At 71.9% G+C, this 112,611-nt stretch carries 102 protein-coding genes, 3 tRNA genes and 4 pseudogenes (2 of these 109 only partly in view); 45 read left to right on the top strand and 64 right to left on the bottom strand.

Features of this window, described 5'->3' with window-relative positions; genetic code table 11:
- A protein-coding gene (locus ACIQ8B_RS09510; RefSeq protein WP_290001098.1) for a fatty acid desaturase crosses the window boundary here: on the top strand, positions 1-441 show its 3' portion. It extends 573 nt beyond the left edge of the window; the window shows 441 of its 1,014 coding nt (coding positions 574-1,014); the start codon falls outside the window, past its left edge; the stop codon is at positions 439-441.
- Complete coding sequence (locus ACIQ8B_RS09505) at positions 438-1,115, top strand: TetR family transcriptional regulator (protein WP_403546337.1); 678 nt, start codon at positions 438-440, stop codon at positions 1,113-1,115. Before ACIQ8B_RS09510 ends, ACIQ8B_RS09505 begins: the two co-directional genes overlap by 4 nt.
- Here ACIQ8B_RS09505 and ACIQ8B_RS09500 read toward each other — a convergent pair.
- Entirely contained in the window at positions 1,112-1,477 is a 366-nt protein-coding gene (locus ACIQ8B_RS09500; RefSeq protein WP_403546336.1) for a VOC family protein, read from the bottom strand. The genes ACIQ8B_RS09505 and ACIQ8B_RS09500 overlap by 4 nt on opposite strands.
- Before the next feature lie 6 nt (positions 1,478-1,483).
- Positions 1,484-2,308, bottom strand: a complete 825-nt coding sequence (locus ACIQ8B_RS09495) for a trans-aconitate 2-methyltransferase (protein ID WP_403546335.1) — start codon at positions 2,306-2,308, stop codon at positions 1,484-1,486.
- 115 nt (positions 2,309-2,423) lie between these two features.
- Between ACIQ8B_RS09495 and ACIQ8B_RS09490 the strand changes: the two genes are divergently transcribed.
- A complete protein-coding gene (locus ACIQ8B_RS09490) occupies positions 2,424-2,921 on the top strand; it encodes a MarR family winged helix-turn-helix transcriptional regulator (protein ID WP_290001110.1) in 498 nt (165 codons plus the stop codon).
- Here the strand turns inward: ACIQ8B_RS09490 and ACIQ8B_RS09485 are convergent.
- Positions 2,880-3,647, bottom strand: a complete 768-nt coding sequence (locus ACIQ8B_RS09485) for a LuxR C-terminal-related transcriptional regulator (RefSeq protein WP_403546334.1) — start codon at positions 3,645-3,647, stop codon at positions 2,880-2,882. The two genes, ACIQ8B_RS09490 and ACIQ8B_RS09485, sit on opposite strands and share 42 nt — an antisense overlap.
- A 292-nt stretch (positions 3,648-3,939) precedes the next feature.
- On the opposite strand from ACIQ8B_RS09485, the gene ACIQ8B_RS09480 reads away from it, so the two are divergent.
- A complete protein-coding gene (locus tag ACIQ8B_RS09480; protein WP_403546333.1) occupies positions 3,940-4,395 on the top strand; it encodes a GNAT family N-acetyltransferase in 456 nt (151 codons plus the stop codon).
- Positions 4,396-4,805: 410 nt separating this feature from the next.
- Here ACIQ8B_RS09480 and galK read toward each other — a convergent pair whose 3' ends face one another.
- From galK to galT, 3 genes are read right to left on the bottom strand one after another with little or no spacing between them, the layout of a single operon-like run.
- Positions 4,806-5,978, bottom strand: a complete 1,173-nt coding sequence (gene galK / locus ACIQ8B_RS09475) for a galactokinase (protein ID WP_403546332.1) — start codon at positions 5,976-5,978, stop codon at positions 4,806-4,808.
- On the bottom strand, positions 5,975-6,970 hold the full coding sequence (galE, locus tag ACIQ8B_RS09470; protein WP_290001120.1) for a UDP-glucose 4-epimerase GalE: 996 nt from the start codon (positions 6,968-6,970) through the stop codon (positions 5,975-5,977). Before galE ends, galK begins: the two co-directional genes overlap by 4 nt.
- On the bottom strand, positions 6,967-8,028 hold the full coding sequence (galT, locus tag ACIQ8B_RS09465) for a galactose-1-phosphate uridylyltransferase (RefSeq protein WP_290001123.1): 1,062 nt from the start codon (positions 8,026-8,028) through the stop codon (positions 6,967-6,969). The genes galE and galT overlap by 4 nt, the downstream gene beginning before the upstream one ends.
- 175 nt (positions 8,029-8,203) lie before the next feature.
- On the opposite strand from galT, the gene ACIQ8B_RS09460 reads away from it, so the two are divergent.
- Both ACIQ8B_RS09460 and ACIQ8B_RS09455 read left to right on the top strand, forming a co-directional pair.
- The gene (locus tag ACIQ8B_RS09460; protein ID WP_403546331.1) at positions 8,204-9,883 is read left to right on the top strand and encodes a sodium:solute symporter family protein; all 1,680 of its coding nucleotides are present in this window, start codon (positions 8,204-8,206) and stop codon (positions 9,881-9,883) included.
- Positions 9,884-9,904: 21 nt separating this feature from the next.
- Positions 9,905-10,225, top strand: coding sequence for a hypothetical protein (locus ACIQ8B_RS09455; RefSeq protein ID WP_403546330.1), 321 nt, complete (start codon positions 9,905-9,907; stop codon positions 10,223-10,225).
- A gap of 340 nt (positions 10,226-10,565) precedes the next feature.
- Here the strand turns inward: ACIQ8B_RS09455 and ACIQ8B_RS09450 are convergent, their stop codons facing one another.
- From ACIQ8B_RS09450 to ACIQ8B_RS09435, 4 genes are all read right to left on the bottom strand, one after another.
- Positions 10,566-11,237, bottom strand: a complete 672-nt coding sequence (locus tag ACIQ8B_RS09450; RefSeq protein WP_290001132.1) for a LuxR C-terminal-related transcriptional regulator — start codon at positions 11,235-11,237, stop codon at positions 10,566-10,568.
- A 255-nt stretch (positions 11,238-11,492) separates the two neighbouring features.
- Positions 11,493-13,451, bottom strand: a complete 1,959-nt coding sequence (locus ACIQ8B_RS09445; protein WP_403546329.1) for a PQQ-binding-like beta-propeller repeat protein — start codon at positions 13,449-13,451, stop codon at positions 11,493-11,495.
- A 66-nt stretch (positions 13,452-13,517) separates the two neighbouring features.
- Complete coding sequence (locus ACIQ8B_RS09440; RefSeq protein WP_403546328.1) at positions 13,518-15,278, bottom strand: PQQ-binding-like beta-propeller repeat protein; 1,761 nt, start codon at positions 15,276-15,278, stop codon at positions 13,518-13,520.
- 244 nt (positions 15,279-15,522) lie between these two features.
- A complete protein-coding gene (locus ACIQ8B_RS09435) occupies positions 15,523-17,331 on the bottom strand; it encodes an ABC-F family ATP-binding cassette domain-containing protein (RefSeq protein ID WP_106413826.1) in 1,809 nt (602 codons plus the stop codon).
- A 156-nt stretch (positions 17,332-17,487) separates the two neighbouring features.
- On the opposite strand from ACIQ8B_RS09435, the gene ACIQ8B_RS09430 reads away from it, so the two are divergent.
- Positions 17,488-18,081: a Uma2 family endonuclease gene (locus ACIQ8B_RS09430; RefSeq protein ID WP_290001842.1), complete on the top strand. Its 594-nt coding sequence runs from the start codon at positions 17,488-17,490 to the stop codon at positions 18,079-18,081.
- Between the two features lie 4 nt (positions 18,082-18,085).
- On the opposite strand, the gene ACIQ8B_RS09425 is transcribed toward ACIQ8B_RS09430, so the two are convergent.
- The 4 genes from ACIQ8B_RS09425 to rsmI form a co-directional block, all read right to left on the bottom strand.
- Positions 18,086-18,982 carry a 4-(cytidine 5'-diphospho)-2-C-methyl-D-erythritol kinase gene (locus tag ACIQ8B_RS09425; RefSeq protein WP_403546327.1) on the bottom strand — a complete coding sequence of 299 codons (897 nt, stop codon included), beginning with the start codon at positions 18,980-18,982 and terminating at the stop codon, positions 18,086-18,088.
- On the bottom strand, positions 18,979-19,896 hold the full coding sequence (gene rsmA / locus ACIQ8B_RS09420; protein WP_366252719.1) for a 16S rRNA (adenine(1518)-N(6)/adenine(1519)-N(6))-dimethyltransferase RsmA: 918 nt from the start codon (positions 19,894-19,896) through the stop codon (positions 18,979-18,981). Before rsmA ends, ACIQ8B_RS09425 begins: the two co-directional genes overlap by 4 nt.
- Positions 19,897-20,237: 341 nt before the next feature.
- Positions 20,238-21,122: a TatD family hydrolase gene (locus tag ACIQ8B_RS09415; protein ID WP_403546326.1), complete on the bottom strand. Its 885-nt coding sequence runs from the start codon at positions 21,120-21,122 to the stop codon at positions 20,238-20,240.
- A gap of 194 nt (positions 21,123-21,316) precedes the next feature.
- On the bottom strand, positions 21,317-22,171 hold the full coding sequence (gene rsmI / locus ACIQ8B_RS09410) for a 16S rRNA (cytidine(1402)-2'-O)-methyltransferase (RefSeq protein ID WP_106413821.1): 855 nt from the start codon (positions 22,169-22,171) through the stop codon (positions 21,317-21,319).
- Between the two features lie 85 nt (positions 22,172-22,256).
- Here rsmI and ACIQ8B_RS09405 point away from each other — a divergent pair, with 85 nt between their 5' ends.
- From ACIQ8B_RS09405 to ACIQ8B_RS09395, 3 genes are all read left to right on the top strand, one after another.
- Positions 22,257-24,002, top strand: coding sequence for a dolichyl-phosphate-mannose--protein mannosyltransferase (locus ACIQ8B_RS09405; protein WP_403546325.1), 1,746 nt, complete (start codon positions 22,257-22,259; stop codon positions 24,000-24,002).
- Between the two features lie 414 nt (positions 24,003-24,416).
- On the top strand, positions 24,417-26,045 hold the full coding sequence (locus ACIQ8B_RS09400) for a penicillin-binding transpeptidase domain-containing protein (protein WP_403546324.1): 1,629 nt from the start codon (positions 24,417-24,419) through the stop codon (positions 26,043-26,045).
- A 133-nt stretch (positions 26,046-26,178) separates the two neighbouring features.
- Entirely contained in the window at positions 26,179-27,840 is a 1,662-nt protein-coding gene (locus ACIQ8B_RS09395; RefSeq protein WP_403546323.1) for a penicillin-binding transpeptidase domain-containing protein, read from the top strand.
- Between the two features lie 37 nt (positions 27,841-27,877).
- On the opposite strand, the gene ACIQ8B_RS09390 is transcribed toward ACIQ8B_RS09395, so the two are convergent.
- The gene (locus ACIQ8B_RS09390; protein WP_403546322.1) at positions 27,878-28,240 is read right to left on the bottom strand and encodes an SsgA family sporulation/cell division regulator; all 363 of its coding nucleotides are present in this window, start codon (positions 28,238-28,240) and stop codon (positions 27,878-27,880) included.
- Between the two features lie 222 nt (positions 28,241-28,462).
- Here ACIQ8B_RS09390 and ACIQ8B_RS09385 point away from each other — a divergent pair, with 222 nt between their 5' ends.
- Positions 28,463-29,632 (top strand): serine hydrolase domain-containing protein, encoded by a 1,170-nt coding sequence (locus ACIQ8B_RS09385; RefSeq protein ID WP_290001158.1) that lies wholly within the window; start codon positions 28,463-28,465, stop codon positions 29,630-29,632.
- Here ACIQ8B_RS09385 and ACIQ8B_RS09380 read toward each other — a convergent pair.
- The 3 genes from ACIQ8B_RS09380 to ACIQ8B_RS09370 all read right to left on the bottom strand — a co-directional run bounded on the left by ACIQ8B_RS09380 (position 29,629) and on the right by ACIQ8B_RS09370 (position 33,164).
- Positions 29,629-29,904, bottom strand: coding sequence for a DUF1876 domain-containing protein (locus ACIQ8B_RS09380; RefSeq protein WP_106413814.1), 276 nt, complete (start codon positions 29,902-29,904; stop codon positions 29,629-29,631). The genes ACIQ8B_RS09385 and ACIQ8B_RS09380 overlap by 4 nt on opposite strands.
- Positions 29,905-30,214: 310 nt before the next feature.
- Positions 30,215-32,431 (bottom strand): MMPL family transporter, encoded by a 2,217-nt coding sequence (locus ACIQ8B_RS09375; RefSeq protein WP_403546321.1) that lies wholly within the window; start codon positions 32,429-32,431, stop codon positions 30,215-30,217.
- 130 nt (positions 32,432-32,561) lie between these two features.
- Entirely contained in the window at positions 32,562-33,164 is a 603-nt protein-coding gene (locus tag ACIQ8B_RS09370; RefSeq protein ID WP_290001165.1) for a TetR/AcrR family transcriptional regulator, read from the bottom strand.
- A gap of 173 nt (positions 33,165-33,337) precedes the next feature.
- Here ACIQ8B_RS09370 and ACIQ8B_RS09365 point away from each other — a divergent pair, with 173 nt between their 5' ends.
- Entirely contained in the window at positions 33,338-36,640 is a 3,303-nt protein-coding gene (locus tag ACIQ8B_RS09365) for a S41 family peptidase (RefSeq protein ID WP_403546320.1), read from the top strand.
- A 75-nt stretch (positions 36,641-36,715) separates the two neighbouring features.
- On the opposite strand, the gene ACIQ8B_RS09360 is transcribed toward ACIQ8B_RS09365, so the two are convergent.
- From ACIQ8B_RS09360 to ACIQ8B_RS09345, 4 genes are all read right to left on the bottom strand, one after another.
- Positions 36,716-36,892 (bottom strand): hypothetical protein, encoded by a 177-nt coding sequence (locus ACIQ8B_RS09360; RefSeq protein WP_167743360.1) that lies wholly within the window; start codon positions 36,890-36,892, stop codon positions 36,716-36,718.
- Positions 36,893-36,968: 76 nt separating this feature from the next.
- Positions 36,969-37,853 carry an SDR family oxidoreductase gene (locus ACIQ8B_RS09355; protein WP_106413810.1) on the bottom strand — a complete coding sequence of 295 codons (885 nt, stop codon included), beginning with the start codon at positions 37,851-37,853 and terminating at the stop codon, positions 36,969-36,971.
- On the bottom strand, positions 37,850-38,788 hold the full coding sequence (locus ACIQ8B_RS09350; protein WP_403546319.1) for an alpha/beta fold hydrolase: 939 nt from the start codon (positions 38,786-38,788) through the stop codon (positions 37,850-37,852). The genes ACIQ8B_RS09355 and ACIQ8B_RS09350 overlap by 4 nt, the downstream gene beginning before the upstream one ends.
- Positions 38,785-40,302 (bottom strand): flavin-containing monooxygenase, encoded by a 1,518-nt coding sequence (locus ACIQ8B_RS09345; RefSeq protein WP_403546318.1) that lies wholly within the window; start codon positions 40,300-40,302, stop codon positions 38,785-38,787. Before ACIQ8B_RS09345 ends, ACIQ8B_RS09350 begins: the two co-directional genes overlap by 4 nt.
- 177 nt (positions 40,303-40,479) lie before the next feature.
- Here ACIQ8B_RS09345 and ACIQ8B_RS09340 point away from each other — a divergent pair, with 177 nt between their 5' ends.
- Positions 40,480-41,100, top strand: coding sequence for a MerR family transcriptional regulator (locus ACIQ8B_RS09340; RefSeq protein WP_106416372.1), 621 nt, complete (start codon positions 40,480-40,482; stop codon positions 41,098-41,100).
- Between the two features lie 204 nt (positions 41,101-41,304).
- On the opposite strand, the pseudogene ACIQ8B_RS09335 reads toward ACIQ8B_RS09340, so the two are convergent.
- Positions 41,305-41,628, bottom strand: a pseudogene (locus ACIQ8B_RS09335) (cupin domain-containing protein); the annotation flags it as partial.
- Entirely contained in the window at positions 41,589-42,389 is an 801-nt protein-coding gene (locus ACIQ8B_RS09330; RefSeq protein ID WP_403546317.1) for an exodeoxyribonuclease III, read from the bottom strand. The pseudogene ACIQ8B_RS09335 and the gene ACIQ8B_RS09330, both read right to left, overlap by 40 nt.
- 51 nt (positions 42,390-42,440) lie before the next feature.
- On the opposite strand from ACIQ8B_RS09330, the gene ACIQ8B_RS09325 reads away from it, so the two are divergent.
- The gene (locus ACIQ8B_RS09325) at positions 42,441-42,917 is read left to right on the top strand and encodes a GNAT family N-acetyltransferase (RefSeq protein ID WP_290001193.1); all 477 of its coding nucleotides are present in this window, start codon (positions 42,441-42,443) and stop codon (positions 42,915-42,917) included.
- A gap of 246 nt (positions 42,918-43,163) precedes the next feature.
- Here ACIQ8B_RS09325 and ACIQ8B_RS09320 read toward each other — a convergent pair.
- The 7 genes from ACIQ8B_RS09320 to galU all read right to left on the bottom strand — a co-directional run bounded on the left by ACIQ8B_RS09320 (position 43,164) and on the right by galU (position 48,743).
- Positions 43,164-43,237 (bottom strand) — tRNA-Ala (locus ACIQ8B_RS09320).
- Between the two features lie 60 nt (positions 43,238-43,297).
- Positions 43,298-44,539 (bottom strand): gephyrin-like molybdotransferase receptor GlpR, encoded by a 1,242-nt coding sequence (gene glpR / locus ACIQ8B_RS09315; protein WP_403546316.1) that lies wholly within the window; start codon positions 44,537-44,539, stop codon positions 43,298-43,300.
- 173 nt (positions 44,540-44,712) lie between these two features.
- Positions 44,713-45,375, bottom strand: a complete 663-nt coding sequence (locus tag ACIQ8B_RS09310; RefSeq protein ID WP_403546315.1) for a GNAT family N-acetyltransferase — start codon at positions 45,373-45,375, stop codon at positions 44,713-44,715.
- Positions 45,376-45,392: 17 nt separating this feature from the next.
- On the bottom strand, positions 45,393-45,914 hold the full coding sequence (locus tag ACIQ8B_RS09305) for a molybdenum cofactor biosynthesis protein B (protein ID WP_403546314.1): 522 nt from the start codon (positions 45,912-45,914) through the stop codon (positions 45,393-45,395).
- Positions 45,911-46,426: a cyclic pyranopterin monophosphate synthase MoaC gene (gene moaC / locus ACIQ8B_RS09300; protein ID WP_290001203.1), complete on the bottom strand. Its 516-nt coding sequence runs from the start codon at positions 46,424-46,426 to the stop codon at positions 45,911-45,913. The genes ACIQ8B_RS09305 and moaC overlap by 4 nt, the downstream gene beginning before the upstream one ends.
- An 86-nt stretch (positions 46,427-46,512) precedes the next feature.
- On the bottom strand, positions 46,513-47,835 hold the full coding sequence (gene glp, locus ACIQ8B_RS09295) for a gephyrin-like molybdotransferase Glp (protein WP_403546313.1): 1,323 nt from the start codon (positions 47,833-47,835) through the stop codon (positions 46,513-46,515).
- Positions 47,832-48,743, bottom strand: coding sequence for a UTP--glucose-1-phosphate uridylyltransferase GalU (gene galU, locus ACIQ8B_RS09290; protein WP_403546312.1), 912 nt, complete (start codon positions 48,741-48,743; stop codon positions 47,832-47,834). Before galU ends, glp begins: the two co-directional genes overlap by 4 nt.
- A gap of 167 nt (positions 48,744-48,910) precedes the next feature.
- Between galU and ACIQ8B_RS09285 the strand changes: the two genes are divergently transcribed.
- Positions 48,911-49,483: a 5-formyltetrahydrofolate cyclo-ligase gene (locus ACIQ8B_RS09285; RefSeq protein ID WP_403546311.1), complete on the top strand. Its 573-nt coding sequence runs from the start codon at positions 48,911-48,913 to the stop codon at positions 49,481-49,483.
- Between the two features lie 66 nt (positions 49,484-49,549).
- Here the strand turns inward: ACIQ8B_RS09285 and ACIQ8B_RS09280 are convergent, their stop codons facing one another.
- Positions 49,550-52,432, bottom strand: a complete 2,883-nt coding sequence (locus tag ACIQ8B_RS09280; protein WP_403546310.1) for a penicillin acylase family protein — start codon at positions 52,430-52,432, stop codon at positions 49,550-49,552.
- Between the two features lie 275 nt (positions 52,433-52,707).
- On the opposite strand from ACIQ8B_RS09280, the gene ACIQ8B_RS09275 reads away from it, so the two are divergent.
- From ACIQ8B_RS09275 to mscL, 6 genes are all read left to right on the top strand, one after another.
- Positions 52,708-54,249, top strand: coding sequence for a potassium/proton antiporter (locus tag ACIQ8B_RS09275; protein WP_290001212.1), 1,542 nt, complete (start codon positions 52,708-52,710; stop codon positions 54,247-54,249).
- Between the two features lie 223 nt (positions 54,250-54,472).
- Positions 54,473-55,765 (top strand): MFS transporter, encoded by a 1,293-nt coding sequence (locus ACIQ8B_RS09270; RefSeq protein WP_403546309.1) that lies wholly within the window; start codon positions 54,473-54,475, stop codon positions 55,763-55,765.
- 67 nt (positions 55,766-55,832) lie between these two features.
- Positions 55,833-56,144: an FmdB family zinc ribbon protein gene (locus ACIQ8B_RS09265; RefSeq protein ID WP_106413793.1), complete on the top strand. Its 312-nt coding sequence runs from the start codon at positions 55,833-55,835 to the stop codon at positions 56,142-56,144.
- A 214-nt stretch (positions 56,145-56,358) separates the two neighbouring features.
- The gene (locus tag ACIQ8B_RS09260; protein ID WP_403546397.1) at positions 56,359-57,192 is read left to right on the top strand and encodes an S-methyl-5'-thioadenosine phosphorylase; all 834 of its coding nucleotides are present in this window, start codon (positions 56,359-56,361) and stop codon (positions 57,190-57,192) included.
- Between the two features lie 305 nt (positions 57,193-57,497).
- Positions 57,498-58,097, top strand: coding sequence for a hypothetical protein (locus ACIQ8B_RS09255; protein WP_403546308.1), 600 nt, complete (start codon positions 57,498-57,500; stop codon positions 58,095-58,097).
- A gap of 138 nt (positions 58,098-58,235) precedes the next feature.
- Entirely contained in the window at positions 58,236-58,748 is a 513-nt protein-coding gene (gene mscL / locus ACIQ8B_RS09250) for a large conductance mechanosensitive channel protein MscL (RefSeq protein WP_290001224.1), read from the top strand.
- Between the two features lie 75 nt (positions 58,749-58,823).
- On the opposite strand, the gene ACIQ8B_RS09245 is transcribed toward mscL, so the two are convergent.
- Positions 58,824-59,000: a hypothetical protein gene (locus tag ACIQ8B_RS09245; protein ID WP_290001229.1), complete on the bottom strand. Its 177-nt coding sequence runs from the start codon at positions 58,998-59,000 to the stop codon at positions 58,824-58,826.
- 42 nt (positions 59,001-59,042) lie between these two features.
- Here ACIQ8B_RS09245 and ACIQ8B_RS09240 point away from each other — a divergent pair, with 42 nt between their 5' ends.
- Both ACIQ8B_RS09240 and ACIQ8B_RS09235 read left to right on the top strand, forming a co-directional pair.
- Positions 59,043-60,071, top strand: coding sequence for a P1 family peptidase (locus tag ACIQ8B_RS09240; RefSeq protein ID WP_403546307.1), 1,029 nt, complete (start codon positions 59,043-59,045; stop codon positions 60,069-60,071).
- A gap of 266 nt (positions 60,072-60,337) precedes the next feature.
- A complete protein-coding gene (locus ACIQ8B_RS09235) occupies positions 60,338-61,084 on the top strand; it encodes a DUF6227 family protein (RefSeq protein ID WP_403546306.1) in 747 nt (248 codons plus the stop codon).
- A gap of 26 nt (positions 61,085-61,110) precedes the next feature.
- On the opposite strand, the pseudogene ACIQ8B_RS09230 reads toward ACIQ8B_RS09235, so the two are convergent.
- Both ACIQ8B_RS09230 and ACIQ8B_RS09225 read right to left on the bottom strand, forming a co-directional pair.
- A pseudogene (locus ACIQ8B_RS09230) lies at positions 61,111-61,810 on the bottom strand (helix-turn-helix domain-containing protein).
- Positions 61,810-63,309 carry an MFS transporter gene (locus ACIQ8B_RS09225; protein ID WP_403546305.1) on the bottom strand — a complete coding sequence of 500 codons (1,500 nt, stop codon included), beginning with the start codon at positions 63,307-63,309 and terminating at the stop codon, positions 61,810-61,812. Before ACIQ8B_RS09225 ends, ACIQ8B_RS09230 begins: the two are co-directional and overlap by 1 nt.
- A 103-nt stretch (positions 63,310-63,412) precedes the next feature.
- Between ACIQ8B_RS09225 and ACIQ8B_RS09220 the strand changes: the two genes are divergently transcribed.
- Positions 63,413-64,285: a helix-turn-helix transcriptional regulator gene (locus ACIQ8B_RS09220; protein ID WP_403546304.1), complete on the top strand. Its 873-nt coding sequence runs from the start codon at positions 63,413-63,415 to the stop codon at positions 64,283-64,285.
- Positions 64,286-64,352: 67 nt separating this feature from the next.
- Here the strand turns inward: ACIQ8B_RS09220 and ACIQ8B_RS09215 are convergent, their stop codons facing one another.
- Together ACIQ8B_RS09215 and ACIQ8B_RS09210 are read right to left on the bottom strand one after the other, a co-directional pair.
- The gene (locus ACIQ8B_RS09215) at positions 64,353-64,640 is read right to left on the bottom strand and encodes a hypothetical protein (RefSeq protein WP_290001244.1); all 288 of its coding nucleotides are present in this window, start codon (positions 64,638-64,640) and stop codon (positions 64,353-64,355) included.
- Positions 64,641-64,965: 325 nt separating this feature from the next.
- On the bottom strand, positions 64,966-66,495 hold the full coding sequence (locus ACIQ8B_RS09210; RefSeq protein ID WP_403546303.1) for an MFS transporter: 1,530 nt from the start codon (positions 66,493-66,495) through the stop codon (positions 64,966-64,968).
- A 62-nt stretch (positions 66,496-66,557) separates the two neighbouring features.
- Between ACIQ8B_RS09210 and ACIQ8B_RS09205 the strand changes: the two genes are divergently transcribed.
- The gene (locus ACIQ8B_RS09205; RefSeq protein WP_106413785.1) at positions 66,558-67,529 is read left to right on the top strand and encodes a YafY family protein; all 972 of its coding nucleotides are present in this window, start codon (positions 66,558-66,560) and stop codon (positions 67,527-67,529) included.
- Here the strand turns inward: ACIQ8B_RS09205 and ACIQ8B_RS09200 are convergent.
- Together ACIQ8B_RS09200 and ACIQ8B_RS09195 are read right to left on the bottom strand one after the other, a co-directional pair.
- The gene (locus tag ACIQ8B_RS09200) at positions 67,526-68,260 is read right to left on the bottom strand and encodes a TetR/AcrR family transcriptional regulator (protein ID WP_403546302.1); all 735 of its coding nucleotides are present in this window, start codon (positions 68,258-68,260) and stop codon (positions 67,526-67,528) included. The genes ACIQ8B_RS09205 and ACIQ8B_RS09200 overlap by 4 nt on opposite strands.
- 593 nt (positions 68,261-68,853) lie before the next feature.
- Positions 68,854-69,852 (bottom strand): RNA polymerase sigma factor RpoD/SigA, encoded by a 999-nt coding sequence (locus ACIQ8B_RS09195; RefSeq protein WP_403546301.1) that lies wholly within the window; start codon positions 69,850-69,852, stop codon positions 68,854-68,856.
- Between the two features lie 194 nt (positions 69,853-70,046).
- Between ACIQ8B_RS09195 and ACIQ8B_RS09190 the strand changes: the two genes are divergently transcribed.
- Positions 70,047-70,565 carry a GNAT family N-acetyltransferase gene (locus ACIQ8B_RS09190; RefSeq protein WP_403546300.1) on the top strand — a complete coding sequence of 173 codons (519 nt, stop codon included), beginning with the start codon at positions 70,047-70,049 and terminating at the stop codon, positions 70,563-70,565.
- A 48-nt stretch (positions 70,566-70,613) separates the two neighbouring features.
- On the opposite strand, the gene ACIQ8B_RS09185 is transcribed toward ACIQ8B_RS09190, so the two are convergent.
- Positions 70,614-71,375, bottom strand: a complete 762-nt coding sequence (locus ACIQ8B_RS09185; protein ID WP_403546396.1) for a dioxygenase — start codon at positions 71,373-71,375, stop codon at positions 70,614-70,616.
- A gap of 265 nt (positions 71,376-71,640) precedes the next feature.
- On the opposite strand from ACIQ8B_RS09185, the gene ACIQ8B_RS09180 reads away from it, so the two are divergent.
- The 4 genes from ACIQ8B_RS09180 (at position 71,641) to ACIQ8B_RS09165 (ending at position 74,783) form a co-directional block, all read left to right on the top strand.
- Complete coding sequence (locus ACIQ8B_RS09180; protein ID WP_290001256.1) at positions 71,641-72,159, top strand: MarR family winged helix-turn-helix transcriptional regulator; 519 nt, start codon at positions 71,641-71,643, stop codon at positions 72,157-72,159.
- Between the two features lie 181 nt (positions 72,160-72,340).
- Positions 72,341-73,633, top strand: coding sequence for a M6 family metalloprotease domain-containing protein (locus ACIQ8B_RS09175; RefSeq protein ID WP_403546299.1), 1,293 nt, complete (start codon positions 72,341-72,343; stop codon positions 73,631-73,633).
- A gap of 81 nt (positions 73,634-73,714) precedes the next feature.
- Positions 73,715-74,533 carry an SAM-dependent methyltransferase gene (locus ACIQ8B_RS09170; protein ID WP_403546298.1) on the top strand — a complete coding sequence of 273 codons (819 nt, stop codon included), beginning with the start codon at positions 73,715-73,717 and terminating at the stop codon, positions 74,531-74,533.
- Positions 74,534-74,707: 174 nt separating this feature from the next.
- A tRNA-Arg gene (locus tag ACIQ8B_RS09165) sits at positions 74,708-74,783 on the top strand.
- Positions 74,784-74,851: 68 nt separating this feature from the next.
- Here ACIQ8B_RS09165 and ACIQ8B_RS09160 read toward each other — a convergent pair.
- The 10 genes from ACIQ8B_RS09160 to ACIQ8B_RS09115 form a co-directional block, all read right to left on the bottom strand.
- Positions 74,852-76,006: a tyrosine-type recombinase/integrase gene (locus tag ACIQ8B_RS09160; protein WP_403546297.1), complete on the bottom strand. Its 1,155-nt coding sequence runs from the start codon at positions 76,004-76,006 to the stop codon at positions 74,852-74,854.
- Complete coding sequence (locus tag ACIQ8B_RS09155) at positions 76,006-76,188, bottom strand: helix-turn-helix domain-containing protein (protein WP_019524151.1); 183 nt, start codon at positions 76,186-76,188, stop codon at positions 76,006-76,008. The genes ACIQ8B_RS09160 and ACIQ8B_RS09155 overlap by 1 nt, the downstream gene beginning before the upstream one ends.
- A complete protein-coding gene (locus ACIQ8B_RS09150) occupies positions 76,181-77,476 on the bottom strand; it encodes a replication initiator (RefSeq protein ID WP_403546296.1) in 1,296 nt (431 codons plus the stop codon). Before ACIQ8B_RS09150 ends, ACIQ8B_RS09155 begins: the two co-directional genes overlap by 8 nt.
- Before the next feature lie 153 nt (positions 77,477-77,629).
- Positions 77,630-77,875: a SpdD protein gene (locus ACIQ8B_RS09145; protein ID WP_403546395.1), complete on the bottom strand. Its 246-nt coding sequence runs from the start codon at positions 77,873-77,875 to the stop codon at positions 77,630-77,632.
- A 25-nt stretch (positions 77,876-77,900) separates the two neighbouring features.
- A complete protein-coding gene (locus tag ACIQ8B_RS09140; RefSeq protein WP_004986817.1) occupies positions 77,901-78,095 on the bottom strand; it encodes a hypothetical protein in 195 nt (64 codons plus the stop codon).
- A 15-nt stretch (positions 78,096-78,110) separates the two neighbouring features.
- Positions 78,111-78,302, bottom strand: a complete 192-nt coding sequence (locus tag ACIQ8B_RS09135; RefSeq protein WP_004986816.1) for a mobile element transfer protein — start codon at positions 78,300-78,302, stop codon at positions 78,111-78,113.
- A 12-nt stretch (positions 78,303-78,314) separates the two neighbouring features.
- Entirely contained in the window at positions 78,315-78,968 is a 654-nt protein-coding gene (locus ACIQ8B_RS09130; RefSeq protein WP_403546295.1) for a DUF2637 domain-containing protein, read from the bottom strand.
- 88 nt (positions 78,969-79,056) lie between these two features.
- Entirely contained in the window at positions 79,057-80,436 is a 1,380-nt protein-coding gene (locus tag ACIQ8B_RS09125; protein ID WP_403546294.1) for an FtsK/SpoIIIE domain-containing protein, read from the bottom strand.
- Positions 80,436-80,792, bottom strand: coding sequence for a hypothetical protein (locus ACIQ8B_RS09120; RefSeq protein WP_403546293.1), 357 nt, complete (start codon positions 80,790-80,792; stop codon positions 80,436-80,438). Before ACIQ8B_RS09120 ends, ACIQ8B_RS09125 begins: the two co-directional genes overlap by 1 nt.
- A gap of 155 nt (positions 80,793-80,947) precedes the next feature.
- The gene (locus ACIQ8B_RS09115) at positions 80,948-81,733 is read right to left on the bottom strand and encodes a GntR family transcriptional regulator (RefSeq protein ID WP_403546292.1); all 786 of its coding nucleotides are present in this window, start codon (positions 81,731-81,733) and stop codon (positions 80,948-80,950) included.
- A 107-nt stretch (positions 81,734-81,840) separates the two neighbouring features.
- On the opposite strand from ACIQ8B_RS09115, the gene ACIQ8B_RS09110 reads away from it, so the two are divergent.
- The 4 genes from ACIQ8B_RS09110 (at position 81,841) to ACIQ8B_RS09095 (ending at position 83,441) form a co-directional block, all read left to right on the top strand.
- Complete coding sequence (locus tag ACIQ8B_RS09110) at positions 81,841-82,248, top strand: NUDIX hydrolase (protein WP_109539112.1); 408 nt, start codon at positions 81,841-81,843, stop codon at positions 82,246-82,248.
- 46 nt (positions 82,249-82,294) lie between these two features.
- On the top strand, positions 82,295-82,726 hold the full coding sequence (locus ACIQ8B_RS09105; RefSeq protein WP_403546291.1) for an ATP-binding protein: 432 nt from the start codon (positions 82,295-82,297) through the stop codon (positions 82,724-82,726).
- A gap of 98 nt (positions 82,727-82,824) precedes the next feature.
- Positions 82,825-83,067, top strand: coding sequence for a hypothetical protein (locus ACIQ8B_RS09100; protein WP_308035165.1), 243 nt, complete (start codon positions 82,825-82,827; stop codon positions 83,065-83,067).
- Positions 83,064-83,441, top strand: coding sequence for a hypothetical protein (locus ACIQ8B_RS09095; RefSeq protein ID WP_403546290.1), 378 nt, complete (start codon positions 83,064-83,066; stop codon positions 83,439-83,441). Before ACIQ8B_RS09100 ends, ACIQ8B_RS09095 begins: the two co-directional genes overlap by 4 nt.
- Positions 83,442-83,895: 454 nt before the next feature.
- Here the strand turns inward: ACIQ8B_RS09095 and ACIQ8B_RS09090 are convergent, their stop codons facing one another.
- Positions 83,896-87,456 carry an NACHT domain-containing protein gene (locus ACIQ8B_RS09090; RefSeq protein ID WP_403546289.1) on the bottom strand — a complete coding sequence of 1,187 codons (3,561 nt, stop codon included), beginning with the start codon at positions 87,454-87,456 and terminating at the stop codon, positions 83,896-83,898.
- Positions 87,457-88,116: 660 nt separating this feature from the next.
- On the opposite strand from ACIQ8B_RS09090, the gene ACIQ8B_RS09085 reads away from it, so the two are divergent.
- Both ACIQ8B_RS09085 and ACIQ8B_RS09080 read left to right on the top strand, forming a co-directional pair.
- A tRNA-OTHER gene (locus tag ACIQ8B_RS09085) sits at positions 88,117-88,205 on the top strand.
- A gap of 372 nt (positions 88,206-88,577) precedes the next feature.
- Positions 88,578-89,798 carry a lipase family protein gene (locus tag ACIQ8B_RS09080; protein WP_403546288.1) on the top strand — a complete coding sequence of 407 codons (1,221 nt, stop codon included), beginning with the start codon at positions 88,578-88,580 and terminating at the stop codon, positions 89,796-89,798.
- Here the strand turns inward: ACIQ8B_RS09080 and ACIQ8B_RS09075 are convergent.
- Positions 89,764-90,048 carry an SDR family NAD(P)-dependent oxidoreductase gene (locus ACIQ8B_RS09075; RefSeq protein WP_403546287.1) on the bottom strand — a complete coding sequence of 95 codons (285 nt, stop codon included), beginning with the start codon at positions 90,046-90,048 and terminating at the stop codon, positions 89,764-89,766. The two genes, ACIQ8B_RS09080 and ACIQ8B_RS09075, sit on opposite strands and share 35 nt — an antisense overlap.
- 282 nt (positions 90,049-90,330) lie before the next feature.
- On the opposite strand from ACIQ8B_RS09075, the gene ACIQ8B_RS09070 reads away from it, so the two are divergent.
- The 3 genes from ACIQ8B_RS09070 to ACIQ8B_RS09060 all read left to right on the top strand — a co-directional run bounded on the left by ACIQ8B_RS09070 (position 90,331) and on the right by ACIQ8B_RS09060 (position 93,321).
- Entirely contained in the window at positions 90,331-90,930 is a 600-nt protein-coding gene (locus ACIQ8B_RS09070; RefSeq protein ID WP_403546286.1) for a TetR/AcrR family transcriptional regulator, read from the top strand.
- A gap of 808 nt (positions 90,931-91,738) precedes the next feature.
- Positions 91,739-92,926 carry a PP2C family protein-serine/threonine phosphatase gene (locus ACIQ8B_RS09065; protein ID WP_403546394.1) on the top strand — a complete coding sequence of 396 codons (1,188 nt, stop codon included), beginning with the start codon at positions 91,739-91,741 and terminating at the stop codon, positions 92,924-92,926.
- Complete coding sequence (locus ACIQ8B_RS09060) at positions 92,923-93,321, top strand: STAS domain-containing protein (protein ID WP_403546285.1); 399 nt, start codon at positions 92,923-92,925, stop codon at positions 93,319-93,321. Before ACIQ8B_RS09065 ends, ACIQ8B_RS09060 begins: the two co-directional genes overlap by 4 nt.
- A 43-nt stretch (positions 93,322-93,364) precedes the next feature.
- Here the strand turns inward: ACIQ8B_RS09060 and ACIQ8B_RS09055 are convergent, their stop codons facing one another.
- The 3 genes from ACIQ8B_RS09055 to ACIQ8B_RS09045 all read right to left on the bottom strand — a co-directional run bounded on the left by ACIQ8B_RS09055 (position 93,365) and on the right by ACIQ8B_RS09045 (position 95,556).
- Complete coding sequence (locus ACIQ8B_RS09055; protein ID WP_403546284.1) at positions 93,365-94,036, bottom strand: enoyl-CoA hydratase-related protein; 672 nt, start codon at positions 94,034-94,036, stop codon at positions 93,365-93,367.
- A gap of 90 nt (positions 94,037-94,126) precedes the next feature.
- The gene (locus tag ACIQ8B_RS09050; protein ID WP_290001273.1) at positions 94,127-94,480 is read right to left on the bottom strand and encodes a hypothetical protein; all 354 of its coding nucleotides are present in this window, start codon (positions 94,478-94,480) and stop codon (positions 94,127-94,129) included.
- Positions 94,481-94,914: 434 nt separating this feature from the next.
- On the bottom strand, positions 94,915-95,556 hold the full coding sequence (locus tag ACIQ8B_RS09045; protein ID WP_403546283.1) for a DUF4352 domain-containing protein: 642 nt from the start codon (positions 95,554-95,556) through the stop codon (positions 94,915-94,917).
- Positions 95,557-95,793: 237 nt separating this feature from the next.
- On the opposite strand from ACIQ8B_RS09045, the gene ACIQ8B_RS09040 reads away from it, so the two are divergent.
- Both ACIQ8B_RS09040 and ACIQ8B_RS09035 read left to right on the top strand, forming a co-directional pair.
- Positions 95,794-96,303, top strand: coding sequence for a glutathione peroxidase (locus tag ACIQ8B_RS09040; protein ID WP_106413764.1), 510 nt, complete (start codon positions 95,794-95,796; stop codon positions 96,301-96,303).
- A gap of 80 nt (positions 96,304-96,383) precedes the next feature.
- A complete protein-coding gene (locus ACIQ8B_RS09035; RefSeq protein ID WP_403546282.1) occupies positions 96,384-97,256 on the top strand; it encodes a MerR family transcriptional regulator in 873 nt (290 codons plus the stop codon).
- A gap of 181 nt (positions 97,257-97,437) precedes the next feature.
- Here the strand turns inward: ACIQ8B_RS09035 and ACIQ8B_RS09030 are convergent, their stop codons facing one another.
- The 3 genes from ACIQ8B_RS09030 to ACIQ8B_RS09020 form a co-directional block, all read right to left on the bottom strand.
- Positions 97,438-97,629, bottom strand: a complete 192-nt coding sequence (locus tag ACIQ8B_RS09030; protein WP_106413762.1) for a DUF397 domain-containing protein — start codon at positions 97,627-97,629, stop codon at positions 97,438-97,440.
- Between the two features lie 226 nt (positions 97,630-97,855).
- Positions 97,856-98,713 carry a helix-turn-helix transcriptional regulator gene (locus ACIQ8B_RS09025; protein WP_106413761.1) on the bottom strand — a complete coding sequence of 286 codons (858 nt, stop codon included), beginning with the start codon at positions 98,711-98,713 and terminating at the stop codon, positions 97,856-97,858.
- Between the two features lie 317 nt (positions 98,714-99,030).
- The gene (locus ACIQ8B_RS09020; RefSeq protein WP_106413760.1) at positions 99,031-99,783 is read right to left on the bottom strand and encodes a GPP34 family phosphoprotein; all 753 of its coding nucleotides are present in this window, start codon (positions 99,781-99,783) and stop codon (positions 99,031-99,033) included.
- Positions 99,784-100,006: 223 nt separating this feature from the next.
- On the opposite strand from ACIQ8B_RS09020, the gene ACIQ8B_RS09015 reads away from it, so the two are divergent.
- Together ACIQ8B_RS09015 and ACIQ8B_RS09010 are read left to right on the top strand one after the other, a co-directional pair.
- The gene (locus tag ACIQ8B_RS09015; protein WP_403546281.1) at positions 100,007-102,640 is read left to right on the top strand and encodes a D-alanyl-D-alanine carboxypeptidase; all 2,634 of its coding nucleotides are present in this window, start codon (positions 100,007-100,009) and stop codon (positions 102,638-102,640) included.
- Positions 102,641-102,773: 133 nt separating this feature from the next.
- Positions 102,774-104,732, top strand: coding sequence for an MFS transporter (locus ACIQ8B_RS09010; RefSeq protein WP_403546280.1), 1,959 nt, complete (start codon positions 102,774-102,776; stop codon positions 104,730-104,732).
- 88 nt (positions 104,733-104,820) lie between these two features.
- Here ACIQ8B_RS09010 and ACIQ8B_RS09005 read toward each other — a convergent pair whose 3' ends face one another.
- Together ACIQ8B_RS09005 and ACIQ8B_RS09000 are read right to left on the bottom strand one after the other, a co-directional pair.
- Positions 104,821-105,939: an ADP-ribosylglycohydrolase family protein gene (locus ACIQ8B_RS09005; protein ID WP_403546279.1), complete on the bottom strand. Its 1,119-nt coding sequence runs from the start codon at positions 105,937-105,939 to the stop codon at positions 104,821-104,823.
- Between the two features lie 60 nt (positions 105,940-105,999).
- Positions 106,000-106,247: pseudogene (locus ACIQ8B_RS09000) on the bottom strand (zinc ribbon domain-containing protein); the annotation flags it as partial.
- Between ACIQ8B_RS09000 and ACIQ8B_RS08995 the strand changes: the two are divergent.
- Positions 106,246-106,338: pseudogene (locus ACIQ8B_RS08995) on the top strand (transposase); the annotation flags it as partial. The pseudogenes ACIQ8B_RS09000 and ACIQ8B_RS08995 overlap by 2 nt on opposite strands.
- Before the next feature lie 151 nt (positions 106,339-106,489).
- On the opposite strand, the gene ACIQ8B_RS08990 reads toward ACIQ8B_RS08995, so the two are convergent.
- From ACIQ8B_RS08990 to ACIQ8B_RS08975, 4 genes are all read right to left on the bottom strand, one after another.
- A complete protein-coding gene (locus tag ACIQ8B_RS08990) occupies positions 106,490-106,681 on the bottom strand; it encodes a hypothetical protein (RefSeq protein WP_403546278.1) in 192 nt (63 codons plus the stop codon).
- Positions 106,682-107,101: 420 nt separating this feature from the next.
- Complete coding sequence (locus ACIQ8B_RS08985) at positions 107,102-107,671, bottom strand: L,D-transpeptidase (RefSeq protein WP_403546277.1); 570 nt, start codon at positions 107,669-107,671, stop codon at positions 107,102-107,104.
- Between the two features lie 69 nt (positions 107,672-107,740).
- Positions 107,741-110,329 (bottom strand): bifunctional FO biosynthesis protein CofGH, encoded by a 2,589-nt coding sequence (locus ACIQ8B_RS08980; RefSeq protein WP_403546276.1) that lies wholly within the window; start codon positions 110,327-110,329, stop codon positions 107,741-107,743.
- 24 nt (positions 110,330-110,353) lie between these two features.
- A complete protein-coding gene (locus ACIQ8B_RS08975; RefSeq protein ID WP_403546275.1) occupies positions 110,354-111,214 on the bottom strand; it encodes an LLM class F420-dependent oxidoreductase in 861 nt (286 codons plus the stop codon).
- A 222-nt stretch (positions 111,215-111,436) separates the two neighbouring features.
- Between ACIQ8B_RS08975 and ACIQ8B_RS08970 the strand changes: the two genes are divergently transcribed.
- On the top strand, positions 111,437-112,611 hold the 5' portion of the coding sequence (locus ACIQ8B_RS08970; RefSeq protein ID WP_106413753.1) for a CehA/McbA family metallohydrolase. The gene runs 337 nt beyond the window's last position; only the first 1,175 of its 1,512 coding nucleotides appear in the window; the start codon lies at positions 111,437-111,439; its stop codon lies off the right edge, out of view.

Here is a 112,611-nt window from a genome sequence, read left to right as displayed (position 1 = left end):
TGGACGGCGGTGTCGCTGGCGCTGCCCGCGCTGATCGGCGGTCTGGTGACCATGTCGTGGTGGGGCGCGTTCACCGCCTTCTTCTGGGGTTCACTCGTCCGGGTGGCCCTGCTGCACCACGTGACGTGGTCGATCAACTCGATCTGCCACGCGGTGGGCAAGCGCCCGTTCAAGTCGCGGGACCGTTCGGGCAACGTGTGGTGGCTGGCGGTGCTGTCGTGCGGTGAGTCCTGGCACAACCTGCACCACGCCGACCCGACGTCGGCGCGCCACGGTGTGGAGCGCTGGCAGGTGGACTCCTCGGCCCGGCTGATCCGCTGGTTCGAGCAGCTCGGCTGGGCGTACGACGTGCGGTGGCCGTCACGCTCGCGTATCGATTCGCGCCGTATCGCCTCCGACGGCGCCGCCCGGCGGGGGAAGGAACCTGCCGAGGCGGCATGATGGTCGCCGTGGCGACCGACTCCAGCAGCACCCCCAGCAATGACAAGCCGCGGCGTGCGCGCCGCACCCGGATGACCGGTGCCGAGCGCCGCCAGCAGCTGCTGGAGATCGGCCGCACCCTCTTCGCGGCGAAGGGGTTCGAGGGCACGTCGGTGGAGGAGATCGCGGCGAAGGCCGGGGTCTCCAAACCCGTGGTGTACGAACACTTCGGCGGCAAGGAGGGCCTGTACGCGGTCGTGGTGGACCGTGAGATGCGGCGGCTGCTGGACATGGTGACCGGCTCGCTGACCGCCGGCCATCCCCGGGAGCTGTGCGAGCAGGCCGCGTTCGCGCTGCTGGACTACATCGAGGAGTACACGGACGGGTTCCGCATCCTGGTCCGTGACTCCCCCATCCCCCAGTCGACGGGGTCGTTCGCCTCGCTGATCTCGGACATCGCCACCCAGGTGGAGGACATCCTGGGCCGCGAGTTCAAGAGCCGCGGCTTCGACCCGAAGCTGGCCCCGCTGTACGCGCAGGCGCTGGTCGGCATGGTGGCGCTGACCGGCCAGTGGTGGCTGGACGTGCGCAAGCCGAAGAAGGCGGAGGTCGCGGCCCACCTGGTGAACCTCGCCTGGCACGGTCTGGACGGCCTGGAGCCGAAGCCGCGGCTGATAGGCCACCGCAAGGCTTAGGCCGGGTCCGGCTCCAGGAACTCCAGGCGGTTGCCGACGGGGTCCTCGCTGAAGAAGCGGCGGTGCCCGGGGAGATCGTCGTCCCAGGCGGCCGGGGCGCCGTGGGCGGCCAGCCGGGCGGCGAACGCGTCGATGCCGGTGACCCGCAGGCCGGGGTGGGCCTTGCGGGCGGGCCGGAAGTCCCGCTCGATCCCGAGGTGGAGGCGTACGTCCCCGGTCTCGAACCAGCAGCCGCCGCGCGCGGCCAGGGCGGGCGGCTTGGGCGTCTCGGTCATGCCGAGGGCGCCGGCGTAGTAGGCGCGCAGCAGGTCCTCCGATCCGGGCGGGGCGGCGAGCTGCACATGGTCGACGGCGGTCAGCATCGGTTTTCAGCCCTTCTTGACGGCGACGGCGAAGACGCGGCGGAAGCGGAACGGGGTGCCGTGCGCGGTGGCCGGGTAGGCCGCGCGCAGGGCGGCGCGGTACTCGGCGAGGAACGCCTCCCGCGCCTCGGGGTCGCCGTCGAGGGCGGTGAGGACGGGCCGCAGCCCGGTCCCCCTCACCCAGTCGAGCACGGGGTCCTCCCCCGTCAGCAGATGGACGTAGGTGGTCTCCCAGGCGTCCGCCGCGCAGCCGAGGGCAGCCAGGCGGTCCAGGTACTCCTCGGGCGGCAGGACGGCGTCCTGGTGGCGCAGCACGCCGGCCAGGCGGTCGCGCCGGCGCGGGGAGGCGGCGAGGTCGCGCATCAGGGCGTGGCTGGGCGCGTCGAAGTTGCCGGGCACCTGGAGGGCGAGGACGCCGCCGGGCACGAGCCCGTCGATCCAGTCGCCGAACCGCTCCACGTGCCCGGGCACCCACTGCAGGGTGGCGTTGCTGACGATCAGGTCGTACGGCTCCTGCGGCGTCCAGACGCCGGCGTCGGCGTGGGCGAAGTCGAGGCGGCCGCCCCCTCCGGTGGGGCCCTCGTGGTCGGCGCGGGCCTTCTCGAGCATCTCGGGTGCGTTGTCGTAGCCGGTGACGCGGGCGGCGGGCCAGCGGCCGGCGAGGAGGGCGGTGACGTTGCCGGCGCCGCAGCCGAGGTCGGCGATGCGGGGCGGGTCGCCGGGCAGGGCGGGGACGCGGGCGAGCAGGTCGGTGAAGGGCCGGGTGCGGTGCCCGGCGTGACGCAGGTACTGGGCGGGGTCCCAGACGGGACGGGCGGCGGCTGCGGACACGGGACCTCCCGGATCACGGATCGGCGTGACCCCAGCGTCACCCACCCATCTCCTCGACGTCAAGATACTTGACGTCAAGAGACTTCACATCGACACAACCACTACACTGATCCTTATGGAGGACGAGGTCGATCGGCTGGTCGCAGCGTGGCGCCGGGAGCGCCCGGACCTCGACGTGGAACCGCTCGAGGTGCTCAGCCGGGTCAGCAGGCTGGCCCGGCACCTGGACCGGGCGCGCCGCCTCGCCTTCACCGAGCACGGCCTGGAGTCCTGGGAGTTCGACGTGCTGACCGCGCTGCGCCGCGCGGGCACCCCGTACCAGCTCTCCCCCGGGCAGCTCCTCACCCAGACGCTCGTCACCTCGGGCACGATGACCAACCGCATCGACCGGCTCACCAAGAAGGGCCTGGTGGAACGGCTGCCGGACCCCAGTGACCGGCGCGGTGTGCTGGTGCGGCTGACCGAGGAGGGCAAGGACCGCGCGGACCAGGCGCTGGCCGGGCTGCTCGCCCAGGAGCGGGCCATCCTCGGGGAGCTCACCCGCGCCCAGCGGATGGAACTGGCCGGACTGCTACGCCAGTTGACCGCCCCGTTCGACAACGTCCCCGGATAGGTCGACCGGTCCGACGCCCGCCCGCCGGGCGAGGGCCACCGCGGCCAGCGTGGAGTGCACGCCCAGCTTGCCGAGGACGTTCTGCATGTGGGTGCGCACGGTGTGCGGGGACAGGTACAGGCGCTCGGCGACCGCCTTGCGCCCCAGGCCCGCGACCATGCAGCGCAGCACCTCCCGCTCGCGCGGGGTCAGCGACTCCACGAGCCGCTCGCTCTCCGTGCGGTGCCGCCGGGCGGCGGTCAACTCCCTCAGGACGCCGGTCAGCAGGGCGGGAGGAAGGTGGGTCTCGTCGCGCAGCACACCGCGGATGACGGTGAGCAGCCGGCTCAGCGAGCAGTCCTTGGCGACCCAGCCGGAGGCGCCCGCCTGCAGGGCGAGGGCGGCGCGGGCCGGGTCGTCCTTCTCGGCGAGCACGACGACCCGCGCCTGCGGCTGGGCCGAACGCACCCCGCCCACCAGGGAGATGCCGTCCACGGAGCCGTCCTCGCCGACCGCCTGCACGGGCACGGCCGGGCGTCCGTCCGGCACCGGGACGCCCAGGTCGGCGTCGACGAGCAGCACGTCGAACCGGCGCCCCTCGGCTGCCGCCCGCTCCAGACAGCGCAGCGCCGCAGGGCCGCTGCCCGCCGCGGACACCTCGACGTCGGGCTCCGCGGCCAGCGCCGCGGCCAGCGACTCGGCGAAGATGCGATGGTCGTCGACGACCAGGACTCGAATGCGAACCACGTAACCCCCTCCCCCATGCTCTTCCCAGAGCAGGGGACTACCCCGTCGCCGGTGGACGACACCGGCGCGGGCACGGCACCGAGGCCCCCGTGGCTTTTCCTCACCGGAGCGGGACGGGCCGGCACTGTCCGCACGGTCGCCGCCGCGCGCCAGCCGCCGCCCCCGCCCCGGACGCCGTGCCCGGCCGTCTCGCCCCTGAACACGCGCCGACCCCCACCGGCGCTGTTCATCAGAGTACGGGCGGGGACCCGGAGCGGAAGCAGATTTGCAGAACTTGCGGCCTTGCACGTTTATGGTGTGCCGCATGTTTCGTCTTGAGACAGAAGTCGACAAAGCCCGACGCGATCTGCTCCACAAGCGGCTCCGGGACACCAACACGGCGGCCTCCCCCGTCCTGCGCGCCCTGCGCGGCACCCCTGCCGAGCGGCAATCCCCTTTGCATGTGTGGGCGTTGGACGCGAACGGCGAACTCGCGGGCGGCCTGGTCGGCCACACCTGGACGGCCTGGCTGCACGTGACCTACCTGTGGGTCGACGCCCCCCACCGCGGCGCGGGCCTCGGCTCCGCCCTCCTCACCGAGGCGGAACGCCTGGCCGCCGCCGAACGCGCCTGCGCGCACTCCCGCGTGGAGACCTGGGACTTCCAGGCCCCGGGCTTCTACAAGAAGCAGGGCTACGAGGTGGTGTGCGTGATCCCGGACTACCCGCCGGGGATCACGGAGTACACGCTGACGAAGCGGTTGGGGTGAGCGTCAAGGGTGGCTTCACGCGGGGCGGTTCGCCCTGACCCACCCCTGGACGTCACACCTCGTCCGTGCTCCTGTTCCGCGCCCGGCGCCTCGGGCACCACGGCCGCGCCTCCCCCGCCCTCGTCGGTCACGCTGACCGTCACGGACGTGGTGGCCGGCTCCAGGTCGTCCCCAGCCTCCGCCGGCCGTCCCCAGGACCGGGCGGTGTCCCGTACGTGACGGCGGGCAGCGCGCCCAGTGGTGAGGTCATCACCGGGAAGGGTGAGCTTGGTGAGCAGGCCGCCGGGCTCGCGCAGCACAGTGCGCCGGGGCTGCGCTCGGAGTCCTGAACGACCGTCCAGAGCGGCCGGGCGGGGGAACGCCCCGCCCGGCGACGGCCGTGGGCGGGGCATCCGACGCGAGCGCGGCGCCTACCGCACCCGCCGTGCCCCCGCCGAAGGCACCGCCTCGAAGACGCGGGGCGTCTTGTAGTCCGCCGCGGCGAAGGCTTCCTCCACCGCCTTCGTGAGGGCCGGGACGTCCGCCTCCTCCGCCAGGACGATCGCCGAGCCGCCGAAGCCGCCGCCCGTCATGCGGGCGCCCAGGGCGCCGGCGGCGACCGCCGTGTCGACGGCCAGGTCGAGTTCGGGGCAGGAGACGCGGAAGTCGTCGCGCAGGGAGGCGTGCCCCTCGATCAGGAGGGGGCCGATGGCGCGGGTGTCGCCGGACTCCAGGAGGGAGACGACCTGCTCGACGCGGTGGTCCTCGGTCACCACGTGGCGGACCAGGCGGCGGACCTCCTCCTCGTCGCCGAGCCGTTCCAGCGCCGCGTCCAGGTCGTCGAAGGGCACGTCCCGCAGGGCGTCGACGCCGAGGAGGGCGGCGCCCTTCTCGCAGCCCTCGCGGCGCTTGCCGTACTCGCCCTCGCTGTGACTGTGCTTGACCTGCGTGTCGACGACCAGCAGGCGCATGCCCTCGGCGGCCAGGTCGAAGGGGATCTGCCGCTGGGACAGGTCGCGGGTGTCGAGGAACAGCGCGTGGCCCGCCTCGCAGCAGGCGGACGCCGTCTGGTCCATGATGCCGACGGGCGCGCCGACGTAGACGTTCTCCGCGCGCTGCGAGAGGCGGGCGAGCTGCCAGCCGCGCAGGCCGAGGCCGAAGAGGTCGTTCAGCGCCAGGGCGACGACGACCTCCAGGGCGGCCGAGGAGGACAGGCCGGCGCCCGCCGGGACGGTGGAGGCCAGGTGGACGTCCGCGCCGGTGACGGCGTGCCCCGCCTCGCGCAGCGCCCACACCACGCCCGCCGGGTAGGCGGTCCAGCGCTTGTCGGACTCGGGGGTGAGGCCGTCGACGGCGAGCTCCACGACGGAGCCGCCGATGTCGGCGGAGTGCAGGCGCAGCACGCCGTCGTCGCGCCGGGAGACCGCCGCGACCGCGGTGTGCGGCAGGGCGAACGGCATGACGAAGCCGTCGTTGTAGTCGGTGTGCTCGCCGATGAGGTTGACGCGGCCGGGGGCCTCCCACACCCCGTCGGGCGCGCTCCCGTACAGCTTCTCGAACCGTTCGGCGACGGCTTCCGCGGCGGCCGCGCTGGATTCGCTCATGCCCTGGACCCCTGACCCTTCGTTGCCTTCTGGTCGCCGCGCCGCTGCGCGAACTGCCACGCGTCCGCGACGATCCCCTCGAGGTCCGCGCGTGACGGGTTCCAGCCGAGCTTCTCGCGGGCCGTGGCGGCGGACGCCACCAGGACCGCGGGGTCGCCGCCCCGGCGGGGTGCGACGACCTCGGGGATCGGGTGCCCGGTGACCTTGCGGACGGTCTCGATGACCTCGCGGACGGAGAAGCCGTTGCCGTTGCCGAGGTTGCACACCAGGTGCTCGCCGGGCGTGGCCGCCTCCAGCGCGAGCAGGTGGGCCTCGGCCAGGTCGGCAACGTGGATGTAGTCGCGGACGCAGGTGCCGTCGGGCGTCGGGTAGTCGTCGCCGTAGACGGAGATCGCCTCGCGCCGGCCCTGGGCGACCTGGAGCACCAGGGGGATGAGGTGCGACTCGGGGTCGTGGCGCTCGCCGTAGGCGCCGTAGGCGCCGGCGACGTTGAAGTAGCGCAGGGAGACCGCGCCGAGTCCGTGGGCCTGCGCCTCGCCGGTGATCATGTGGTCGACGGCGAGCTTGGAGGCGCCGTAGGGGCTGGTGGGACGGGTGGGGGCGGTCTCCAGGATCGGGACCTGCTCGGGCTCGCCGTACGTGGCGGCCGTGGAGGAGAACACCAGGCGGCGCACGCCGGCCTCGCGCATCGCGCCGAGCAGCGCCATGGTGCCGCCGACGTTGTTGTCCCAGTACTTCTCGGGCTTCTGCACGGACTCGCCGACCTGGGAGAAGGCGGCGAAGTGCAGCACGCCGTCGTAGGAGGGGTCCAGCCACTTGGCGGCGTCGCGGATGTCGCCCTCGATGAAGGCGGCGTCCGCGGGGACGCCCTCGCGGAAGCCGGTGGAGAGGTTGTCGAGCACGACGACCTCGTGACCGGCCTCGACCAGATGCTGGGCGACGACGCTGCCGACGTAACCGGCGCCCCCGGTGACCAGGTACTTCCCGCTCATGAACTCGCTACCTCCCGCAGTCGCTCGGCCGCGCGCTCCGGCGGCACGTCATTGATGAACACGTTCATGCCGGACTCGGAGCCCGCGAGGAACTTCAGCTTGCCGGGCGTACGGCGGATGGTGAAAAGCTCCAGGTGCAGGGCGAAGTCGTCGCGCGTGACGCCGGCGGACTCCGCCGGCGGGCCGAACGGCGCCTGGTGCCAGGCGGCGATGTACGGCGTGGGCGGCTCGTTCTCCCCGAAGATCCGGTCGAAGCGCCTCAGCAGTTCCAGGTACATCCGGGGGAACTCCGCGCGCGCCGCCTCACCCAGTCCCAGCAGGTCGGGCACCCTGCGCCTGGGGTACAGGTGGACCTCGTACGGCCAGTGCGCCGCGTACGGCACGAACGCCACCCAGTGTTCACCCTCAAGGACGACACGCTCGCCGGCGCGTTCCCGCTCGACCACGGCGTCGAACAGGTTCTCTCCGCCGGTCGCCTCCTTGTGTGCCGCCACTTGGCGCAGCATCAGGGCGGTGCGGGGGGTGGTGAAGGGGTAGGCGTAGATCTGCCCGTGCGGGTGCTGGAGGGTGACCCCGATCTCGGCCCCCCGGTTCTCGAAGCAGAACACCTGTTCAACGGAGGGCAGATGCGACAGCTCGGCCGTGCGGTCCGTCCAGGCGTCCAGCACCAGTCGCGCCTGCCGTTCGCTCAGACCGGCGAAGGAGGCGTGGTGGTCGGAGGTGAAGCACACGACCTCGCAGCGGCCGGAGTCGCCGGCGAGCGAGGGGAAGCGGTTCTCGAAGACCACCACGTCGTACGACGAGTCGGGGATCTCGCTCAGCCGGTCGCCCTCCGACGGGCACAGCGGGCACTCGTCGGCCGGCGGGTGATACGTACGGCCCTGCCGGTGCGAGGCGATGGCGACGCAGTCGCCCAGCAGCTCGTCACGGCGGATCTCGGACGTGGTCGCGGTGGCGTCCAGCGGACGGCGGTCGACCGCGTCGCGCACGGTGTCGTCGGCGAGGTCGTAGTAGATGAGCTCACGCCCGTCGGCCAGCCGGGTCGAGGTCTTCTTCACTGTGGCACTCCTCCGCACCCGCCAATCACCCAACACAATCAAACATAACACATCACAACCCACCAGCAAGCGGTCTCATCACGATCAAACAAAGAACGTGCAGGAACGTGTTCAGTCATTGAACACGGAGGCGTATCTTCCGCGTCGGATCAGTTCGCGAACGAAGCGAGTGCGTATGCATACCCCCACATACCTGGCCGCGGAGCTTCGGCTCCCCACCAACTGGCTGGACTACACGATCCTCGGGATCTACTTCGTCGTCGTGCTGGGCATCGGCTTCGCCGCCCGCCGCTCGGTCAGGACCAGCCTGGACTTCTTCCTCTCCGGCCGGTCCCTGCCCGCCTGGATCACCGGGCTCGCGTTCATCGCCGCCAACCTGGGCGCCACCGAGATCCTCGGCATGGCCGCGAACAGCGCGCAGTACGGCGTCTACACCACGCACTGGTACTGGATCGGCGCCATCCCCGCCATGGTCTTCCTGGGCCTGGTGATGATGCCCTTCTACTACGGCAGCAAGGTCCGCTCGGTCCCCGAGTTCCTGCTGCTGCGCTTCGACAAGGCGGCCCACCTGCTCAGCGCGGTCCTCTTCGCGGCCGCCGCCATCCTGATCGCCGGGGTGAACCTCTACGCGCTCGCCATCGTCGTCGAGGCCCTGCTGGGCTGGCCCCAGTGGGTGTCCATCGTCGTCGCCGGCTTCTTCGTCCTCGCCTACATCACCCTCGGCGGCCTCTCCTCGGCCATCTACAACGAGGTCCTGCAGTTCTTCGTCATCCTCGCCGCGCTCATCCCGATCACCGTGCTCGGCCTGAGGAGCGTCGGCGGCTGGGACGGCCTGTCCGACTCCCTCACGCAGTCACGCGGCGCGGACTTCATGACCTCCTGGGGCGGCACCGGCATCGGCAGCGACAACCCGCTCGGCGCCAACTGGCTGACCATCGTCCTCGGCCTCGGTTTCGTCCTCTCCTTCGGCTACTGGACGACCAACTTCGCCGAGGTGCAGCGCGCGCTGTCCGCGAAGAACCTCTCGGCGGCCCAGCGCACCCCGCTGATCGCCGCGTTCCCGAAGATCTTCATCGTCTTCCTGGTGATGATCCCCGGTCTGGTCGCCGCCGTGCTGGTCCCCCGGATCGGCACCGCCGGCTCGGACCTGCAGTACAACGACGCGATCCCCTACCTGATGCAGCAGCTCCTGCCCAACGGCGTGCTCGGCATCGCCGTGACCGGTCTGCTGGCCGCGTTCATGGCGGGCATGGCGGCGAACGTCTCCTCCTTCAACACCGTCTTCACCGCCGACATCTGGGCGAAGTACGTGGTGAAGGGCCGCGAGGACGCGTACTACGTCCGCTTCGGCCGCCTGATCACCGCGATCGGCGTCCTGGCCTCGATCGGCACGGCGTTCCTGGCCAGCTCCTTCTCCAACATCATGGCCTACCTCCAGACGCTGTTCTCCTTCTTCAACGTGCCGATGTTCGTCGTCTTCATCATCGGCATGTTCTGGAAGCGCGCGTCCATGAAGTCCGGCTTCTGGGGCCTGCTCGCCGGCACCACCGCCGCGATGGTCAACTACTTCGTCATCTACGAGCAGGGCATCATCGACATCCCCACCGACCAGGGCGCCAACTTCGTCTCCGCGATCGCGGGCTTCGTGGCGGGCGCGGTGGTCATGGTCGCGGTGTCGCTGTTCACGGCGCCCAAGCCGCAGGCCGAGCTGCAGGGCCTGGTGTACGGCACCCGCTCGCCCGGCATGGCGGAGCCGCCCGCGGAGGGCGACGACGCGTGGTACCGCAAGCCGGCGCTGCTGGGCTGGGGCGCGGTGATCCTGGCTGCCGCCTGCTACATCCCGTTCTCGTTCTGACCGCGGGAGGATTGAGAGAGCATGTCCGACCACTACTCCGAGGCCGATCTCCAGAAGGAGATCACCGAGCTGGAGACCAAGTCCGCGACGGCCGCCCGGTTGTTCGACATCCGGCGGATCATCGGTGGGTTGTTCGTGGTGTACGGGGTGATCGTGATGATCGCCGGGTTCACCGCGTCGGACGCCGACATCGACAAGGCGGAGGGGGTCAACATCAACCTCTGGACGGGACTGGGGATGCTGATCCTCGGCCTCCTGTTCCTCCTGTGGCTCTGGCTCCGTCCCACGGCGCCGCCGCCCCCGGACACGGTCCCGGACGACCAGGACACGTCCGCCCCCTGACCCACCCTCCCGTTTCCACACGGGGTGTGCGCCCTCGACCTACGGGGGCGCACGCCCCGTGGGCCTCTGCACCACCCGGTGTGGGCGGGGTGCAGCCGCGCACGGCGGGGAGGGAACGGGGTGGGGGCGGGCGCCCGCAGCGGCCGGCACGTCCGCGCCCCGCGCCTGACCAGCACGCACTCTCGCGCCAGGCCGAGGACGACCGCCCCGTCACGGCCCCGCTCCACCCGCCGGCCGTGGACGCTGTGCCCGCCCCCGCCGGACCGCGCCCCTGCGCCGCGGGCGCCGGACCTCGGCCCCCCACCGGGCGGGACGCTGCCCCGCAACCGTCAGCGCCCCCTCACGGCCGTGACGACGCACGCTCGAGGAGCCCCGTGCGAGCGGCCAGCGCCGCCGCTTCCAGCCTCGAGCCCACGCCCAGTTTCATCAGCACCCGCTGCACATGCGTCCGCGCCGTGGACGGCGCGATCCCCATCCCCGCCGCGATCAGCCGCGTGTCCTCCCCCTCCGCGACCCGCACCAGCACCTCCACCTCCCTCGGCGTCAGCATCTGCAACAACCGGGCCCCCTCGTCATCCGGCTGAGCCGCCGGGTTCAGCAGCTCCCCGAACGCCCCCTGCAACAGCGCCGGCGCCACCGCCGCCTCCCCCGCCCGCGCCTTCAGCATCGCCCGCTCGACGCCCTCGATCCGCTCGTCGTGCCGGACGTACCCCGACGCCCCCGCCGCGAACGCCGCCGCGATCCCCCGCGGCGACGGCACCGGCCCCAGCACCACGACCGCCACCTGCGGCCGCTCCCGCTTGATCTTCACCACCGGATCGAACGTCCCGGCCTCGGCCGGCGCCGCCGTCCCCAGCAGACAGACCTCCGGCGCCCTGCTGATCACCAGGTCCGCGGCCCCCGCCGCGGGCGCCGCCGCGGCCAGCACCCTGTGCCCTCGCAGCTTCAGCGCCGACGCCAGCGCCTCGGCGAGCAGTCGGTGGTCGTCGACCACCATCAGCCGCACTCCCATCGGACAACCATCCCCCCAGACAACACACCCCCGGATGCCCCCGGAAGCTACACGCTTGTTCGACGTCGCGCTCCCCCTACCGGCGAGAATCGCCCGGTACCACCGAAATTCCCGTGTTCGATGGCGAAGAGCGTGCGGGGAGCGGTACGCGTGACGAGCGGTACGCGAACGGCCCCGCCCCTGAACAGGGGCGGGGCCGTGGTCGTGGCCGTGTCCGGGGCCGTGTCGGCCCGGAAGGGGATCAGCCGGAACCGATCAGCCCGTACCGAAGGCGATCACCGAGTACTCCTTGTCGCGGCTCGTGAAGTCGCTCGCGTACACGGAGGACATGTACAGCCCTCCCTGCCCGTAGAGGATCTCCGCGTAGTCCGGGGACATGCGGGACTCCACGTCGCGCACCGCCTCCGTCGACGGGTTCTCCATGAGGAGCGTCTCCTTGAAGGAGCCGCCGTCGATGCTGACGATCTGCCCGCCCTTGTCGTACGGCGGCCGCTTGTACGCGATCACGTTGGGGCCGTCCATGCGCAGCGGGTAGATCTCGTAGTCGTCGCCGGCGTCGGCGCGCTGACCGGTCTGCTTGCCGGTGGACAGGTCGAAGGCCACGATCTCGTTGGTCTGGCTGTACGACTCGCCGCCGCTGTCGTGCTCCTCGGTCGCGATGTACAGCCGGTCGTTGCCGACCGTGACGCCCGAGCAGTTCTCCAGCTTGTAGATGCCGTCGCAGCGGGCGGCGAACTCGTCGCCCGGCGCGGAGATGCGGGCGCGCAGCTTGCCGGTCCTGTTGTCGACGGAGAAGAAGTCGGAGATGCCGCTGCCGTCACCGGCGCTGTCGCCGACGTCGGCGGCCACGACCAGCGGGTCGGTGGAGACGACGGCCGCGTACTCGATGCCCTTGTCCATCGTGTACTCGGTGGTGACGTCGCCCGACGCGGGGTCGACGACCTGGATGTGCAGCTGGCGCTCGTCGTACGTGCCGCACCGGCGGACCGCGACCAGCTTGGCGCCGCCGCCGTACCCGGAGTCGTAGCAGGCGTCGGACGTCTTCGGCGCCCACCGCTCCTGGCCGGTGGCGGTGTCCCAGGCGGCGCCGCCGCTGGTGCTGCCGGCCGCGACGGTGCCGCCGCTGAGCGTCACGTTGTTGAAGCTGACCGGCATGGTGCCGGACTTGGCGGTCTTCGTCCACACCGTCTTGCCGGCCTCGAGGTCGATCAGCGCGACCTGCGTGCAGGACTTGGGGTCCTGCTTGGTCGGCATGGCCGGCTTGTGGACGATCGCCGTCCTGTCGTCCTCGGTGAGGTGCGGGGTCGCCGCGCACACCGGGCCGGGCAGGTCCAGCGTCCACTTCTTGGTGCCGGTCTTGCGGTCGTAGCCGGTGATCTCCGACAGCCCGCTCTTGGCGTAGACGGTGTCGGTCAGCCAGGAACCGGAGGTGGGGACGCTCGAGACGCCCTTGGGCACCTGGGGCGCGGGCACCTGGAACAGCACCTTGGAGCCCGTGTCGGCCGGCGCCTTCTCCTCGGCCTCGCCGGAGGTGGTGCCCCCGTCGCCGGAACCGCCGTCGCCCTTGCCGTCGCCCTTCTCGCCCTTGCCGTCGCCGCCCTCGGCGGTGGTCCGCCTGTCGTCGTCCTTGCCGGACGAGGACGAGTACCAGACGCCGGCGCCGACGATCAGGGCGATCGCCACGACGGCCGACACGATGATGGCCACCTGAGCGTTGATCTTGCGCCCGCCGCCCTGCTGTCCGGCCTGCGCCTGCATCGGCACGGTCGGCTGCGCGTGGACGTACGGGGACTGCTGCCCGTACGGTCCCGGCTGCTGCGGCTGGCCGTAGGGCCCGGGCGGGCCGTACGGGCCGGGCTGACCGTACGGGCCGGGCTGCTGGGCGGGGTAGCCGTAACCGGCGGGCGGCGGCTGCTGCGGGTAGCCGTAGCCGGGCCCCTGCGGAGGCGTCGGCGGGGCGGCGGGCGGCGGCGTCCCCGGCGCCTGCGGGTAGCCGTAGCCCGGCTGGGGCGCCTTGGTCAGATCAGGCCCGGCAGGCGGCTGCGCGGGCGGCTGCTGCGGCGGCTGCCCGGAAGGCGCCTGCGGAGCGGGCGGCGTGGCGGGCGCCGGGGGCGTCGGCTGCTGCGGCGGCTGCTGCGGCTCCGACGGTCCCTGCGGCGGCCCGAACCCCGGCTGCTGCGGGGGCTGGTTGGGCGGCGGGGGCGGCTGGGTCATGACGTGGGTACCTCGGGGAAGGGGACGGCGGACGGCGGGGAAGTGACGTGGGCGGCGCTCACGGCCTCACTTGCCGTAGGCGAGCATCAACTTCTCCTTCGCGTCGTCATTGCCGGTCAGCCGGGTGGTCGACAGGTAGAAGCGGCCGTCGACCCAGTCGATCGCCTTGCTGAAGAAGCCGTTCTCGATGTCGGCGACCGCCTGCGGGTTCTGCATCAGCACGGCCGGCTCGTGGCTCGCGCCGCTGACCGGCAGGGCGACGATGCGGCCGCCGGCGTCGTAGGACGGCTCGACGTACGCGATCAGCTTGCCGTTCTCCACCTTCACCGGGACCATCGGCTCCTCCACGGGGGAGGACTCGCGCCACAGTTCCTTGCCGTCGGCGAGGCTGATGGCGACCAGTTCGTTGGCCCCGGTGGTCGCGGCGGTCGGCAGGTAGAGGGTGTCGCCCGCGACGACGACGCCGTCGCAGCCCTGGAGGTCACGCGCGAGGATGGCCCAGCCGCAGCCGGGGTCGAACTTCTCGTCGACGGAGACCTGCGAGCGCAGCTTGCCGGCGGCGGTGAAGGCGGCGATGTTCCACGACTTCTTGTCGCTGCCCTCCTCCTGCCTGGTGGCGTAGACGACCAGCGGGTCGACGGAGAAGGCGCGCTCGACCCTCCAGCCCTTGGCGTACCGGTAGGTCCACTTGGCCTTGCCGGTGGCGGGGTCGAGCTCGCGGACCTCGTCGTGGGCGTTGGCGCCGCCGGCGCCGCAGGACGCGACCTGGATCAGTCGCTCGCCGCCCGCGAACGCGGCCGGGAAGCAGGGGGCGTCGCCGTACCGCTTGGAGTCGAACAGCTTCTTGCCGGAGCGCACGTCGTACGCCGTGCCGGACTGGGAGCGGCCCACCATCAGCGTGTTGCCGGTGAGGGACATCTCGATGGACACCACGGTGTCGAACAGGTCGCCGTCGGCGACCTCCTGGGTCCAGCCCTTCTCGCCGGTGGCGAGGTCGACGAGCTGGAGCTGGTTGCACTTGGCGCGGTCGCCGCCGCTGCTCATGTGCGCGACGACGATCTTGTCGTCGGCCGTCTTCTGCGGGGTGACCGCGCAGATCTTGTGCGGGAAGGTGAGGGTGTCCCAGGCGGGCGTGCCGTCGGTGACGTCGTACCCGTAGAGGTCCTTGTAGGCCGCCTTGACCGCGGTCCTGCCGGTGACCCACAGGCCGGGGGCCTCGGCGCCGGAACCGGGGGCGTCGGGCGCCTCCTTGTACCAGAGCACCTTGGACTCGCCCGCCTGACGGCCCTCGTTGAGGTCCTGGGGGTCCTCGCCGCCGTCGCCGCTGCCGTCGCCCGGGTTGACCGGGGCGCCGCTGGGCTCGCCCGGCTCGGGGTCGTCGGTCTTCTGGGCGACCGGCTCCTTCCTCTTCCCGTCGTCGCCGGAGACGGCCCACACCGTGCCGCCGACGATCAGCGCGACCGCCACCGCGGCGGCGGCGACGAGCAGCGGCTTGCCCTTGAACGGGTTGCGGGAGCCGCCGCCGGGCGGGGTGCCGGGCGCGCCGGGGAACTGGGGCTGCTGCGGGTAGCCGTACCCGGGCTGCCGGCCGTACGGGCCCGGCTGCTGCGGCTGTCCGTACCGGCCGGGCGGGCCGTACGGCCCGGAGGCGTAGGGGCCGGGCTGCTGCGGAGGCTGCTGCGGGTGGCCGTACCCGGGCTGCGGGGCGCCGGACGGCCGGTCCTGCGGGGGCGGCGGGGTCTGCGGCGGTCCGAAGCCACCGCCCGGCGGCGGATCCTGCGGCGGTCCGAAGCCGCCCTGAGGCGGCTGGCTGGGCGGCTGAGTCATCAGCGCGTTCCCCCTTGCTCACTGATTTTTAGCCACGCCCTGAGGTACGTGATGACCCAGAGTCGTCGTCGGTCACTTACCAGACGGCTCTTTCTATCACCCGGCACCGACACGCCACCGGGCCGCGTCCTCCCCTGTTCCCAAGGGAGGACCGGCCTGTGATGCGTCCGTTACGTGCCTCCACGCCCTCTTCACGCGGCGCGCGCTCCCCGCGCGCGGGCGCGTGACGCGGCTTTCACACCGGTCAGGCGTCCTCGGCGAGTTCCAGCCAGCGCAGCTCCAGTTCGTCGCGCTGGCCGGCCAGGTCCCGCAGCTCGGCGTCCAGTTCGGCCACCTTCGCGAAGTCCGTGGCGTTCTCGGCGATGGCGGCGTGGAGGGTGGCCTCCCTGGCCGAGATCTTGTCCAGCTGGCGCTCGATCCGCTGGAGTTCCTTCTTCGCGGCGCGCTGGTCGGCGGCGCTCTTCTCGGGCGCCGCGCTCCGGGCCGGAGCGGCGGACGGGGCGGAGGCGGCGGCCTCCTCCATGCGCTTGCGGCGCTCCAGGTACTCGTCGACGCCGCGCGGCAGCATCCGCAGGGTGCCGTCGCCGAGCAGGGCGAAGACGCGGTCGGTGGTGCGCTCGACGAAGAACCGGTCGTGGGAGATGACGATCATGGAGCCGGGCCAGCCGTCGAGGAGGTCCTCGAGCTGGGTCAGGGTCTCGATGTCGAGGTCGTTGGTGGGCTCGTCGAGGAAGAGCACGTTGGGCTCGTCCATCAGCAGCCGCAGCAGCTGGAGGCGGCGGCGCTCACCGCCGGACAGGTCCCCGACGGGCGTCCACTGCTTCTCCTTGTTGAAGCCGAAGGTCTCGCAGAGCTGGCCGGCGGTCATCTCGCGGCCCTTGCCGAGGTCGACGCGCTCCCGCACCTGCTGCACGGCCTGCAGCACCCGCCACTCGGGGTCGAGTTCGGCGACCTCCTGCGACAGGTAGGCCAGCTTGACCGTCCTGCCGACGCGGATCCGCCCCTCGGCGGGCTGTGTCTCGCCCTCGCTGCGGGCGGCCTCGGCGAGCGCCCGCAGCAGGGACGTCTTGCCGGCGCCGTTGACGCCGACCAGGCCGATGCGGTCGCCGGGGCCGAGCTGCCAGGTCACGTGCTTCAGCAGCACCTTCGGTCCGGCCTGGACGGTCACGTCCTCCAGGTCGAACACCGTCTTGCCCAGCCGGGAGGAGGCGAACTTCATCAGCTCGCTGCTGTCACGCGGCGGCGGCACGTCCTTGATCAGCTCGTTGGCGGCCTCGACGCGGAAGCGCGGCTTGGAGGTGCGGGCGGGGGCGCCGCGCCGCAGCCAGGCCAGCTCCTTGCGGACCAGGTTCTGCCGCTTGGCCTCCTCGGTGGCGGCGATGCGCTCGCGCTCGGCACGGGCGAAGACGTAGTCGGAGTAGCCGCCCTCGTACTCGTGGACGGTGCCGCGCTGCACGTCCCACATGCGGGTGCAGACCTGGTCGAGGAACCACCGGTCGTGGGTGACGCAGACGAGCGCGGAACGGCGGTCGCGCAGGTGCTCGGCGAGCCAGGCGATGCCCTCGACGTCGAGGTGGTTGGTCGGCTCGTCGAGGACGATCAGGTCCTGCTCCTCGATGAGCAGCTTGGCGAGCGCGATCCGGCGCCGCTCGCCACCGGACAGCGGCCCGATGACGGTGTCGAGCCCCTTGGGGAAGCCGGGCAGGTCGAGCCCGCCGAACAGTCCGGTGAGCACGTCGCGGACCTTGGCGTTCCCGGCCCACTCGTGGTCGGCCATGTCGCCGATGACCTCGTGCCGGACGGTGGCCCCGGGGTCGAGCGAGTCGTGCTGCGTGAGCACGCCGAGCCGCAGCCCGCCGGAGTGCGTGACGCGCCCGCTGTCCGCCTCCTCGAGCCGGGCCAGCATGCGGATCAGCGTGGTCTTGCCGTCCCCGTTGCGCCCCACGACCCCGATCCGGTCGCCCTCGGAGACGCCGAGGGAGATCCCGTCCAGCAGCGCACGCGTGCCGTACACCTTGCTGACGTTCTCGACATTGACCAGATTGACGGCCATTTCTCTCCTGCCCGGTGGATCGATCAGCTTTCCAGCGTAGGCCCTGCCGGAGGGCGGCCGTGACGCGAGGAGATGGTCACCCTTTGTGATGACGTGATCGGAATCGGGCGACTACCGTGGTGGGCAGGCAGCAGGATCCCGTCCATGGGAGGACTCATGACCGCCGAGCCCGCAGAGCACCGCCGCTGGCCGGTGCCGCCCCCGGACGGCTACACCGTGGACGACCTGTTCACCCTGCCTGATCTCCCGCCGCACACCGAGCTGATCGACGGGAGTCTGGTTTTCGTGAGTCCGCAGCGCAGATTCCATTTCCTGGTGATCGATCTCCTGGTCCAGGGACTGCGCACCTGTCTGGGCCCGGAGTTCAGTGTGGAGCGGGAGATGACGGTCGTCCTCGACCGGCGCAACGGTCCCGAACCGGATGTCAGCGTGGTACGGGCCGACGCGGTCACCGGACTGGACCAGACGTGCTTCCACGCCAAGGACGTGCTGCTCGCCGTGGAGGTCGTCTCCCCCGACTCGGAAGCCCGCGACCGCATGTACAAGCCGCACAAGTACGCCGTCGCCGGGATTCCGAATTTCTGGCGCGTCGAGCAGGACGGGATCACCGGCCGGCCCGTCGTCCACGTCTACGAGCTCGACCTCGCGACGATGTCGTACGTGCACATGGGCCGGCAGAGCGACCGGATCAAGGTCGACAAGCCCTCCCCCGTCGACATCGAACTGACCGCGGTCGACCAGCGCTCCTGACGCCTCAGAGAACCGTCGCCCCCGGCACCGGCCCGGTCGCCGTGCGCACCGTACGGCAAGCGGCCGAGGACTCCAGCGCCTCGGCGATCACCCCCGCCTCCTCCTCGTCGCGGGCGAGGAAGGCCGTCGTCGGACCCGAGCCGGAGACCAGGGCGGCGAGGGCGCCTGCCTCGCGGCCTGCCGCGAGGGTGTCCGACAGTTCCGGGAACAGGGACAGGGCGGCCGGCTGGAGGTCGTTGGTGACGGTGGCGGCGAGGGCGTCCGGATCGCCCTCGGCGAGGGCGTCGAGCAGCGGCCGGGACGCGACCGGCTCCGGGATGTCGCGCCCCTCGCCGAGCCGGTCGAACGCGCGGAAGACCGCCGGCGTGGACAGTCCCCGGGTGGCCATGGCGAACACCCAGTGGAAGACGCCCCCGACCTCCAGTCCGGTCAGCTTCTCGCCCCGCCCGGTGCCGAGCGCCGCCCCGCCGACCAGGCTGAACGGCACGTCGCTGCCCAGCTCGGCGCAGATGTCGAGCAGTTCCCCGCGGCTCGCGCCGGTGCCCCACAGCGCGTCGCAGGCGAGCAGGGCGCCCGCGCCGTCCGCGCTGCCGCCGGCCATGCCGCCCGCGACGGGGATGTCCTTGGCGATGTGCAGATGGACGTCCGGCGTCCGGCCGTACCGCTCGGCGAGGGCCAGGGCGGCGCGGGCGGCGAGGTTGGTGCGGTCGAGGGGGACCTGGGCGGCGTCGGGTCCGTCGCAGGTGATCCGCAGCCCGTCCGGCGACGGGGTGGCGGTCACCTCGTCGTACAGGCCGACCGCGAGGAAGACGTTGGCCAGCTCGTGGAAGCCGTCGGGGCGGGCCGCGCCGACCGCGAGCTGGACGTTGACCTTGGCGGGGACGCGGACGGTGACGCTCACTGCTGACCGGGCTCCTTGTCGGACGCGTGCCGCGGCGCGTGATCCGGCGCGTGCCGCGGCCCGTGCTCGGCGATACGGGCGAACTCCTCGACGGTCAGCGACTCCCCCCGCGCCTGCGGCGAGACGCCCGCCGCGACCAGCGCGGCCTCGGCGGCGGCCGCCGAGCCCGCCCATCCGGCGAGGGCGGCGCGCAGCGTCTTGCGGCGCTGGGCGAAGGCCGCGTCGACGACGGCGAACACCTCGCGCCGGGTCGCGGTGGTCTTCAGCGGCTCCGCGCGCCGCACCAGCGACACCAGGCCGCTGTCGACGTTCGGCGCGGGCCAGAAGACGGTGCGGCCGATGGCCCCGGCCCGCTTCACCTCGGCGTACCAGTTGGCCTTGACCGAGGGGACGCCGTACACCTTCGAGCCGGGGGCGGCGGCGAGCCGGTCGGCGACCTCGGCCTGGACCATCACCAGGGTGCGCTCGATGCTCGGGAAGGTCTCGAGCATGTGCAGCAGCACCGGGACGGCGACGTTGTAGGGGAGGTTCGCGACCAGCGCGGTCGGGGCCGGACCGGGCAGCTCGGTGACGTGCATGGCGTCGGAGTGGACCAGCGCGAACCGGCCGGCGCGCTCCGGCATGCGGGCGGCGACGGTGGCGGGCAACGCACCGGCCAGCACGTCGTCGATCTCCACCGCGGTGACCCGGTCGGCGGCCTCCAGCAGCGCCAGCGTGAGCGAGCCGAGCCCGGGGCCGACCTCGACGACCACGTCGTCGGGGCGGACCTCGGCGGTACGCACGATACGGCGGACCGTGTTGGCGTCGATGACGAAGTTCTGGCCGCGCTGCTTGGTGGGCCGTACGCCGAGGGCGGCCGCCAGTTCACGGACGTCGGCGGGGCCCAGGAGGGCGTCGGGGGTGGGGCTGGTCACGGGACAAGGGTACGGGGCGGCCGGGTCCGCCCCGGTCACCGCGGGTGCCGTCGTCCGCGCAGCCGCTCCCCGCGGCGCGGCCACCGCCGGGACGGCGGTCGGGCGGGCGCGCGGCGGAACGGGGCGGGACGGGGCGGGCACGGTCTCCGCTCGTGGATCCCGCCGCGCACGGCGTGCGCCGGGCACGTCCTCCGGCACGTCCCGAACCGCGGGGTGGTGCTCACGCCGGCACGCTCCGGGGCCGGCCGCCGGGAACCCCCGAGGGGGCTCCCGGAACCCGGCCGAGCGCCGGTCGCCCTCCCGAGCGGCACGGCTACGGAGCGTGGCGCACGGCCGGGCCCTCAGCAGCCGAAGGCGCGGGCGGTGTTGGCGCCGAGCGCGGTGGCCAGGGTGTCCTCGTCGATGCCGCGCACGGCGGCCATGGCACGCACGGTGACCGGCACCAGGTAGGGGGCGTTGGGCCGCCCGCGGTAGGGCGCCGGGGTGAGGAACGGCGCGTCGGTCTCCACCAGCACCAGCTCCAGCGGGGCGACGGCCAGCGCGTCCCGCAGGTTCTGCGCGTTCTTGAAGGTGACGTTGCCGGCGAACGACATGTAGTAGCCGGCGCGGGCGCAGATCTCCGCCATCTCCGCGTCCCCGGAGTAGCAGTGGAAGACGGTGCGCTCGGGGGCGCCCTCCTCCTTCAGCACGCGCAGCACGTCCGCGTGGGCGTCGCGGTCGTGGATGACCAGCGTCTTGCCGTGCCGCTTGGCGATCTCGATGTGGGCGCGGAAGGACCGCTCCTGCGCCTGCCTGCCCTCCTCGCCGGTGCGGAAGTGGTCGAGGCCGGTCTCGCCGACGCCCTTGACCTGCGGCAGCGCGGCCAGCCGGTCGATCTCGGCGAGCGCGTCGTCCAGCGCCGCGTCCCCGCCCGGCTCGCGGGCGCCCTGCCGCGACCGCCCTCCCTCGGGGTCGCCGAGCACGATGCGGGGCGCCTCGTTGGGGTGCAGCGCGACCGTCGCGTGCACGGCGTCGTACGCCGCCGCCGTCTCGGCCGCCCACCGGGACCCCTTGAGGTCGCAGCCGACCTGCACCACGGTCGTCACCCCCACCGACGCGGCCTTGGCGAGGGCCTCCTCGACCGTGCCGGACTGCATGTCGAGGTGCGTGTGGGAGTCCGCGACCGGCACCCGCAGGGGTTCCGGGAGCGGCGGCGCGGCGTTCTTGCCGGGGTCGTTGGCAGGCATGCTCCCGATCCTACGGAAGCGGCGCGCGCACCCCTCCCGCGGAAGCCCCGGCTCCTACGGCAGCCCTCTGCCCTACGGTCCCTACGGCAGCTCCCCCGCGTTCCTGGCCGCCCCCTGCCCTACGGCACTCCCCCGCGTTCCTGACCGCCCCCTGCCCTACGGCAGCTCCCCCGCGTTCCTGACCGCCCCCTGCCCTACGGCAGCTCCCCCGCGTTCTTGGCCGCCACCACCGCGTCGAACACCTGCCGCTTCGGCAGCCCGGCCTCCGCCGCGACCGCCGCGATGGCCTCCTTGCGCCGCTCGCCCGCCTCCTCGCGCACCCGCACCCGGCGCACCAGCTCGGCGTCGTCGGTCTCCTCGGGGCCCTTCTCGGGTGCGCCCTCGACGACCACGGTGATCTCCCCGCGCACGCCCTCGGCCGCCCACGCGGCCAGCTCGGCCAGCGGGCCGCGCCGGACCTCCTCGTACGTCTTCGTCAGCTCGCGGCAGACGGCGGCGCGGCGCTCGGCGCCGAACACCTCGGCCATCGCGGCGAGGGTGTCGTCGAGGCGGTGCGGGGCCTCGAAGTAGACGAGGGTGCGGCGTTCGTCCGCGACCTCCCGCAGCCGGCCCAGCCGCTCCCCCGCCTTGCGGGGCAGGAACCCCTCGAAGCAGAACCGGTCGACGGGCAGCCCGGACAGGGCGAGCGCGGTGAGCACGGCGGACGGTCCCGGCACCGCGGTGACCCGGACGTCCCGTTCGACGGCCGCGGCGACCAGCCGGTAGCCGGGGTCGGACACGGACGGCATGCCGGCGTCGGTGACGAGCAGCACCCGCGCGCCGCCCGCCAGTTCCTCGACCAGTTCGGGCGTGCGGGCGGTCTCGTTGCCCTCGAAGTACGACACCACCCGCCCCTTGGGGGTGACGCCGAGCGCCTGGGTCAGCCGGCGCAGCCGCCGCGTGTCCTCGGCGGCGACGACGTCGGCTCCGGCGAGTTCCTCGGCGAGCCGGGGCGGCGCGTCGGAGATGTCGCCGATGGGGGTGCCTGCGAGTACGAGGGTTCCGGTCACGGGGTCATCCTCCCAGGAGCGGACGGAGGCGGGGCATACCGCCCATGCGCGGGACTCGCACAGCGCCTTTCCCTACGATGGCGCGGTGACCAGTACCGCGTCCTCCACGGACACCCGCCAGGAGCAGCCGCCGCTCGACCAGCGGCAGACGTGGCAGCACCGGCTGCGGCGTTTCGGCCACCGGACGTCCGCCGCCGGAGGGGACGTCCGCGACCGCCTGGTCCCGCCGTACACCGGGCCGTCGGGCCGGCTGTGGAAGACGCTCGGCGTGCCCCCGGTGCCGGCCGGCCGTCTCGTCCGCTGGTCGGAGTGGGGAGGCCCGCTGCTGGTGACGCTGGTGGCGGGGGTGCTGCGGTTCTGGAACCTGGGCAGCCCCAAGGCGGTGATATTCGACGAGACGTACTACGCGAAGGACGCGTGGGCGCTCGTCCACCGCGGGTTCGAGGTCAACTGGGACAAGGAGGTCAACCGGCTCGTCCTGGACTCGGGCGGCGACGTCCCGATCCCCACGGACGCGGCGTACGTGGTCCATCCGCCGGTCGGCAAGTACGTCATCGGACTGGGCGAGCTGCTGTTCGGCTTCGACCCGTTCGGCTGGCGGTTCATGACGGCGCTGCTCGGCACGCTGTCGGTGCTGATGCTGTGCCGGATCGGGCGGCGGCTGTTCCGCTCCACGTTCCTCGGCTGCCTCGCGGGCGCGCTGATGGCGGTGGACGGGCTGCACTTCGTGATGAGCCGCACCGCGCTGCTCGACGGCGTGCTGATGTTCTTCGTGCTGGCCGCCTTCGGCTGCCTGCTGATCGACCGGGACAGGGCCCGCGCGAAGCTGGCCGCCGCGCTGCCGGTGGACGCGGACGGGCGCGCCCGCCCGGACGTGGAGGCCGCCGAGAGCACCCGGATCGGTTTCCGCCCCTGGCGGCTGGCGGCGGGCCTGATGCTGGGCCTGGCGATCGGCACCAAGTGGAACGGCCTGTACATCATGGCCGCGTTCTGCGTGATGTCCGTGCTGTGGGACGTCGGCGCGCGCCGGGTCGCGGGCGCGGTCCGGCCCCGGCGGGCGGTGCTGAGGCGGGACCTGGGCCGGGCGTTCCTGTCGACGGTGCCGGTGGCGGTGGTCACGTACTTCGCGTCCTGGACCGGCTGGATCCTCTCCGCCACCGACGGCAGCGGCGGCTACTACCGCGACTGGGCCACCCGCGACGGCCGGCGGAGCGACTGGTCGTGGCTGTTCCCCGACTGGTGGCGCAGCCTGTGGCACTACGAGACCCAGGTGTACGACTTCCACGTCGGCCTCTCCTCGCCGCACACGTACGAGTCCAACCCGTGGAGCTGGATCGTCGCCGGCCGGCCGGTGTCGTACTTCTACGAGTCGCCCGCGCCGGGCGTGGACGGCTGCCCGGCGGACGCGGGCGAGAAGTGCGCGCAGGAGGTCCTGGCCCTCGGCACGCCGATGCTGTGGTGGGTGGGCTGCCTCGCCCTGGTGTACGTGCTGTGGCGCTGGTTCTTCCGCCGCGACTGGCGCGCGGGCGCGATCGCCTGCGGCATCGCCGCCGGCTACGCCCCCTGGTTCCTGTACCAGGAACGCACGATCTTCTACTTCTACGCGGTCGTCTTCCTGCCGTTCCTGTGCCTGGCGGTGGCGATGCTCCTGGGCGCGGTCGTCGGCCCGCCCCGCTCCACCGACACCCGCCGCGTGGCGGGCGCGACGGCGGCGGGCGTGGTGACCCTCCTGATCCTCTGGAACTTCATCTACTTCTGGCCGATCTACACGGGCACGCCCATCCCGATCGACGACTGGCGGTCGCGGATGTGGCTGGACACGTGGGTGTAGCGGGCCGGACGCCCTGAGGGAGCGGTCGCCAGACGCCGAGCACCCGCAGGACGGCGTTCCAGGAGCGGTTCCAGCGGCGGTGCCGCTTGCCCCAGTACCGCCCGGCCTGCGCCACCGGCCTCGCGGCTGCGGCACCGGCGTACCGCACCACGTGCACGGCCGCGTACGGGTCGTCGCTCCCCCGTCCATGCGCCATACGGTGGCCGCCGTTCCGCCCGCCCCGCTCGCCCCGGGGACAACAGTGGCCCACTCGTCGCGGGGTGCGGCGGAGGCCGCCCGGCACGGGTCTCTTTGGGACAACGATCCAGAACTCAGGCCCCGTCGGGTGCGGGCAGCGCATAGAGTTCGGCACGTGCCGGGGCTTTTGAACGCGTTCAGGAGATGCGGGGCCCGGCCGGGGGGAGGGATCGGCCGATGGGCAGGGGGGTCAAGGTCGCCGTCATAGGCGGCGTGTTCGCCGTGATGGTCGGCGGGGCCGGGTACGGGGCGTACAACATCGTCTCGGCCGTCGGCGGCGGGGGCGGCGGTTCCGCCGTGTCGGACACGCCGAAGTCGGGGCCTCCGGACCGGGACGAGGTGCGTGAGACGACCGAGGCGTTCTTCGGCGCCTGGGAGACGGGGCGGGCCGCCGAGGCCGCGTCGTACACGAACGACGCGCAGGACGCCGGCGCGCTGCTGACCGCGTACGGCGAGGAGGCGCGGATCGGCCGGGTCGACATCACGCCGGGCGCCCCGCGCGGCACCACCGTGCCGTTCACGGTGAAGGCGACCGTCTCCTTCGACGGCGTCTCCGAGCCCCTGCGCTACACCAGCGCGCTGACCGTCGTGCGCGGCGAGACCACCGGCCGCGCGCTGGTCGACTGGGCGCCGTCCGTCGTCCACCCGGACCTGAGGGACGGCGACACCCTCGTCACCGGCGAGTCCGCGCAGCCGCCCATCGAGGCGGTGGACCGCGACGGCACCGTGCTGACGAAGGAGAAGTACCCCTCCCTCGGACCGGTCCTGGACACCCTGCGGCAGAAGTACGGCGACGAGGCGGGCGGCAGCCCGGCCGTCGAGCTGTCGATCCGGCACGCGACCGACGAGGCGGACACCCCGCTGCTCACCCTCGCCGCGGGCGAGCCGGGCACGCTGCGCACCACGCTCAGCGCCGGGGTGCAGGCGGCCGCCGAGAAGGCGGTGCGGGCGTACCCCGAGTCGTCGGTGGTGGCGCTGAAGCCCAGCACCGGCGAGGTGCTGGCCGTGGCCAACCACCGCGACGACGGCTTCAACGCGGCCTTCCAGGGCCAGGTCGCCCCCGGCTCCACCATGAAGATCATCACCGCCGCGATGCTCATCGACAACGGCGTGACCTCCATGAACGGCCCCGCGCCCTGCACGGACACCGCGGTCTGGAAGAGCCAGACCTTCAAGAACCTCACCGGCATGGCGCCGAACGAGGGCGCCACCCTCGCCGACAGCTTCCTGCGCTCCTGCAACACCGCCTTCATCAAGCTGATCGACGAGGAGCCGCTCACCGACGCCTCGCTCACCCAGGAGGCGCAGGAGCGGTTCGGGCTCGGCCGGGACGACTGGAAGACCGGCATCGCCTCCTTCGACGGCAGCGTGCCGGCCGTCGGCGGCCCGGACCGGGCGGCGAACGCCATCGGCCAGGGCCAGGTGCAGATGAACCCGCTGACCATGGCCTCCGTGACGGCCACCGCCGTCACCGGCGCCTTCCGCCAGCCGTACCTGGTCTCCCCCGAGCTGGACGGCCGGCAGCTCGCGCAGGCGAAGGGCCTGCCGGCGGGTACGGCCGCGCAGCTCAAGGAGATGATGCGGCTCACCGCCGCCCAGGGCACCGCGCAGCGGGCGATGTCCGGCCTGGGCGGTGACGTCGGCGCGAAGACCGGTTCCGCGGAGGTCGACGGCAACGCCACGTCGGACAGCTGGTTCACCGGCTTCCGCGACGACGTCGCGGCGGCGGCCATGGCGCAGCAGGGCGGCCACGGCGGCGACGCGGCGGGGCCGATTGTCGCAGCCGTGCTACGAGCGGGCGGCTGAGCGCACGGCCCGTCCGGCGGGACTTTAGGGTGGGGGCCGTCGTCGGCGCAGCAGCGCCGACGGGGCCTTGACTCGATCGAGAGCCACGCGGGCCGCGGGGGGCCGGGGCGGGGCGACGGAGGAACGGACAGCAGTGGGGAACAGAGGGCGCGCCGGGGACCGGCGGAGTGTCAGGCCGGTCGTGATCGGCGCGGCGATGGCCGTGGTCATGGGCGGCGCCGGCTACGGCGCGTACGCACTCGTCGGCGGCGCCGGACAGGACGGCGGGGACACCACCACGCAGGCGGAGACCGTGAAGTCGGGGCCGCTGTCGGCCGACGAGGTCACCGCCGCCGCCGAGCGGTTCCTGGCCGCCTGGCAGTCCGGCCAGGTCGCCGAGGCCGCCGCCGCGACCGACGACCCGGCGGCCGCCAAGGCGGCGCTCACCTCGTACGTCAAGGACGCCCGCGTCCGGAACCTCGCCCTCACCCCGGGCGCCCCCGCCCAGGACACGGTCACCTTCTCCGTCAAGGGCACGGTGTCGTACGAGCAGTCGTCGAAGCCGCTGGCGTACGACAGCACGCTGCACGTGGTGCGCCGGGCCGGGGACGGGGAGCCGCGCGTCGACTGGCGGCCGTCCGTGCTGCACCCGGAGCTCAGGGAGGGCGACAGGCTGGTCACCGGTGAGGCGGGCACCCCGCCGGTGAAGGCGCTGGACCGCGACGGCGGCGAGCTGACCACGGCGACGTACCCGTCCCTCGGGTCCGTGCTGGACGGGCTGCGCGCGAAGTACGGCGAGAAGGCGGGCGGTCGGGCCGGCGTGGAGCTGCGCGTGGTGCGCGGCGAGGAGTCGAAGAAGGCGGAGCTGTCCGACACGACCCTGCTGGAGCTGAGCGAGGGCACGCCGGGCACGGTGAGGACCACGCTGAACCCGTCCCTGCAGGCGGTCGCCGAGGCCGAGGTGGCGAAGAGGAAGCGGGCGTCGGTGGTGGTGCTGCGGCCGTCGACCGGCGAGATACTCGCGGTGGCGAACTCCTCGCGCGGCTTCAACGTCGCCTTCCAGGGGTCGCTGGCGCCGGGCTCCACCATGAAGGTGGTCACCTCCTCGATGCTGATCGAGAAGGGCCTCGCGTCCATGGACAAGAAGCACCCGTGCCCCAAGTACTTCGGCTACGGCGGCTGGAAGTTCCAGAACCTCGACAAGTTCCAGATCAAGGACGGCACGTTCCGCGCGAGCTTCGCCCGCTCCTGCAACACCGCCTTCATCAGCCAGGCCCCGAAGCTGGAGGACGACGACCTCACCGAGCACGCCCGGGACTACTACGGTCTTGGCCGGAACGACTGGCAGGTCGGCGTGTCCACCTTCGACGGCTCGGTGCCCGTGCAGTCGAAGGCCCCGATGGCCGCGTCGCTGATAGGCCAGGGCGGAGTGCGGATGAACCCGCTGAACATGGCGTCGGTGTCGGCGACGGTCAAGGCGGGGGTGTTCCGCCAGCCGTACCTGGTGTCGCCGGAGGTGGACGGGCGCCGGCTGGCGAAGGCGCCGCGCACGCTGTCCGCCAGGACGCTGGCGCAGGTGCGGGAGCTGATGGCGTACACCGCGACCAGCGGCACCGCCGCGGAGGCGATGGCCGGGGTGGACGGTGAGCGGGGCGCCAAGACGGGGTCGGCCGAGGTGGACGGGCAGAAGAAGCCCAACGGCTGGTTCACCGCCTACCGCGGCGACCTGGCGGCGGCCGCCGTCGTCCAGTCCGCCGGCCACGGCGGCTCCACGGCGGGCCCGATCGTGGCGGCCCTGCTGAAGGCGGGCGGCTGAGGGAGCCGGGCGGTGCGGGTCCGGGACGCCCCGCCGGTCAGTGGGGGACCGGCTGGGCCGCCGGCACGCGGGTGAGGTGGAGGAAGCGGGACAGGGTCCTGGTGTCGAACTCGACGACCGAGTGGCCCCGGCCGCTGTGGAACTCCACGACCGTCTGCGCCCGGCCGCACGGCCACACCCGTGTGCCGCCGCGGTCCACGGGCGCGGTGAGGCCGTGTTCCAGCAGGTCCCGTTCGACGACCCACTCGCGGGGCACCGCCCCGGGGAGGGCGACCCGCACGTGACGGGGGTCGGCCTCGGGGTCGTACCGCAGCGTCACGGGGACGGCCCTGTGACTCTCCGGCAGGGGGGCCGCGTCCGTCATGATGTGGACTCGCGCGTACTGCTCGATCACGGACATCGGTGGGCCCCTTACGCTGTGTCGTGCGCCCGTCAAGGCTTCCCAGGCTTGCCGGCCGCCTACCCACCCCCGTCCCATCGTGCACCCAAATCGGAATCCGCGCTTCCGAGCGGCGTGCCGGTGCTGTCCGTCCGTGGGTGACGAGCGCACCGCGCCCTGGAATCGCAGGCGCGGCGGCGCGGTTGCACCCACTGTCGCAGGCGAGTGGAAGGAACACAGGACGTGGACGTCGACGTGCACGGCACGGTGGCCGACGGGTACGAACCGGTCCGGGAGGCGTTCGCCCGGAACTTCGAGCGGCTCGGGGAGCGGGGGGCGGCGCTCGCCGTGTACCGGGACGGGCGCCGGGTCGTGGACCTGTGGGCCGGGACCAAGGACGTCGACGGCGACGGACCCTGGCAGCGGGACACCGCCCAGGTCGTCCGGTCGGCCACCAAGGGCGTCGCGGCCGCCGCGCTGCTGATGCTGCACGAGCGCGGGCTGCTGGACCTGGACGCGCCGGTCGGCCGGTACTGGCCGGAGTTCAAGGCGCACGGCAAGGAGGGCGTGCTGGTCCGGCACGTCCTCGGGCACCGGGCGGGACTGCCGGTGCTGGACCGTCCGCTGGGCTTCGCCGAGGCGGCCGACCCGCGGCGCGCCGCCGTGGCGGTCGCCGCGCAGGCCCCGGTGTGGGAGCCGGGCACGGACCACGGCTACCACGCGCTGACGTACGGCTGGCTGGTGGACGAGCTGGTGCGCCGGGTGACGGGCCGGGGCGCCGGCGACTGGACAGCGACCGAGATCGCCGCCCCGCTGGGCCTGGACCTGTGGATCGGTCTCCCGGCCGCCGAGGCGCACCGCGTCGGCCGGGTCGGCAGGATCGAGGCGCCCGAGCCGTCAGGGGCGCTGCGCGCCCGGCCCAGACGGTCGGTCACCGCCGCCTACGCCGACCCGGCCTCCCTCACCCGCCGCGCCTTCGCCGCGATCGCACCGTCCCCGGACCAGAACGACCCGGCGTTCCACGCGGCCGCCCTGCCCGCCGCGAACGGCATCGCGACGGCGGACGGGCTGGCCCGCTTCTACGCGTCGCTCGTCGGCCCGGTCGACGGCGTGCGCCTGCTCGCCCCGGCCACGGTGGAGCGCGCCCGCGCCGAGGAGTCCGCGGGCCCCGACCGGGTCCTGGTGGTGGGCACCCGCTTCGGGCTCGGCTACATGCTGCACGGCACCGCCTCCCCCTTCCTGGCCCCGGGCTCCTTCGGCCATCCCGGCCGCGGCGGCTCCCTCGGCTTCGCCGACCCGGAGTCCGGCGTCGCCTTCGGCTACGTCACCAACGGCTTCCGCAGGACGGTGACGGCGGACCCCAGGGCCCAGGCGCTGATCCGCGCGGTGCGGGAGTGCGTCACGCGTCCCTAGACGTGGATCGGGTGGGAGACACGGCCGGACGCGTCGTCGATCTCGCGGTGCGCCTTGTCGAGCATCTGCATGGCGAGCTCGTTCAGGGCCCGGGCGCCGGCGATCTCCTCCCCGACCCGCGGCTGATTGGCGTCGGTGTAGTGCCGGGACGCGTGCCCGTGGGCGCGTACCTCGGACCCGTCGGGCAGCCGGACCATCGCGGCGGCGCGAGTGTGCTGGTCGTCCTCCATGAACTCCAGCTCCACGTGCCATCCCACTGCGGTGTGCATCATGACGGACCACCTCCGGATTTCCTCTGGTTCCAGGGTGCGCCTCCCGCCTGCATGCCGCACGCGCCCGCCCGCACGGGCGAGGCGTCGCCTTCCGGCCCGGTGACCGGCACACGGGTGCCGGGGCGGCGGGCCGACGGACACCGTCACCGCCCCCGCCGACCACGGGGTTTCCGCGCCACGCCCCGGAGGCCCCGCGCGCCGGAGCGCACGACACGCGGCCTCGTTCCGTGCGGCGGACGGAACGAGGAAGCCGGTGAGGGCGCCCCGTCCCCACGGAGCCCTCACCGGCTGGTCGTGACCGTCCGTGCCGTCAGGCGCGGACGAGTTCCTTGTCCTCGTCGTCCCTGTCCGCCGTGCCGTCGTGCACGGCGAGGCTCTCGCCCTCGACGTCCACGTTGGGCAGGGCGCGGTCCATCCACTTCGGCAGCCACCAGGCCTTGTCGCCGAGCAGCGCCAGGACGGCCGGGACGATGGCCATGCGGACCACGAACGCGTCGAAGAGGACGGCGATCGCGAGGCCGAAGCCGATCATCTTGACCATGGAGTCGCTGGACCCCATGAACCCGGAGAACACCGCGATCATGATGACCGCCGCGGCGGTCACCACCCGGGCGCTGTACCGGAATCCGGTGACCACCGCCTGGTTCGGCTTCTCGCCGTGGATGTGGGCCTCGCGGATGCGGGTCACGAGGAAGACCTCGTAGTCCATGGCCAGTCCGAAGACCACGCCGACCATGAAGAGCGGCATCATCGACATGATCGGGCCGGTCTCCTCGACGCCCATCAGGCCGGACAGCCAGCCCCACTGGTAGACCGCGACGACCGCGCCGAGGGCCGCCAGCACGGAGAGCAGGAAGCCGAGGGCCGCCTTCAGCGGGACCAGGATCGAGCGGAACACCACGATCAGCAGCAGGAACGCGAGCCCGACCACCAGCACCAGGTACGGCACCAGCGCGTCGTTGAGCTTCTGCGAGACGTCGATGTTCATCGCCGTGGCGCCGGTGACGAGGACGTCGGCGCCGCTGTCGGCCTTGAGGCCGGCGCCCGCGGCACGGATGTCGTGCACCAGGTCCTCGGTGGTGACCGAGGACGGCTTGGCGTCCGGGATCACGGTGATCGTCGCGGTGTCGCCGGCCTTGTTGGGGGCCGCCGGGGCGACGGTCACGACGTTGTCGAGGGCCTTGATGTCGTCGCCGGCCTGCTGGAACACGGCCTGCGGGTCGTCGCTGCCCTTGGCGTCGACCACGACCATCAGCGGGCCGTTGAAGCCGGGGCCGAAGCCCTCGGAGAGCAGGTCGTAGGCGCGGCGCTGGGTGGTGGACGTCGGCTGGGAGCCGTCGTCGGGCAGGCCCAGCTCCAGGGAGCCGGCCGGGACCGCGGCGGCGCCGAGGCCGACCACGCCGAGCAGCAGCACGGCCAGCGGGCGGCGGACGACGAAGCTCGCCCAGCGGGTGCCCATGTTGGGGCGGTCCGCCTTGTCCCCGGCGCGGCCGCCGCCGAGCAGCTTGCTCTTCTCGCCCGCGGGGCGGATGCGGCGGCCCGCGTAGCCGAGCACGGCGGGGATGAGGGTGAGGGCGATGAGGACCGCGACGGCGACCGTGCCGGCGGCGGCGATGCCCATCTTCGTCAGCATCGGGATGTTGACGACGGTCAGGCCCACCAGGGCGATGATGACGGTCAGGCCGGCGAAGACCACCGCGGAGCCGGCGGTGCCCGCGGCGCGTCCGGCCGCCTCCTCGCGCCCGCGTCCCTCGGCCAGTTCGGCGCGGTAGCGGGAGACCACGAACAGGGCGTAGTCGATGCCGACCGCGAGACCGATCATCGAGGCCAGGATGGAGGTGGTGGAGCCCAGGTCGAGCGTGCTGGCCAGCGCGGTGATGGTGGCCACGCCGATGCCGACGCCGACGATGGCGGTGAGCAGCGGCAGCCCGGCGGCGAGCAGCGAGCCGAGGGTGATGACCAGCACGACGGCGGCGACGCCGATGCCGATGATCTCCGCGGTGCCGGTCTCCGGTATGGCCTGGAGGGCGTCGCCGCCGATCTCGACGGTCAGCCCGGAGTCGCGGGCGTCCTCCCCGGCGGCCTTCAGGGCCTCGCGGGTCGACTCCTCCAGCTCCATTCCGGAGACCTTGTAGGTCACCGAGGTGTAGGCGATCGTGCCGTCCCGGCTGACGCCGCCGGTCCGGTACGGGTCGGTGACCTGGGCGACCTCGGCGCCGTCGGACAGCTCGCCGACGGTCTTCTGGACCGCCGCCTTGTTGCCGGGGTCGGTCATCTTCTCGCCGTCGGGCGCCTTGAAGACGACACGGGCGGTGGCTCCGTCGGCGCTGGCGCCGGGGAAGCGTTCCTCCAGCAGGTCGAAGGCCTTCTGGGCCTCGGTGCCGGGGATGGAGAAGGAGGAGGTGCCGGCCGCGGGCGCGCCGGCCGCGCCGACGCCCGCGAGCGCCAGCAGCGCCACCCAGAAGAGGGCGACGAAGTGCCGTTTCCGGAAGGAGAACCGGCCGAGTCGGTAGAGGAATGTGGCCACGAGGGCGTACTCCCGGTCAGTCGTGGTTGCTTCAGGGCAGGACGGATCAGCCCGACGACGCTGGGGGTACCCCCCATGCCCTTCGGGCCATGGGGGAGGTGACGTCAGGAAGTGGCTGACTGTGGGGCGGTCAGTGGGGTGGGGCGACTCCGAGGGCGGGGAGCACCACGGCGTCGATGTACGAGGTGAGGAACGCCTGCGTGGGCGGCTGCTCGTCGATCAGCGTCCGTGTGGCGAACGCGCCGACGAGCATGTGCACGATGTAGTCCAGCGCCGGGTTGTCCGCGCGGACCTCGCCCCGTTCGACCGCGCGGTCGACGATCCGGCGGAACTCCCCGATCTCCGGCTCCACCAGCAGCTCGCGGAACGCCTGACGGAGGTCGTCGCTCTGGTGCACCGCCATGGCGAGGGCCCGCATGAGGGCGACGTTCTGCGCCATGACGCAGTCGTCCTCGCGGCCGATGATGGTGTGCAGGTCACCCCTCAGGGACCCGGTGTCCACGTCGGCGGTGCTGCCCGGTTTCTGGCTGCGCATCGCCCGGACGACCAGTTCGGCCTTGCCGCCCCACTGGCGGTAGAGCGTGGCCTTGCTGGACCGGGTGCGGGCGGCCACGGCGTCCATGGTGAGGGCGTCGTAGCCGACCTCACGGAGCAGGTCGAGCACGGCCCGGTACAGGCCGGCCTCACGCTCGGGGGTGATCCGGCTGCGACGTGACGTCGCGATGTCACTCATGCCGACCACCTTTCCGCTCGGTCTCACCGCATCAAAGAAACGACACGGTTTCGTACGAGAAGAAGGTACCCCGATCCCCTAACGAAACGACACGGTTTCGTTCGTGTTCTGCGTCACGGTTGTCAGTCCGGCATAAGTTGCTGCCGTCCGCCCCCCGGAAAAGCATGGGGAGGGTGACTTATCTGCGTCTGCCGCACCTCAAGGACGACCTGCTGTGCTTCGTGGCGGAGGACGACCTCTGGCTCGCCCCGCTGGACGGGCCGGGCCGCGCCTGGCGGCTCACCGCCGACCGCACCAAGCTCGGCCACCCCCGCTTCTCCCCCGACGGCCGCCACCTCGCGTGCACGAGCTGGCGCACCCTGGACCCCGAGGTGCACCTGGTGCCGGTGGACGGCGGTCCCGGACGGCGGCTGACGTACTGGGGCAGCTCCGACACCCGGGTCTGCGGCTGGGCCCCGCCCGACGAGCAGGGGCACGCCGCGATCCTCGCCGTCACCTCGCACGGCGAGCCCTTCTCCTACTTCACCTGGGCCTACAAGCTGGGCCTCGACGGCAGCCCCGGACGCAAGCTGCCCTGGGGCCCGGTCTCCGACATCCAGGTCGCCGACCTCGCGGGTGAGCGCAAGTCGCTGCTGCTCACCGGCGCCCCGCCGCACGAACCGGCGTCCTGGAAGCGCTACCGGGGCGGCGCCACCGGCCGGCTGTGGCTGCACGGGCACCGCCTGCTGGAGGGGATCGACGGCCACCTCCACTCCCCCGTGTTCGCCGGCGGCCGGATCGCCTTCCTCTCCGACCACGAGGGCATCGGCAACCTCTACTCCTGCGCCTACGACGGCACCGACCTGCGCCGCCACACCGACCACGACGCCTTCTACGCCCGGCACGCGTCCACCGACGGCACCCGGGTCGTCTACCAGTGCGCCGGCGACCTGTGGATCGTGGACGACCTGTCCCCCGGATCGAAGCCGCGCCGGCTCGACGTGCGGCTGAGCGGTCCGCGCTCCGGCCGGCGCCCGTACCAGGTGCCCGCCGCCCAGCACCTGGATGGCCTGTCCGTCGACGAGACCGGCCGCGCGAGCGCCGTCGTCGTGCGCGGCAGCCTGTACTGGCTCACCCACCGCGACGGCCCCGCCCGCACCCTGACCGACACCCCGGGCGTACGGGTGCGGCTGCCGGAGATGCTCGGCGCGGGCGGCCAGGTCGCCTACGTCACGGACGCCGAGGGCGAGGACGCCGTGGAGATCGCCTCGCTGCCCCGGGCGACCGGCCACCGCGCGCACCGGAGGCTGGCCGCCGGGAAACTGGGCCGGGTGCTGGAGATGGCCGTCGACCCCGAGGGGCAGCGGCTCGCGGTCGCCGCGCACGACGGGCGGCTGCTGCTGGTGGACACCGACGGGGCGACGGACGGGACCGCGCGGGAGGTCACCGAGCTGATCCACTCCGGCAACGGCCCGGTGCGCGACCTCGCCTTCTCCCCCGACGGGGCCTGGCTGGCCTGGTCCCACCCGGTGATCGGGCGGTCGCTGCGGCAGATCAAACTCGCCCGGATCAAGGACCGGCTGATCCTCGACGTCACAGACGGCCGCTTCGAGGACGAGAACCCGGTCTTCACCCGCGACGGCCGCTATCTGGCGTTCCTGTCCTGGCGCGGCTTCGACCCGGTGTACGACGTGCACACCGGCGACCTGTCCTTCCCGCTGGGCTGCCGCCCGTACCTGGTGCCGCTGTCCTCGGCGACGCCCTCGCCGTTCGCGCTGAACCCCGAGGGCCGCCCCGCCGCCGGGGGCCTGGACCCGGTGGAGCAGGAGGAGACCGAGGAGGGCGGCACGGTCACCGTGGAGGCGGAGGGCCTGGAGAGCAGGGTGACGCCGTTCCCGGTGGCCGCCTCCAAGTACTCGGGGCTGTACCCGGTCGCGGGCTGCGGGCTGGTGTGGCTGCGCTGGCCGATCTCGGGTGCGCTCGGCGAGACGTTCGCCAACCCCGACGACACCAGCGGCCGGCCCACCCTGGAGTACTTCGACATCCCCAGGGCCAAGAAGTCCGACCTCGTCACCCACCTCGACTTCTTCGCGGTGAGCGGCGACGGCACCCGGCTGGTCGTGGCCGACGAGGGCGAGCTGCGCGCGGTGCCCGCCACCGAGCCGGGCGACGGCGACTCCACCGTGTGGATCGACCTGCGCCGCATCAAGCACGAGGCGGACCCGGCGGCCGAGTGGCGCCAGGCGTACGCGGAGGCGGGGCGGCTGATCCGCGCCTACTTCTGGGACCCGGGCATGTGCGGCATCGACTGGGACGGCGTGCTGGAGCAGTACCGTCCGCTGGTCGAACGGGTCGCCTCCCCCGACGAGTTCGCCGACCTGCTGCGCGAGGTCCTCGGCGAACTGGGCACCTCGCACGCCTACGTCACCGCCGCCCGCCGCAACGAGGGGCCCCCGCACTACCAGCGCCGCCAGGGACTGCTCGGCGCCGACCTGGTGCCGCGCGAGGCGGGTTGGACGGTGAGGCGGATCCTGCCCGGCGACTCCTCCGACTCCCGCGCCCGCTCCCCGCTGGCCGGCGCCGGCATCCGCGAGGGAGCGGTCCTCACCCATGTCGACGGCCGCCCGGTGGACCCGGTCACCGGCCCCTGCCCGCTGCTCGCCGCCGCGGGCGGCACGACCGTGGAGCTGACCTTCCGCCCGCCCGTCACCCACCGCCCTTCCGAGGAAGGCCCTTCGGGCCCCTCCGCTCCGGGCGACGGCCCGCCCCGGCGGGTGGCGGTCGTCCCGCTGGCCGACGAGACGCCCCTGCGCTACCAGAACTGGGTCGCCAAACGACGCGCCGTCGTGCGGGAGCTGAGCGGCGGGCGCTGCGGGTATCTGCACATCCCCGACATGGGCGGCTCCGGCTGGGCGCAGTTCAACCGGGACGTGCGCATGGAGATGTCCCGGCCCGCGCTCATCGTGGACGTGCGCGGCAACGCGGGCGGGCACATCAGCGAACTCGTGGTGGAGAAGCTGACCCGCACCATCATCGGCTGGGACCTCACCCGCGACGCCCAGCCCGTGTCGTACGCCTCCAACGCGCCGCGCGGACCGGTCGTCGCGCTGGCGGACGAGGCGACCAGCTCCGACGGCGACATGATCACCGCCGCGTTCAAACTGCTGAAGCTGGGGCCCGTGGTGGGGCAGCGCACCTGGGGCGGCGTGGTCGGCATGACCGGCCGGCACCGGCTCGGCGACGGCACGGTGATCACGGTGCCGATGAACGCGGCCTGGTTCGACGCGTACGGCTGGTCCGTGGAGAACCGGGGCGTCGACCCCGACCTGGAGGCGCTGCGCACCCCGCTGGACTGGGCCGAGGGCCGGCACGCGGTCCTGGACGACGCCGTACGGCTCGCCCTGGAGGCGCTGGAGGCCGAACCGCCCGCCTCTCCGCCCGGATACGGCGACGTGCCCGACCGGTCCCGTCCCGCGCTGCCGCCGCGGAGCGGCTGAGGACGGGAGGAAGGGGTGCCCCCTTCGCCAGGGGCACCCCTTCCTACGGCACGTCACTGTCCGGGTGCGCGAGCGTCAGACCTCGCGGTCCTGGTCGAAACGCTCCTCGGACTCGCGGCGGCGCTGCGGGTCCGTCTCGTCGTCCCGACGGCGGCCGCGGTTCTGCAGCTGCTCCTTGCCCTGCTGGGCGCGCTGCTTGGCCTGCTGCTGGAACTGCCCGGCCTTCTCCTGCATCTGGTCCTTCATACCCATGTGGGTTCACTCCCGTGGTGGGGTGGGGGAACTTGCCCGACCAGATTCACACGGGCGGTCACCCCGCGCATGTCGATCAGTCACGGACCGTAGCGCGATGCTGTTCGTCGGCGTTGCCGCCCGCTCCGACCAGCCCGATGCGCAGACCGTCGAGCCGGCCCGCGAACCGCTTCATCTCCCGTTGCCCCACGGTGCCTATGAGGGCGGGCAGGCAGCCGCGGATGCTCTGCATGCCGCGCAGCCAGCCCTGTCCGTAGACGTGTCCGGCACGCCGCTCGACACCGGCGACCAGCCGGTCCACGGCGGGCCCCAGCGGGTAGGTCTTGTTGGCCGGCCACGGCAGCCGCTGCCTCAACTCCCGCATGACGTCGTCCTGGTCGGCACCGCGCACCATGTCGGTGTCCGTCCACGACAGGTAGCCGACGCCCACCTTCACGCCCTGGTGCCCGACTTCGGCGCGCAGCGCGTGCGCGTACGCCTCCACACCGGACTTGGAGGCGCAGTAGGCCGTCATCATCGGCGCCGGGGTGATCGCGGCGAGGGACGCGATCTGCAGCAGGTAGCCGCGGGTCTCGGTGAGCAGCGGCAGGAACGCCCGCGCGGTGACGGCGGACCCGACGAGGTTGACCTCGATCACCCGCCGCCAGGCGTCCGGGTCGGACTCGGTGAACGGACCGCCCGTCGCCACACCGGCGTTGGCGACCACGATGTCCACCCGGCCGAACCGCTCCCGCACCTCCCCGGCGACCCGCGCCATCGCCTCGTGGTCGGTGACGTCCGCGTACCAGTGGTCGCTGTCGCTGTGCAGCCGGGCGGAGACGTCCTTCAGCGCGTCCGGCTCCAGACCGACCAGCGCCACCTTCACACCACGCGCGGAGAGTTTGCGGGCCAGCAGTTCCCCGACCCCGCGCGCCGCCCCGGTGACGACGGCGACCTTGCCTTCGAGACTGACCCTGCTCATGCGCTCTCCTCGACGGGTACGGCGGGCTGTTGGGCACTCACGTGGGCGGCGACGAGGTCCCGGATCCGCGTGGTGACCAGGTCGGGCGCCTCGACGGGCGTCATGTGGCCGACGCCGGGCAGTTCGGTGACGCCGCGGCAGTCGGGCAGCGCGGCGGCGAGCGCGCGGGCGTGCACGGGCGGGGTGAGCCGGTCGGCGGTGCCGACGACGATCTCCGCCGGCACCCTCACCTCACGCACGGCGTCGTCGAGATCGAGGCCGGCGAGCACGTGCGACCAGGCGTGGCGCACGGTGCGCGGGCAGGCGTGCACGACGCGGGCGCAGGCCTCCACCATGTCCGGCGCCGAAGCGGGGCCCATGGTGCCGTACTTGAGGATGCGCCGGGCGAGCGGCGTGACCGGGCCCAGCGGGGCGCGGGTGCCGAGGACGCGCGCGGTCATCCAGGTCCGCGACCGGCCCGGCCGCAGCGGCAGCACGGTCGACTCGGCGACCAGCCGCCCGCTGCCGGTGCTGCACAGCAGGACGGCGGCGGCGTGCTCGCGGAACGCGGGCCGGCCGGCGGCGGCCATCACCGTCATGCCGCCCATGGAGTGCCCGGCGACCACGGCCCGTTCGCCGGGGGCGAGGGTGGCGGTGAGCACGGCCTCGAGGTCGTCGGCGAGCGCCTCCGTGCTGCACGTGGGGCTCGCCGGGGTGCGTCCGTGACCGCGCTGGTCGTAGGCGATCACCCGGTGGTCCGCGGCGAGTTCGCGGATCTGCGCGGCCCAGAACGCGGTCGAGCAGGTCCAGCCGTGCGCGAGGACGACGGCGGGCGCGCCCTCGGGGCCGTGCACCTCGACGTGGAGCGGGGCGCCGTCGGCGGAGACGGCGGTCAGCTCGCGCACCGGGGCGGGCGGTGCGTAACGCCCGGTGGTGACGGGGGCGGGGCGGCTCATGCGGCCGCCTCCGCGCTCTCCGTGCCGGCCTCCGGCCGCTCGGCGGGGGCGCGCAGCACGGTGTACTCGGCGAGGTCGACGCGGCGGGTGGCGCGCCGGAACTCGGCGGTGGTGCCGGGCCAGATGGTGGTGTTGCGGCCGCTGGCGTCGAGGTACCAGCTGGTGCAGCCGCCGGTGTTCCACACCGTGCGCTTCATCCGCTCCTGCACCCGGTGGTTCCAGGCGCGCACCGCGCCGGGGCGGGCGTCGAGGGCGACCCGGCCCCCGAGGACGTCGAGCTGACGCAGGTAGTCGGCCATGTAGGTCAGCTGGGACTCGATCATCAGGATCATCGAGGAGTTCCCGAGGCCGGTGTTGGGGCCGATGATCGTCATCCAGTTGGGGAAACCGGCCGCGGAGGCGCCGCGCAGCGCCTGCATGCCGCCCGCCCAGGACTCGGCGAGGGTCCTGCCCCCGGGACCGACGACCCGCTCGGCGATCGGCATGTCGGTGACGTGGAAGCCGGTGCCGAACACGATCGCGTCGACCTCGGCCTCGGTGCCGTCGGCGGCCACCAGGGTGGAGCCGCGCACCTCGCTCAGCCCGCTCGCGACGACGTCCACGTTGGGCTGCGCGAGCGCCGGGTAGTACGTGCTGGACAGCAGGATCCGCTTGCAGCCGATGCGGTAGTCCGGGGTGAGCTTGGCGCGCAGCGCCGGGTCCTTGACGGCCCGCGCCATGTTCCGCTTGGCGAGCTGCTCGACGAAGCCGAGCTCGCCCGGGTGCTTGGTGAACGCCTGGACCTGCAGCTCCCGGAGGCCCCAGAGCACCCCGCGGCGCAGCTTGGCGGTGAAGGGCAGCGCCCGGTGCACGGCGCGCTCGGCGGCGCCGATGGGCCGGTCCATGCGGGGCAGGACCCAGGCGGGGGTGCGCTGGAACAGGGTGAGCCGGTCCACCTGCGGCTGGATCGACGGGACGATCTGGATCGCGGAGGCGCCGGTGCCGATCACGGCGACGCGCTTGCCGCGCAGGTCGTAGTCGTGGTCCCAGCGGGCGGAGTGGAACACCTTGCCGGGGAAGGCGTCGAGGCCGGGGACGTCCGGCAGCCTGGGCTCGGACAGCGGCCCGGTGGCGGAGACGACGACGTCCGCGCTCCAGTTCCCGCCGGTGGTCTCGATGTCCCAGCGCAGCCGCTCGGCGTCCCACGTCATCCGCTTCACCTCCGCGTGGAAGCGGAGGTGCGGGCGCAGCCCGAAGACGTCGGTGACGTGCTCCAGGTAGGCGCGGATGTGCTCCTGGCCGGAGAAGGAGCGCGGCCAGTCGGGGTTGGGCGCGAAGGAGAAGGAGTACAGGTGCGACGGCACGTCGCAGGCGCACCCGGGGTAACTGTTGTCGCGCCAGGTGCCGCCGACGCTGCCGGCCCGTTCCAGGACGACGAAGTCGGTGATCCCCTCGCGGCGCAGCCGTACGGCGGCCCCGAGTCCGCCGAAACCCGACCCGATCACCGCGACCCGTACATGCTCGTGCTCGGCCATCCCAAAGCCTCCGCGCATCGCTCCGAACCATGCCAGTGAACACTGGCGCAATGAGGAGCGTAGAGCAGTGCCGTACTCATGGGTAGGGGGTGCGCGAGGAAAGTTACCGCCGGTACGACCTAGGGTTCAGGTGTGGCAGACGACACCGAGGAACCCACGCGGCGGCGCGAGTACCGCATGGAGGAGCTGGCGCGGCTCGCCGGCATCACCGTGCGCACGCTCCGCTTCTACCGCGAGCGGAAACTGATCCCGCCACCGCGCCGCGAGGGCCGCATCGCCTGGTACGACGACCACCACCTGGCCCGGCTGCGCACCATCACCGCGCTGCTGGAGCGCGGCCACACGCTGAACGGCATAGCGGAGCTGGCCGAGGCCTTCGACAACGGGCGCGACGTCGGCGACCTGCTCGGCGTGGAGGTCCCCACCGAGGAGACCCCGGTCCGCCTGACCCCCGAGGAGCTGGCCGACCACTTCGCGGGCGAGGTCACCCCCGAGAACCTGGCCGCCGCCCTGGACCTCGGCTACCTCGGCGTCGACGGCGAGGAGATCGTCCACATCAGCCGCCGCCTGCTGGAGGTGTCGTCCGCGCTGGTCCGCGAGGGCATCCCGCTCGGCGAGGTGCTCCGCGCCGGCGCGGAGGTCCGCACCCACGCCGACGCGCTGGCCGACCTCTTCGCCGGCCTGATCCTCCGCCACGCCCCGGAGGAGGCCCTCCACCGCCTGCGCCCGCTGGCCCGCAGCGTGGTGGACGCGGAGCTGTCGCTGGCGCTGGACCGGAGGCTGCGCACACGGGACTGAGCCGCGCCGGAGGCCGGGGGCCTTCCCGGCGGCCGGTCGGACCCCGGCCGCCTCCGCCTGCCAGAGGGGGCCGGCGCAGCAGTGGTCGTCGTACCGCTCGGAACCGGCCCTGATGTCCTCGACGGTGGCCTCGCCCCGGTGGACGCGCTCCAGCAGACGGTAGGAGTCGAAGCGGTCCGTGCCGGGGGTGAAGGCGACCAGCACGTCGGCCTCCTCGTCCCGGTCCGGGGCGAAGGCGTGCGGCAGCCGCGGCGGCACCGTCACGAAGCCGCCCGCCCCCAGGGTGACGATCCGGTCGCCCAGCAGCACGCGCAGACTGCCGCCGAGCACGAGGAACATCTCGGCCGCCCTGGTGGGGATGTGCGTCCTGCCTCCCCCGCCGGACGGGAGGTGACGGCCACGGCCGCCCGGGCGCCCCGGGGCGGCCGCACGCTCGGCGGGGCCGCGCGCGGGCCCGCGTACCCGGCGGCTCGTCGCCCGTGGGCCGCCTACGCGTACACCACCGTCACCGGCGCGTGGTCCGACCAGCGTTCGGCGTGCGTGGCCGCCCGCTCCACGTACGCCTTCACCGCGCGGTCCGCGAGGCCCGGGGTCGTCATCTGGTAGTCGATGCGCCAGCCCGTGTCGTTGTCGAAGGCCCGCCCTCTGTACGACCACCACGAGTACGGCCCGTCGACGTCCGGGTGCAGGGCCCGCACCACGTCGACGTAGCCGCCGTCGGCCGGGTCGAGGACGCGGGAGAGCCACTCCCGCTCCTCGGGCAGGAAGCCGGAGTTCTTGGTGTTGCCGCGCCAGTTCCTCAGGTCGGCCTTCTCGTGCGCGATGTTCCAGTCGCCGCAGACCACGACCTCACGGCCGTCGGCGGCGGCCTTCTCCCGCAGCTCCTTGACGTACGCCAGGAACTCGTCCATGAAGCGCACCTTCTCGTCCTGCCGCTCCGTGCCGACCTCGCCGGACGGCAGGTACAGGGAGGCGACGGTCACACCGGGCAGATCCGCCTCCACGTACCGCCCGCTGCCGTCGAACTCCGCCGAGCCGAACCCGACCCGGACCCGCTCGGGCTCGCGCCGGGTGTACAGGGAGACGCCCGCGCGCCCCTTGGCGGCGGCCGGCGCGTGCACGACGTGCCAGCCCTCGGGCTCCCGCACCGTCTCCGGCAACTGCGCCGCCTCGGCCCGCACCTCCTGGAGGCACAGCACATCGGCGGAGGTCCCGGCGAGCCACTCCACGAAGCCCTTCCTCGCGGCGGCGCGGAGTCCATTGACGTTGACAGAGGTCACAGTGAGCACCAGGGCACGATACGACACGCGCAGGTCCGGGCATGTTTTACGGTGTTCGTCATGGAAATCCGCCGGGTCCCCTACGACCACCCCGACGCTGTGAAACTGGACGCAGAGGTCCAGGCCGAGTACGCCGTCCGCTACGGCGACGGCGGCGACGAAACCCCCATGGACCCCGCGGACTTCCGGCCCCCCAACGGCACCTACCTGGTCGCCTACGACGAGCTCGGCGTCCCGGTCGCCTCCGGCGGCTGGCGCGTCCAGGACGCCAACGGCGAGGGCAACCGCGACGGCGACGCGGAGCTGAAGCGCATGTACGTCGTCGAGCAGATGCGCGGCCGCGGCCTCGCCCGCCGCATCCTCGCCGCCCTGGAGGAGGACGCCCGCGCCGCCGGCCGCGTCCGCATGGTCCTGGAGACCGGCACCAAGCAGCCGGAGGCCATCGCCCTCTACACCTCCAGCGGCTACGAGCCCTGCGAAAAGTTCGGCTACTACCGCTTCCACGAGTCCAGCCGCTGCTACGCCAAGAAGCTGTAGCCGCCTGATCCGGCACGCCTGCCCGGGCAGGTGTGCCGGCGGCACGCCTTGTCGGCGATCCGCCGGCGCCTGGCCGGTCCGTCCGCGGCCGGGCGGCCGGGGAAGAGGGAGCGGCACTCGTCCGGGGACCAGGAGACGAACGTCTCGTCCCGCCCCCTCCCACGCGGGCGGCGGGCGGGAATGTGTTCGCTGTCGCGGAACAAGCCGAAGCCCCGGCCGGGTGAACCCGGCCGGGGCTTCGTTGCGTGGACCTGAGGGGATTTGAACCCCTGGCCCCCTCGATGCGAACGAGGTGCGCTACCGGACTGCGCCACAGGCCCTTGCAACGAGTGAAACTTTAGCATCCCGATCGGGGTGCTCAAAAATCCGTTGTCCGGGGGCTACTCGTTCGCGGCCTTGGGGCGGTCGCCGTCCTCGTACTGGTCGAAGAGCGGGGTGCGTCCGCGCTCGCGGGAGCGGCGGGCGGAGGCGGCGCGGCGGGCGTCGCTGCGGCCGTCACCGGCGTCCTGGTCGTCGGCCGCCGGCGGCCGCGGCTCCTCGGCCGCCGCCTGCGTCCCGTCCGCCGGTACGGCGCTGGAGCGGGCGGAGCTCCAGGTGTCCGGGGCGCCGAGATCGACGTCGCCGGAGGCGCGCGGAGCGACCGGGGCCGTCACGTACGTGGGCAGCGGGACGGGGACCGGGTCCCAGCTGTCGCCGCCCTGGCCGGGCCGCCGGCTGCGCTCGCGCTGCTGGTCGACCCATTCGGCGTGGTCGGTCTGCTCGACCAGCGCGCGCCGGTCCGCGGCGAGCGCGGACAGGCCGGGGTCGGTGTCGGCGCCCGCTTCCGGGCCCTCCGGTTCGTCCGGGTCGGCCTCGTCGACGACGGGACGGCGGCGGGGCCGCCGCTCGCGCAGCCGCTGCGCGGCGGCCTCGGCCTGGCGGCGGTCCATCTGGTAGGCGAACCGGCGGCGTTCCTGGGAGCGCAGGTAGGCGATGTAGGCGCTGAGCAGCACGGCGGGCACGCCGGGCGCCCACAGGAACGCCAGCCCGCCGACGGCGGCGACGACCGCGCCGACCGTGAAGGCGAGGAACAGCATCGTGGTGGTGCGGCGGCGGCGCGCGAGTACCTGCGAACGCCGGGCGCGTTCGGCGGCGGCCTGCGCGGTGCGGTCCCGGCGGGCGGCGTCCGGGGCGCGGCGCGCGGCGGGGACGCGGTCCTGCGCGGCCGGCCCCCGTGCGGCGGCCGTCTCGGCGGGATGCGGTCCGGCGGTGTGCGGTTCGCCGCGCTCCTGCGGGGCCCGCCCGCCGTGGCCGGGTTCCGGCCGTTCCCCGGGCGGGGCCGGCACGGGCACCTGGGTCTGCGGACGGGTCTGGGACACGGCGAAGGCCCGGACGTCCACCGAGTCGGTGACCGCGTCCGGGTCGTGGACGCTCCGCTCCCCCTCGTCGGCGGAGCGCGCCCGCAGGTCCTTGGCGTACCGGCGCTCCATCCCCGCCCGTCCGGACAGCAGTCGGATGGCGGTGCTGAAGCGTTCCGTCGGACGTGCCTCGTTCAGCTCGTCCTGCCTACGGAGCCACATCGGCACCAAGTAGGCGGCCCAGGCCCCGACGATGACTGCGTAGATGAGGCCGCTGCTGCTCACGTCTCACACCGTAGAGGGGTCGGCACGGGGCCATAGGCCAATTGAGCCGGTGTGTCGCACGATCTGGCTGATATTTCGAAATTTTCTTGTGATGGATGCGGTCAGACAGGGGCCGGAACGCGGTAATTGCCGGCTCGCAGTCGGCCTCCCCGCGCCACAATTCGAACGTATATTCAATTACCGGGGCCGCGCGGGATTCCCCGGTCGCGCCGTTCGTGTCCGGGCAGCTCATCGCGGGACCGTTCCTGCGCGCGGGTACGGCGCCAGCGGGCGAGCAGGCCGTCGGGGACTTCTTCCGCGGTGAGCGCGAACACGAGATGGTCGCGCCACGCGCCGTCGATGTGGAGATAGCGCGGACGCATCCCTTCCGCGCGGAATCCGAGTTTCTCCACGACCCGGCGGCTCGGCCCGTTCTCGGGGCGAATGCACACCTCGACGCGGTGCAGTCCGACGGTGCGGAAACAGTGGTCGACGGTCATCGCCACGGACGTCGGCACCACGCCCCGTCCGGCCACGGCCTCGTCCACCCAGTAGCCGATGTGCCCGGAGCACATCGAGCCCCAGGTGATCCCGGCGACCGTCAACTGCCCGACGAGGCGGCCCCGGTACTCGATGACGAACGGCAGCATGCGGCCCGCGTTCGCCTCGGAGCGCAGGTGGCGCACCATCTGCCGGTAGGTGGGGCGGTGGGTGACCGGGCCGCTGGGCGTGGGCGGCGGGATGGTCGCCTCCCAGGGGCGCAGCCAGTCGCGGTTGCGGCGGTTCACCTCGCGCCAGGCCTTCTGGTCACGCAGCTTTATCGGGCGGAGGACGATGTCGCCGTCCACCAGTTCCACCGGCCAGTACGGGGTGTTCAGCGCGCACCTCCGTCACCGGTGTCCGGGCGGGGGTGGTCCCCGCCGCGCAGCTGGTCCACGGCGTGCCTCAGCAGCGGCTCCAGGACGGCGAGGCCGTCCTTCACCCCGCCGCTGGAGCCGGGGAGGTTGACGATCAGCGTGCCGCCCGCGACTCCCGCGAGTCCCCGGGAGAGGGCGGCGGTGGGCACCTTGTCCCGGCCGTACGCGCGGATGGCCTCCGCGATGCCGGGGATCTCGCGGTCGATCACCCGGCGGGTGGCCTCGGGGGTGCGGTCGGTGGGCGAGACGCCGGTGCCGCCGGTGGTGACGACGACGTCGTATCCGGCGTCGACGGCCGCGCGCAGGGCGGCCTCCACGGGGTCGCCGTCGGGGACCACCCGCGGGCCGTCGACGGCGAAGCCGAACCGCTCCAGGCCCGCGGCGGTCAAGGGACCGCCCGTGTCCGCGTAGACGCCGGCGGCGGCCCGGTTGGACGCCGTGACCACCAGAGCCCGGTACGGGGCCGCGGCGGCCGTCATGACCGGCTCCAGTCGCCCGACCTGCCGCCCGTCTTCTCCTCCACCCGCACGTCCGTGATGACCGCCTCCTTGTCGACCGCCTTGACCATGTCGATCACGGTGAGCGCGGCCACGGACACCGCGGTGAGGGCCTCCATCTCGACGCCCGTGCGGTCCGTCGTCCGCACGGTCGCCGCGATCTCCACGGCGTCGTCCGCGACCGACAGGTCCAGTTTCACACCGGAGAGCGCCAGGGGGTGACACAGCGGGATCAGGTCGGGGGTGCGTTTGGCGCCCATGATGCCCGCGATGCGCGCGGTGGCGAGCGCGTCGCCCTTGGGCACGCCCTCGCCGCGCAGCAGCTCGACCACGCGGGGCGCGACGAGCACGCGGCCGGTGGCCCGCGCGGTGCGCGCGGTGACGTCCTTGCCGGACACGTCGACCATGCGGGCGGCGCCCGCCTCGTCGATGTGGGTCAGACGGGACTGGTCGTCGAAGGTGCCGGGGGTGTCCCCCCGGGAAGGCACGGTCATGATCGTGTGGCGCTCCCGGTCGTGGCCCGTCGGGGTGCGGGGCACGGGCCTGCTGTGCGCGACACGGTACCGCCAACCGGCCGTGCTCAGCCGAGCAGGACCGCTTCGACCTCGGTGCCCGGCGCCACGTCCTCGACGTCCTCGGGGACCACGATGAGCGCGTTCGCCCGCGCGAGGGCGGCGACCAGGTGCGAGCCGGCCCCGCCGACGGGCGTGACCGTGCCGTCGGCGTACCGGCCGCGCAGGAACTGGCGGCGGCCCTTCGGCGAGGTCAGCGCCTTCTCGGCGGTCAGCTCGGCGCGGACCCGCGGCCGGTGGACGTCCTCGAGGCCCATCAGGGTGCGGATGGCGGGGCGGACGAACAGCTCGAAGGAGACGTAGGCGGAGACCGGGTTGCCGGGCAGGGCGAGCAGCGGGGTGTGGTCGGGGCCGATGGAGCCGAAGCCCTGGGGTTTGCCCGGCTGCATGGCGAGGCGGCGGAACTCCACGCCACTGCCGGGCTCGTCCTCGTCACCCGCGTGCGAGAGCGCCTCCTTGACGACGTCGTACGCCCCGACGCTGACGCCGCCGGAGGTGACCATGAGGTCGGCGCGGACGAGCTGGTCCTCGATGGTGTCGCGGAGGGTCTCGGCGTCGTCGGCGACGGCGCCCACGCGGTAGGCGATGGCGCCGGCGTCCCGGGCGGCGGCGGTCAGGGCGAAGCTGTTGGAGTCGTAGATCCGGCCGGGGCGCAGTTCCTCGTCGGGCTGGACGAGTTCGCTGCCGGTGGAGAGGACCACCACGCGCGGGCGGGGGCGCACCCGGACCGTGCCGCGGCCGACGGCGGCGAGCAGGGAGATCTGCGGCGGGCCGAGGACGGTGCCGGCCTCCAGGACGCGGTCGCCGGCCCGGACGTCGCCGCCCTGGGCGCGGACGTGCGCGCGGGCGGGCGCGGGGCGGTGCACGCCGACCTGTCCGGTGGCGCCGTCGGGGGCGAGGCCGCGGGCGCGCATCCCGGCGGCGGGGCCCTGTCCGAGTCCGCCGTCGGTCCACTCGACGGGGACGACGGTCTCGGCGCCGGGCGGCAGCGGGGCGCCGGTCATGATGCGGGCGGCCTGACCGGGGCCGACGTGGACGGGATCGGCCGCGCCGGCCGCGACGTCGCCGACGACCTCCAGGGACGCCGGGTACCGCTCGCTCGCGCCCGCGACGTCGGCGACCCGCACCGCGTAGCCGTCCATCGAACTGTTGTCGAAGGGGGGCAGGGAGACCGGGGCCGTGATGTCATCGACGAGGACGCAGCCCTGTGCGTCGAGGAGGTTCAGCTCGATGGGTTCGAGCGGGCGGACGGTCGCGAGGATGTCGTCCAGGTGCTCGTCCACCGACCAGAGGCGGTCCGGTTCTGCGGTGCGGGGCGCGGCGCTGCTCAACGTTGCTGCATCTCCTCGGTGACGAATCGGTGGAGCCAGGTCCGGAAGTCCGTTCCCAGGTCCTCACGTTCGCACGCGAGCCGGACAATGGCACGCAGGTAGTCGCCGCGGTCGCCGGTGTCATAGCGGCGGCCCTTGAAGACGACGCCGTGCACCGGGCCGCCGAGGGTGGCGTCCGCGGCGAGCTGCTGGAGGGCGTCGGTCAGCTGGATCTCGCCGCCGCGGCCGGGCTCGGTCTTGCTCAGCACGTCGAAGACGGCCGGGTCGAGGACGTAGCGGCCGATGATGGCGTAGTGGGAGGGCGCCTCCTCGCGGGAGGGCTTCTCGACCAGGCCGCTGAGCCGGACGACGTCGTCGTCCGCGGTGGCCTCGACGGCGGCGGAGCCGTAGAGGTGGATCTGTTCGGGGGCCACCTGCATCAGCGCGACGACGCTGCCGCCGTGCTGCTGCTGGACCTCGATCATGCGCTGGAGGAGCGGGTCGCGCGGGTCGATGAGGTCGTCGCCGAGGAGGACGGCGAAGGGCTCGTCGCCGACGTGCGGGGCGGCGCACAGCACGGCGTGGCCGAGGCCCTTGGGGTCGCCCTGGCGGACGTAGTGCATGGTGGCGAGGTCGCTGGACTCCTGGACCTTGGCGAGGCGCTCGCCGTCGCCCTTCTTCTCGAGCGCGGACTCGAGTTCGTAGTTGCGGTCGAAGTGGTCCTCGAGGGGGCGCTTGTTGCGGCCCGTCACCATGAGGACGTCGTCCAGGCCGGCGGCGACGGCCTCTTCGACCACATACTGGATCGCCGGCTTGTCGACCACCGGCAGCATCTCCTTGGGCGTGGCCTTCGTGGCCGGCAGGAACCGGGTGCCGAGGCCGGCGGCGGGGATGACAGCCTTGCTGATCCGCGGGTGTGACTGAGACATGGCCGACACCCTAGCCGGTGTCTTTGCCCTGAATCTGTCACTCCGCTCAAGGATTGCCCATATGAGCATATGAAGACATTACGGGAATCGTCTTGAGACAGAACCAGGGTCAGCCCGAACCTGACAAGCGCACACGACGGCGTCATGTCCTCCAGGTGAGATACGGGTTGACGGCCGATGACGTTCACGGACACGCCGACGCCCTGGCCCGCCGGGCGCTCGCGCTGCCCGAGCTGGCCGAGGCGCGCACGGTGGCCGCGTACGTCTCCGTGGGAAGCGAACCGGGCACCCTCGCCCTGCTGGACGCGCTGCGCGCGCGGGGCGTGCGCGTCCTGCTGCCCGCCTTGCTGCCGGACAACGACCTGGCGTGGGGCGTGTACCGGGGGCCGGGCTCCCTGAGGCCGGCGCGTCACGGCGGCGGGCGGATGACCCTGCTGGAGCCGGCCGGGGAGCGCCTGGGGCCCGACGCCGTGACGGAGGCGGACGCCGTGCTGCTGCCGGGTCTGTCGGTGGACGCCCGCGGCATGCGGCTGGGCCGCGGCGGCGGCTCCTACGACCGTGTCCTCGCCCGCCTCGACCGCGCCGGCGCCCGTCCGGCGCTGGTGGTGCTGCTGTACGACTGGGAGGTCGTCGAGCGGGTTCCCGAGGAGCCGCACGACCGGCCGGTGCACGCGGTGGTGACACCGTCCGGGGTGCGGCGGTTCGGCCGTCCCGCGCCGCACCCGCCGGAAAGCTCCTGAAGACGCGGACCGGCCCCCACGCGCGCGTGGGGGCCGGTCGTCACGTCCGCGGTGCGCGGCGGCGGGTCAGGGCTCGAGCACCAGGGTGTCGGTGGTGGAGTCCTCGACCGCCTTCTCCGAGTAGGCCCACTCCAGCAGTTCGCCCGCGGCCCACTTGTCCGTCTGGTCGATGTAGTGGGCGTTGTAGGCGTGGCCGGAGGCGCCGGTGAGGTTGATCCAGCGGGACTTGTCGAGGTCGTCGAGGTTGACCACCATCCGCATGGACGGCACCCACACCACGCCGTAGCCGCCGGCGGCGTTCCAGCCGGTGGCGTTGACGGTGGCCTCGCCGCCGCCGAGCTTCCACGGGCCGCGGTTGAGCACGTACTTCACGAAGCCGGGGCCCTCGGTGCCGAGCGTCTGGTTGTCCAGGAACAGGCGGTGCAGCCGGCCCCAGCTCCAGGTGTCGATGTCCTTGCCGAGCTTGGCGGTCAGCTCCCACCGGGCGTCGATCATGGCCCGCTCGAACAGCTGGTCGCGGTTCTCCGCGGCGGGCCGGGTGCCGCGCTTCGGCGTGGTCCACCACTCGCTGTCCTCGTCGGCCATCAGCCGGCGGACCACCTCGAACCAGCGGTCGCCGCCGTCCGGCTGCGCCTGGTCCGCGGCACGCTGGCCGCATTCGCGGACCTTGCGCGCCTCGTCGGCCGGGCCGGTGGTGTCGACCGGGTCGACCCACAGGCACTGGCCCTTCACCCGCAGCTCCTTGGGCAGCTTGTGGCCGAAGGAGAGCTTGAGGATGTTGCGCCAGACGGAGTTGAAGTACGCGGCGGCGGCCGAGTCGGCGTCCTGGGTGTAGTCCCAGCCCTCCAGCAGCTTCTGCGCCTCGCGCACGTGCTCGTCGTCGATGTCGATCTTGAGCAGTTCGGGGACCAGCAGCTTGGCGATGGCGCTGGAGTTGTCCAGCTGCATCTGCCGCATGTCGTCGGTGGAGATTTTCCCGCCGTCCTTGATCTTCGACTGGATCAGGTCGTCGATCCGCTGGCTGCGGGCGCCGTACCCCCAGTCCGTGGTCAGCGTGTACGGGTAGTCCTCACCGACGACGGCCTGGTTGGCGGTGACGATGTAGCCGCGCTCCGGGTCGTACTCGTAGGGCAGTTCGTCCTGCTCGATCCAGCCGGTCCACTCGTAGTCGGGGTCCCAGCCGGGGGCGGGCACCGAACCGTCGTGGTCCTCCGCCCGGACCGGGATCCTCCCGGGCAGGGTGTAGCCGATGTGGCCCTCGGTGTCCGCGTAGACGAGGTTCTGCGAGGGCACCTCGAACAGCTCGGCGGCCTCGCGGAAGTCGTCCCAGTCCTTGGCGCGGTTGATCGCGAAGACGGCGTCCATCGTGCGGCCGGGGTCCAGGGCGGTCCAGCGCAGCGACACGGCGTAGCCGTCGCCCCGGTCGGGGGCCGCGCGGTCGACGGTGGCCTTCTTGCCGGTCTTCACCAGCTCGTCGGAACGGTCCGACAGCAGCGGGCCGTTCCCGGTCTCACGGACGACGATCTTCCGCGAGGCGCCGCCGGCGACCTTGATGGTCTCCTCGCGCGTCTCGAACGGCACCACCTTGTCGCCGTACTGGTAGCCGTCGCCGGTGATCTTCTCCAGGTACAGGTCGGTGACGTCGACGCCGGAGTTGGTCAGGCCCCAGGCGATGTCCTGGTTGTGGCCGATTATCACGCCGGGCATGCCCGCGAAGGTGTAACCGGTGACGTCGTAGCGGCACTTGTCGGAGACGCTGCGGCAGTGCAGGCCCATCTGGTACCAGACGGACGGCAGCGAGGCCGACAGGTGCGGGTCGTTGGCGAGCAGCGGCTTGCCGGAGACGGTGTGCTCGCCGGAGACGACCCAGGAGTTGGAGCCGATGCCGTCGCCGTTGACGCCGACGGCGACGGGCAGGTCCTCCAGCACCCGCTGCAGTCCGGTGAGCTGGCTCTCGAAGCCCGGACCGCCGGTCTCCGCGCCGTTGCCGATCTCCGCGCCGGTGCCGTCGCCCGTACCCGCGCCGTCCCCGGCACCGAACCCGCCGCCCGTACCCGTGCCGTCCCCGGCACCGAACCCGTCGCCCGTACCCGTGCCGTCCCCGGCACCGAACCCGTCGCCCGTACCCGTGCCGTCCCCGGCACCGTCGCCCGAGCCGCCCTCGGCCTCGAAGGTGCCGCTGTTCTCGTCGTAGCCGCCCTCCTGGATGACCGGCTTGTTCCGGCTGTAGGGGTACGACGGGTACAGGTCGGCGATCTGCTTCGGGCCGAGACGGCTGGTCAGCAGCGCCCGGTCGATCTCGTCCTGCATGTTGCCGCGCAGGTCCCAGGCCATCGCCTTCAGCCAGGCCACGGAGTCGACCGGCGTCCACTCGCCCGGGGCGTAGCCGTTCTCGAAGTCCAGCGCCGCGTACTCCAGGGAGATCTCCTTGGCCTCCTTGCCCTCCAGGTAGGCGTTGACGCCCTTGGCGTACGCCTGGAGGTACTTCTTGGTGGCGGGGGCGAGCTCCTCCTCGTACTCCTGCTTCGCGATCCGGTCCCAGCCGAGGGTGCGCAGGAACGCGTCGTTGTCGACCTGGCCCGCGCCGAACATCTCCGACAGCCGGCCCGACGTCATGTGCCGGCGCACGTCCATCTCGTAGAACCGGTCCTGCGCCTGGACGTAGCCCTGCGCCATGAACAGGTCCTCGTCGGAGGAGGCGTAGATCTGCGGGATGCCGTTGCCGTCGCGTTTGACGTCGACGGGACCGGACAGTCCCTTGAGGGTGAGGGTCCCCGTGGTCTGCGGGAAGGAGGCGCGCACGGTGCTGACGGACCAGTACGCCCCGTAGGCGACGCCTCCGATGAGGGCCAGCACCAGGACGAGCACGACCAGACGGGCTTTACGCCCCTTCTTCCTGCCGGACGTGCCGGCCTGCTGACCCGTGGAGGCGGTGGTGTCGGTGGGCATCGCTGTCCTTGCTGTCCTAACGCGAGCGGCAGGTCGAGGCTGTGCTTTTAACTGAGCGCTGGAGCAACGATAGGCGCAGGGCCCCGCGCCCCTTGACGCGGAGTGGGGAACCAGCCCGGACGGGCGTTCGATCTTGCCGTTCTCCGCGTCAAGAACGCGTCAAGAGTTAGGTAAGGTAACGAAGTAGTTCGCCGTGACATCGATGCGCCGTGGCACCGAAGCGGTCCGCCCGGAAGCGGGCGCGTCGCCCGCGACGGACACGCGCTCCCTCACGGGTGCGTCCGGACCGGGAAGGAACGCCGCTGACTGTCCACCACCTCAACCAGCTCCTGCTCGTCTGTTCGCTCGTCCTGCTCGTCGCGGTCGCGGCGGTCCGGATCTCCTCGCGCAGCGGACTGCCCAGCCTGCTCGTGTACCTGGGCATCGGCATCGCCATCGGCCAGGACGGCATCGGCGACATCCAGTTCGACAACGCCGAGCTGACCCAGGTCATCGGCTACGCGGCCCTGGTCGTGATCCTCGCCGAGGGCGGACTGGGCACGAAGTGGACCGAGATCAGGCCCGTCCTGCCCGCCGCGTCCGCGCTGGCGCTGGCCGGCGTCGCGGTGAGCGTCGGCGTGACGGCCACGGCGGCGCACCTGCTGACCGGGCTGGACTGGCGGCAGTCGCTGATCATCGGCGCGGTGGTGTCCTCGACGGACGCGGCGGCCGTCTTCTCGGTGCTGCGGAAGGTGCCGCTGCCCGCGCGGGTGCGGGGCACCCTGGAGGCCGAGTCCGGCTTCAACGACGCCCCCGTCGTCATCCTGGTGGTGGCCTTCTCCACGGCCGGCCCGGTCGAGCACTGGTACGTGCTGGTCGGCGAGATCCTCCTGGAGCTGGCCATCGGCGCCGCCATCGGCCTCGCGGCCGGCTGGCTCGGCGCCTGGAGCCTGCGGCGCGTCGCGCTGCCCGCCTCCGGCCTCTACCCGATCGCCGTCATGGCCATCGCGGTCACCGCCTACGCGGCCGGCGCCCTCGCCCACGGCAGCGGGTTCCTCGCCGTCTACCTCGCCTCGATGCTGCTCGGCAACGCCAAGCTGCCGCACTGGCCCGCCACCCGCGGCTTCGCCGAAGGGCTCGGCTGGCTCGCCCAGATCGGCATGTTCGTGCTGCTCGGCCTGCTGGTCACCCCGCACGAACTCACCGACGACATCGTGCCCGCGCTGGTCGTCGGGCTGGTGCTGACCATGGTGGCCCGCCCGCTCGGCGTCGTCGTGTGCCTGACGCCGTTCCGGGTGCCGTGGCAGGAGCAGACCCTGATGTCCTGGGCAGGGCTGCGCGGCGCCGTGCCCATCATCCTGGCGACCATCCCGATGGTGCAGGGCGTCCAGGGCAGCGAGCGGATCTTCAACATCGTCTTCCTGCTGGTCGTCGTCTACACCCTCGTGCAGGGCCCGACCCTGCCCGGTCTCGCCCGGCTGCTGCGGCTCGGCGACTCCGGCGCGGCCGACCTGGGCGTCGAGTCGGCGCCCCTGGAGCGGCTGCGCGGCCACCTGCTGTCGGTCACCGTCCCGGCGGGGTCGCGCATGCACGGCGTCGAGGTCGGCGAACTGCGGCTGCCCACCGGGTCCGCCGTCACCCTCGTCGTGCGGGACGGGACGTCCTTCGTGCCGTCGCCGGAGACGATGCTGCGGCGCGGCGACGAACTCCTCGTCGTCGCCACCGATCCCGTGCGGGACGCGGCGGAGCGCAGGCTGCGCGCGGTCGCCCGGGGCGGCAAGCTCGCCGGCTGGCTGGGTACCGGCCGCAGCACCGAGGGATCGCAGGCCGGACGCTGAGAGAGTGCTCACTTCCGCAGGCGTACGCGCTTCCGCCCCTGTATCATGCAAACGACCCCAGATCGAACCAACTCTGCCTGACGCAGAGCTGGCGCGACCGTATGGCGGCCGGGCGCCCTGAGCTGTGGCGCCGGTATCTACCGCAGTCAGCGCAAGAGGACAGCTCTCGGCGTGCCGCGCGGCCTCGCGCGGGGCGCTACCAGGTGGCGGAAAGGCACGGGCCGTGGCATCCACGGTCACCACGTCGAAGGACTCGGCGGCCACCTCCCGACCGGGATACGGCCGCCTGCTGCGCACCCGCGGCGCGTGGACGTTCCTGCTCCCCGGCTTCGCGGCGCGTCAGCCGTTCGCGATGCTCACCCTCTCCATCGTGCTGCTCGTCCAGCACACCACCGGCTCGTACGGCGCGGCCGGCGCCGTCGCGGCCGTCACCGGCGTCTCCATGGCGCTGTTCGCCCCCTGCACGGGACGGCTCGCCGACCGCCACGGCCAGCGCGCCGTGCTGGTGCCCGGCGTGCTGGTGCACGCGGCGGCCGGACTCGCCCTCACCGCGCTCGCGCTGAACGGCGCACCCCTGTGGGCGCTGTTCGCCGCCGCCGTCCCCACCGGCGCCTCGGTGCCGCAGGTCGGGCCGATGGTGCGCGCCCGCTGGGGCGTCCGCCTCAAGGACTCCCCGCTGATGGCGACCGCCACGGCCTTCGAGTCCGTCACGGACGAGTTCACCTTCGTCGTCGGCCCGCTGCTCGCCACCGCCCTGTGCACGACGGTCGACCCGTCCGCCGGCCTGATCGCCGAGGCCGCGCTCACCCTGGTCGGCGGTCTGCTGTTCGCCGCGCAGAAGGGCACCCAGCCGCCGGTCGCCGCGACCGGCGACGGCCACGCGCGCGTACGGAACGCCTCCGCGCTGCGCGTGCCCGGCGTGCGGGTGCTGATCGTGACCTTCCTCGGCATCGGCTCCGTCTTCGGCGGCATGCAGGTCTCCCTGGCCGCGTTCACCGAGTCCATCGGCGAACCCGGCCTCAACGGCGTCCTCTACGGCGTCTTCGCCGCCGGCAACATGCTCGCGGGCCTCGCCTGCGGCGCGATCGCCTGGAAGGCCGCCCCGCAGCGCCGCCTGATCGTCGCCTACGCCGCCCTCGCGCTCGCCGCGTCCGCCCTGTGGACGGCGGATTCGGCGCTGCTGCTGGGCGCGCTCGGCCTGCTGGTCGGCATGTGCATCGCGCCGGCGCTGATCACCGGCTACACGCTCGTCGAGAGCCTGGTCCCGGCCGGCGCCCGCACCGAGGCGTTCACCTGGCTGACCGGCGCCGTCGCGCTCGGCCAGGCCACCGCCGTCACCGTCGCCGGACAGTTCGAGGACCGGCTGTGGGACGGCGCCGGATTCCTGGTGCCGATGGGCGGCACGCTGCTGGCCCTGGCGACCCTGCTGGCCCTGCGCTCGCGGCTCGCGGGTGCTCCGCGCGGGCGTACCGTCGCACGTGGCATGGATCACCGCGAGTCCGTCGCGGTGGACTAGGCCCTCGGAATGCGTCAGTATGGACCGTCGTTAGCACTCATTGAGTGAGAGTGCCAGGAGGAAGACAGTGCCGACCTACCAGTACCAGTGCACCGAGTGCGGCGAGGGCCTCGAGGCGGTGCAGAAGTTCACCGACGACGCCCTGACCGAGTGCCCCGACTGCCAGGGCCGCCTGAAGAAGGTCTTCTCCGCGGTCGGCATCGTCTTCAAGGGTTCCGGTTTCTACCGCAACGACAGCCGCGGCTCCTCGTCGAGCTCCTCCCCGGCGTCGTCGAAGTCCTCCGGATCCTCGTCGTCGGGCTCCTCGTCGTCGGACTCCGGTTCCGGCTCGTCCTCGTCCGGATCCTCCGGCAGCTCGGCGAGCACCACGGCGGCGTAACCGCCTCCCGCACACCGCGCAGGACCCTGTCGTCGCACGACGCCGGGGTCCTCGGCGTTTCCGGGAGCCGACGACAGGGCTCGCGGCGTTTCCGGGGCGGATGACAGGGCTCGCGGCATTTCCGGGAGCCGACGGCAGGGCTCGCGGCGTCCAGGGAGGCGGCCGACCGGGCCCTGGGCGTTTCCGGTGCCGCTAGGGTCGGGCCATGGCGAACATGGCGAACGCCGACATCGGCGTGATCGGCGGATCCGGCTTCTACTCCTTCCTCGACGACGTGACCGAGGTCCAGGTCGACACCCCCTACGGGGCGCCCAGCGACTCCCTCTTCCTCGGCGAGGTGGCCGGCCGGCGGGTCGCCTTCCTCCCCCGGCACGGACGCGGCCACCACCTGCCCCCGCACCGCATCAACTACCGCGCCAACCTGTGGGCGCTGCGGTCGGCCGGCGTGCGCCAGGTCCTCGGTCCGTGCGCGGTGGGCGGCCTGCGCCCCGAGTACGGCCCGGGCACGCTCCTGGTGCCGGACCAGCTCGTGGACCGCACCAAGTCCCGCGCCACCACCTACTTCGACGGGCTGCCGCTGCCCGACGGCAGCGTGCCGAACGTCGTCCACGTGTCCCTGGCCGACCCCTACTGCCCCACCGGACGGGCGTCCGCGCTGAAGGCGGCCCGCGGCCGGGACTGGGAGGCGGTCGACGGCGGCACCCTGGTCGTCGTCGAGGGCCCCCGCTTCTCCACCCGCGCCGAGTCGCTGTGGCACCAGGCGCAGGGCTGGTCGGTGGTGGGGATGACCGGACACCCCGAGGCGGCGCTCGCCCGTGAGCTGGAGCTCTGCTACACCTCGCTGACCCTGGTCACCGACCTCGACGCCGGCGCCGAGACGGGCGAGGGCGTCTCCCACGACGAGGTGCTGCGGGTGTTCGCGGCCAACGTGGACCGGCTGCGGGGGGTGCTGTTCGACACGGTGGCGGCACTGCCGGCGACGGAGGAACGGGACTGCCTGTGCGCGTCGGCGCTGGGTGGGATGGATCCGGGGGTCGAGCTGCCGTAGGGGGTGGCCGCCGTTTTGGCGGGGTGGGCCGCCGTTTTGGCGGGGTGGGGCACCGTTTTGGCGGGGTGGGGCACCGTCGCGGTGTGGACGGGCGGGCGCAGGACGCCGGTGGGCGGAGGTACCCGTTCGGGTGGCGGGGTTTTCCACAGGCGGGGACGCGTCCACAGCCCCCGGCGGGGTTCCGCCGGGGGCTTCACCGTGGGGTGCGCAAGCCGGTTCGGTCCCTCGTCCCAGGTGGTGGTCCTGTGTCGCTGTCGTCCGCGTCGTCGGTGTCGCCCGCGTCGTCACTGTCGTCCACGTCGTCCATGTCGTCGACTTCGTCCGCGTCCCGTCGTTCTCCGTTCCCCTTCTCCTCCCCCGCCGTTCCGCGTCCGCACGGTGCCGATGTGCCGTCGCCGTGCGAGGTGCCGCACTTCGCCCCGGTGCGGGTGCGCGGTGCACTGCCGCTCGCGGGCCGGCTGGCGCGGCACCGCAGACGTGCCGTGGCGGTCGGGCTCGCGGTGACCGCGGCGGCGCTCGTGGCGGCGGGCCCGAGGGACACCGACCGGTCGCGCGGGCACCCCGAGCCGGCCAGGGCCACGGGGACACCGGTGCCGTCCGGCGGCGACGACCGTCCCGTACGGCAGCGGCGCGCGGGTGCGACGGTCACCGCGCCGGTGCGGATCGCCGACGCGGCCACCGTCCGGCTGCTGCGGCCCGGCGACCGGGTGGACGTGATCGCCGCCGAGGAGACGGCGTCGGGCGGTGAGGCGCGGGTGGTCGCGCGCGGGGCGCGAGTCACGGAGGTGCCGGAGCCGTCGGACGGCGACGGGGGCGCGCTGGTCGTCCTGTCGGTGCCGCGCGGCACGGCGGCCGAGCTGGCCGGCGCGAGCGCCACGGCACGGCTGGCGGTGACGCTGTGGTGACGCGCGCGGCGACGGACGCCGTCCCCGGCCGGCGGTACCGTCCCGCCCTTCGGCACGATTGGACAACTCGCCTCGGTCGTGACGTAAGTTGCGGAGCGCTTTCCTCCGCACCCTGCGCGCAAGAAAAGAGGCCCCGTTGTGAGCGACCAGGAGAAGACCAGCCTCTGGCAGGGCTTCAAGGCCTTCCTGATGCGCGGGAACGTGGTCGATCTGGCGGTGGCGGTCGTCATCGGTGCGGCCTTCACCAACATCGTCAACTCGGTCGTGGAAGGGATCATCAACCCGCTGGTGGGTGCGTTCGGCACCCAGAACCTCGACAGCTACGCGTCCTGTCTGAAGGGCCCCTGCGAGGGCACCGGGGACGCGGCGACCGGGGTGCGGATCCTGTGGGGCTCGGTCCTCGGCGCGACGCTGCAGTTCCTGATCACCGCGGCCGTCGTCTACTTCCTGATGGTGCTGCCCATGGCGAAGTACCTGGCCCGTGTGGAGGCCCGCCGGAAGGCGAAGGAAGGCGCCCGCGAGGTCGTCGAGGTCACCGAGCTGGAGGTCCTCAAGGAGATCCGCGACGCCCTGGTGGCCCAGCGTGCGCAGGGCGAGGGCAAGAGCCTGCGGGCCGACGGCGGGGGCGAGCGGACCGGCGACGGCCGGTAGGACGCCCCGGGGGCGCACGGTCCGGCTTCGCCGTGCCCCGCAGGGCGATCCCGGCCGGGCGGGACCGCTGCCCGGTCAGATGTGGTGGGGCGGCTTCTCGTCGAGGAAGCGCTTCAGATCGCCGGCGCTGTCGCCGGACGGACGCTCGCCCCATCCGCGGTCCGTGTCGTCGGAGGACTGCTGGTCCAGCGGGTCGTCGAAGACCAGCGCGGGCTTCGGCTCGCGCGGCCGGGGCTCGGGGGCGGTACTCATGCCTCCAGGGTACGGCCGGGGCCACGGGGGCATGACTGCCTCATGAAGGCTGACGCTCTGACGGATGTGCCCGGCGTGCGCGTGGGGCACGCGACGCGGACCGGCGACGGATGGCTCACCGGCGCCACTGTGGTGCTCGCCCCGGAGGGCGGTGCGGTCGCCGCGGTGGACGTGCGCGGCGGTGGTCCCGGCACGAAGGAGACGGACGCGCTCGACCCGCGCAACCTGGTGCAGCGGGTGGAGGCGGTCGCGCTGACCGGCGGCAGCGCCTACGGCCTGGACGCGGCGTCCGGGGTGATGGCCTGGCTGGAGGAGCGGGGGCGCGGGGTGCGGGTCGGTCCGGAGCCCACGCACGTGGTGCCGGTGGTGCCGGCCGCCTGCGTCTTCGACCTGGGCCGCGGCGGGGATTTCCGGGCGCGGCCGGACGCCGCCCTGGGCCGCGAGGCGGTCGAGGCCGCAGCGGCCGGCGATGTCGGGGCGCCGGCGCCGCAGGGCTGTGTGGGCGCCGGGACGGGCGCCGTGGTGGGTCAGCTCAAGGGCGGGGTCGGCACGGCGAGCACGGTTCTGTCGTCGGGGGCGACGGTGGCCGCGCTGGTGGTGGCCAACGCGGTGGGGTCGGCGGTGGACTTGGAGACGGGGGTGCTGTACGGGGAGTACTTCGGAGGGCGGCCGCGTCTGCCGGACCCGGAGGTGCACCGGGCCGCGCGGCGACGGCTGGCGGAGGCGGCCGAGCGCAACGCCCCGCCGCCGATGAACACGACGCTGGCGGTGGTCGCCACCGACGCCGAGCTGACCCGCGCGCAGGCGCAGAAGGTGGCCGGCACCGCGCACGACGGCATCGCGCGCGCCGTCCGCCCGGTGCATCTGCTGAACGACGGCGACACCGTCTTCGCCCTGGCCACCGGCACGCACCCGCTGGACGTGAAGGATCCGCTCGCGCTGAACGAGGTTCTCGCGGCGGGTGCGGACCTGGTGACCCGGGCGATCGTCCGCGCGGTACGCGCCGCCGGCCCGGTGGACGGTCCGGGCGGGGCGTGGCCGTCGTACGGGGAGTTGTACGGCGGGGGATGAGGGGGAGGCGGGGAGGGAGGGAGGGAGGGGGCGGGCCCCCCGGCGCGCGCGGACCGGCGCACAACGGGTCGCGCGCCCTCTCCCACGCACCCCAGAAGTACCGTTTGACCAGGAACAATTCACGCCAGGGCAGGCTTCTTCGGGAACTTCTCGCGCGTTTCGCTCGTCGTTCGGGCAGACGTTTTCTCGGTTCCCTGACACGACGTCCGACCGAGGGGCTACGGTATGCACCCACAAGGTGACATGCAGCAACGCCGGGAGAAACCTTGAGCGTTCCGTACGAGACGGCAGCGTGCGAACCACCTGACTCGTCCGACTCACCGGAGGAGCATCTCGCGCGCCTCCTGGGCCGCACCCTGAACTCCTTCGAGCTGCCGGACGAGACGATCCGCCGGCTGGACCGCGCGCTGGCGCACGACAGTTCCCTGCATTCGGCGCACCACAGCGCGGGTCTGCACCGGGAGACGTACCGGCACACCTGGCTGCTGGCGGACGGTTCGGCGCTGACGCTGTGGGAGCTGGTGCACGACACCGCTCCGGGCAGCGAGCCGCAGCACGAGGTGTACGTGGACGAGGAGGAGCTGCGCACGGCGACGGCGCGGCTGCCGTTGCCGCCGGAGACCCCGGACTTCGAACTGCCGGTGACGACGCCCTCGTTCCCGCTGCCCGCGGTGCGGCACGCGTACGTCCCGGACGACTCCCCGGACCACGCCCGCCGCTTACTGCGCCGGGCGGAGAACGCGGACCGTCCGGACGCCGACATGGCGGCGCTGCTGGCGACGGCGTGCGCGCACCGCATCACCCAGGCGTTCGGCCGCCCGCCCCGGGCGGGCCGTGCAGCGCTGTGTTTCTCGCTCTACGAGCACGCGTTCCTGCTGGGTGACGGTGAGGAGGTGTCCTTGTGGGAGGTCGAGCACACGGTGACGCCGGACGGGCGGCACATGTGCGAGGTGTACGCCAGTGAGGACGCCGCGCGGCGGGCGATGGAGCGCCGGGCCGCGCAGGGCCGCTGACGCGGGGGGCGGGGTGCGGGGACGGTCTAGTCGTATGAGGGCAGGACGTCGGTGACGCCGCTCCGAAGGCTCGCTGCGGGTGGCTGGCCGCCTGCAGCGCCGTGCAGCCGGTGGCAGTTGTCGTGGATGTTCCGGACTGCTGTCGCACTTGTCCGTGCGGCTTCGGACGTGAACTCGCGTGCGTGGAGGAGTTCCTCGGCCAGGATCCGTTGGCAGCGCTCCACTTTCCCGTTATGGCGTGGGGTGAACGGCTTGGCCTTCCGGTGCCTGCTCTCTTTGCCGACGATCCGCGCGAAATCGCCCGAGCGACAGCGGCGCCGTTGTCGGTCACAACTCGGTGGATGTGGTTGATTCCATGGGCGGTGAACCAGACCTTTGCCCGAGCCGAGCCAGGTGTCGTGTGACGGTCCGCCGGCTGGTCGTGAACCCTGTCTCAGCGAGTTCGTGAGTGATCCGCTGCGCGGACCATTTCTCTCCGCTGCACCATGTCTCGATCTTGGTGATCGCCTCGGTCGGGGTCGCGTTCGGGCTGGTATGCGGGGCCGAGGGCCGGTCGTGTGGGCCAATGTCGCCGTAGCGGCGCCACCGGTTGACCCACTTGGATGCACACGCTCGTGAGATTCCCGTCTCGGCGGCGACATGGGCGATCGGGCGGCTCTCTGGCAGCGCTCCACCCATCGCCGTCGGCCTTCGGCCGGCCGACAGGGGTGCGTTGGCGTGAGCCATCAAGCCTTGCTCTCCACTCGGTCCGTCGTGGGCTCGCCGGGCACCGGCTTGGGGAGCCAGCGCAGGGCAACGGTCCCGAGTACGGCGTGCAACACGCCGGCCACCACGGCAGCGGCGTGCAGACCGGTGACGAAAGCCCCCTTCGCCTCCTGGACCGCTGCGGGCGCGAGATCGGGCAGCTGGAGGGTCTCGTCGAGGGTGGGGGCGAGATCTGGCCCCTGGAGCCGGAAGATCAGCACGGCGAGTGACCCGAGGATCGCGATACCGAGGGCATTGCCGATCTCGTTGCTGGTCTCGGCGATCGCGCCCGCCGATCCCGCTCGTTCCGTGGGAACTGCCCCGACCGCGGTGTCGGCGACGACGCTGAAGGAGATGCCGTAACCCACGCCGGCGATCGCCGTCGAAGCGATGTACCAACCGATCCCGCCTGTTGTCGTGGTGGGGAGCAACAGCACCAGACCGGCCGCGATGGAGAAGTGGCAGATGATGAGCGCGGCCCTCTTGCCGATGCGATCGACGACAGCCGGCGTGACGATGCAGGAGACCGTGAGGACGACCGCACCGGGGAGCGCCAGGAGTGCCGCGTGCAGGACGCTCAGGCTCAGGACGGACTGGAGGTAGACGCCTGCCAGGTACGCCGCCGCCGACCACGCTGCCAGCGGCAGCAGACCGGTGATGATCGCGATCGTGAAGACGCGGTCACGGAACAGGGAGAAGTCGATCAGCGGGTGCTCAAGGTGCCGCTGGCGGAGAGTGAACCGCGTCAGCAGCACGACGCCGAGGAGCGCCGTCACGGCTGACAGGACCGACACTCCGTCCGCGGCCATGTGCTTGAGACCGTAGATCGTGAGCAGGAGGCCTCCGGCGGAGGTCGCGACACTGAGCGAGTCGATGCGACCTGGCCGAGTCGCGCGGACCTCGCGGAGAAGGACAGGCGCGAACAGCAGGAACACGACGATGACGGGGAGGTTGATGAGGAAGACCGAGCCCCACCAGAACCGCTCCAGGAGGGTGCCGCCGACGATCGGGCCGACGGCGAACCCGGCTGCGAACGCGGCGGCGAAGATGCCGATGGCCCGCGCCCGGCGCCGGGAGTCGGGGAACAGCTCGCTCAGCACGGCCAGGGCCGAGGGCAGGAGGGTCGCGCCGGCCACCCCCATGAGCGCTCGGAAGGCGACGAGAAGCTCCGGGCTCGGTGCGAACGCCGCCCCGGCGGACCCGGCTCCGAACACGGTCGCGCCGATCATCAGCAGCTTCAGCCGGCCGTAGCGGTCGCCGATGCTGCCGAAGGCGATCAGCAAGGAGCCGACGGCGAAGCCGTAGACGTCCAGGATCCACAACGCCTGGTCGGCGGTCGGTGAGAGGGCTTGGCTCATCCGCGGCATCGCCAGGAACAGGATCGATCCGTCCATGGAGACGAGGAGGACCGGTCCGAGGATCACCGCGAGCCCGAGCCACGCCCGCAGGCCAGGTGAGTTGTGCACACGCTGTTGAGTCATGCCGTCGACGGTCCGACGCAACGCGGTCGCCAGCCATCCCCGTGCCGTGGGTACACCCGACAGGTACACCCACCGGCCTGGCCGGCATCCTAGGCTCGGGCTCATGGAGAGCCTCGGAACGTTCCTGAAGAGCCGCCGTGACCGGGTCACTCCGGCTGAGATCGGCCTGCGCACCTACGGCACCTCTCGCCGAGTCCCCGGCCTGAGGCGTGAAGAGCTCGCTCAGCTCGCCGGAGTGAGTGTGGGGTACTACACGCGCTTGGAACAAGGCCAGGCCGAGACCGCTTCCGAGCAGGTTCTCGACGCGCTCGCTCGTGTGCTCCGGCTCGACCAGGTGGAGACCGTCCACCTGCACAATCTCGCTCGACAATCCGTGAAGCCCGGCCTGTGCGAACCGCCTCGCGAGGAGCCTCACCCGCGAGTCCTCACCCTCCTGGAATCACTCGGTGAGGCCACACCCGCGATTGTTCTCGGCAGGCGTGGAGACGTGCTCGCGTGGAACCGCACCGGACACGCACTCGTCGCCGAGCACATCTCCTACGAAGCGCCACAAGACCCGGCACAGCGTCCGTCGATCCCACGGATGTTCTTCCTCGATCCCCTCACCCGCGACATGTACCGCAACTGGCACGAGCTCGCCCGCATCCACGTCGCCTACCTGCGACTCACCGCGGGCCGGTACCCCACCGATGCCCGCCTGGCCGGGCTGATCGGTGAACTCACCATGCGCAGCGACGACTTCGCCACGATGTGGGCCACCGGTGACGTCTCCGATTGCACCGTCGGGGCCATGCACCTGCAGCACCCCACCGTCGGTGCCGTGAACGTGGACTACCAGGTGTGGCTCCAACCCGACAGCCCCGACCACCGAGTCGAGATCTACACCCCGAAGGACTCAGCCTCTTCGGACGCGTTGCGAGTCCTGACCCATCAAAGCGGCCGGGCCGGTGAGCCACGGCCGATCAGACAGCACTGAATCACTGACCTGATCAGACAGGCCCCAGGCGCAGCTCCGCCGTCAGCAACGTCGTTGCCCGCAACATCTAGTCCCCTTCGGAGAGGCGCCGTACGAGGACGGCGAACGCGTCGCGTTCGGCCTCGGTGAGGCGTACGGTCTCGGCGCTCGGGCCGGTGGCCCGCTGGCGGGGGATGACGGGGACGCCGTGGTGGGTGTGCATCGCGGTGGGCTCCGCCCCGGGGTGGTCGCGTGCGCGCCTGCGGACGCGGACGCGGCGCCGCAGGGCGTCGGCCAGACCTGCCGCGCAGGCCACAACCACCAAGGTGAGGACGGTGGCACCCGTCGTCCGCGAGAGGGTCTCTTGCTCAGCCATGCGGCCCAGTACACACCACGGTCCGGGGCTTTGTACCCCGGACCGTGACGATCGTGATCTATATCGCACTAGGCATGAATGGCCCACACACCCCCAAACGGACGCATCGTCACAAGGTCTGCACGGCGACCGCTTCCCTGCTCCGGTCCGGTGCCGGGGCGGCGTCCGTGTCCGCCGCCGGGCCGGCCGGATCCGCCGTACGGCACAGGCCCTTGAGGACGACGATCACGAAGGCCGTGGGGTGCGCGGGCGGCCTCGCCAGGCCCGTTTCCCTGCACGGCTGCACGGCTGCACGGCTGCACGGCGGGAAACCGGAGGGGGCCCGTCAGGGCACCAGCTCCCGCTCCTTCTCCCCCGTCACGGGCGCCTCCTCGACGCCCCCGCCGCCCTCGACGTGCTGCGCCGGACGCTTCGGCAGGGCGAACATCAGCAGGTAGATCGCGCCGAGCACCGCCGCCACCCAGCCCAGTGCGTGGGTGAAGCCGTCGACGAAGGCCGGGCCCACCTCGGCGGGCGTGAGCCGTTCGTCGATCACGCCGAAGAACACCACGGACACCAGGCCGAGGCCGAGCGCGTGGCCCATCTGCTGCACGGTGTTGATGAGCCCCGACGCCGATCCGGCGTGCTCGCGCGGCACTTCGGACAGCACCGCGTCCGTCAGCGGGGCCACGATCAGGCCCATGCCGGCCCCCATGACGACCAGCGGGAGCACCATCTGCCAGGAGGTGATGCCGAGTCCGTAGCGTTCGGCCTCCGCCAGGTAGATCAGCACGCCGGCCGTCATCACCAGGGCGCCCGCCTGGAGCACCTTGCGTCCGAAGCGCGGGACCAGTCGCTGGACGGACACCGCGGCCGCCACCGACACCGCGACGGAGAACGGCACGCCGGTCAGTCCGGCGCGCAGCGCGCTCCAGCCCAGCCCGACCTGCATGTACAGCGTCCAGACCAGGAAGAACACGCCGAGGCCGACGCCGAACACCGTCTGCACGGCGATGCCCGCCGCGAAGCTCTTCACCCGGAACAGCGACAGTTCGATCAGCGGGGACCCGTCCCGGGCGCCCCTGGCCCGCTCGTACGCCACCAGGGCCGCGAACACCACGAGCGCGCCGGCCATCGACACGTACCCCCACACCGGCCAGCCCAGTTCGCGGCCGCGGGTGAGCGGGTAGAGCAGCATGAGCAGGGCGAGCGTGACGAGGGCGGCGCCGGGCAGGTCGAGGGTGCGGGCGCGCGGTGCCTTGGACTCGGTGATGAAGCGGCTGCCGAGGACGAGGGCGGCGATGCCGACGGGCAGGTTGATCAGGAAGATGGGCCGCCACTCCAGGCCGAACAGGTTCCACTGGGTCAGCAGCGCGCCGAGCAGCGGTCCGGACACGGCGCCCAGGCCGACGACGGCGCCGAACAGGCCGAACACCTTGCCGCGTTCGTGCGCCGGGAAGGTGGCGTGCACGATCGAGAGCACCTGCGGCACCATCAGCGCGGCCGTGGCGCCCTGGAGGATGCGGGAGGCGACCAGCATCTCGGGGTTGACGGCGAGGCCGCACAGGGCGGAGGCGGCGGTGAAGCCGCTGACGCCGACGAGGAAGATCCGCTTGCGGCCGTGGATGTCGCCGAGCCGTCCGCCGGTGATCAGCCCGGCGGCGAAGGCGAGCGCGTAGCCGGCGGTGATCCACTGGATCTGGCTGAAGGTGGCGCCCTCGTCGCGCTGGATCGACGGGACGGCGATGTTGACGATGGTGACGTCGACGAGGTCCATGAAGGCCGCGGTCATCACGATGGCCAGCGCGAACCAGCGCCGGCGGTCGTTCGTGGCGGGCTGCGGCGTCTGCGTGGGAGCAGGGTCGGTGGAATGCATGTCCGTGAAGTTAGGACCTCAGTAGGTCGGATCCGGTCCTAGTGGTGCGGCATGCTCGGTCCATGACGACGGACACCCCGGCCCGGCTGCTCCAGCTCCTCTCCCTCCTCCAGACGCCCCGCGAGTGGCCCGGCGGCGAGCTGGCCGACCGCCTCGGGGTCTCCCGGCGCACGGTCCGGCGGGACATCGAGCGGTTGCGGGACCTCGGTTATCCCGTGCGGGCGACGATGGGATCGGACGGCGGCTACCGACTGGTCGCCGGGAAGGCGATGCCGCCGCTGGTGCTGGACGACGAGGAGGCGGTGGCCATCGCGGTCGGCCTGCGGGCCGGCGCCGGGCACGCGCTGGAGGGCGTGGACGAGGCGTCGGTGCGGGCCCTGGCGAAGCTGGAGCAGGTGCTGCCCGGCAGGCTGCGCCACCGTGTCAGCACGCTCCAGGCCGCGACGACGCCGCTGACCAGCGGGGACGGTGCGACCATCGCCCCGGGGACGCTGACCGTGATGGCGTCCACGGTGGCCGGGCACGAACGGCTGCGGTTCTCCTACCGGGCGGCCGACGGCACCGAGTCCCGGCGCCTGACGGAACCCCACCGGCTGGTGTCCACCGGCCGCCGCTGGTACCTCGTCGCCTATGACGTCGACCGCGCGGACTGGCGGACGTTCCGCGTCGACCGGATCAGCGACACCTTCGCCACCGGCGCCCGTTTCGCACCGCGCGAACCGCCGACGGGCAGCGCCGCGGAGTACCTGCGCCGGTCCATGAACCGCGCGCACGAGTCGTACGAGCTCGTCGTCACGTTCGCCGCGCCCGCCGCGACGGTCGCGGCCCGGCTCCCGCACTGGATGGGCGCGCCCGAGCCGCTGGACGACAGCCGCTGCCGGCTGCGGACGACGGTGAGCGAGCCCAAGGACTGGATGGCGGTACGCCTGGCCCTGCTGGGCCACGCCTTCACCGTCCAGGAGCCGCCGGAACTGGCCGAGGCGGCACGGGAGCTGGGCGCCCGGCTGACCGGGGCAGCGGGCGCCGCCGACTAGGACGGACGCCGGTTCCTGGAACCGTCCCGCGCCGGCATCACCGCGTCCCAGGGGAAGTCCCGCAGCGCCGCCAGGCTGGCCGCGGCCAGTGCGGCCGGGCTCTCCGGGCCCTCCGCCGGGCCGTCGCCCGCCGCCCAGCTCTCCATGGCCGTGCGGACGGCCGCGCACGCGACGGCCGCGGCGAAGCACAGGCGGGTGCGGGCGGCGACGTCGGCGTCCGGACGCGGAGGCCGGCCCTCGGTCAGCCGGTGGGCCAGCGCCTCCGCCAGGTCCCGTTCCGAGGTGCGGCAGGCATCCGCCCAGATCCTGCTCAGCGCGGGGTTGTCCGCCGCGAGCCGGATGAGGGCGCGCACCCAGTTCCAGGACTCCTCGGTGACCCCGAGGCCGGGTGTGAGGGTGTGGCGCGCGGCCTCCTCGAGCACGCGCGGCAGCGGTGTCCCGGCGGGGGCGGTGCGGACCGCGTCCACCCAGCGCCGGGCGCCGATCGCGTAGAGGGGGCCGATGGCCTCTTCCTTGGTGGCGAAATACCGGTAGAAGGTGCGCGGGGCGACGCCGGCCGCGTGGGCGATGTCCTCGGCGCGGGTGGCACGCAGTCCCTGCCGGACGAAGAGGGCGGCGGCGGTACGGGCGATGTGGAGGCGGGTCTGCGCCTTGCGCCGTTCGGTCAACGAGCCGTCGGCCGCCGGGTCTTCGGGAAACGGCGGGGGCGGCGTCGGGGTGGTGCTGCTCACCTTCGGCAGGCTATGCCCATGTGGCACAATCTGCCATCTGGCGGGCCACCCCGGGGTTCAGGTCCGGGGTGACCCGCTATGAGCGCGGTCCGTGCCGAACCCGGCCTGAGAAGCCGTAGGCGGCTTGAGAGGCCGGACCCGGCATGAGAAGCCGAACCCGGCATGAAAGACCGTACGCGGCTGAGAAGCCGTGTGCGGCACGAGAACCGTGTGCGCGGCGTGAGGAGCCGTGCGCGGGCTCGAGAACCCGGGGCCCGGCACAGGAGAAGCCGGGCCCGGCGCCCGGGGGGACAGGCGCCGGACCCGGCCTGGGAAGTCCCGGCGCCGGGGGGGTGGTGCGTCGGGACGTGGCGTGTGGGTCGGCCCGCGGGGCTCATGGCCCCGGGGGCTTGTCGAATACCGGGTTCGGAAGTCTTGTTCCCTGACCCCAGCGGGTTGAAGCGGCGGGCTACAGCCATGTTTGCGCGGTCTTCCGCCACCCGGCGCACGCGGCACGCGCTCCTCACGCGGCTGCGCGGGGCCCGGCCGTCACGCGGGACGGGTGGCGGACGCACGCGGGGACCGGCCGCCGCGCCGGCGGACGGGAACGCCCGTCACGCCGCCGCGTCGAACCCGGTGCTGCGGGCCAGCTTCTTCAGCTCCAGCAGCGCGTGCTTCTCGATCTGGCGGATGCGCTCGCGCGTCAGGCCGTGCTCCTTGCCGACCTCGGTCAGCGTGCGCTCCCGGCCGTCCTCGATGCCGTAGCGCATCTTGATGATGGAGGCCGTGCGCTGGTCGAGGCGGCCGATCAGGTCGTCCAGCTCCTCGCTGCGCAGCAGCGTCATCACCGACTGCTCCGGCGACACCGCTGAGGTGTCCTCCAGGAGGTCGCCGAACTGGGTCTCGCCCTCGTCGTCCACCGACATGTTCAGCGAGACCGGGTCGCGCGCCCAGTCGAGCACGTCGGTGACGCGCTCCGGCGTGGAACCGAGCTCGGCGGCGATCTCCGCGGGCTCGGCGTCGCGGCCGTGCTCACGGTTGAACTCGCGCTGCACGCGCCGGATCCGGCCCAGCTCCTCCACCAGGTGGACGGGCAGGCGGATGGTGCGCGACTGGTCGGCTATGGACCGGGTGATGGCCTGCCGGATCCACCAGGTGGCGTACGTCGAGAACTTGAAGCCCTTGCGGTAGTCGAACTTCTCGACCGCGCGGACCAGGCCGGCGTTGCCCTCCTGGATCAGGTCGAGCAGCGGCAGGCCGCTGCGCGGGTACCGGCGGGCGACGGCGACGACCAGGCGGAGGTTGGAGCGGATGAAGATGTCCTTGGCCCGCTCGCTCTCGTCGACCAGGGCCTGGAGCTCCTCGGGGGTCGCTCCCACCGTGTTCTCCTCGAGGCCGTCGAGGATCTGTCGTGCGAACACACCCGCTTCGATGATCTGTGACAGCTCGACCTCCTTGGCGGCGTCGAGCAGCGGCGTGCGCGCGATTTCGTCGAGGTACATGCCGACCAGGTCGCGGTCGGCGATCTCGCCGCCATGGGCGCGAACACTGCTTGCCGAGTCGGCCGTCTCGCCGGAGGCGGACTGACGACGGGCGACGGCACGGGTTGCCATGCGTGCTCCCTTGCGATGGTGAGGTCAGCGGGCGGTCCTGCGGACGCTGGGCACGGTCCTCAGGGTCTCTTCCGGACTCTGCTCGGGTGCCCGCATCCGTAGGAAACAACGACTGGAATCAGGACAGAATTCCCAACACGCCCACCAATTTTTCTGATCATGCAGTACCCTGTCCGGCCACGCAGGGAGGTGTGATGCCGTCCGATCAGGCGGAGGTGCAGGTCAGACCGGGGACCGAGGCGGACCTCGAGGCCCTCACCGACCTCTACAACCACTACGTACGTGAGACGGCCGTCACGTTCGACATCACTCCGTTCACTCCGGCGGAGCGACGCCCCTGGCTGCTCTCCCACCCTGTAGACGGCTCCCACCGCCTGATGGTTGCCACGGCCGCCGGCACGGGCCGCGTCCTGGGGTACGCCACGTCCAGCCCCTTCCGGCCCAAACCCGCGTACGCGACCTCCGTGGAGACGACCGTGTACGTCGCCCCGGACGCCGGCCGGCGCGGCATCGGCACCCTGCTCTACCAGGCGCTGTTCGACGCCCTGGCCGGTGAGGGCCTGCACCGCGCCTACGCGGGCATCGCCCAGCCGAACGCCGCCTCGACGCGTCTGCACGAGCGCTTCGGCTTCCGGCACGTCGGCACGTACCGGGAGGTGGGCCACAAGTTCGGCCGCTGGTGGGACGTGGCCTGGTACGAGAAGGAGCTGTGACCCCAGGGTCCCGGCCGCCGGGGCCACAGAACGTGCCGGGGGCCCGCCTCAGCCGAACTGCACCGACCGCTTGGCCAGCCCCATCCAGAACCCGTCGATCACGGACTTCTGTTCCCCAAGCTCGCCGGCCGCGTCGGCGGCGCCCATGGCGACGAAGAGCGGGGCGAAGTGCTCGGTGCGCGGGTGGGCGAGCCGGCCGGCGGGGGACTTGCGGAGAAAGTCCAGCAGCGCGTCCACGTCCCGCGCCTGGAGCGCCTCCCTGCCCCACGCGTCGAACTCGGCCGACCAGGCGGGGATGCCGCCCTGGCGCAGCGCGGCGAGGTTGTGGGTGAAGAACCCGGAGCCGACGATCAGCACGCCCTCGTCGCGCAGCGGTGCGAGCCGGCGCCCGATGTCCATCAGCTTCACGGGGTCGAGGGTCGGCATGGACACCTGGAGGACGGGGATGTCGGCCTCCGGGTACATCTCGACGAGCGGGACGTAGGCGCCGTGGTCCAGGCCCCGGTCGGGGACGTCCTGGACGGGGGTGCCGGGGGCACGCAGCAGCTTGCGCACGGACTCGGCGAGCTCGGGGGCGCCGGGGGCGGGGTAGGTGACCCGGTAGTAGTGCTCGGGGAAGCCCCAGAAGTCGTGGACGAGGGGCACGGTCTCGGTGGCGCCGAGGGCGAGCGGGGCCTCCTCCCAGTGGGCGGAGACGACGAGGATCGCCTCGGGGCGGGGCAGGCCCGCGGACCAGGCGGCCAGCTCGCCGGGCCAGACGGGGTCGTCGGCGAGGGGCGGGGCGCCGTGGCTGAGGTAGAGCGCCGGCATGCGCTCCTGAGTGGCGGCGGTCATGACGGCGACTCCTTTCTGCGGCGTCTCTGCGGCGGCCCCACGGTTTCTGCGACGCGTCCGGTGGCCACCGTGCGGCGGCCACGAGTGGTGGTCACCGAGTGGCGGTCACCGACCGGTGGTCACCGAGTGGTGGTCACCGAGTGGTGGTCACCGACCGGTGTACTTGAACTCTCAACTTTCACTGCCGACTGTACGCCTCATTTGTTTAAGCTTCAAGGAGAGCGCCCGTACAGTGGAGTGCATGAACACGGCACCCGCATCTTCGGCAGCCGCCGGGGAGCCACGCTGGCTCACCGACGAGGAACAGCGCGTCTGGCGCGCGTACGTCGACGCCACCACGCTCCTGGAGGACCACCTCGACCGTCAGCTCCAGCGGGACGCGGGCATGCCGCACGTCTACTACGGCCTGCTGGTCAAGCTGGCCGAGGCGCCCCGCCGGCGGCTGCGCATGACGGAGCTGGCGAAGGACGCCAAGATCACCCGCTCCCGCCTGTCGCACGCGGTCGCCCGGCTGGAGAAGAACGGCTGGGTCCGCCGCGAGGACTGCCCCTCCGACAAGCGCGGCCAGTTCGCCGTGCTCACCGACGAGGGCACGGAGGTGCTGCGCCGCCACGCCCCCGGCCACGTCGACGCCGTACGGCAGGCGGTGTTCGACCGGCTCACACCGGAGCAGCAGAAGTCCCTCGGCGAGATCATGGGGATCATCGCCGAGGGACTTCAGCCGAGCGGAGCGGGCGCGGACCTGCCCTGGCTCCGCTGACACCGCGGAAGGGTCCTCGGTCCCGCACACGGGAAACCCTTACGTGACCCAGCTCACGCCCGAAGCCCGGCCGCACCCCACGATCGGACCACCCGGCGAGCGCACCCCCGACCCGTGACACAGGGTGATCGGGAGGGTGCAGTCGGAGACGGCGGCTGCCGTGCGGAGCGGAGGTTTCCCTATGCAGCCGCGTCCGAGCCGAGGCCGGATATCCCCGCGCCGCCTGGCCGCCCTGGGCTCCGTCACCGCCCTCACCCTCGCGGTCTGCAGCTCGGCCGGCAGCGGCCACCTCTCCCCCGCGACCACCGCCCCCGGCGCCGGCCCGAGCGCCCTGTCCCGCAGCTCCGCCCACGGGCCCTGCATGATCGGCAGCGACCGCGACGTGCAGATGTCCGAGGGCATCCCGACGGACCCCGGCTACACCCGCTCCACCGGCACCGTCCGCGCCCTCACCCTGATGATCGACTTCTCGGACGCGCCCGGCGAGGGCGACGCCCTCGACCGCTACCGCGAGTTCTTCCCGCAGACCCGCGAGTGGTTCACCACCAGCTCCTACGGCCGCCTCGACTACCGCCCCGAACTGCCCGTCCCCGAGTGGCTGCGCATGCCCAAGTCCTTCCGCCAGTACGGCATAGAGCGCGGCGCGCCCTTCGACCCCGGCTACCGGGAGCTGGTCCGCGACATCGTCTCCGAGGCCGACGCGGAGGTGGACTTCCGGGCGTACGACCTGGTGAACGTGCTCGTCACCCCCAACGCGGGACCGGCCGCCCTGGACACCGTCCTGTCCGTCACCTTCGCCGGCAACGACGAGGCCCCCACCGCGGACGGCAGACCCGTCTCCAACGCGTCGTTCGTCTACTCCCGCCAGGACGACGGCTCCGGCTCCTACGACCGCACCGGCTACCGCGTGCTCCCGCACGAGAACGGCCACGTCTTCGGCCTGCCCGACCTCTACACCGCCGAGGGCGGCGGCGCGGTCGGCCACTGGGACATCATGAGCGAGGACTGGGGCGCCAACAACGACTTCCTCGCCTGGCACAAGTGGAAGCTCGGCTGGCTCGACACCTCCCAGGTGAGCTGCGTGGCGCAGCGCGGCTCGCGGGAGTACGTCCTGACCCCGCTGGCCCGCCCGGGCGGCCCCAAGCTGCTCTTCATACCGCTCGACGCGCATTCCGGGTACGCGGTGGAGCTGCGCACCCGCGCCGGGAACGACGAGGCGGTGTGCCGGCCGGGCATCCTCGTCTACCGGGTCGACGCGGACGTGGACACGGGCATGGGCCCCATCACCGTCCACGACGCGACCCGGGACAGCGGCGGCTGCACCCGGGCCCCGAACGTGCACGCGGAACTGTCGGACGCGACCTTCACCCCGGGCCAGAGCTTCGTGGACCGCGAGGAGGGAGTACGGGTGGCGGTGCTGGCCGGGGGCGAGGACGAGTACCGGGTCAGGGTCACCCGCACGTCGGCGTCCTGACGTCGTCAGGGCGTGGTACCCCGCCCAACTCCCTCCGCTAGGTTGCTCCTTGACAGCTGCCGGCCAGCTCTGGAGGACGTAGTGACGGAGATATCCGCGGCATCGCTCGAGGCACGCGCGCGCATCAGGACCGACCAGCCGCACACCGCACGCATCTGGAACTACTGGCTGGGCGGCAAGGACAACTACCCGGTCGACCAGGCCGCCGGCGACCAGATCCGCACGCTGCACCCCGGCATCGGCGACTACGCCCTCGCCGACCGGCAGTTCCTCGGCCGCGCCGTGCGGCATCTGGCCGGGCGGTGCGGGATCCGGCAGTTCCTCGACATCGGCACCGGCCTGCCCACCGCGGACAACACCCACGAGGTCGCGCAGCGCGTCGCCCCCGACTCCCGCGTCGTCTACGTCGACAACGACCCCATCGTGCTGGCCCACGCCGAGGCGCTGCTCACCAGCACGCCGGAGGGCAGCACGGCGTACTTCGACGAGGACCTGCGCAACATCGACGCCATCCTCGAACAGGCCGCGCGGTCCCTGGACTTCAGCCGGCCGGTCGCCCTCGTCCTGCTCGGCGTGGTCATCTTCATCGAGGACGACGAGGAGGCGTACGACGTCGTGCGCCGCCTGATGGACGCCCTGCCGTCCGGCAGCCACCTGGTCCTCTCCCACACGATCACCCGCCCGGACATGCCGGACGTGGACGCGGCGGTCGCCTTCTGGAACGAGAACGGCACGCCGAAGCTGACCCAGCGGACGCCGGAGGCGGTGGTCCGCTTCTTCGACGGGCTGGAGCTGCTGGAGCCCGGGGTGGTCTCCTGCAACCGCTGGCGCCCGGAGGAGGCCTCCGGGGACCTCCCGGCGGAGGTGGCGATGTTCGGAGGGGTGGGGCGGAAGGACTGAGGCGCGAGGGCGGGTCGGGAGGGGCGGCCGACCCAGGGGCTCTCCTCCCCGTCCCCACCCGCCCGGGCTCCGATCCGGTACCCTGTGGATCGAGCGCCCCGGCGGACGCCGCTGCCCCCCGTGACCGGGCCCGCGGCCACCGACCAGGACGCTCACGGCTTGACCGCCGACCACGCCTTCGTAGCTCAGGGGATAGAGCACCGCTCTCCTAAAGCGGGTGTCGCAGGTTCGAATCCTGCCGGGGGCACCAGCGCAAAGGCCCCGGACCGATCATGGTCCGGGGCCTTTGACATCCACTTCTGACATCAACGAGCGCGGTCACTGACGACCGGGACGCCTCTTCCTGAGCAGCCGATCCATGTGGCTCATGGCCTCGCGCTGCGTGTCCTGCACGACGTGCGTGTACACGTCCATGGTGATGCTGATCTGCGAGTGGCCCAGGATCTCCATCACCACGCGGGGCGCGACCCCGGCCGCCGTCAGGAGCGTCGCCGTGCCGTGCCGGGCATCGTGCAGCCGGATCACCCGGAGGCCGGCGGACCGGGCCACGCGGGTGAAGGAACGGTAGAGGTTCCGCGGCTCGACCGGGCGCCCGGTCCGGGTGGTGAAGACGTAGTCCGACTCCCGCCAGGTCTCCCCCGCTTTCGTCCGAGCCGCCACCTGCCTCATGCGGTGCCAGCGCAGCGGCGCGATGCAGAGCGCGGGCAGCGGGACGGCACGGCGACGACGGCTCTTGGGATCGTCGTCGTACAGCACGCCCCGGCGCCGCTGCGTCTGCTGGCGGACGTAGAGGACCCGGCCGTCGAGGTCGACGTCCGACCAGCGCAGGCCCACGATCTCTCCCCGGCGGAGCCCCATGGCGATGGCGAGCACGAAGGCCGCGTAGAGCGGGTCCTTGCGCGAGGCGGCCAGGAAGTCGAGCGTCTCGTCGAGGCTCCAGGGCTTCAACTCGCGGTTATCGGTGCGGGGAGGCTCGACGAGCTTGGCGACGTTCCGCGTGATCAGTTCCTCGCGGCACGCGGAGGACAGCGCCGAACGCAGCACCCGGTGTGCCTCCTTGGCCGTAGCCGCCGTGGTCTTCTCCTCCAGACGGACGAGGAAGCGGCGCACGTCGGTGACGCCCAGCGATTCGAGCCGCTTGGCACCGAGGAGCGGCACCAGGTAGAGCCGTACGTGTGCTTCGTACTTGTCGTACGTGCTGAGCTTGCGCCGGGTCTTGATGACGTTGTCCAGCCAGTACGGCAACCACTCGGCGAGCCTGGCCGACCGGGTCGGCACGGGCACGCCCTGATCGACCTTGTCGAGCAGTTCCCGACGCTTGGCGTCGCACTCTGCCCAGGTCTTGCCATAGGCGAACTTGCGGGCACGGGTGCCGTCCGGTTGGAGGACGTACACCGCGCACTGGAAACGGCCGTCCTTGCGCTTGGTGATGGTGCCGGCGCCGTTGGGGTTCCGCTTGCGTTGCTGGGCCATCAGGCCGCCGCCTCCAGTTCGTTGGTGATGTACTCGCGGACGGCCCGCGCCGGGATACGGCGGCACCGGCCGATGGTGATCGAGGGCAGGCGACGGGACCGGATCAGGTCGTAGACCGTGGAGCGACCGACCTTCAGCCGCTCCATCACCTCGGGCACCGTCAGCAGCTCGTCATCACGCATGGGTCGGTTCTCCTTCCGTTCCGGGGGCGGGTTCGAGGGTTTCGGCGAGCCAGGCTTCGGCGTCGGTGAGGCCGGTCCCGGCGTAGACCCAGTGCGCGAGGACGAGGGTCGTGTCCGGGTCGGTCCCGTTCGCTGCCAGGGCTTGTGCGCGGCGCCATTCGGCGCGGGCGTCGCGGAGGGCGCCGAGGGTGGTGGAGTATCGGCGGGACTTGGTGGAGAAGTGGCCGCGGAAGCCGAGCATGTGGGCCCAGGCCCGCAGGCGGAGGTGTTCCAGGTCCTTGCGCGCGCCGAGGGTCCAGGCGGTGCGGATGAGCCGGCGGGCGTGGTCGCTGATGTCGAGCTGGGCGAGTTCGGCGAGGAACTTCAGCGGCCGGTCCAGAGCTCCCGTGGCGGTCTCGGCGCCCTTGGTGGCGTACTTGGCGATGTACGCGGCGACAGCCCGTTCGGTCAGTTCCTGGCCCTCGTCGAAGTCGGCCGAGCGGATGGTGCGGACGTCGAGCTGTCGGCCGAAGGCGAAGGCGTGGGCCCGGCCGTCGATGACCGGGCCGTCCACGCGGGCGGCGGTGGCGGCGGCCCGGATGGCGTCGGTCAGCAGCTCGGCGGTGGCCCAGGCGGGAGGCGGGGTGTCGCCGCCGTCGGGGCCGTCGATGCGGATGACGGCGTGGAAGTGGACGGCCCCGCGCTTCTGGTACTCGGCGACCTTGGCAAAGGACACCCGGGCGTGCTCGCGGAAGGCCCGCTGGGTGAGGCCAGCGCGCTTGGTGACCTCCCGGCGCAGGTAGATGGAGAAGCGCCGCCACAGCGGACCGGCGTGCGCGTTCCAGAGCACGGCCGCTTCGTAGTCGTAGGTGTCCGGGGCGAGCGGGGTGCCGAGGGCGGGGTCGTCCTGGTCGTGGAGCGCGCCGCAGCGGCAGCGGCGGACCGATCCGGCCGGGCCGGCGGGACGGTTGTGGACCGGGCCGAAGCTGGGGGCGGTGAAGGTGGCGAAGACGCGCGGGTGGGCGGCGACGCGTTCGGGGATGCCCTTGCCGCCGCGCAGTCCGGAGGTGATCAGGTGGAAGGTGTCGCGGCGGTACACCTCGGCGCAGGCCGCGCACCGGGTGGTACGGCGGTTGTTGCAGCGGACCAGGAGGTGACCGGCCGGGAGGCTGGAGGAGTCGAGGTGGTGGAGGACGTTGCCGATTTCGCCGGTGCGGGTGTTGACGTCGTACTCGGTGCGGTGGCCGTCGAGGCGGATCGGGTGCGTGCAGCCGCCGAGGCCGGCGAGCTGGCGCAGGAGTGCGGGCATGGTGCCGAGGGCGGCCAGTTCGCCGAGTTCGTGGAGCGGAGGCGGAGTGGCGCGGGTGATGATGGCTTTCTCCTTCTGGTTCGGCTGGAGGGAGACGGCCCCCGGGGCGGCGGATGCTTGGCGGTATCGAGGCCGCCCCGGGGGTCCGGTGCGTCAGCGGCGGTGCTGGTCGCGGAGCAGCGAGCGCAGGACCACGGCGGCGACGGCCACGGAGACGGCCGTGACGGCGACGGCGGCCAGGAGCGCAGTCAGCACGACGCCGCCGACGAGGACGGCTGCGACCGCTCTGGTGCTGACGGAGATCTGAGGGACTGGCCGCCGCACGGGCGCCTGGTCGGCCACGGTGTGGGGGTGCACGGGCGGCGGCGTCGGGCTGTCGGGGTACTTGGGCAGGAACACGGCGAAGCTCTCCTTACCTACTCGTCTAGTCATGTGAGCCGTTGACGATGTCCACGCCGGAGCGCGTGCCGGACTCGATGGCCGGGGCCAGGAAGGTGTCCGAGAGCCAGAAGCCGAAGAGGGCGATCAGGACGACGATCCACGTGCGGACGCCGAGGAACTTGACCGCTCCCCAGGCGAAGAAGCCGAGGAGGACGACGAGCGGCAGGCTGACGGTCACGGTGTGCGGGTCCTTTCAGCGGACGGGGCAGCGGTGGGTACGGGCGGCCAGTTCGGCGGCGGCGCGGCTGTCGTAGTCGGCGGAGAAGCCGCAGCGCGGGGCCGTGCAGGCGGCGGTGTGCTTCTCCCGGCCGCGACCGTCGTAGGACGTGCCGACCTGGACGGGGCCGATGCGGGTGACGGAGCGGAAGCGGCGGTTGGCGCTCACGTGGGTCTCCTTTCAGAGTTGGGCGGCGATGGCGTCGGCCATGGGAGGCGGGACGCCGAGGCGGGCGCGCAGGGTCGGGGTGTCGATGGCCGTTCCGGTGCGGGCGTGGTGCTCCGCGGCGACTTTGCGGGCGTGCTCGACCAGGGCGGTCGGGACGGCGACCGGCGGCTGGACCGGAGCCGGTGCCGACTCGACTGCCGGAGGCGCCGGGGGTTCCGGCGCGGGATCGGGCGCGTCCTCCTGGTCCTCGATGTCCTCGGGCATCTCCTGGCCCACGGCATCACTGGTCTCGTCGTGCGTGGTCGGCGACGAGTGGACGAGGAGGGTTCCGCCGAGGAAGGCGACCGCGGGCCAGCCCGCGACGAGGATGCGGAGCCAGGCCGGCACGTCGTCCAGGTCGAGCAGTCCGGCGGTGGCGACGTTCGCACCGAGGGACGCGGCGAGGGCGATCAGGAACCAGCACCACCCGGCCGCTTTCGCGTCGCCGGTCCGCAGTCGGCGCCAGGCGGCGACGAGCAGCAGGTCGACCGAGACGGGATAGGCCCACGCCTTCCACCCGTCCTGTCCGGCCGCCGAGGCGACATCGTGCAGGTGGGCGAAGGACAGCGCGGCGGCGATGACCGCTTGGACGAGCACCGCGTCGACACGGGCCAGGTGGGCACGCATGCTGCGGCTCCTTCCGGGTTCGGGCATGGGAGGGGTAGGGACATGGCGCGAGGCGGTCACGCCGGCCGGGGATGCGTGCGGACGCGGGTCAGTCGGTCACCGGGCGGGGCCGCACGACCGGGCTCGGTGTCTCGACGGGCGGTCGTACGGGTACGTCGGGCCGGAAGGGCTTGAGCGCGGGCAGGTCGGGGACCAGGTGGGCCGACTCGCGGCAGGTCTCGGCGGCGTCACTGAGGGAGAGGTACGGCGTGCGGATGCGGGACCAACCGCCGGAGGTGTCACCGGCCACGGCGAGGCCGGGCAGCTCGGGGGCGATGGCGCAGGCGGCGGAGACCGCCTCGGGGGCGATGTCGCCGAGCGCCATCTTGGCGGAGGCTTCGTCGTTGACGCGGTGGCAGACGCGGCCGGTCAGCTGGGCCCGCAGCATGGTCGCGCCCTTGCCGAGTTCGGCGCCGAAGCGCTGCCCGCAGACCTCCAGGTAGATGCCGGCGGCCCGGCCGAGCTGGGCGAGCCGGATGAGCTGGGTGACCATCTCGTCCCGGCGTTCCTCGTCCTTCTTCGTGGCGATGAGGAAGAGTTCGGCCACCTCGTCGACGAACAGCACGACGGGCACCGGGCGTTCGTGCTCGGGCAGGCCCCAGATGTCAGAGGTGATCTCCTCGTCCGGCGTGCCCGGCGCGATGCCCTGCCGGGCCTTGATCAGGTCGTACCGGTCCTCCATTTCCCTGATCAGCACGGGCAGCAGTTCGGCGGCCTGTTCCGGGTCGGTGGCGAGCGCCGACAGGCGCGGGGCGAAGGGTGCCAGTTCCACGCCCCGCTTGCAGTCGATGCCGACCAGGGCAACGGGTTGGCAGGCGAGGCCGGCGACGAGATGACGCAGGTACATCGACTTGCCGGACAGCGTGGCGCCGAGGGTGAGTTGGTGCGGCACGGTGCGGTAGTCGCGTACGAACGGAGTGGCGTCCTCGCGCAGCGCGACCGGCACCCGGAGCAGGTCCGGGCGGAGCTTGCGCGGCATGCGCACCCGCCGCAGCACGTCGAAGCCGACGAGCCGCAGTTCGACCACGCCCGGTTTGATCGTGGTCACGTAGACGGCGTGGACGCCCCAGGCGTGCCGCAGCCGTTCGGCGGAGGCGGCCACGTCGGCGGGTTCCTGCCCCGGGGCGAGCCGTAGGCGAACCCGCAGCCCCGTCGTGGTCGGCCGGATGATTCCCCGACGCGGCGGTACGGGCCGGACCTCACGGCGGGTGGTGGCCTTGACCGCCAGGACCCGCAGCCGGGAGGGGGCCACGGTCAGCCCGCACGCCTCCATGACGGAGCCGTAGGAGCTGAGCAGCCGGACCGTGGACACCGGTAAGCCGACCGTGGACCAGTAGACGCCGGGGTGTCGTGCCCGGGCGTAGGCGGCTCCGCCGCCGAGTGCGGCGACGGGACCACCCACCTCCAGAAGCGTTGCCAGGTCGGTCATCAGGCCGACGCCCCCACGGCGGCCGGGAAGGCGGCCGGAGTGACGGCGGCGGCCCGGAAGGCGATGCCGTGCCGCTGCTGGCCGTTAAAGACGCTCTCCCACGGCCGGGCGATCAGGCCCGGCAGGGAGACCGGGGCACCGAGGGCGAGCCCTTCCGACACCCCGCTCTCCGGGACGGTCACCTTGATCAGGGACGACTCCCCCTCCTCGATGTACACGACGCCGATGGTCATCAACGCCTCACCGCTGACGGCGTCCTTCGCGATCTCGCCCGACTGCCGGTCGCGGACCTTGGGCTCGGGCGCCTCGGTCAGCAGGATCGTCGCGGTCGAGGTCTCCACACGGATGGTGCGCAAGGCTTCTCCCCATCTACTCGTCTAGACAAGATGCATCCTTCGAACCCGGCGGCGCCGGGAACGGGATCACCTTGCCACACAACTTGCCCACTCGTCTATACGAGTATGCGTGTCGGTGTGTACGAGTCCGGAGAAGTGGCCTCGCGCACCGCCGATCAGGTCGCCGGAAGCTGGTAGGAGAGGACGTACGCGTCCGCCGCCATCACCGTGTCGCAGACCTCCACGGCCCGCCCCGCCGTGTCGAAGGCGGTACGGATCAGGTGGATCACCGGTACGCCGGAGGCCAGTTGCAGCGTCTTCACCTCGGACGGCGAGGGCATCCGGGCCCGAATCTCCTCCTCGAAGTGGTCGAGCTGGTGGCCCAGTTCCTCGAGCCGCGCGTAGATGCCACCGGGGCCGGAGTTGGGCTCAGCGATCTGCGTCCCGCGGGCGATGTCGAGCGGGAGGTACGACGTGGCGAACTCGACCGGCCGGCCGTCGAGCAGATACCGGCGACGCCGGGCGAGCACGCGCCGCACAGAACCGAGCCGGGTGGAGATGTCCTGGCTGGCCTTCTCCTCCTTCACCTCCAGGCTGTCCACAGTGGGGTGACTGCCGGCGGCGTCGGCCTCCACGATGAACGCGGACTTCCCCTGCTCGCGGTGGCGCCGGGCGAACCGGTCGGAGGCGAGACGGCGCACCGGAGGCCGGGGCCGGACGAAGACGCCCCGGCCGTGCTCGGCGTGCACCAGGCCCTCGCCTTGGAGGATCGAGAAGGAGTTCCGGACCGTCATCCGGGAAACCCCGTAGTGCTCGACCAATTCAGCCTCGGAAGGCAGCTTCTCCCCTTCCTTGAATCGCCCACGGTCGATGGCTTCGCGCAGCTGGTCGGCGATCTGCCGGAAGACCGCACGATCACTGGTCGGGTCGAGGCCGCCGAGAATGCTCGGTAGAGACGCCATGCGTACTCCTTTAGGTATCTAGACGAGTGGGCGAGTCTTGTTGCTACGGTGGAGAGCCTAGTCAGCCGAGAGGGCCGAGGAACGTGAGCACAGAACGCCCGCACTCCGTGAGCGTCGCCGGGGTCATCGTCGATGACCAAGGCCGGGCCCTCCTGATCAAGCGCCGCGACAACGGCCACTGGGAACCCCCGGGCGGAGTCCTCGAACGCGAGGAGACCATCCCCGAAGCCCTCCAGCGCGAAGTTCTCGAAGAGACCGGCATCAAGATCGAGCTTCCCGCGATCCTGACCGGTGTCTACAAGAACATGACGGGCCTGATCGTCTCCCTCGTTTTCCGCTGCCAGGCGGCCGACGGCACTCCCACCACGGGGGACGAGACCCGCGCCCTGCACTGGGCCACCCGCGAAGAAGTCATCGAACTCACCGACGAGGCGTACGCGATCCGCGTCCTTGACGCACTCGACGCGGCGTCTCCGCCGGCCATCCGCGCCCACGACGGTGTGAAACTCGTCTAGCCCGAACCCGCTGCACATGGCGGCCTACCAGCACGAAGGAGCTTGTATGCACGAGTATACGAGTAGCGCCCGGGTCTGGGGGCTCAGTTGCCCAGGATTCCCGGAAGAGGTCAGCAGGGCCCGCCGCTGGACCCGCGACATCCTGCGAGGCTCGCCGTTGGCCGAGGACGCCGAGCTGATCGTCAGCGAGCTGAGCGCGAACGCGATCCTCCACACGGCCAGCGGCCAGGCATCCGGCAGCTTCCATCTGGCCCTCGCGGTCTCCCCGCAGGTGATCGCTCTGTCCGTCACGGACGACGGAGGCACCGGCACGGCACCGAAGATCGAGCACCAGGACCAGGAGGCGGAGCACGGCCGAGGACTCGGCATGGTCAGCGTCCTCGCTCACCGGGTCGTCGTCTACGACAGTCAAGGCGGTCACACGGTCACTGCGGAACTCATCACCGAAGTCGAACCGGCAGGAGGACACCCGTGCTGATGTCCGCTCCTCCCGTAGTGCTGAATACAGGCAGCCGGCCCCTCCCCTACCTGTGTCGAGCCGCCGCCTACCCGTCGAACGAGGTCCGTTCCATCCCCTTGGGATCACACGACGCCACGAGTCCGCGCCTGGCACTGCGCTGGTTACGCGAGCGCACGCAGCACATCACCGACCAACTCGACGCCGCATACGCACAGCCGGGCCTGCACTGGCTGACGGACGAGGCCGAACACGAACGGGCCCTCGCCTACCTGACCAGCGGCACGGGGTACCAACTCACTCTCTACGACGAAAGCACCCGCTACGTGCTGCTGGCCTACCCGGCGGGAGCGACCCCATGAACGGGCCCGCCCGCGGCTACTGGTGCGAATGCTGGACCGAGCAAGTCACCAGCACAGGAAGGCCGGCGCGCCTGGCATCGTTCGACGCATACTCGGCACCCCAGGCAGACCGCTGGGTAGCCATCGCTCTCCGCACCATCTCACCGGCGCTCGACTCCGACGCGTCGGACGAAGCGTGGACGTGGCTGTACGAAGAGCGCGCCGAGACCCGCAGGGCCTTGATGCGCTCCGAGCCCTGCACGGTGACCATCACCCATGCCGACGTCCGCATCACCTGGACGATCCGGCCAGTGATCTTCCTGCCCCTCGCACACCGGCAGGACGCCGAACTCCCAGCATGCGCACACAGCTTCGAGCCCCACCGCGCAGACTGAGTTACAACTTTCTCTACTGGTTCAAGGCGGCTCGCTCCGCTCACCGCGCGCGGCACGGCCCCCGGCCGGGCCTGCGCTCCTGTCTCCGCCCCGCTCCAGCCCGGCCGGCGCCCGTGCCGCGCACACAGCAATCAGCCGCCTGACGTCAGAGAAGGGGTACGTCGTGGCTGGGGCGGTCGGCTCCACGGCTTTACGCAGCCACTTTGGCGCGAGCCTCGAAGATCATGGCCCCAACGTCGTGCTTTACCGGGCAGGTCCACAGACTGCCCGACGCGCCGCAAGCTTACGGGGCCATGATCACTCGCGCCAAAGCAGCTCCAGCCCAAAGCCGCTCCGCCGACCGCTCTGCCACAGGCGGGAGCACGCAGTTACAGTCACTTGCCAAGCCATGTGGCCATTGAATGCCACACCGCAGGTCAAGGCAGCCCAAGAATCAGTTATGTGGCACAAAAACCTAGTCGCCACTGGTTCTGAACCACTGACCTGATCTAGCAGTCTCCTTCATGGACGGAAGGCTTTTCATAACAGTAGAACTCAGCCGCTCCTCTGCCGAGCTAATCAGAAGCATTGGATATCGAAAAGGGTCCGCAAGAATGAGCGAAGCTTGATCACTAGTCATTCGACGCTCGAAGCTAAAGGAATTCGCTCCGCCGAAATAAATCAGGCCACTTCTCGCCTGGCTGTACAACCCCTTGACTGCAAGGAGGGCATCCCCTCCAAACTTTCGAACGCTAATCAATTTCAGCTCTCGACTTAGCCTAAACGCTGAATCTATGTCGCGATGTTGGTCGCATAGAGGACGGTCACGGATCTCTTCGTACATATCACGCACCACCATCTCACCCATCCTCGGCTCAAAAGAGGATGCCAGACATGGACAGTCCGTCAGATGCAAATCCTTTATATCCCCAATGGACAGTTTGAGGATCGGCGAAGGTTTGCCTGACGTGCTCTTTTGCGAGTACGAGTCAGCAAACTTAGTAATCCTGTGAGCTACCCAGGGAGGAAGTTTCTCCCATTCCCGCAGCAATGCCGGCTTGAGGTCTGCTATAACCGATGCCGGGGCGAGGCATACAAAGGCCGCCACCAAGGCCGCCCTGTCGTGCTCACGAATATCTTGATCGAACTGGGAGCTCCAATACCCTCGGTCACCGCGGCACGCCCAAGCAGTTGATGCGCGACGAACCAGGTTGGCGTTTTGGTCGCTGAAATCTGCAAACTCTTGACTCTTCCTTCCGAACCCAGAGTAAAATGCCAGTCTCCAGGCAGCCCACCCTTCGCCAATGTACTTTCTAACGAGCTCGGCTAGATTGCCGATTTCTTTAAGGCGATTTCTTCCATAGTGCGCAGTAGAGCGGCTGGCATCGAATAGCGTTTCAAGTTCGCGTATGCGCTGGCCTATCTCCTTTGACACGGCCCGAGGGACAGGTATATCAAGTTGCTGGTTAAACCATCGAGGATCATAATGCCACGCGCCTATAACATTCTCCAACGCTTCAGCGAACTGCCCTTCAATAGTGTCCGGAGCAGACAGGGTGGCGTGACCTTCCGCCAGCGCTCCCAGATATTTCTCCAAATACTGCGTGTTCAGGCACGCTATGTCGAAGCGTCCAGCCTCGACGCAACGCCCCCAAGCGATGGCATCCTGCCTAGGTTCGTTAAAAAGTGGTTCAACAGTATCCGTCGATAGATGTGTCAATGAGTGGGATATGACTCCCCGACGCAGCCATTCAGGCACGGCACCGGGCTCACTCGGCATTTCACTTAGCCACCAAGCGCAACGCTCTTCCGGTTGATCTTGAGTGGCAATGAAACGAGCCATGTCATAAACAACTTCATCAGCACTGCAATCATGCAGCGCACCCCTCGCACTATCGATCAGAGCAGAGAGGCCGGCATCGCGTGGAATGAGGAGGCCAGTTCGACCGGCGCGGCGCCCAGGGCGAGCCATCTGGTGTTGCAACAGCCGGAGACTTAGTGCGTCTGTCAATTGGCCCGCAAGATATTTCGTGTCTCGTCGAGAGGCCGTCGTAACGTAATCACCCAGCAGTCGGGTAATCAGCGCTCTGGGATGTTTCAAGTACTCGAAATTTGGGTCGTTGCACAGATCTTCCAGTCGGCGTGAAAGGTCGGCAAGCTCTCCTTTATCGTACCAGCCGCAAAAAAATCTCGCGACGTTCATCCAGTAGGGGTTGCGTATCAGCGCCTCTAGGCGGTCTGGGCGAGATCCAAAAACCTCAACAGCATTACTGTAGTGAGGCGCCGTCTTGTAGAGGTGCCGTGCCGCAAAAAATTCTCGCAGAGGCTGAACCTCAAACTCGAAGCGACCTTCAATTCGCTCAACCAAAACAAAAACTCGCTGAACGCCATGGAAAAGTTGGTCGACGAGATCTACTGGGCCCTCTTCTCGCTCGAAGTACTCTCGCATCAAGGCCTTTAGGTCAGCTAGGGCAATGTCGCCCGAGCTTCCATCAGTATCCTCCTCTGCCCTCGAGTGAAGGGTCCATCCAAGATATCCGTGCAACTCCAATAGCGGCTCTCTGTACTGTCGAACAATGAGATTTTTGTCAGCCTCCCGGTCCATGAAAGTTGTCATGTAAGCCTCATAGAGAGCGGTGCGCTTGTCTGGCAGGGACCACCCTTTTACATAGACGAGCCAAAGCAGGATAGCCAGCTGCATGGGATTGCGTGCAAGGTCGGCAACGTGCGGTTGAGACAGGCAACCACGAAGAATTTCTCGGAATTCCCGGGCTTCCTGGTCTGAAATCTTTTTCCTTTTGATCCAGGAAGCCGTGTATCCGTCAATAAGGTCGGCGGACAAGTCATCGAGTGTTAGGTATAGGAAGTCACTGTGGGAAAAGACGGGCGATTTAGAGAATGCGGAAGGGCGACTTGTCACTAGAACCTGAAGATCCGCTCCAATACCGCTGAGCCTCTTTGAAAAGGACTCTGCGATCTTAACAATCTCCGACCGCACCTCGATGTCTACCACCTCATCGAGCCCGTCTAGCATGAGAATGGTAGGTGTGGCCGAGATAATCGATGTGAGGTCGCTGGGAGAGAAATCGAGACCGCCAGTGGAATAGCTGACATGTGCGGCCAGGTATGCCTCGATGGAGGCTACTCTCTTCTCTTCTGGCACAGCCCAAGGGGTTCCCCCTTGTAGCCACGCAGCAAAATGTCGCAGCTCGATTCTCAGAGGCAAACGCAAGGGCGCCGACTTAAGGAACCTCGGAACCACAGCAAGGTCCTCGTCTCGACCAAGGATTAGAGCTCGATTAATCTGCCCCAAGAACTGTGTAAGGGTGGATTTACCTTGCCCTGGAGCACCTTCGATGACTATCCGCTTGAAGGTTTCAGAGAAAAGTTGATTCTGGATAACTTCTGCCGCACCGGGCCCCGGTCGTCGGTCGGCTGGCGGAGCTACACTTATTGCTGCATCACGTGAGCGATGGCGGTACCTGAAATTACGCATGATATCAAAAAGAGAATGACGGAGCGCCTCTTCCCCGCTTTGCGTGCGAGGGTGCGCATTGATTGCGACATCGACGAAGAACTCAAGGACCGGCATCTCTAGATCCGCTTGCTTGAAACGAAGCGAGGACTCCTCCTGATATCGTTCTGCTAGGTACAACATGAGGGCGGAGACCGCGTCATTCCGAGCAGCAGTTTGAATACTACGATTACCAAATTGACCTTCATTGAATATTTGCTGAAAGTACGCCCGGACGGAGTCGGGTCCGCGGAAGAGCATGAACTTAAAGACGAGATCAGAGTTTCGGTCGAGCCTAGCGTCAAGGTCATCTCTCCACCAGAACGAGGTGGGCAGTTCCAGATGCTCATCCGCCCACTTCTGAACGCGATCACGCAGGCCGGTATCGAGATGCCCAGAAGCGCTCACATTCGAAACAAAGATAAACTCTTTAGCCCCGCGTGAAGCGAGGATAGCGACTTTGCTTACTTCCTTTTTGAGATGGCTCAACAGCCATTCGTACAAATCGTTAGCGGTGGGCACGCCGTGAGGAGTAGCTTCTCGGAATTTGACTTGGTAGACGAGCCCGTCTACCAGGGATTCATGACCATCAAGGGGCCGCATCGCTACTGCGTCTCGCCCGCCGTCAGGGCCGGAGATCGGAAAGCACTGCACTCGCGGGTGCTCTGCAGTAATGAGACTTTGCACCAGCCTCTGGAACCGGCGCCCGTCCAACTGCTCGTAGGGGTAAGTCTCACTCACGCTTGCGCCGCCTCCTGGCTCGCCTGACTGACAGCAGCAGTTTGCGTGAAGACCCCGTGGCTGCGCAGGCGTTTGGTACAAAGTTGTCTGCACTAGTAGGCCGTTGAGCAGGCCATCGACGCGTCGAGTCAGTTCGTAAGCCCACTGCTCACCTAGCCGGAAATATGGACAGAAGCTGACAGATCGGTCGAAATGATTTGGTAGACCGTACAGTTCGAGATCAGCCGACAGCCACAGCCTGTCCCGAGTGCAGCCAGCCCATGAAGTCCGGCGGCTTCGCTCTCTCTGAGCGGGAAGACGATGGTCGGCGGGCATGCCGGGTGCTGTGGCGGGGGATAGGCCGACCGGCCAGGCGAGTCACCGGTGTCGGCGCTGTTCCGCTGACATCCAACACTGACATCAACGGCCACGGGCAGCGGCAATACCCGGCAGCCACGTGCGGCCCCCGTGCGCGCGGTGAACCACGATCACGTCGGGGGGAGATCGAACTCCTAAAGCGGGTGTCGCAGGTTCGAATCCTGCCGGGGGCACAGAGAGAAGGGCCAGCTCAGGAGGGGTTTCCTCCGAGGCTGGCCCTTCGACGTGCCGGGGGTCGTGCCACACGCGTGCCACTACGCGCCACCAGGTCTGGAGCACCATCCCTCAGGGCGTGTCCAACGGGTCGCGTGACACAGCACCGCCCATCGACGTCCCGGATGAAGCCCTGGTGGCCCTCGCCCTCGGTCCGACCCATCCGCTGCCGAGCGGTACGGTCCCCTCCCCCGCACCATTTGGCATCCGAACCGTTCCGTAGGAGATAGGGCATCCTGCGTCCCTCACGGGCTCGAGGGGGGTTTTCTCCCTTTGCGGCCCGGGGGGCCGCTCCATGTCCCGGCGGAGAGGTCGACGGGCATGATCCATCCATGACTTCACGGCGAACGAAAATCCGGATGCTGGCTGGTGCGGCGGTCCTCGGTAGTGTGTCCGCCCTGGTGGCTCCGGTCTCGGCGGCGGCCGGCTCCCACAGCGAGCGGGCACAAGGCGGGGCCGTCGTCTCCGTCGAGCAAGCGGCCGACCTCACAGCGGAGGAAGTGGCCGGGGAACTCCGTGGAAAGATCGACTCCTCCCAGGTCCGCTACGGCGTGACCGCCTATCGGGTCACCTACCGCACCACTGACAGCGCGGGTGCCCCCACGACCGCGAGCCAGCTCGTCGTCCTGCCCAAGAACAGGGCGCGCCACCTGTCCACCGTCTCCTGGCTGCACGGCACCACCGTCTACCGCAAGGACGTCGCGTCGGAGAATCCGAAGTCGAACGACCGGCTCATCGCCCTGCTGTTCGCCTCGACCGGGCGGGCCGTTTCGGCACCCGACTACGTGGGCCTCGGCTCGGGCGAAGGCTTCCACCCCTACGGTGACCCTCGGGCCACCGTCGCGGCTTCGGTGGACGGCCTGCGCGCAGCCCGGACCTTCGCCCACCGGAGCGGCCGGGAGCTGAAGCGGAAGGTCCAGGTCAGCGGATTCTCCCAGGGCGGCCCCGCAACCATGCTGGTAGGCCGGGCGCTTCAGCAGGAGGGTGCCGACCGCTACTTCAGGCTGGGGGCACTCGCCCCGGTCAGCGGCCCCTACAACCTCTCGGCCTTCGAGGCCGCCGCAGCCGACGACAAGATCGACAAATCCGGCATCTACCTCGCCTACTTCGTCACCGCCTGGAACAAGATGTACGGCCTCTACACGTCGCCCGGCGACGTCTTCCGCTCCCCCTACGACAGCGAGGTGGAGGATCTCTTCGACGGCCATCACACTGCTGAGCGGATCGTCAGCAAACTCCCGGCGGCTTCCAAGGACCTGTTCACCGAGAACTTCCTGAACAAGATCCGCAAGCCCGACGGTGTCCTGAAGGACAAGCTGCACCCGATGGACAACACGTGCGACTGGCGGCCGAACGTACCGGTGGAGATCTTCCACGGCCGGGGCGACAAGGACGTCGACATCAGTCACGCGGCCTACTGTGCCGACCAGTTGACGAGGAACGGTGCCGCACACCGGCTGACCGACGTCGGCGAATACGACCACAACGGATCGGTGCGGCAAGCCCTGCCCCGGATCATCAGGTTCTTCGACGAGTCGACGAAGACCGGCTGAAGAGCGCCATCACCCGCATCAGCAGGTCACGCGCCTCACCGCCGAAGACGGCCGCGCCCTCGAATCGGCTGAACATCTCCTCATACCGAACGAGGTCGTCCGTCTCAGCAGAGACCCGCTCATCCGGGAACGCCTCCACCATGCCGTAGAGCATCGCGCCCGCGTTGTTGACGACGACGTCCAGCCTGCCGAAGACCGCGGCCGCCTGCTCCACCGCGTCGGACACCGCCCGGCGGTCGGTGACGTCCAAGGGCAGCGGGACCAGGCGGCCGGGGTACTCCTCGGCCGGTTCTTCAAGGGCCCGACATTGCGGGCGGCCGCCACCACGCGGTCGCCGCCTGCCAGGGCGGCCTCGGTGAAAGCGCGTCCCAGGCCGCGGGATGCGCCGGTGATGAGCCATGCCCTCGCGTCCGCCATGATGCGTCACCCCAAATAAGTAAACGAACCGTCTCGACTCGTTTTGGGAGTGGGGCATCGAGGAGATCAGACCAATACGGTACGTCTCGTTTAGTTTCCTGGGTAGGCTGGACGCATGTCCAAGGAGGAAGGGCCGGACCACTCCCGGCGCAAGGAACGGTCCCGGCAGGCGATCCTCGCGGCCGCCCGGGCCCTGGTCACCGAAGAGACGTACGAAAAGGTCACGGTCGAAGCCATCGCCGCCCGCGCCGGCGTCGGCAAGCAGACGATCTACCGTCGGTGGCCGTCGAAAAGCGCGGTCGTCGTCGCCGCCCTCCTGGCTCCGAGCGAGGACGCGGACGGGAAGTCGGTCACGCTCCCGGACACCGGCGACCTCCGAGCGGACCTGAGGCTCGTCATGCGCGCCACGGTCGAGGAGTTCGCCGACCCGTCCTTCGACAAGCTGATCCGCGCTCTCAACACCGAGATCGCCAACGACGCCGCACTGGCTGCCGAGTACCGCGAGAAGCTGGCCGGGCCGCTGGACGAGGCGAGGAAGGCACGCCTCCGCAGTGCCCAGAAGGCGGGCCAGCTCGCCCCCGACGCCGACCTCGACCTGGTCCTCGAAATGCTCTACGCGCCGCTCTTCCTGAGGTGGCTGCACCGCAGCGGTCCGCTGACGACGGCGTACGCGGATGCGCTCGTCGACGCGACACTCCGAGCTTTCGGTCCCTGACCAGGAGCGGAGGCGCCATGGACGATATCGACGCCTCCGTCGGACGGATCAGTTCGACGGCCGGATCGGGGTGACCGTCCGTCCAGTGCGGCGGACTCCGCCTCGCGGCATGCTCGCGCACCGCGATCCGATCCAGCCCCGTCGGCATCATGCCGTTGCGGACCGTGACGAAGTGGCCCCTCGGGAGCCCGTGCATCCGCGGACCAGGGCCCGGAGGGGGGTGCCGATCGCCTCAGGGGCCGATGTCATGGCGGTGCGAGCTGCGGCCGACGGCCCTGCCCTCGCTGTCAGGCGCAAGCGGCGTCGTGGTTCGGAGACGCGGACGACGCAGGTGCCGCCGAGGGTCGGGGGACCGGCGCCGACGCGGGCTGCCGGTCCGGCGCACCGGGACTGCCCCTCCGGCCGTCCTACGGGCCCGAAGTCCGGCTTCAGCCGGATCGCACCGCCTGCGCAGTCCGGGGGATCCGGGCGGGCCGGCCAGCGGCACGGCCCGATGCCGTCCCCCGGGTGTCGGTCGGCGACCCGCATCGGACACGCACACGCTGCGCTCGGTCACCGGTCGGCGGGGGTGCACCGGGCTGCGGGGCTGCCAGGGCGTCGGATGGTCCCGGCACCGCACGTGCGACCCGGCGGGCGGCCCTCGCCGTCGAGCGGTGCATGCCGTCGCTGAGCGGGATACTCGGTAGGACAGGAGCACGGCGACGCCCTGAGTCGCGAAGCGGCGCGGTCCTTCGGGACGTCGTATGTCCGGCCGGTGAGGGGATCCAGGACCGTGACGGAGCGCAGTGCGGTGTCGCTGGTGCGGTTGATGCAGGCCAGCCATGTGGCCACGATGGAGCAGCTTCCGCGGTTGATCGCCGGTCATGCCGCCTCGGCGGGCATGTACGACACGGTGGTCTTCCTGGTGGACATGCAGGAGACGGTGCTGCGCCAGCTCACCGGCCGGGGGCCGGACGCGGGGGAGGACGGGCAGGAGTTCACCGTGTCGGGCAGCCTGCCCGGCCAGGCCTTTCAGCGCGTGGCGGTGATCCCCGAACCCGCTCAGGTCCAGGTGGGCGGCGCTGTGCGGCGGCGTCGGTGGTGGGTGGCCGTCACCGACGGTGTGGAGCGTCTGGGGGTGTTGCGGGCCGACACCGACACCGACACCGAAGCCATCCGCGGGGCCTTGAGGGATCTGGCGTCGATGACGGCCCTGCTGGTGCTGAGCAAACGGTCCTTCAGTGACTCCTACGCCCGGCTGGTGCGCACCGAGCCGATGAACGTGGCGGCGGAGATGCAGTGGAATCTGACCCCGCCCCCCGCTTATGCGGGACATGACGCCACCGTCGGGGCGGTGATGGAGCCCGCCTACCAGGTCGGCGGGGACGCCTTCGACTACGCCGTGACCGGCCACGTTCTCCACCTGGCTGTCTTCGACGCCATGGGACACGACACCACCGCCGGCATCACCGCCAACGTCGCCGTCGCCGCCTGCCGCAACGCCCGCAGGCAGGGTGCCTCCCTGGCCGAGACCAGCCGGGAAGTGGAGCGCACCCTGATCGAGCAGTTCGACGCCCGCCGTTACGTCACCGCGATCCTGGCGGACCTGGACATGGAGAGCGGCAAGCTGACGTGGATCAACCGCGGTCACCACCTGCCGATCCTCATCCGCGACAGCCGCTGGACCACCGACCTGTCCTGCCCCCCGGCCGGCCCCATGGGAGCCGACCTGGGCCTGCCCGTCACCGAGGCCACCGAGCAGCTGGAACCCGGCGACCGCCTGCTGCTGTACACCGACGGCGTCGTCGAAGCCCGCGACCGGTACGGCGTCGAGTTCGGCCGGGACCGCTTCGTCGAGTTCATCCGCCGTCACCACTCCGGCCGGCACACCCTGCACGAGACCCTGCGCCGGCTGATGACCGCCGTCATGGACCACCACGACGGCATGCTCGACGACGACGCCACCGTCCTGCTCACCGAGTGGCGCGGCGGCCACCAGCAGGAGCTGAACCCATGAACCACCCGCACGCGCGCAAGGACGTTTCGACGCACTCCGACCAGCCGCCCGCCCCGCACATCGACGTCCGCCGGGCGGGCGCCGACCACCACCTGGTCACGGTCCGGGGCGCCCTCGACCTGCACACCGCCCACCGGCTCGCCGACGTGCTGAGGCCGCTGACGCTCACCGACGGCCACACCGTCCTCCTGGAGCTGTCCGGCGTGACGTTCCTGGACTCCACCGGCCTGACCTGCCTGATCGCGGCCTACCGCACGGCCAGAACCGCCGGCGCCCGTATCGTGCTGATCGCACCCAGCCGGCCCGTACACCGCATGCTGACCCTGACGGGCGTGGACCAGGTCCTGCACGGCTACCCCACCCTCGAAGCGGTGCCGGACTGGCCGGGGCGGTGATCCGGAGAGCGCCCTTTCCGGCGCCGGCGAGGTGTCGTGCCCGTCAGCCCAGCGGGTTCGCCGTGTCCCTCAGGGTGGTCAGGACCTCGGCGTACAGGCGGGACTTGATGGTTCCCAGGGTGGCGCCGGCCTTGGCCGCCTGGGGCCGGGCCAGGTCGACGGCCGTGGAGCGGACCGCGTCCTCCGGGACCGCCTGGTCCACGATCGCCGCGGCCGCCGCGTCCGTGCCTCCGTAGCGGCGGGCCGTCGTCATGGCCGCGTGGGCCGTCTGCGGGGTCAGGCGGGCGCGGATGAGGGCGGACATGCCGGGGGTGAACGGGATGTCGATGTCCGCCTCCGGCAGGCACCAGTAGCCGCGGTCGGCGCGCATCACGCGGAAGTCGTGGGCCAGGGAGAGCATGGCCCCGGCCGCGAACGTGTGGCCCTGGAGGGCGGCCACCGTCACGGCCGGCAGGGACAGCAGCCGCGCGAACAGTGCGTGCACGGAGACCACGTAGTCGTGGTAGTGGTCCGCGTGGGCGAACAGCCACTCCAGGTCCAGGCCGTTGGACCAGAACTTGCCCGTGGCCGCGGTCACCAGGGCGCGCGGGCCCTCCGCCTTCTCCACCTCGTCGAGCGCGGCCCCGACCGCGGCGATCCAGTCGGGGTGGAAGCGGTTCTCGCCGTCTCCCAGGTCGAGGACGAAGACGTTCTCGTGGCGGTCCAGCGTGGGCATGGCGGCGCTCCGTTCACCTGTGGCCTACTCGCCAGTAACTTAAGGGGCAGGCCCAGGTGTCCGCAAGACGCCCGGGGGCACGGGCACAGGTCAGGAGTAGCTGAAGTCACCCACCGTCCAAGCGCTCACGTCCTCGATCGCCACCCGGTACATGCCGCCCGTCTCCGGGATGCCGACCGTGCCCTGGATGATCCGGGCGACGTGGAAGTGGAGGTGGGTGGGCGGGCCGTCCCGCTTCACCGGGGCGTCGAAGACGGAGGCGAACTCGCCGATTCGGTCCGAGTCCATCAGCACCTCCGCGACCCTCTTCCGCCACACGGCTTCGGGAGCCAGCCGGCCGGTGATGACGGCACCACCGGTGACCACGGTCAGAGACATCTGGCTGCTCTGCCCCGATTCCACGCGGGCGGCGATGTCTACGATCAGCTCGTCGGGCTTCACCATGGGCCGGATTCTATGCGGGGGCGTTGCGCGGCGTGCCGCCCGCGGTCCGGGTCACGGGTGCGCTACGCCTCTGACCTGCCCGGACACGGTGACGGTTGCCCGGGCAGGCGCTCCCCGTCGATCCCGGCCGGCGCGGTCAGCGCGGCCGGCGCGGTCAGCGCGGCCGGCGCGGTCAGCGCGGTCAGCGCGGTCAGCGGCGCCGGTGGGGGCGCGGGCCGTGGCGAGAGGGAGATCGCGCCCCGGCGCCCCCGAGGGCCGACGCGCACACGGCCACGGGACCCGGCATGCGGGCAAGGGCATGGCGGGTCCTCCGTGACACCGCGACGGAGGGCGTGGAGGCCGTCCAGGAGCCCTGCGCGGACTCCCCGGATTCCCGGACTCCCCCGGACCCGCACTTCGCCGTCCGGGCGGACTGAGGCTCCGGCGGCCGGGCGTCAGGAGACGTCGACGCGGACCGGGTCGCCCAGGAGGCCGTCGGTGTAGGTCACGTACTGCGGTGCGAAGGCGCCCCTGCCGGTGACGGTGCCGGAGATGTTCTCGCCGGGCGCGAGGTCCACGGTCCCGATCTGCCGCGTGTCCGCGCCGAGTTCGGCGGTGTGCTTGGTGCCCTCGGCGTCGGTGATCGTGAAGTACAGGGGGTTCACGCTCACCTCGTCGTCGCCGTTGTTGACGACGGTGACCAGCACGCTGGTGTAGGCGCTGCCGTCGGCCAGGAGGTCCTCGCTGAACTCCGTCCGCTCCGCGGTGATCTTCACCGGGCCGCTCCGCGCGGTCTCCCTCTTCGCCTTGGAAGTGTCCTCCTTCGCCCCGGCGGACGCGGAGACGCCGGCGGCCGTGTTCCCGCCGTCGCCGGAGTCGCCGCCGCCCGCCGACACCGCGGCGATCACGACGACGAGGCCGAGGACGCCCGCGCAGCCGAGACCCGCGAACTTCAGGAAGCGGCCCTTCCTGGGCGGCCGGGGCGGGGCGCCGGGGAAGCCGTCCCCCGGCGGCTGGGGGGAGGGCTGCTGGTCCGGGTGCGGCTGCCGGTGCGCGTAGGGCGGCTGCTGCCGGCTCGGGTCGTTCGGCTGGGTCACGGTGCGGGGACTCCCTGGTCGTCACTGGTCGTGCGCGTAGGTGACCCGCGAGGTATGCGACCTGTTGCCCTGTACCGGACGGATTCACCCGATCGTGGTGGAGCGGCCCCGCCGCGATCATCGGGGCATGACCTCACCGCCCTCGGCGCGGACGCCGTGCTCGAACGGCTCGCGGGCGACCTGCTCGCCGTCGGGGCGGTCAGGACGGCGTCGGCGGCCGGGGCTAGGGTCGGCCCCATGACGACTACCGAGAACAACAGCGCCTCGCCGCTCGACGTCGAGATCGGCGCCCTGACCGGCGGCCCGGCCGGCCTCTCCCAGTACGCGGGCCGTGCCGTGCTCGTCGTGAACGTGGCGTCCAAGTGCGGGCTGACCCCGCAGTACGAGGGCCTGGAGCGGCTCCACGAGCGGTACGCGGAGCGGGGGTTCACCGTGCTCGGCGTGCCCTGCAACCAGTTCCTCGGGCAGGAGCCGGGCTCCGCGGAGGAGATCGCCGAGTTCTGTTCGGCGACGTACGGGGTGACGTTCCCGATGACCGAGAAGGTCGAGGTGAACGGGGAGGGCCGGCACCCGCTGTACGAGCGGCTGGTGGGCTTCGCCGACGCCGAGGGGCACAGCGGGGACGTCCGCTGGAACTTCGAGAAGTTCCTCGTCGGCCGGGACGGCGCCGTCGTGGCCCGTTTCTCCCCGCAGACCGAGCCGGAGTCGGCGGAGGTCGTGGCGGCCGTGGAGAAGGCTCTCGGCTGACGGTTGACCTTGCCCTTGGGGCAGGGGTGAGCGTCTTCGTCACCGGGCGGAGGGACCGCCCGGTCACGGAGAATGGCGACGTGGACGAGGAACTGCTCTCCATCGGGGCGTTCGCGGCGCGCAGCCGCCTGTCGGCCAAGGCCCTGCGGTTGTACGACCGGCTGGGGCTGCTGGCGCCGGCGCGGGTCGACGCGGACACCGGTTACCGGTTCTACCGGGTGAGCCAGGTCGAACGGGCCCGGCTGGTGGCGCTGTTGCGGCAGCTGGACATGCCGCTGGCGCGGATCGCCGAGGTGGTGGACGCGGGCGACGGCGCGGTGCAGGCGGGCCGGCTGGACGCTTACTGGGGCGAGGTCGAGGCGCGTCACGCCGCGCAGCGGACGCTCGCCGACTATCTCCGTGGACGGTTGTCGGGGAGGAGCCTCGAGATGTACGGGAAGTTCACGGTGGAGACGGTGGACGTGCCGGAGCAGGTGGTGCTCACCGAGTCGCGCCACATCCTGGCGGGCGAGCTGCCGGCGTGGATCGGCGCGTCGCTGGGCCGGCTGGAGGAGGGCGCCCGCGCCTGCGGCGGGGCGACCGGGTCACCGTTCGTCGTCTACCACTCCGAGGTGACGGTGGAGAGCGACGGGCCCGCCGAGGCGTGCGTGCCGGTCGCCGACGAGGCGGCGGCCCGCGCCTGGGCCGCGGAGCGGGGCCGGGTGCGGGGGACGGCGGTGCGGGTGGAGCCGGCGATGCGGCTGGCCCGCACCCGCATCACCAAGGCGCAGGTCGCGCACCCGCAGATCCTGGCCGCCTTCGAGGCGGTGGAGGCGTGGATACGGGAGCAGGGACTGGCGTACGCGGGGCCCTGCCGTGAGATCTACTTCGCGGACTGGGACGCGGCGGGCCCGGAGGCCCCGGTGTGCGACGTCGCCTTCCCGGTCGCGGAGGCGAGGACGACCGCGGGCTGAGGACGGACCCGGTCGCACGGGGCCGGTCGCGGGGGCTTCCCCGCGGCCGGTCCTGCCGTCTCCCGGCGGGGCGGGCCGGGACCCCGGGACGTGCGGAGCGGGGCGCGTGCCGGCCCTCTCGGCAAGGACGGCGGACTCGTCGAGAGGGCCTGTCGGTGGCGCCGGTCCCCGCGCCGGGGCGCTAGGACCTGACCGAGGCCACGAAAGCGTTCCACGCGTCGGCCGGGAACGCCAGCTTCGGACCCTCGGGGATCTTGGTGTCCCCGAGCTCCAGCGACTCCTCGGTGGTCGACCTGACCATCACGCACGCGCCGTTGTTGTTGGTGTAGGAGGACGTCGTCCACGTTTCCGTGGCGCCCAGACGAATTGCCATGTTCGCTCCGTAGCCAGATGCTGAGTTGCTGTCACCGGCCTGCGCATTCCGGCGTGGACCCGCAGAACGGATTGCGCCAACCGCGGATGCCGGTCGGCGTGATCGACGCTACTCGCCACCCTCGTCGTCCGGAGCGGTCGTTCACTCGACCGGATGGCATCTCCCGGGCAAGACTTCCAGCCGTACGTGTCGGCGGTGTAGCATCCCGCCCTCCTACGACGGAAGGTCAGCGCGCGTACTCCTTCACGAGCCGCTCCACCAGCCGCCGCGACTGCTCCACGTTCAGCGACTGCGCCCGCAGGTGCTCGTACATCACCGTGTACTTCTGCACGTCGTGCGGCTTCTCCAGGTACAGGTCGCTGGTGACGCCCTCGATGTAGACCACGCTCGAGTCGGCCGCGTCGGCGAACTCCAGGATGGAGTACTGGCCGTTGATGCCCGCGTGCGCGCCGACCTCGAACGGCAGCACCTGCACGGTGACGTGCGGCAGCTGGCTCAGCTCCAGCACGTGCTCCAGCTGTTCGCGCATCACCTGGCGGCTGCCGACGACCCGGTGCAGCGCGGCCTCGTCGAGCACCACCCACAGCCGCAGCGGGTCCTGCTCGGCGGTGATCCGGCTCTGCCGGCGCAGCCGCACCTCCACCCGCTTGTCGTTCTCCTGCTCGCTGGACTCCGGCGAACCGCCCTGGACGATCGCCTCGGCGTACGCGCGGGTCTGCAGCAGACCGGTGATGATCTGCGGCTCGTACACCCGCAGCGACTCCGCGTCCGTCTCCAGACCGATGTAGACGCTGTACGGGATGTCGCCGAACGCGTGCCACCAGCCCTGCTGGCGGGAGTCCTTGGCCATCTGCATCAGCGAGTCGACGATCCGCTGGTCCTCGACCTCGTAGACCCCGCACAGATCGCGCACGTCGCGCTGGCTGATGCTGCGGCGGCCGTTCTCCAGCCGGCTGATCTTCGACTGCGACACCAGCAGCCGCTCCGCGACCTCCTCGGCCGTCATGCCCTTCAGCTCACGGAGCCGGCGCAGCTCCTGGCCGAGCCGGCGCCGCCGGACGGTGGGATTGACATTGGACGCCACGGGACGTGCACCTCCGGCTGCGTGCCTCGTACTTGCACTGTGTACTTGGACCTCGTACGTGCCACTGTGTGTCTGCTCGATGAGCAGACTGCCACCGACGCGCGTACTACCGCTGGGAAATGGTGGATATACGACCGGTGCACGCCAGTTCACGGCCCCGCGGCCGGGGGCGACCGCGCCTTCGGGCACGCCGAGCGGGGCGGAGAGAGCCCGTGTGCTCCCTCCGCCCCGCTCGGACAGCGGCTCCCGTGACCGGGTCTGTGGTGCCGTGGATCCGTGGTGGTGCCCTGCCGTGCCGAGCCCGGGGGACGTACGGCTCAGTGGGCGGCGGCCCGTGCCATGGATCCGCGGTGGGGCTGCGCCGGAACGCCGCGGGCGGGTTCCGGTCCGCTCCTGCCGCCGGGGGCCTGCCGGCCCGCCGGTGCGGAGCTGCGGCGCGGCTGGGCCGCGACGCCGTTCTGGACGTCCATCACCGCGTGCGCGACGAGTCCGCCCATCGGGTCGTGCCGGATCAGGTCCCGCAACCGGGAGCGCGAGGAGCGACCCTCGTTCCCCGGGTACAGGTGCTTGCCGAGACCGACCGCGTGCGCCAGTGCGGCGAGCGCCGCGGTCCGCGGGTCCGGCGGGACGCCGGTACGGATCGCGGAGTCCAGCCGGGCCCTGATCTCCCGGCTGATCTCGGTGTCCGTCGCCTGGTACCGGGTCGTCGGCAAGACCCCGCACATCTGGCCGGCCACGGCGTGCACCATGCCGCACCGTTCCAGGTGCGAGAGGTAGGTCTGGCGGAGCCCGAGACGGGGCCCGCCGATCCAGTGGACGGCCCGCACGGGAGCGCCACGCCTTCGCAGCAACTCCAGTGCGCTGTCCAGTGTTGGGTCTCCAGTCGGCCGTGGCACCACCACGGCGATACGATCCCCGTCTGGGGCTATCCGTCCGGCCAGCGCCAGCTCCACCAGCTGTGCTCCGGCCAGACCGAGGTCGAGCGACTGCGGCTGCGCAGTGGTACCCGTGGTCGGGTCCAGTGCCAGCAGCAGAAGCTCCTCCGGAAGTGTTCTGCGGCTCCTGCCCATCCATGCCTCCCCGCGTGGATGAATGACAGGGTGACCCCTCTCACATTGGTCTGTCGAGGGTGCGTGACCGGTTCGTAGTGGAACCAGTAGCTATGTCGTTCTCGTCTACCGCATGGGGTAAGCCCGCACACAGGACACTGGTACATGGTTCGGACAGCGCTTCAGGGCGATGTCACGGGCGGGCGGTTCACGGTTCGGTTGGCGCACGCGGGGCGTGCGGCACATGGAGGAGGCATCGGTGGCGGGCGAGTCCCCCGACAGGTCGAAGCAGCGCGAGTCGTCGGCAGAACAGACGTCGGGGAGCACCGGGCCGGTTCCCGAGAAGCAGGATCCCCGCCTCGCCATGACCCGCGAGACGGGGCGCTCGGAGAACCGGGGAAGCGTGGACAGGGGAAGCGTGGACACGGCCACGCGGGTGCTGTCGGTCCGGGAGGCCGCGGCCTCCGGACCGGAGCCGGAGGAGAGGTCGGCCTCGGGGTCGGCTGCCGAGCCGGAACGGGAGTCGGAGCGGGAGCGGGGGTCGGCCCCGGGTTCCGGTTCGGCCTCGGGTTCGGGCTCCGGTTCGGGCTCCGGTTCCGGTTCGGCTTCGGACGACGCGGTGGACGACGCGGCGTCCGAAGGACGTGACGGGGCCGTGGACGGCGGTGACGGGCGTCTGCGGGAGGCCGTCGCGACCTGGGTGCGGCCGGCGGAGCCGAAGGGGGACGCGGACGCGGCGGAGGCCGGCTCCGAGGAGTCCGAGCGGGACGGCGCGGACGCGGCGGCGGACGACGCGCCCCAGGGCGGTGACGAGGAGGCGGGCGCCGACGAGGACGCGCGGTCCGGCAGGGCCACGGAGGCCCCCACGGACGCCAGGGCCGACGCGGACACGAAGGCCGCCCCGGACGGGGAGACCGCTGCCGTCACCGCGGCGAGGGCCGGCGCGGACGGCAAGGGCCCCGGGGACGGCCCAAGGGCGGACGACGAGACCCAGGACGGCGACGACGGCGACGACGCCGGCGAGGTCGGCGCGGACGCCTCCGAGGCCCCCGAGGACGTCTCCCCCGGTGACGAGGACGACGAGGACGCCGGGCCGCCCTCCGCGAGCGCCGGGGACGACGGCGAAAGCCCTCGTGAGGCCGACGGGGACGCCGACGCCCCGTCCGGCGGCGCGCCCCAGGACGACGACCAGGACAAGGACGTCAAGAGCGAGGCCGCCGCGGCCAAGGACGACGACGAGGACGGCGGGGACGACCGCGCCTCGGACACGGGTGACCCGGGCACGGGCGACCCGGACAAGGACGACCCCGACAAGGGCGCCGACGACGCCCCCGTCGATCAGCCCACCGCCGTGTTCCGGGCGCCGCGGGCCTCCGAGGCGTCCGTCGACCAGCCGACCACCATGCTCAAGCTGGGCGAGGCGGCCACCCGTGAGGGCGTCCGTGCCGCCGAGGCCGAGCGGACCAGCAAGTTCGTCGCGCTCAAGGAGGACCCCGCCCTGCGGCAGCCTCCGCGTCAGGGCGGTCCCGCGCCGGCCGAGTCGACGACGTTCCTGCCGCAGGTCGGCCCGGAGCGGACGACGCAGCAGCCGTTGCCGCCGAAGCCGCCGCTGGACCTGCTGGCCGAGCTGACCAACACGCCGCCGCCCCCGCAGACCCCGCTGCGGACGGCCGTGCGGCGGATCAAGATCTGGACGCCGCTGGTGATCCTGCTGGTGATCGTCTTCGCGGTCGTGCAGAACTTCCGGCCGCTGCCGGCGCCCACCCTGGTGCTGACCGCCGAGGACACCCACACCTTCGACGGTGACCCGGTGAAGCTGCCCTGGCCGGGCGAGGGACAGGGGTGGATGAGCGGCGACGGCATCGGCACGATGGACCACTTCGGCGAGCAGAAGCCGGTCGCCATCGGCTCGGTCGCCAAGACCATGACGGCGTACATCATCCTGCGCGAGCACCCGCTGAAGCCCGGTGAGGAAGGCCCGAAGATCGAGATCGACGCGAAGGCGGAGGAGGAGGGCGGCTACGACAAGGACGGCGAGTCCACGCTCAACACCGTCAAGGCCGGTGACTTCCTCACCGAGAAGCAGGCGCTGTCGGCCGTCATGATCCCCTCCGCCAACAACATCGCGCGTCTGCTGGCGCGTTGGGATGCGGGCTCCGAGGAGGCGTTCGTCAAGAAGATGAACGACACCGCCAAGGAGCTCGGGATGACCAACACGACGTACACCGACCCCTCGGGGCTGAAGGAGACCACCGTCTCCACCGCCGAGGACCAGACGAAGCTCGGCATCGCGGCCATGAGGAACCCGGCCATGGTGGCCATCACCAGCGCGGCCAGCTGGACGGACCCGAGCGGGCAGTACTGGAGCAACTACAACGAGCTGCCCTACACGATGGGCGCGATCGGCATCAAGACCGGCTCCACCACCAAGGCCGGCGGCAACCTGCTCTTCGCCGCCCGCAAGAAGGTGGGCGGCCAGGAGGTCACCGTCGTCGGCGCGATCCTCGGCCAGCACAAGGGCCCGTCGATCCTGGACACGGTCAACGAGGTCAGCAAGCCCGCGCTGCGCGCCGCCCAGGATGCGCTGACCTCGGCGAACATCCTGAAGAAGGGCACGGTCGTCGGGTACGTGGACGACGGTCTCGGCGGCCGTACGCCCGTCGCCGTCACCGAGGACGTCAAGGCCGTCGGCTGGGCGGGCCTCGAGGTGAAGCTGACGTTCGCCGGGACCGAGCTGCCGCACACGGCGGAGGCCGGGACGAAGGTCGGCACGCTCACCGTGGGTGACGGCAGGAACGGCGCCGTCAAGGTGCCGGTCGCCCTGCAGGAGGACCTCGTGGAGCCCGGCTTCACCGACAGGCTGACCCGCGTCGCCTGATCCGGCGGCCGGTCACCGACGTCCGCACCCCGCGGACCGCCGCCCTCCCGGGCGAACGGTCCGCGGGGTGCGTGCTAGCGTCACGAAACGGGCAGGAGACGGGCGAGGAACGGGACACGGGGAGTGCCTTCAGGTGGCGACAGCGGAGCCGACACGCGCCGACGACGCAGACCCGGGCCCGGGAGCCGGCCCGCGAATACCCGCATCCGGAGCGGAGTGGTCCGTCGAGACCGCCGACGCGCCCCCGGGGACGGACGCGCACCGGGCGGAGACGCCTGCCGGGAACACCCCTCAGGGCGCCCCCCAGGATGACCCCCCGGGCCGCGCCCGGGCCGCCGTCCTCGCCGTGCGGGCCCGCACGCTGCGCCACCCGGTGCTGTCCGTCACCGCGCTCGCCGGGCTGCTGCACGTCGCCTGGTTCTTCACCTTCGCGAACAGCGGCGGCGACCTCGCCGCGCAGGACGCGTGGGCCGAGTTCGTGGGCCGGCACCCCGACTCCGCGTACAACCTCGCCTGGTACGGCGGCATGCACCCGGTGTCGTACAGCATGGTGTCGCCGTACCTGATGTCGCTGCTCGGGGTGCGGACCACGATGATGATCGCGGGCACGGTGTCGGCGGGCCTGCTGACGCTGGTGCTCCTGCGCTGCCTCCCCCACTCCCGGCTTCGCCCGAGCGGGGAGGCCCCCGTGGTGCGCGACTCCCTGTGGGCCGCGCTGGCGGGCGTGTTCGCGCTGCTGTGCAACGCCGCCTCGGGCCGGGTGACGTACGGGCTGGGCACGATGTTCGCGCTCGGCGCCGTCGCGGTCGTCTTCTGCTGGCCCCACCGGTGGCGGTACAAGCGCTGGGCGAAGGCGCTCTGCGCGGCCCCGCTGGCGGCGCTCGCGACCATGGCCTCACCGGTCGCCGGCCTGTTCGTGGGCCTGGTGGCGGTGGCGCTGTTCCTGCAGAAGCGCCGGCCGGGCGCGTGGGCGCTGGGTCTCGCGCCCAGCGCGGTGGTCGCGGTGTCGGCCTGGCTGTTCCCGTTCTCCGGCACGCAGCCGATGGGCTTCGGCTCGGTGGTGCTGCCGCTGGTCTACTCGGTGCTGGTGTACGTCCTGGTGCCGAAGGACTGGAGGACGGTCCGGATCACGGCCGCGGTGTACGGGCTCGGGGTGGTGCTGGTCTGGCTGATCAGCTCGCAGATCGGGTCGAACATGACCCGGCTGGCCATGCTGTTCGGCGGTGTGGTGCTGGTGGCGGCGCTGCCGTTCGCCGAGCCCCGGTCCCGCAGGTGGTACGCGCTGGTCGTCGCCGTGGTCGGCTTCACCTGCTGGATCGGCGTGAAGTCCGTGAACGACGTGGTGAACACGACGCCCGCCGCCTCCTGGGCGCGCGAGCTGGCGCCACTGGTGAACGAGTTGCAGGAGGTCGGCGCCGAGCGGGGCCGGGTGGAGGTCGTCCCGGCCCGCTCGCACCGCGAGGCGTCCGCGCTCGCGCCGTACGTGAACCTGGCGCGCGGCTGGAACCGGCAGGCCGACATGGAGCGCAACCCGCTCTTCTACGACGACACCCTCAACGCGGCCAACTACCACGAGTGGCTGAAGCGCTGGGGCGTGCACTACGTGGTGCTGCCCAAGGACGAGCCGGACGGCGACGGCGGCCAGCGGGAGCGGGAACTGGTGCAGGGCGGACTGCCGTACCTGAAGCAGGTCTGGGGCGACGCCAACTGGCAGCTGTTCGAGGTGCAGGCGCCGACCCCGCTGGCGGAGCCGCACACGGTCGTGGAGCGCGCCGAGCAGGGCGAGTGGACGCTGCGCGTGGAGAAGCCGGGCCGGATCCTGATCCGGGTGCCGTACTCGCCGTGGCTGGGCCTGGTCGACGCCGAGGGCGAGGCGCTGGACCCGCCGCAGGAGACGGAGGAGTCCGAGAACCGCCCGGAGGGCGAGCCGAAGACGTACGAGAACGTCCACGGGTGCCTGATGGAGACGGAGGAGGACGCCAACGGCGACCGGTGGACGGTGCTGCTGGCGCCCGAGGCGGGGACGTACCGGCTGGCGGCCCCGTACAAGTGGGGTGAGCGGGGGACGCCCTGCCCCGACGAGCTGCGCTGACACGCTCCGTCGAGAGGTGGCCCCGGGGGCGGTTCCCGGGGGTGGTTCCCAGGGGTTTTTTCCGCGCCCCTGAGGGGGGCGCGTCCCCCTAGGCGCCTCTCGGGTAGCGGGCGAGCCAGGCCGGGGAGGAGGCCGCGGGGGTGTGGAGGGCGGGGCCCTGGGTCATCTCCATGGCGAAGTCGTCGGCGAGTTCGAGGACCGTGGGACGGCCCTCCAGTTCGGCCAGCCAGGCCGGCGGGAGGGCCGTCTCCCCGTGCAGGGCGCCCAGCAGGCCGCCGGTCAGGGCGCCGGCCGCGGCGCTGGGGCCGCTGTGGTTCACGGCGAGGCACAGACCGTGCCGTACGTCCTCCCCCACCAGCGCGCAGTACACGGCCGCGGCGAGCAGGCCCTCGGCGGTGGCGTCGCCGACCAGTTCCGTGACCCGCTCCGCGCCGGGCGCCCCCTGCCGCACGGCGCCCAGCGCGCGCCGGAGGGCGTCCGTCACCGGCTGGTGGCCGGGCCGGGCGGCCAGCAGGGCGAGGGTGCGCCGCACCGCCGCGTCCAGACCCTCGCCCCGGGTCAGCGCGTGCACCAGCACCGCGTACGCGCCCGCCGTGAGGAAGGCGACCGGGTGGCCGTGGGTCTGCGCCGCGCACTCCACGGCGAGCTGCGCCACGAGCTGCGGGTCCCAGCCGACCAGCAGCCCGAACGGCGCGGACCGCGCCGCCGCCTCGGGACCCGCCTCGCCGGGGTTCTTGGGCGCGTCCAACGTGCCCATCGTGTGGTCGCCGAGCCCCATGAGCAGGGCGCGGGCCGGGTCGCGGCGGGCGTACAGCCACTCCTCCCGCGCCAGCCAGCCGTCCTCCTTGCGCCGCTCGTCCGGGCCCCAGTCGCGCTGGGTCGTGGCCCAGCGCAGATACGCCTGGTGCAGGTCGGTCGGCGGGTGCCAGGCGCCGGTGTCGCGCCGCACCTGGGCGCGGATCAGGCCGTCCACGGTGAAGAGGGTCAGCTGGGTGTGGTGGGTGACGGCGCCGCGCCGGCCGTAGGCGGGGGCGAGGTCGGTCAGGCCCGCCGCGCCGTGGGTCCGGCGGATGGTGTCGACGTCCAGTCGGTCCACGGGCGCGCCCAGCGCGTCCCCGACGGCCGCCCCGAGCAGCGTGCCGCGCACCCGGCTGCGGAAGTCCTGCTGCTCACGGCGCCCCCACACGGGCCCGGCAGTACCAGCCACCCAGACCTCCCCGGGACCGTCCGTACGTGCGACGCCCAGCACTTTGACGTGCGTCCTGGCCTAAAGTCCAGGGATTCCGGCCTGGATCGTGTGATCCTTCCGGGGCTTCCTGCTTCACCGCGCTGTGCGGGCACGGGTGCCCGTCTGACCGGCGCTCCACAGGCGTTTAGCGTCTCCGCCCGTCCGGCGGCGGCGATTCGGCGTCCTTCGAAGAGGACGTTGCGGGCCGCGTTGTGGTCGCGGTCGTGCACGGCGCCGCAGGCCCCGCACGTCCACTCCCGGACGTGCAGGGGCTTGGGGCCGTCCCGGTGGTCGCCCTCATACTTCTCCGCATCGTGCGGCGGAGCACCGCTGGCGATCGTCCGCCAGTACATCGAGCAGCAACAACGTCCGCTCTGACGCGCACGTCAGAACAGCCTTGAGATGCATTCATCCCCGGCGTGAACGCCGGGGCCTTCTGCAAGAGTCCCGGTAACCGAACGGGGACGGCCGGCTCAGGGGCCGGATCGCTGTGCGGAGTGTGACCCGAGCGGCCGGAAGTGGCCGGTTTTCACCCGTCGCGGTCGCGTACGACCGCATCGCGCCGCTCGCGCGCCCAGGCGTAGGACGGGTTCAGCCCCAGGGCGCGGTCCAGGTCGGCGAGGGCCCGGTCGCGGTGGCCCAGGCGGTGGTGGGCCGTGCCCCGGCTCGGGTACGCCGACGCGTGTCCGGGGTCGAGGGCGAGGGCGCACCCCGAGCTCACGGCGAAACTCACGCGACGGCCGCCGGACGAGGACCACGGCGAGGTGACGGCGCCGTGAGCCCCGAGCGCGGCGACGACGTCGCTCCCCCGCCGGTGGGCGGCGAACGGCGTCTGCGCTTCGCGACGAACGGGGCCGCGAAGGGGTGGAGTGAACCCGGTGCGGAGGCGCCGGGCACCACGCGCCGCTGCTTCGAGGCCCTGCGCGGGGATCCGGCGTCCCGCCCGGACCCGGACCGTCAGCACCGCCTGCGGGGCCGGCTCGCCACGGGAACCTCGGCGGCCGGGACGGTCCGCGGCGGGAGTACGAGGTCACGGCGGGCGGCCGGGTGCGCCGCCTCGTCGACGAGGCGTGACGCACGGTGCGCTTCGTCCACGCGTCGCCGCGGCATCCGAGGGACACCGAGCAGCCGGGACGGCCGGCTAGTCCACCACGTACACCGTGGTGCCCGCCGTGCCGAAGGTCCAGAGGGCCTTGCCGTCCTGTTTGGCGACGCGGATGCCGCCGGTCCGGGCGCCGGGGTCGGCGGGCGGGGGTGAGGAGCCGTCGACCGCGTTGGAGAAGGCGACGAAGACGCCGGACTTCTGGGCGAAGTACATGATGTGCTCCACCGGCACGCCGTCGCTGCCGGTGGTGGCCTCGTTGCGGGTGCCGATCGTGTAGGAGCCGGGGTCCGGGGAGACCGTGCCGGGCCACACCGGGAAGGAGCGGCGGGCGGCGTCGCTGGCGTCGACGAGCCAGACGCGCTTCTGGCCGAGGGAGTAGACGATGCGGCGGCCGGTGCCGGAGTCGGCGGGCACGCCCGGTGTGCGGGTCTCCTCCGGCGGGGCGGCGGACGGCTTGGGGTCCGCCGTCGCCGTGGCCTTCGGCGGAGTGGTGGCGGCGACGGGCTTGGTGCCCTGGTCCGCCTGGACGCCCAGGACCGCCACCGCGGCTATCGCCCCCGTGGTCAGCCCGGTCACCCAGGCCCACGAGGGAAGTCGGGCAGACACCGGTACGCACTCCTCAGCTACCGAAAGCGGGTCGGATCATCCTACTGCCAGCGGGGGCCGGGGCCGGATTCAGTCGAGGACGGGCAGCAGCTCCGGCAGATGTCCGTCCGACGCCTCCGCCGCGCGGCGGCGCTCCTCGGACACCTCGCCGTACAGGGTCGTGCGCGGCTTCGCCGGGCGGCCGGCCGCTTCCGCGACCGCGATCAGGTCCTTGACCGACTTGTAGGAGCCGTAGGAGGAGCCCGCCATGCGGGAGATGGTCTCCTCCATCAGCGTCCCGCCGAGGTCGTTCGCGCCGGAGCGCAGCATCTCCGCCGCACCCTCCGCGCCCAGTTTGACCCAGCTCGTCTGGATGTTGGGGATCCACGGGTGGAGCAGGAGGCGGGCCATCGCCGTCACCGCGCGGTTGTCGCGGACCGTCGGGCCGGGGCGGGCGATGCCGGCCAGGTAGACGGGGGCGTTGGTGTGCACGAAGGGCAGCGTCACGAACTCGGTGAAGCCGCCGGTCCGCTGCTGGATCCCGGCCAGGGTGCGCAGGTGGCCGAGCCAGTGGCGGGGCTGGTCGACGTGGCCGTACATCATCGTGGAGCTCGACCGGATGCCCAGGTCGTGCGCCGTCTCGACGACCTCGATCCACGTCGCCGCCGGCAGCTTGCCCTTGGTGAGGACCCAGCGGACCTCGTCGTCGAGGATCTCCGCCGCCGTGCCCGGGATGGTGTCCAGCCCGGCCTCCTTCGCCGCCGTCAGCCACTCGCGGAGGGACAGGCCGGTGCGGGTCGCGCCGTTCACCACCTCCATCGGGGAGAAGGCGTGGACGTGCAGGCCGGGGACGCGTTCCTTCACGGCCCGCGCGATGTCGAAGTAGGCGGTGCCGGGCAGGTCGGGGTGGATGCCGCCCTGCATGCACACCTCCACCGCACCGACGTCCCACGCCTGCTGGGCGCGGTCGGCCACCTGGTCCAGCGACAGCGTGTACGCGTCGGCGTCGGTGCGGCGCTGGGCGAAGGCGCAGAAGCGGCAGCCGGTGTAGCAGACGTTGGTGAAGTTGATGTTGCGGGTGACGATGTACGTCACGTCGTCGCCGACCGCCGACTTACGCACGTCGTCCGCGACCCGGCACAGGGCGTCCAGCGCGGGACCGTCGGCGTGCAGCAGGGCCAGCGCCTCGGCGTCCGTCAGCTTCGTCGGGTCGTCGGCGGCCGTGCGCAGCGCCTCGCGCACGTCGGTGTCGATCCGCTCCGGGACCATGCCGGGAGCGGCGGCCTCGCGCAGCGCGTCCCAGTCGCCGTACACCTCGTCGAAGTCGGCGCGGCGGTCGTCCGTGCGCCCCTCGGTGTCGATGGTGCGGTGCAGGTCGGTGCGGCCGGTCGCGGTGAACGCCTCGTCCGGCTCCTGCCACGGCAGCCCCCGGGGCAGGGCGTCCGGACGGGCGAGCCCCGTCTCCGGGTCGGCGAGCGCGGCGACGTGCGGGCGCAGCCGCGGGTCCAGCCAGGGCTCGCCGCGCCGCACGAACTCCGGGTAGACGCAGAGGCGTTCGCGCAGTTCGAAGCCGGCCGCGCGGGACTGTTCGGCCAGTTCCTCGATCTGCGGCCAGGGGCGCTCGGGGTTGACGTGGTCGATGGTGAGCGGGGAGATCCCGCCCCAGTCGTCGATGCCGGCTGCGATCAGCCGCCCGTACTCGGCGTCGACCAGGTTCGGCGGGGCCTGGAGGCAGGCGGTGGGGCCGAGGACCAGGCGGGCCACGGCGACGGTGGCGACGAGTTCGTCCAGTTCCGCGTCCGGCATGCCGCGCATCGCGGTGTCCGGCTTGGCGCGGAAGTTCTGGATGATCAGTTCCTGGATGCCGTGGTGGGCGCGGGCGACCTTGCGCAGCGCGAACAGGGACTCGGCGCGCTCCTGGTAGGTCTCGCCGATGCCGATGAGGATGCCGGAGGTGAAGGGCACGGAGGAGCGGCCGGCGTCCTCCAGGACCCGCAGCCGTACGGCCGGTTCCTTGTCCGGGGAGCCGTGGTGGGGGCCGCCGGGCTCGGACCACAGGCGGGTCGCGGTGGTCTCCAGCATCATGCCCATGGAGGGGGCGACCGGCTTGAGGCGCTGGAAGTCGGTCCAGGACAGCACGCCCGGGTTGAGGTGCGGGAGGAGTCCGGTCTCCTCCAGGATGCGGATCGAGATGGCGCGGACGTAGGCGAGGGTGTCGTCGTAGCCGTGCGCGTCGAGCCATTCGCGGGCCTCGGGCCAGCGGTCCTCGGGCTTGTCGCCGAGGGTGATGAGGGCTTCCTTGCAGCCGAGCGCGGCGCCCTTGCGGGCGATGTCCAGCACCTCGTCCGGCGACATGAACATCCCGTGCCCGGCCCGGCGCAGCTTGCCGGGCACGGTGACGAACGTGCAGTAGTGGCACTTGTCCCGGCACAGCCGCGTCAGCGGGATGAAGACGCTCCGGGAGTACGTGATGACACCGGGCCGTCCCGCCGCCTCCAGGCCCGCGTCGCGGACCCGGGCGGCCGAGGCGGAGAGGTCCTCGAGGTGATCACCGCGGGCCTGGAGCAGGACCGCGGCCTCGGAGACGTCCAGGGAGACGCCGTCGCGGGCGCGCCTGAGCGCGCGGCGCAGGGAGTTCTCGGTCGGGCCGCCGGTTCCGGTGGTCGCGGAAGTCGTCATTCTCTGAGCATACGTTCGGCGTGATCAGGACTTCCGCCCGTCCAGGAACGGCTGGAGGGCGTCCAGCGCGCCCAGCACCTCCGTCTCCCCCGCCGGCGGCAGCTGCGCCACGACCTCCTCCACGCCCAGCTCCGCGAAGTGCTCCAGCTTCCCCGCGCTGGGCCGGACCGCGTACGGCACGACCTGGAGGGCGGCCGGGTCGCGGCCGGCGTCGGCCCAGGCGGCGCGCAGCGCCGGCAGCGACCCGGTCAGGCCGCGCCCGCCGATCGGCAGCCAGCCGTCGGCGTACGCGCAGATGTCGGCGAACAGCTTCGGGCCCGCCGCCCCGCCGACCAGCGTGCGCGGGCCGGTCACCGGGCCGCGCGGCTTCCGCACCGGCTTGGGGTACGCGATGCTCGCCCGGACGCTGCCGAACTCGCCCTTGTAGGCAGTCGGTTCGTCGGCCCACAGAGCGCGCATCAGGCCGATCCGGTCCCGTACCAGCGCCCGCCGGGTGCGCCACTCCACCCCGTGGTCGGCGGCCTCCTCCACGTTCCACCCGAAGCCGACGCCCAGCGTGAACCGGCCTCCGGAGAGGTGGTCCAGGGTCGCGATCTGCTTGGCCAGGTCGATCGGGTCGTGCTGCGCGGCGAGCGTGATGCCGGTGCCGAGCCCGAGCCGCTCGGTGACGGCCGCGGCCTGTCCGAGCGCGACGAAGGGGTCGAGGGTGCGGCCGTACTCGCGGGGCAGCTCGCCGCCCGCCGGGTAGGGGCTGGTGCGCTCGACGGGGATGTGCGTGTGCTCGGGCAGGTACAGCCCGGCGAAGCCCCGCTGTTCCAGCTCCCGGGCCAGCCGGACCGGGGTGATCGTCTCGTCGGTGAGGAAGATCGTGACGGCGATGCGCATGGACGGCCTTTCGTACGCGGGACGACGCCCCATGCATACCCGTCCGCTCCCCTCCTGTCCATACCGACCGGTCGGCATTCATCCCGCCACTCCCCCGCCACCCGCCCCGAAATCCGTCGATTCCCTTCCCTTCCACGGCAGTTCACTGCTCAATACGAAGGTTGCACCGCACCATCCCTGCATCACCCAGCCCTGTCCTCACCGACACCCGGGAGCAGCAGCATGTGCGAGGAGCATCAGACCGGCATCGGGCGGCGCGCCGTCTTCCTGACGGGCGCCGCCGCCGCGCTTACGTCGGGGAGCGTGAGCTTCGCCTCCGCGGCCGAGGGCGGCCGCACCCGGACCAGGACGGTGCGCGGCACCCTGGAGCCCGGCGCACCCGACTTCGTGTACGTCCCCGTCGAAGTGCCGCACGGCGTGAGGGAGATCAAGGTCGCCTACACCTACGACCGGCCCCAGGTCCCGGCCGGCACCGCGGGCAACGCCCTGGACATCGGCGTCTTCGACGAGCGCGGCACCGGACTCGGCGGCGAGGGCTTCCGGGGCTGGTCCGGCGGCGCCCGCACCGAGTTCTTCCTGCGCGCCGACGACGCCACCCCCGGCTACCTCCCCGGCCCGGTCCGCGCGGGCACCTGGCACATCGCGCTGGGTCCGTACACGATCGCCCCGCAGGGCCTGTCGTACGAGATCACCGTGACGCTGACGTTCGGCGAGCCCGGCCGGACGTCCCGGCCGGTGTACCCGCCGGAGCGGGCGAGGGGACGGGGGCGGGCCTGGTACCGGGGCGACTGCCATCTGCACTCCTGGCACTCCGACGGCCGCCGCACCCCCGGGGAGATCGCCGCGCTCGCCCGCGCGGCCGGGCTGGACTTCGTCAACTCCAGCGAGCACAACACCCATTCCGCGCACGCCCACTGGGCGGAGGCGGCCGGCGACGACCTGCTGGTGCTGCTCGGCGAGGAGGTCACCACCCGCAACGGGCACGTGGTGGCGCTCGGCACCGACCCCGGCACCTTCGTCGACTGGCGCTACCGGGCCCGCGACAACCGCTTCGGACGGTTCGCCCGGCAGATCCGCCGCGCGGGCGGCCTGGTCGTGCCCGCCCATCCGCACGCCACCTGCATCGGATGCAACTGGAAGTTCGGCTTCGGCGAGGCGGACGCGGTCGAGGTGTGGAACGGCCCCTGGACGCCCGACGACGAGGTGGCGCTGGCCGACTGGGACAGCATGCTGGCCGCGTCCGTGCGGGACGGCCGCGACTGGATTCCGGCCATGGGCAGCAGCGACGCGCACCGCGACCCGGACGTGGTCGGCCTGCCGCAGACCGTCGTCCTCGCCGACGACCTCAGCCGCCGCGCGATCCAGGACGGCATCCGCGCCGGCCGCTGCTACGTCGC

Source organism: Streptomyces sp. NPDC096105 (genome assembly GCF_044763335.1).
Taxonomy (GTDB): domain Bacteria; phylum Actinomycetota; class Actinomycetes; order Streptomycetales; family Streptomycetaceae; genus Streptomyces.
This window is presented reverse-complemented; position numbering and strand designations above follow the sequence as displayed.

Coding starts and splice junctions, on each gene's coding strand:
- ACIQ8B_RS09150 (WP_403546296.1), bottom strand. CDS start 77,476: ATGCCCGCACTCCTGCGCCAGCTCGCCGGCCTCGGCGGCTGCACGCAC.
- ACIQ8B_RS09355 (WP_106413810.1), bottom strand. CDS start 37,853: ATGAGCAGGGTCAGTCTCGAAGGCAAGGTCGCCGTCGTCACCGGGGCG.
- ACIQ8B_RS09185 (WP_403546396.1), bottom strand. CDS start 71,375: ATGCCGGCGCTCTACCTCAGCCACGGCGCCCCGCCCCTCGCCGACGAC.
- ACIQ8B_RS09040 (WP_106413764.1), top strand. CDS start 95,794: ATGACGACTACCGAGAACAACAGCGCCTCGCCGCTCGACGTCGAGATC.
- ACIQ8B_RS09060 (WP_403546285.1), top strand. CDS start 92,923: ATGAACCACCCGCACGCGCGCAAGGACGTTTCGACGCACTCCGACCAG.
- ACIQ8B_RS09390 (WP_403546322.1), bottom strand. CDS start 28,240: ATGTCCGTGATCGAGCAGTACGCGCGAGTCCACATCATGACGGACGCG.
- ACIQ8B_RS09210 (WP_403546303.1), bottom strand. CDS start 66,495: ATGCATTCCACCGACCCTGCTCCCACGCAGACGCCGCAGCCCGCCACG.
- moaC (WP_290001203.1), bottom strand. CDS start 46,426: ATGACCGTGCCTTCCCGGGGGGACACCCCCGGCACCTTCGACGACCAG.
- ACIQ8B_RS09445 (WP_403546329.1), bottom strand. CDS start 13,451: ATGACCCAGCCGCCCCCGCCGCCCAACCAGCCCCCGCAGCAGCCGGGG.
- ACIQ8B_RS09050 (WP_290001273.1), bottom strand. CDS start 94,480: ATGGTGAAGCCCGACGAGCTGATCGTAGACATCGCCGCCCGCGTGGAA.
- ACIQ8B_RS09450 (WP_290001132.1), bottom strand. CDS start 11,237: ATGGGAGTGCGGCTGATGGTGGTCGACGACCACCGACTGCTCGCCGAG.
- ACIQ8B_RS09095 (WP_403546290.1), top strand. CDS start 83,064: ATGAACGGGCCCGCCCGCGGCTACTGGTGCGAATGCTGGACCGAGCAA.
- galE (WP_290001120.1), bottom strand. CDS start 6,970: ATGAGCGGGAAGTACCTGGTCACCGGGGGCGCCGGTTACGTCGGCAGC.
- galU (WP_403546312.1), bottom strand. CDS start 48,743: ATGTCTCAGTCACACCCGCGGATCAGCAAGGCTGTCATCCCCGCCGCC.
- ACIQ8B_RS09460 (WP_403546331.1), top strand. CDS start 8,204: ATGCATACCCCCACATACCTGGCCGCGGAGCTTCGGCTCCCCACCAAC.
- ACIQ8B_RS09305 (WP_403546314.1), bottom strand. CDS start 45,914: ATGACGGCCGCCGCGGCCCCGTACCGGGCTCTGGTGGTCACGGCGTCC.
- ACIQ8B_RS09380 (WP_106413814.1), bottom strand. CDS start 29,904: ATGATGCACACCGCAGTGGGATGGCACGTGGAGCTGGAGTTCATGGAG.
- ACIQ8B_RS09070 (WP_403546286.1), top strand. CDS start 90,331: ATGTCCAAGGAGGAAGGGCCGGACCACTCCCGGCGCAAGGAACGGTCC.
- ACIQ8B_RS09190 (WP_403546300.1), top strand. CDS start 70,047: ATGCCGTCCGATCAGGCGGAGGTGCAGGTCAGACCGGGGACCGAGGCG.
- ACIQ8B_RS09205 (WP_106413785.1), top strand. CDS start 66,558: ATGACGACGGACACCCCGGCCCGGCTGCTCCAGCTCCTCTCCCTCCTC.
- ACIQ8B_RS08980 (WP_403546276.1), bottom strand. CDS start 110,329: ATGACGACTTCCGCGACCACCGGAACCGGCGGCCCGACCGAGAACTCC.
- ACIQ8B_RS09080 (WP_403546288.1), top strand. CDS start 88,578: ATGACTTCACGGCGAACGAAAATCCGGATGCTGGCTGGTGCGGCGGTC.
- ACIQ8B_RS09215 (WP_290001244.1), bottom strand. CDS start 64,640: ATGGCTGAGCAAGAGACCCTCTCGCGGACGACGGGTGCCACCGTCCTC.
- ACIQ8B_RS09400 (WP_403546324.1), top strand. CDS start 24,417: ATGGGCAGGGGGGTCAAGGTCGCCGTCATAGGCGGCGTGTTCGCCGTG.
- ACIQ8B_RS09245 (WP_290001229.1), bottom strand. CDS start 59,000: ATGAGTACCGCCCCCGAGCCCCGGCCGCGCGAGCCGAAGCCCGCGCTG.
- ACIQ8B_RS09160 (WP_403546297.1), bottom strand. CDS start 76,006: ATGGCCCAGCAACGCAAGCGGAACCCCAACGGCGCCGGCACCATCACC.
- ACIQ8B_RS09030 (WP_106413762.1), bottom strand. CDS start 97,629: ATGGCAATTCGTCTGGGCGCCACGGAAACGTGGACGACGTCCTCCTAC.
- ACIQ8B_RS09440 (WP_403546328.1), bottom strand. CDS start 15,278: ATGACTCAGCCGCCCAGCCAGCCGCCTCAGGGCGGCTTCGGACCGCCG.
- ACIQ8B_RS09325 (WP_290001193.1), top strand. CDS start 42,441: ATGGAAATCCGCCGGGTCCCCTACGACCACCCCGACGCTGTGAAACTG.
- ACIQ8B_RS09130 (WP_403546295.1), bottom strand. CDS start 78,968: ATGCGTGCCCACCTGGCCCGTGTCGACGCGGTGCTCGTCCAAGCGGTC.
- ACIQ8B_RS09350 (WP_403546319.1), bottom strand. CDS start 38,788: ATGAGCCGCCCCGCCCCCGTCACCACCGGGCGTTACGCACCGCCCGCC.
- ACIQ8B_RS09415 (WP_403546326.1), bottom strand. CDS start 21,122: ATGCCTGCCAACGACCCCGGCAAGAACGCCGCGCCGCCGCTCCCGGAA.
- ACIQ8B_RS09500 (WP_403546336.1), bottom strand. CDS start 1,477: ATGCTGACCGCCGTCGACCATGTGCAGCTCGCCGCCCCGCCCGGATCG.
- galK (WP_403546332.1), bottom strand. CDS start 5,978: ATGAGCGAATCCAGCGCGGCCGCCGCGGAAGCCGTCGCCGAACGGTTC.
- ACIQ8B_RS09125 (WP_403546294.1), bottom strand. CDS start 80,436: ATGACCGACCTGGCAACGCTTCTGGAGGTGGGTGGTCCCGTCGCCGCA.
- ACIQ8B_RS09345 (WP_403546318.1), bottom strand. CDS start 40,302: ATGGCCGAGCACGAGCATGTACGGGTCGCGGTGATCGGGTCGGGTTTC.
- ACIQ8B_RS09175 (WP_403546299.1), top strand. CDS start 72,341: ATGCAGCCGCGTCCGAGCCGAGGCCGGATATCCCCGCGCCGCCTGGCC.
- ACIQ8B_RS09505 (WP_403546337.1), top strand. CDS start 438: ATGATGGTCGCCGTGGCGACCGACTCCAGCAGCACCCCCAGCAATGAC.
- ACIQ8B_RS09280 (WP_403546310.1), bottom strand. CDS start 52,432: ATGCCCACCGACACCACCGCCTCCACGGGTCAGCAGGCCGGCACGTCC.
- ACIQ8B_RS09240 (WP_403546307.1), top strand. CDS start 59,043: ATGAAGGCTGACGCTCTGACGGATGTGCCCGGCGTGCGCGTGGGGCAC.
- ACIQ8B_RS09430 (WP_290001842.1), top strand. CDS start 17,488: ATGACCGCCGAGCCCGCAGAGCACCGCCGCTGGCCGGTGCCGCCCCCG.
- ACIQ8B_RS09155 (WP_019524151.1), bottom strand. CDS start 76,188: ATGCGTGATGACGAGCTGCTGACGGTGCCCGAGGTGATGGAGCGGCTG.
- ACIQ8B_RS09255 (WP_403546308.1), top strand. CDS start 57,498: ATGTCGTCGACTTCGTCCGCGTCCCGTCGTTCTCCGTTCCCCTTCTCC.
- ACIQ8B_RS09015 (WP_403546281.1), top strand. CDS start 100,007: ATGGAGGAGGCATCGGTGGCGGGCGAGTCCCCCGACAGGTCGAAGCAG.
- ACIQ8B_RS09260 (WP_403546397.1), top strand. CDS start 56,359: ATGGCGAACGCCGACATCGGCGTGATCGGCGGATCCGGCTTCTACTCC.
- ACIQ8B_RS09220 (WP_403546304.1), top strand. CDS start 63,413: ATGGAGAGCCTCGGAACGTTCCTGAAGAGCCGCCGTGACCGGGTCACT.
- ACIQ8B_RS09180 (WP_290001256.1), top strand. CDS start 71,641: ATGAACACGGCACCCGCATCTTCGGCAGCCGCCGGGGAGCCACGCTGG.
- ACIQ8B_RS09340 (WP_106416372.1), top strand. CDS start 40,480: ATGGAGGAGCTGGCGCGGCTCGCCGGCATCACCGTGCGCACGCTCCGC.
- ACIQ8B_RS09020 (WP_106413760.1), bottom strand. CDS start 99,783: ATGGGCAGGAGCCGCAGAACACTTCCGGAGGAGCTTCTGCTGCTGGCA.
- ACIQ8B_RS09455 (WP_403546330.1), top strand. CDS start 9,905: ATGTCCGACCACTACTCCGAGGCCGATCTCCAGAAGGAGATCACCGAG.
- ACIQ8B_RS09480 (WP_403546333.1), top strand. CDS start 3,940: ATGGTGTGCCGCATGTTTCGTCTTGAGACAGAAGTCGACAAAGCCCGA.
- ACIQ8B_RS09360 (WP_167743360.1), bottom strand. CDS start 36,892: ATGGGTATGAAGGACCAGATGCAGGAGAAGGCCGGGCAGTTCCAGCAG.
- ACIQ8B_RS09435 (WP_106413826.1), bottom strand. CDS start 17,331: ATGGCCGTCAATCTGGTCAATGTCGAGAACGTCAGCAAGGTGTACGGC.
- ACIQ8B_RS09225 (WP_403546305.1), bottom strand. CDS start 63,309: ATGACTCAACAGCGTGTGCACAACTCACCTGGCCTGCGGGCGTGGCTC.
- ACIQ8B_RS08975 (WP_403546275.1), bottom strand. CDS start 111,214: ATGCGCATCGCCGTCACGATCTTCCTCACCGACGAGACGATCACCCCG.
- ACIQ8B_RS09370 (WP_290001165.1), bottom strand. CDS start 33,164: ATGAGTGACATCGCGACGTCACGTCGCAGCCGGATCACCCCCGAGCGT.
- ACIQ8B_RS09065 (WP_403546394.1), top strand. CDS start 91,739: ATGCAGGCCAGCCATGTGGCCACGATGGAGCAGCTTCCGCGGTTGATC.
- ACIQ8B_RS09115 (WP_403546292.1), bottom strand. CDS start 81,733: ATGGCGTCTCTACCGAGCATTCTCGGCGGCCTCGACCCGACCAGTGAT.
- ACIQ8B_RS09195 (WP_403546301.1), bottom strand. CDS start 69,852: ATGGCAACCCGTGCCGTCGCCCGTCGTCAGTCCGCCTCCGGCGAGACG.
- ACIQ8B_RS09055 (WP_403546284.1), bottom strand. CDS start 94,036: ATGCCCACGCTGGACCGCCACGAGAACGTCTTCGTCCTCGACCTGGGA.
- ACIQ8B_RS09490 (WP_290001110.1), top strand. CDS start 2,424: ATGGAGGACGAGGTCGATCGGCTGGTCGCAGCGTGGCGCCGGGAGCGC.
- ACIQ8B_RS09105 (WP_403546291.1), top strand. CDS start 82,295: ATGCACGAGTATACGAGTAGCGCCCGGGTCTGGGGGCTCAGTTGCCCA.